Below are 113,919 nucleotides of genomic sequence, written 5' to 3'. Positions count from 1 at the left end.
ACCACTCCCTCTCAGGAGCTCAGGAGGCGAACATCCGCACGGCGGAGGTGCCGAAGCCGCTGGGCAACGCGAAGCCGTGGCCGCCGCGGGACCGGACCAGCTCGGCGGTTCGGTAGCGGGCGGTCGTGCGGTGCCAGTCGAGGATCGCGGCCATCCAGTCCTCCAGCGCGCGGACGTAGCCGTCCACGGCCTTGCGCTGCGCGGCGGTGAAGCCGAACTCCTCGCACAGCGTGGGAATCTCGTGGTCGCGGGTGCGGACGAACTGCTCGATCCGCGCTGTGATCAGGTCGTTGACCACGGCGACGGCCTGGTCCTTGCCGCAGCCGAGGAAGTTCTCCACGACCAGCACCATGTTCATCAGCTCGCCGTCGAACTCGATCTCCTTCTGGTACGAGAAGATGTCGTTGACGAAGCACGCCTGGTCCATCGCCGAGCACTCGAGGCCGCGCACCTGGCTGGTGGCGAAGAACTCCGCCGGGACGATCCCGGTCCGGCGCAGGCTCATGGTCGGCAGCGAGCCCCAGATGTCGCGGCGCATCTCGATGTAGTCCACCGGATCCGGGATCCGGTTCTGCTGGTGGTGATCGGCCTCCCAGACGAACGCCTCGAGCATCCGCTCCAGGGTCCGCCGGAACCGGGCGCGGTCCTCGTCGGCCAGCGGCAGCGCGCTGCGCCGCCACAGGTCGGCCAGGCCTCGCTCGTACGCGTTCGCCGGCGCCGGACCGGCCGCGCAGTCCAGCGGCAGGAACTCCAGGCTGCGGGCCACGAACGCCCGCGGGCCGACGAGGTCCCTGGTGTGGAAGAACATCATCGGGAACAGGTCGTCGGCGTAGGTGCCCCAGAGCGCCCACTGGGCGCCGAGGTCCAGTTCCTCCTGGCCGGCGTCCGGGTGCAGGCCGGCGGCGCAGAGCGCGAAGTCGTAGCCGGCCAGCTGCCGGTCGGTCCACACGCCCTCGGCGGTCATGCCCATCGCCCGGGCCCAGTCGACAGAGTTGCGGCGGGCGTTGTCCAGCAACGGGTTCCGCCGCACCTTGAACGGCATGGTGAACTCGGGCAACGAGGTCGGGCCGACCGCGTGCGGCACGTGGCCGTAACGCTTGAGCCGCTCGGGAAAGCCGAACCGCGCGCCGAGCGTGCCGAGACCGGTCGGGCCGCCGGGGACCCAGCCGGACCTGTCGGCATTGGCGTTCATGTACCGGCTGGAGCGCATGTGCCACTCGTGCCCGCCCGACTGCCAGTCCTGCAAACCGCGGGCGTAGACCAGCGCCGCCATCCGCTCGTCCGGCCGCAATCCGTGCTGGTCGAACAGGATCGGCAGCTCGGTGAACACGGTGTGCTCGAACTGCTGCATACGGGAGGTGATCAGGTCGTTGGTGGCCTCCGCGGCCTCCTGCGTCGTGCAGCCCAGCGCCGTCTCCAGCACCAGGATCATGTTGGCGTTCTCGCCCTCCTCCTCCACCTCGCGCTGGTAGGAGAAGACGTCGTTGCGCAGGTGCACGCCGTCGGCGAAGGTGTCGCGCAGCACGCGTAACGGCCGGGTGCGGGCGATCGCGTCCGGCACCTCGGCGCCCACCGCGACCTCGACCAGGTTGGCCGACCACGGCGCGCCGCCGACCTTGCGGCGCATCTCGATGTAGTCGATCGGGTTGGCCACCCGGCCCTCGTCGATGTTGACGATCTCCCACATGCACTCGACGAGCAGGTTGAGCGTGCTCTCGATGAAGCGGACCTTCCACTCCTGGGACATCATCGGGATGGTGCGCCGCCACAGGTCGGTCAGGCCGGCCTCGACCGGGTTGGTCGGCGTGGCGGTGATCTCCCCGTGCAGCGGCATGAACGCCCGCAGCCCGTCCAGGTACTTCTTCGCTCCCTTGATGTCCTTGGGCTTCTTGTAGAGCTCCAGGAAGTGGTCGTCGAAGAAGAACACCCAGACGTACCAGTCGGTGATCAGGTTGAGCAGCTCGGCCGAGCACTCGGGATGGGTGTACGCGCACAGCAGCGCGTAGTCCATCGCGTCCAGCTCGGCCTCGGACCAGATGATCTCGCCGCCCTCGAACGCCGGCGTGTCGAGCATGTCGAAGTCGCGCGCCCACTTGCGGGTGTGGACGCGCGCCTCCTCCAGGTTCGGGTTCAGCCGGGCCGGGTGGACCAGGTAGAACTCGGGCAGTTCGAACGGCTGCGGCATCAGTTCCCCAGTTCGACGTCTTCCAACACGCCCAGGGCATCGGGCACCAGCACCGCGCAGGAGTAGTAGGTGCTGATCAGGTAGGACAGGATCGCCTTGTCGTTGATGCCGGTGAAGCGCACGGACAGGCCCGGCTCGCGCTCGTCGGGGATGCCGGTCTGGTGCAGGCCGATCACGCCGTTGTCGTCCTCGCCGGTGCGCATGGCCAGGATGGACGTGGTGTTGGTGTCCGGGTCGATCGGGATCTTGTCGCACGGCAGGATCGGCACCCCGCGCCAGGACTGCATCGGCCGGCCGTCCACCAGCACCGGCGACGGGTAGATCCGGCGCGCGGTGAGCTCCCGGCCGAAGGCGGCGATCGCCCTGGGGTGGGCCAGGAAGAACTTGGTCTTGCGGCGGCGGGAGACCAGCTCGTCCATGTCGTCCGGGGTGGGCGGGCCGCTGCGCGGCAGCACCCGCTGCTTGAGGTCGACGTTGTGCAGCAGCCCGAACTCCGGGTTGTTGAGCATGTCGTTCTCCTGGCACTCGCGCAGCGCCTCGACGGTGAGCCGGATCTGCTCCTGCACCTGGTCGTGCGGACCGTTGTAGAGGTCGGCGACGCGGGTGTGGATGCGCAGCATCGTCTGCGCCACGGCCAGTTCGTACTGGCGCGGCGACAGGTCGTAGTCCACGAAGGTGCCGGGCAGCGTGTACTCGCCGGACCTGCCGGAGGTCAGCTCGATCGCCGCCTCGCCGTGCTTGTTCTGGGCCAGCGCGGTGCCGGCGCGCAGGCGCTCCACGTGCGCCCGCAACGACTCCGACCCGGCCAGCAACGGGCCGAGCTGGTCGCGGGACATGGTCAGCACGATGCACCGCGTGGCCGCGCGCACCGTGTACTGCCACGGCCCCGGCGACTCCTCCATCATCTGCTGGCCGAAGTACTCGCCCTCGGCGAGGCTGCCCAGCCGCGCCTCGTCGCCGTACTTGCCGACGCCGACCATCTCCGCCCGGCCGTAGGCGATCAGGAAGCCCGCCTCGCTCGGGTCGCCGGCGGCCACGATGGTGTCGCCGGCGGAGAACTCCCGCTGCACCAACCGATCCGCGATGGCGTGCAGCACCTCGGTGTCCTCGAAACCCCGGTACAGCGGGAGTTCCGTGAGCGTCTCCGGGATGATCCGCACGGCGTCGCCGGTGCTGGTGAAGGCGACGCGGCCGTCGCCGACGGCGTAGGTGAGCCGACGGTTCACGCGGTAGGTGGCGCCCTTCGCCTCCACCCACGGCAGCATGCGCAGCAGGTAGCGCGGCGAGATCGACTGCATCTGCGGGGCGGACTTGGTCGTCGTGGCCAGCTGCCGGGCGGCCGCTGTGCCAAGGCTCAATCGGGTGGCGGCCGGGTCCAGGGTCTCGGTCACGACGTGGTGCTCCAATCACGAACGCGCTTGTGCGATGGGTCGGTGGCCCGCACGCCGCCGAGGGGTCGTCCTCGGCGGCGTGCGGGCACTTCGGTGCCCGTCCGGTCCGGTCGGGCCTGCGGTCGGGTGAGTCAGTTCGCGCCGAGCTGGACGTCCTCGAGAATGCCCAGCGCGTCCGGCACCATCACGGCGCACGAGTAGTAGGCGCTGACCAGGTAGGAGATGATCGCCTTCTCGTTGATGTTCATGAACCGCACGGACAGACCCGGCTGGTACTCGTCGGGCAGGCCGGTCTGGTGCAGGCCGACGACGCCCTGGTTGTGCTCGTCGCCGGTGCGCATCAGGATGATCGAGCTGGTCCGCTGCTCGGTGATCGGGATCTTGTTGCACGGCAGGATCGGCACGCCGCGCCAGGACGGCATCTGGTGCCCGCCGAAGTCGGTGTTGCCCGGGTAGATGCCGGCCTTCGTGCACTCCTGGCCGAACGCGGCGATCGTGCGCGGGTGGGCCAGGAAGACCGTGGGCTCCTTCCACACCGTGGCCAGCAGGTCGTCCATGTCGTCCGGGGTGGGCGCGCCGGTGCGGGTGTGGATGCGCTGGCTGAAGTCGGCGTTGTGCAGCAGGCCGAAGTCGCGGCTGTTGACCAGCTCGTGCTCCTGACGTTCGCGCAGCGCCTCGATGGTCAGGCGCAACTGCTGCTCGGTCTGGTTCATCGGCTGGTTGTAGAGATCGGCGACGCGGGTGTGCACCCGCAGCACGGTCTGCGCGACGCTCAGCTCGTACTCGCGCGGCGAGGCGTCGTAGTCGACGAACGTGCCGGGCAGGTCGGGCTCGCCGGTGTGGCCGGAGGCGACGCTGATCGCGGCCTCGCCGCTGTCGTTGCTGCCGAGCGCGGCGTTGGCCTGGAACAACACCACCTGCTCGCGCAGCTCGGTGGACTGGTCGCACAACGACTGGAAGTCGGCGCGGGTCAGCGAGAGCACGGTGGCGCTGGTGACGGCCTTGGCCGTGAAGTCCCAGTTGGCGTCGGGATCCACCAGTGCCTCGACGCCGAAGTAGTCGCCGTCGGCCAGCGTGCCGAGCACCGACTCGTCGCCGTACTTGCCGGCGCCGATCTTGTTGATCTTGCCGTGCGCGATCAGGTAGACGCGGTCCGAGCCGCTGCCGGCCTCGGCGATCACGTCGCCGGGCGCGTACTCGTGCTGGCTGAACCGGCCGGCCAGCGCCTCCAGGACGTCCATCTCCTCGAAGCCACGCAGCAACGGGAGCTCGCCCAGCTCGGCGGGGATCACTCGGACGTCGGCCCCGGTGTTGGTGAACTCGATGCGGCCGTCGCCGACGGTGTAGCTCAGGCGCCGGTTGACCCGGTAGACACCGCCGTTGACCTGCGTCCAGGGCAGCACGCGCAGCAGCCAGCGCGAGGTGATGCCCTGCATCTGCGGGACGGACTTGGTCGTGGTGGACAGGTTCCGCGCGGCGGCGGTGCCCAGACTCAGCTGGGACTGCCCTTGCTCAACTCCTGCTCCCGGCTCCAATGTCTCCGTCACGACGGACAACTCCTCACCAGATCGACTAAGAGGAATAGAAAAGAAAAGCGCGTTCGACCCGCACGGGACGAAGGCGAATTAATCGCAGGCCGATTTGGATGCCGACAGGAGCGAAACTAGCACCGCCGTTCAGCGGACGTACAGTCGCCCGAGCGGGTGACCATTGCAGGGCCGGAAGTTTGGTCTTTTGTTCACCCAACTCGGCTAGCTACCATCCACCGTCGGTAGCATCGCCGACCGATTTCACCTCGGCACCGCGCGGCAATAGGACAGCGAGGTGGCGTCGCGCCGCCATTCGGGTTCTCTTTCCCCGCCGACCCTCGTTCACCATTGCGGTAGGACGACGGACGTGTCGGATCATCCGATGTCTCGCGAACCACTCCAAAGAGACAAAATCTGCCGAGGTCGACGCGACATTCGGCCGTTCGAGTGGCGGACCGTCACGCCGCGCGCCGGGACGATGCTTGTCGCGTCACAAAGCCACACGTGACCAGCCGCTCACCCAACGTCACCAGATCGCGCCGATTTTTCTGACCGGAAGTCGCGATTGGCCATAAAAGCAATCACACCATTCACGGGATAACCGCGAACGCCACGATTGGGTGGCCGCATTTTCGCCGCGGCCGATGACAAAACGGGACATCTGACCGGATCCTGCGCGTCCACCCACCGATCCATGCCCCGACACGCGCTAGCTCTTCGCGATCATCCACGTGCACCGGGTAACGTCGGTGCCTCGAAGGCGGACGGGGGCACAGCGGATGCGGGACGTCGGCGGCCGGCGGCTGATGCCGCGCCAGGAACGGGCCGCGAGCATCGTGGCGGCCGCGGCCCGGGCGTTCGCCCGTGGCGGCTACAACGGCACGTCGATGGACGACGTCGCCGCGGAGGCCGGTGTCACCAAGATCATCTTGTATCGGCACTACGCCACCAAGAAGGACATCTACACCGCCGCGCTGGACACCACCTGGCAGCGGCTGGTCGACAGCTCCCAGTTCGGCTACGACACCGAGGTCGGCCTGCGCGCGCTGCTGGCCGCCGCCCGGCGCGACCCGGCCGGCTTCACGCTCCTGTTCCGACACGCGGTCCGGGAGCCGGTCTTCGCCGAGTACGCCCAGGCGCTCGTCGCGCAGACCGTGCAGGTGGCCGAGCAGACGCTCGCCGACTCCGTCAAGGATCCGCAGCTGCGGGCCTGGCTGGCCCGGGGCGTGACCGATCTTGTGCTCAACTCGGTGCTGGAGTGGATCACCAGCGGCGATCCCGCCCGCGACGACGAGGCCGCCAACCTGCTGTTCCAGACGGCCGCGGCGGTGATTGTCCACCACCGGTCAAGGGCGGTCCCCCGACCGGCCGCACGACGATCGGATGGACTTCGCGAAACTGTATACTGAGCAGTTGCTCAGGGAGTACTGTCGGGCCTCCACGGTCAAATCTGGGGAGGTGACAATGGCGACTGGCCAATTCCCGGCTGATGATGCCGAGGCCGCCGCGAACGTCTTCGCTGGAGAACTCAAGCGTTGGCGGACGCTGCGCGGGCTGTCGAGGACCACACTCGCACGACGGATGGGCTATGACCGCTCATACGTGTCCAAAGTGGAGAGTGGGGCCAAGCCGCCGTCCCGGGACTTCGCCTTTCACGCAGAGAAGGCGTTGCACTCGGGCGGGGCGCTGTACAACGCGTATCGGGAGCACAGCAGCTCGGTCGAGCGGTCCAAGGCCGACGGCCAGCTGGTGCGCGTCGCGTCGAGGCCGACGCAGCCGTACGCGGACCTGATCGCCGGCGGCGTGCCGCCGGTGGGGCGGTAGATCGGGTCGACACCGCCGACCGGGACGACAGTGGCGCGAACCCCCGCCGTGCCGACTAGGTTCCCGAGAAGCGACTAGGCGGGCCACAGCCAGTGGCCCGCCTAGTTCTATTTTCAAGTAGTTGCAGGTTCAGGAAATGTTCACTTTGTAAACGAACTTAAAGCGAAGCGATTCGACTCGGGAAGGCCGACCAGATCTCCGGCGTGTAGAAGTGGCCGCCCGGCAGCTCGTCCACCCGCACCGACCCCTCGCCGAGTCCCATCCACCGCTTGGCGTTGCCGGCGGAGTCGTCGCCGTCGTCCACGCCGTAGACGATCTGGAGCGGCGCCCGCACCGTGGTGCCCGGCCGGTACCGGTAGCTGGCGCTGACCGTGAGGTCGGCACGCAGCAGCGCGACCGCCATCTGCACCAGCTCCGGCTCGTCGAGCAGCGCCTGCGGCAGCTGGCCGACGGTGCTCATCCAGTGCAGCAGCTCGTCGTCGGTCTGCCCGAGGTTGGGCTCGTGGCCGGGCACCGGCCAGTCGGTCGGCGCCTCGCTGGCCGACACCGTCAGCGCCGTCGGCCCGTGGCCGCGGCGCTCGGCGCGGGCCGCCACCTCGAACGCCATCACCGCACCCATGCTGTGCCCGAACAGGACGTACGGCCTGGTCGCGACCTCCGTGACGACGGCGTCGACCACCTCGTCGCAGAGCGGATCCCACTCGGTGGCGAACGGCTCGGAGAACCGGCTCTCCCGACCGGGGTAGCAGACCAGCACCAGTTCCATGTCGTCCGGCAACTGCGTCGCCCACGACCGGAACGGGGCGGTGCCGCCGCCGCTGTAGCCGAGGCACACCAGCACCCGGCTCGCCTGGGGCCGCGGCCGCGGCCGGACCAAGATCTTGGCTCCCGTGCTCACATGAGCAACCTACCGGCGTTCCGTAGCCTTGACCGGTGAGCCTGCTGCCGCCCCAGGCGCGCCGACCCGCCGTCGGCCTCGTCGTGGTCTGCGCCGTCGTCGTCGCCGTGGGGGCGGCGCTGTATCACGGGGAGCGCCGCGCCGGCGCCTTCGACGACGCCGTGGACGACCGGCTGTTCACGGTCTTCGGCCGGGACCGCCTGCTGCTGTACGACCTGTTGCACGTCGCCGACCTGGCGGTGGTGGCGACCGTGCTGGCGGTCGTGGTCGTGACGGCGGTACTGCGCCGCCGGTTCGACATCGCGGCGCTGGCCGCGCTCGGGCCGCTGGCGTCGATCCTGATCACCGAGGTCGTGCTGAAGCCACTGGTGGGGCGGCGCTACAACTCCACGCTGTTGTCGTACCCGAGCGGGCACACTGTCGGCACGGTGTCGGAATGCGCGGCGCTCGGGGTGATCCTGCTCGGCGCGACCGGCCTGACCCTTGCGCTGCGCGTGGCACTGGGCGTGCTGCTGGCGGCCGTGTCCGGCATCGTGATGCTGGCGCTGATCGTCGACGGCTTCCACTACTCCACCGACACGGTCGCCGGTTTGTGCCTGTCGGTCGGCATCGTCACGCTCGTGGCGCTGGGGCTGGACGGAGTCACGGGAACGGTCACGCGGCACCCCGTGGGCGCGTCGGCGCAGGTCTGACACCCGCCGAACGGCGGAATGCCGGGACTTGCCGGAAGTTGCATCTGGGCAGGTATTTACACCGCCGCATGCCATCGCGAAAATCCTTGACCATAGGATGAGCGAGGTGACGGGCGTGCGAAGGCTCGCGATTGCGCTGGCAGCGCTACTGACGGTGGTTGTCACGCTACCGGCGGCGGCCGCGACGACCACCGCCGCGCGGGAGCTGCGCGGCATGTGGATCGCCAGCGTGGCCAACATCGACTGGCCGACCAAGCCGGGACTGCCGGTCGCGCAGCAGAAGGCGGACTACCTCTCGCTGCTCGACCGGGCCAAGGCCACCGGCGTTAACGCCGTTTTCGTGCAGATCCGGCCGACCGCGGATTCGTTCTACCCGTCCGCGCTGGAGCCGTGGTCGCAGTATCTGACCGGGACGCAGGGCCGGGATCCCGGCTACGACCCGCTGCGGTTCCTGGTGTCCGAGGCGCACAAGCGTGATCTCGAATTCCACGCGTGGTTCAACCCGTACCGGATCAGCCTCCAGGGCGATGCCACCTTGCTCGCGCCGAATCACCCGGCGCGGCTGCACCCCGACTGGGTCGTCGGTTACGGCGGCCAGCTGTACTACAACCCCGGCATCCCGGCCGTGCGGCAGTTCGTGGAGAAGGTCATTCTCGACACCACGCGCCGCTACGACATCGACGGCGTGCACTTCGACGACTACTTCTACCCGTATCCCGTTGCCGGCCAACAGTTCCCCGACCGACAGACGTTCGCGCGCTACGGCGGCGGGTTCCCGGACATCGGCGACTGGCGCCGCTCGAACGTGGACAAGTTGATCAGCGAGCTGTCATCCCGGATCCACGCCATGAAGCCGTGGATCGCCTTCGGCGTCAGCCCGTTCGGCATCTGGCGGGACGCGCGCACCGATCCGACCGGCTCCGACACGCAGGGCGGCGTGCACGACTACGACGATCTGTACGCCGACACCCGGACCTGGATCCGCAACCACTGGGTCGACTACATCGCGCCGCAGCTGTACTGGCCGGTCGGCTACACCATCGCGGACTACGCCAAGCTGCTGCCGTGGTGGGCGCACGAGGTCGCCGGCACCGGGGTCTCGCTGTACATCGGGCAGGCCGTGTACAAGATCGGCACCGCCAGCCCGGCCGCGTGGCTTGACCCCGCGGAGATGCCCCGGCACATCGCCCTGGACCGCGCCACCCCCGGCGCGAACGGCGACATCCTGTACAACACCACCACTCTGCTGGCCGATCCCCTCGGCTTCACCGACCGGCTGCGCACCGATCTCTACGCCCGGCCGGCGATCGTCCCCGTCCGGCCGACCGTCGCCGGGCACACCCCGCCCGCCCCGATTCTGCTGCCGCTGACCGGAAACACCTTGCACTGGATCGGCTTCGCCACCTCGTACGCCGTCTACCAGGACGGGAACCTGCTCACCACGCTGCGCGGCACCGGTCTCACCCTGCCGACGGGCCGTCACAGCTACGCGGTCACCGCGCTCGACCGCACCCACCACGAGAGCCGTCCCAGCACCACCGAGGAGTACCGATGAGCCCTGTGCACAACCGGTTGACCAGGCTGGCCCTGGTGGGCACCGTCGCCGGCGCCCTCATCGCGCAGCTGACCACCGCGCCCGCCACCGCCGCGACCTCGGTCGCGCCGGTGGACTTCCACCAGTGGAGCAGCGACGCCCAGTTCCACAGTGGACACTCCGACGGCATGATCGTCCGCGACGGGCTGGTGATCGGCCGGCCCGCCGGCACCGTCCAGCACACCGAGCCGGCGCTGGGCACCACCAGGACCTACGACTACTCCACCTGGACCTCTCCCCCGTACAGCCAGCGATTCGGGGCCACCCAGCTGATCGCGTCGTGGAACGCGGCGACGCCGGCCGGCACCTGGTTGCAGGTGGAGATGCGGGGGACGTCGTCGAAGGGCACCCAGACCGGCTGGTACGTGATGGGACGCTGGGCGTCCGGCGACGAGGACATCCAGCGCACCAGCGTGCCCGACCAGACCGACGCCACCGGCACCATCGACGTCGACACCTTCGAGGCGGCCGACGGCGTGCAGCTCATGTCGTACCAGCTTCGGGTGACTCTGTACCGGTTGCACGGCGTTTCGGTGTCGCCGCACCTGCGGATGGTCGGCGCGATGACGTCCGCCGTGCCCGACCGGTTCACCGTGCCCACCAGCCCCAGCGGCGGGGCGTGGGGCATCGAGCTGCCGGTGCCGCGGTACTCCCAGGACATCCACAAAGGACAGTACCCGCAGTACGACGGCGGCGGCGAGGCGTGGTGCAGCCCGACGTCGACACAGATGGTCGTCGAGTACTGGGGCAAACACCCCACCGCGCAACAGCTTTCGTGGGTCGACCCGAGTTACGCCGACCCCAGCGTGGACTTCGCCGCTCGCGGCACGTACGACTACGACTACCAGGGCGCCGGCAACTGGCCGTTCAACACCGCCTACGCCGCGAGCTACGGTCTGGACGCCCACATCACCCGGCTGCATTCGTTGCAGGAGCTGGAGGGTTACATCAAGCGGGGCATCCCCGTGATCACCTCGCAGTCGTTCCAGGCCAGCGAGCTCGACGGCGCGGGCTACTCCACGTCCGGGCACATCATGGTCGTGGTCGGCTTCACCGCAACCGGGGACGTGATCGTCAACGACCCCGCGTCGAGCGACGACCCGGCCGTGCGGAACGTGTACAAGCGCGGCCAGTTCGAGAACGTGTGGCTGCGCACCGAACGGCCGCTTCCCGGCGGCGGTGTCGGCAGCGGGCCGGGCGGTGTCGTGTACATCGTCACCCCGCACGGGATGCCCTTGCCGTGACATGCCGCGCGTGAACCTCAGCCTTGCCGGGCGATCAGGCGGGTGTTGTGCGGGTTCAGAGTGTTCGCGGCGATCAGCTCGGTGGCGACCTCGGTGACGAAGTCATCGGCGTCGTCACCGAGCGCGTCGGCCTGAGCGGCGAGGCCGGCCGCACGCATGATTCGACCCAGGGCAACGGGTTCCGCCGGGAACCCGCCGTCGAGTTCCGTCGGCGGGAGCTCGATGGCGAGGCCGGCACCTTCGAGCTGTGCGGCCACTTCCTCGGCGGGGTGCTGGCGCATGGCGAACGGGATGGCGGCGAGGCGATCGCGCCAGCGGGGGCGGTTGATCACTTCCTCGACGATGTCCGAACCGTCGCGGATCTTCCTGCCACGGCTCCATTGCAGCACCAGCGCGCCGCCCGGGGCGAGCGCGTGGGCCATTTCGTTGAGGGCGTGGTCGATGTCGTCGAGCCAGTGCAGGACCCACGAGCAGTGCACGATGTCGAACGCCTTGCCATCGAGTTCGAGCTTGCGGGCGTCCTGAAGGGTTGTGGTCACCGGGAGGCCGGCACACAGCTGCCGGGTCGCTTCCACCATCGACGGCGACACGTCGCTGGCGACGACCGTGTAGCCGCGTTCGGCGACTTCCCTGGTGATTTCCCCGCTGCCGCAGCCCACATCCGCCAGCCGTCCGCCGCGCAGTCCGGCCAGTTCCAGCGCCTCCATCGCCGTCCGGAACTGGCGGGTGTTGGAGCTGCGGTAGTTCTCCGCCCGCCAGACGTGGTTCTCCGCCACGGTCACCTCCCCAGCGCCGCCCGCACCGCGCGATCGGCCCGCTCGTACGCGTTGTCGTCCCCGTGCACCAAGGATGCTGCATTCGCCGCGCGCGCGTAAGCGTTCAGCTCGAACGCCAGCTGATCCGGATCGGATTCCATGCGCGCCTGGGCGATCGCCTGGGCGACCACCCCCAGCCAGGTGCAGTCCAGCTCGGCGATCGCGTCCCGGATCCGGCCCGGCCGGCCCCCGAACTCCGCGCCGACCCTGGCGAAGAAGCAGCCGCCGGGGAAGACGCGGGTTCTGGAGTACGCGAGCCAGCGGTCGAGCAGGTGGTAGACGCGGTCCGGGCTGGGCGGGGTCACGAGTGCCGGGCCGATCACCTCCGCGTAGAAGATCCGCGCCGCCGCCTCGATCGTGGCGAGCTGGAGCTCCTCCTTGGAGCCGAAGTGCGCGAACAGGCCGCTCTTGCTGACGTCCAGGTCCGTCGCCAGGCGCCCGATCGACAGTCCCTCCAGACCCTCGACCGAGGCGATGTCCACCGCCCTGGCCAGGATGTTCCGGCGGGTCTGCTCGCCTCGGATCACTCTCCCGTCCACGCGGGTAATAGTACGATCGTTCGTGCAGTTATCCCGCCCGGGCTCCGGCACCGGCGGGGAGAATGGCCCGCAAGCGTTTGCGACCCGGGTGACCTTATCGCGGTAGTTCACCAGCGCATGGCGGTGAAGTCGATGGGCCGCGGCTCCAGGGCGGCGGTTCGGGCGGCCAGGCGCTGAAGGCGGGACGCCATGTCATTGGAGGGGAGGCGTTTGCGGTCGCCATGGCCGGGGAGGACCCACTCGAAACGGACCGTGGGGGCAGTGCGGGCAAGGGAGGCGGCCAGCTCGCGGATGTCGTACCAGGTGACGTTTTCGGCTACCTCGAGGTCGGCGGTGGTGCGGGACCAGTAGAACGAATCGCCGGTGAAGCAGTACCTGTCGTCGGCGATGTAGAGCACGCTGCCGAGGGTGTGGCCGGGGAGGGGGTGGGCCACGACGCCGGGGGCGACCTCGACGGGGGCCAGGCCGCGGAGGATCTGGTCGGCGTCGGGGGCTGCATCCAGGTCGCCTTCGTGGATCCACAGGCGGGCCCCGAAACGGTCGGCGTACTGACGGCCGTGGGCGGCGTGATCGCGGTGGGTCAGCAGCACGTCGGTCACGGGGCCGAAGGCCTCGTACCGGTCGGCCAGAGCGGCGCTCCAGCGGGGAGTGTCGATCATCAGGGTGCCGGTGGGCCGACGCAGCAGGTACGAGTTGGCGGCGGCGGTGCGGGGCGAGTTGTGTCCACAGTGGAAAAGGCCTTCGTCCAGCGGCAGCGGGAACGGGTCGAGGTCGGGGTCGAGGCGGTCGGAAGTGTGGCGGATGGATCGGGTGTGGCAGGCGTAGGCGGCGGTGTGCAGTGCCCGGCGTTCATCGTCGGTCGACGGCTGTCGGATCAACTGCGAGCGGCCGTCCACCTCGGCGATCAGGTCGGGCGCGAACTGCCGAGCCACATCGCAGTTCGTGCAGCGGTCGTCAACGAACCAAGTCATGGGTCCCCCTGGAAGTCGGTGATTCAGGACTACCAGGTGTTTCCCCGGAAAAGAAAGCGTTGATTCCGGGGGCGGAGGCTGCTCTACAAGATCAAGCGGTAGGCCCGCACAGCACCATCAGCTGCACGATGTCGAGCCGACCGGCCCGCAGGTCCGCGACCTGGTCGCCGGTGATCCAGAGATCCGGGGAGGCATCGAGGTCGGGCCGATACCGGCCAACGGTCAGATAGCAACCGTGTGGCAGCGATGCATGGGCAAGTTCCAGGAAAGCATTGTCCGTGGCGGATCGGCCGGGATTCAGGTTCAGCCTCGGCCCGGTGATCACCGACGCGACGCGGCCGGCGATCGGCGGGCCGGCATACAGGGCATAGGCCCCGGCGAGCTGATGGGACCAATCCGACCAGTCGCGGCCACCGATCCGCTGGTAGGCGCCGTCGACGTGAACCGCCCCGAGCTCGCCGGCCGCATCCGCCGGCGCGAACGAGTAGATCCCGCCGGACACCAGCGCCACGAGTGCCACCGACCCGACCAGCGCGACCCGCATTTCCGCCCCCCTGCGCCAGAAAGTCGCCCCGGGGCTCCCGGGGCCGACTTCCTTGCTACCAGAAACTCAGCCGGCCCAGACGTCCTCGACGTAGCGGTCCTCGGCGATCAGACCGTCCAGCCACGCCTGGTCGTCGCCGCTGCCGTGACTGCGATGAATGGACTTGAAGGCCTCACGCACGGCGGGGGCCATGCCCTTGCCGTCGCCGCAGACGTACACGCGGCCACCGGTGGAAAGGGCCGCCCAGACCTCGTCGCCGTCGGCGGCGATGCGGTCCTGCACGTACTTGACGCCGTCGACCTCGGCCCGGGAGAAGGCGGGCCGCATGGAGATGACGCCGGCCTGCTCGGCGGCCTCCAACTCGGCGCGGTGCAGGTAGTCGACGTCGGGGTGGCGCACGCCGAAGTAGCACAGCCCGGGGCCCAAAGCCTTGCCGGCGGCCAACTCAGCGGCCCGGTCGCCGATGAATCCCCGGAAGGGAGCCAAACCGGTGCCGGCGCTGACGAAGATCACCGGCGTGGCCGGGTCTTCGGGAGCGCGGAAGGCCTCGCGGGCGGGGTCGACGCGGGCCCGCAGCTGGTCGCCGGCGGCGAGCCGGGACAGGTAGTACGACGACACGCCGTGGAACTCACCGGATCCGGTGCGGGACGGGCCGGAGACGACACCGACGATCAGCTCGATCTCACCGGGCTTCAGCAAGGCCGACGACGAGATCGAGTAGTGCCGGGCCTGGATCGGCGACAGCATCTCCAGGAACATCTCGGGCGCCAGCTGGCAGGCGGGATTCTGCTCCAGCAGCTCCAACAGGCTCAGGTCGGTCTCGGTCAGCGCCTCCAGCGCGGCCTTCTCCGGCGGGCACGGGTTGCACGAGGCGAGGACCTCGATCTGCGCGGGCGTCGCCGGGTTCTGCAGCTCAACGAAGTGCGTGAGCAGCTGGCGGATCGTCACGGGCCGGTCGACGGGGATGGCCCGCCGGGTCTTCTGCCGCGGGTTGATCGCCACGACCAGGTCCAGGTTCAGCCCGAACCTCGCGGCGACCCGGTCGACCAGGTCGGACGGGTTGTCCGGCACGACCGTGAGGTGATCGCCGGTGCGGTACGAAACGCCCTCGGGCAGCTGGATCCGAAGGTGCCGCTTGGACCGCCCGAGCGGGCTCTCCACATCCACCAGCTCGTCGTTGGCCAGCACGGTCATCGGCCCGACCTCGTACCGGGCGTCCAGCGCGGCGGTCACCGGACCGGTGATCACCCGCACGTCGTACAGCCGGTCGGAGGAGTCGACCTCCACGACGGCGTCCGGATCCCCGTAGCGGGTGAGGAGTTCCGCCCACAGGCCGTCGCTCCACGCCTCGATGTCGCCGGTCAGGTCGCCGGAGGCGTCGGCCTCGCAGCGCTCCACCAGCCGCGTCGCGCCCAGCGAAGCCAACCGAGCGTCGACGCGGGTCGGGATGTGCTGGTACGTCGCGGCCCAGTTGCGGTCGCCGACGCCAAGCACGGCAAAGGAAACCGCGGACAGGTCGTCGGTCGAGGAGTCCAGCCACGCCACGAAGTCGGCGGCGTCGTCGGTGGGCTTTCCGTTGTACGAAGCGGCAACCACGACGACCGGGCCGTCCGACGGCAGCTTGCCGGTGAACTCGTCCAGCGGCGCGGCGACGGCGGTGAAGCCCCGGTCCTCGCCCTCGTCGGCCAACTGGCGGGCCATCGCACGGCAGGTGCCGAGGTTGGAACCGTGCAACACGGTCAGAGTGGTGCCCTGCTTGGCCCGACCGGCGGTCCTCGTGACGTCGCGCGTCGCGGCGGCCGGCGCAGCCTGGACGCGTTCCGTACGCAGAGCCAGGTTCAGGCGGAAGCCGGCGGGCTTGAGGGTCAGCGTCTCCTTGACCTTCAGCTCGTAGTTGAAGGTGTCCAGCAGCCGGTAGCGGTGGATGATCATGCCGAGCAACAGGGTCGCCTCGTGCAGCGCGAACTGCCGGCCGATGCAGGCCCGCTCGCCCGTGCCGAACGGCTTGAACGCGTGCACCGGGCGCGCCTTCTCCCGCTCCGGGTCGAAGCGAGAGGGGTCGAAGGCCTCGACGTTGTCGCCCCACACCGCGTCCCGGTGCAGCATCGGGGCCAGCACCACCACCCACTGCCCCTTCTTGATCGGGTGCCCGCCGATGGTGGTGTCGACGATCGCCTCACGGGAGAACGCCGCCGCGGTCGGCCACAGCCGCAACGCCTCGTTGAGCACCTGGCGGACGTAGCGGAGCTTGCCGACCTCCTCGTACGTCGGCTGCGGCTTGTCCGTCGAGCCCCACAGCGCGTCGACCTCGGCCTGCGCCTTGGCCAGCACCGTCGGGTTCTTGACCAGGTAGTGCAGCGCGAACGACAGCGCGCCGGAGGTGGTCTCGTGGCCGGCGATCAGGAAGGTGATCACCTGGTTGCGGATGTTGGTGTCGTCCAGCACCGTGCCGTCGGTCGGGTGCGGCGCGTTGAGCATCAGGCCCAGCAGGTCGTCGGTGGAGGTGTCGCCGGACTCCTTGCGCTGGCGTACGACGTCGTCGACGACCTCGGCCAGGTACTGGGCGTCCTTGGCGAACTGCTCGTCGGCCCCCTTGTTCAGGATGGGGCCGATCCACGGCAGCTCACGGGCCTTGGCCTGGGCGTGGGCCAGGCCCCGGACCAGGGCCTGCACGAACGGGTGCGGGTCGGGCCGCTGGAAGGACTCGAAGTCGAAGGCGAAGCCGGTCAGGCCGATGGTGTCCAGGGTCAGCCGGGTCATGTCGTCGGCGACCTCGACCGGCCGCCGGTCCACGTGCTCGTCCCAGGACGCGATCAGCCGGTTGGCCACCTCGAGCATGGTCGGGTGATAGCCGCGCATCGACTGGAGCGAGAACGCCGGCAGCAGGATGTCGTGCGCCTTCTGCCAGTTCGGCTCGGTGTTGAAGGCGGTGAACAGGCCGTCGCCGGCGATGGCGCGGATGCGGGCCAGCGACGGGGCGACGTGCTTGGCGAAGCGGTCCTCGTCGGCGACCTCGGCCACCAGGTCGGCGCCGGACACGAAGACCACGTCGTTGCCGAAGAAGCTGCGGGTGAAGATCGGACCCAGCTCGCGGGACATCCGCATGGCGTCCTGGATCGGGGTCCTGGGTGACGTCCCGACCACGTCGCCGACCACCGGGATCCGGTTGGCCGGGTGCGGGAGGCCCGTCACGTCCATCGAGGTTGTCATCGTCGTTCCCCAGGTCGGTGCTTGCTCGATCGCTCAAGACCAGCCTGGCACCGGACGCCGGCCGTCACTACGCCGAGGGCTACAAGATCTTGTAGATTCTGCCTGTGAGTGAAGCGGCCCACGATCTGCACGCCGAACAGCGCCGCACCGGCATGTGGCGCAACCGCTTCCTGGCGCTGCTCGACCGGACCCCGGTGCCCACGGCGATCTGCCACCTCGACGGCACCATCGGCGTGGCCAACCCGGCCTTCGCCGAGGCGCTGGCGGTCCGCCCGTCGCAGCTGCGGGACCGGCACGTGCTGGAGTTCTTCCAGGCCAAGGTGCGGCGCGACTACGACAAGCTGGTCGCCGGGTTGCAGCGCGGCGGCCGGGCCCGGCTGGTGATCGCCGTGCAGTTCCCGGGCGGCACCGGCGAGCTCACCGTGCAGGCGGTCTCCGACGACGACGGCTCCGGGCTGCTGCTGACGTTGCGGATCACGCCCGTGCCGGCCGATGTGCAGCTGTCGGACCGGGAAGCGGAGATCCTGCGGCTGATCGCCGGCGGCGCCACGTCCGCGGCGGTCGCCGCCGAGCTGGGCATCACCGGCGACGGCGTGAACTACCACCTGACGCGGATGTCCGACCGGTTCGGCGTGCCCAACCGGACCGCGCTGGTCGCGCGGGCGTACTCGCTGGGGCTGCTCGACCCGACCGCCTGGCCGCCCCGGTAGATGTCACCGGAACGCCGGTACCGGCCGATGCCGCAGCCGACTACGCTTTTCGGACTAGCCGGTCAGGATCGTGCCGACGCGCATCGTGCGCGGCCCTGGCCGGCTTTCCTACGCCCGCTGCTCGGCGACCTTGCGCAGCTTCTCCAGCGTGCGCTCCATGTTCCGGCGGTTGTGCGCGGAGCGGTCCCACACGCCCGTGGCCAGCGGCGCGACGACGTAGCGCATGAACGCGCCGCGCCGGTCGAACACCGTCTCGGCGACCTCGCAGCCGCGCTCCCCCGGCTCGATCAGGTACTCCCACTCGGCGATCGGCGCGCCCAGGCTGCGCACCACGTACCGGAAGCGGCGGCCCGGCTCGGCGCTGACCACCTCGGACGTGGTCGCCCAGCGGAACGGGCCGTTCCTGTTGCTGCCGCGGAAGACCGCGCCCACCTCGGGGCCGGTCGCCGGGTGCACCCACTGCGAGCGCTGGCATTCCTCGGTGAACCGGTGCTGGCCGGTGACGTCGCTGACCAGGTCGTAGACGACCTCGGCCGGCGCGTCGACATGCGTGCTGACTCTGACGGGATCCGCTGTCACACCGGGCACAACGACGCTCCCGCGCGACGGTTTCGCCCGGTGTCACCCGTTCCGGTGACCACTTTTTCGCCACATGCGCTTCCGATGTGGCACCAGGGCGCAACTAGGAAGCGCATGTGGCGAAAACCTCGCCATGCGCGCGGGGAAGTGCGAGGGTGGCGATCACGTGGCGACGAGGCCGGAGGGTGGTAGCCGATGCCGTACGAGGTCGACGGGGTGGTGGCGGCCGGGAAGGGCGCCGCGGTGGGCGTCCAGAAGATCATCGTGCCGGATCCCGGTCCGGGCGAGGTCGTGGTGAAGGTGCAGGCCTGCGGGGTCTGCCACACCGACCTGCACTACCGCGAGGGCGGCATCACCGACGAGTTCCCGTTCCTGCTGGGCCACGAGGCCGCCGGCGTCGTGGAGGTGGTCGGCGAGGGCGTCACCACGGTCGCGCCCGGCGACTTCGTGATCCTGAACTGGCGCGCGGTCTGCGGCGACTGCCGGGCCTGCCGCCGCGGCCGGCCCTGGTACTGCTTCAACACGCACAACGCGAGCCAGCCGATGACACTGGCGGACGGCACGAAGTTGAGCAACGCCCTGGGCATCGGGGCGTTCGCGGAGAAGACGCTGGTGCACGCCGGCCAGTGCACGCTGGTCGACCCGCGGGTGGCGCCGGAGGTCGCCGGCCTGCTGGGCTGCGGCGTGATGGCGGGTCTGGGCGCGGCGATCAACACCGGCGGCGTGTCCCGCGGCGACACGGTGGCGGTGATCGGCTGCGGCGGCGTGGGCAGCGCGGCGGTGGCCGGCGCCCGGCTGGCCGGCGCGGCGAAGATCATCGCGGTGGACATCGACCAGCGGAAACTGGACTGGGCCAAGGACTTCGGCGCCACCGACACCGTCAACGCCAAGGACGGCGACGTGGTCGAGGCGATCCAGGGGCTGACCGGTGGCTTCGGCACGGACGTGGTGATCGACGCGGTCGGCCGGCCGGAGACCTGGAAGCAGGCCTTCTACGGGCGCGACCTGGCCGGCACGGTGGTGCTGGTCGGCGTCCCGACGCCGGACATGTCGCTGGAGATGCCGCTGCTGGACTTCTTCTCCCGCGGCGGCTCGCTCAAGTCGTCCTGGTACGGCGACTGCCTGCCGTCGCGGGACTTCCCGATGCTGGTCGACCTGCACCTGCAGGGCCGGCTGCCGTTGGAGAAATTCGTCACAGAGCGAATCGGACTTGGCGACGTAGAGCAGTCGTTCGAGCGCATGGGCCGAGGCGACGTGCTGCGCAGCGTGGTCGTGTTCGACTAATACTGGATACGTGCGAGCACCGTTCGGCGACGAGGAGTATCCCGCAGCGCCCTACCCGGGCGCCCGCCCGGACGTGTCGTTCGCCCACCTGAACGGGATCGGCGCGCCGCTGCGCCCGGACCGGCAGAGCTCGGCCGGCTGGCGCGTCGACCACACCGGGCAGGACCTCGACGACTGGCTCGCCGACCACGACGCGGTGCCGATGGCCAAGCGGATGCCGGTGCTGGCGTACGGCTCGAACGCGTGCCCGTCGAAGATCACCTGGCTGCGGGAGTCGCTGGGCCTGACCGGCCCGGTCGTCGTGCTGCGGGCCCGCTGCGAGGGCCTGGCCGCGGTGTGGGCGGCCGGTCTGCGCGTGGTCGACGACCAGCGGCCGGCGACGCTGATGGCCGACAAGGACGTGGTCGAGGAGCACGCGGTCTGGATGGCCGACGAGGAGCAGGTCCGCGTGCTGGACGTCTGCGAGGGCCGCGGCCGGCGGTACCGGCTGGCCCGGGTGCGCAGCGGCCGGGTGGTGCTGGACGACGGCGCGGTGGTGGACCGGGTGCTCGCGTACATCGCGGCGGACCGGGTGCGCCAGCCGATCCTGGTGCGCGGCAAGCCGGTGCGCTGCGCGGACATGGACCAGGCGACCGCGCAGGGCCTGGTCGGCAAGCGGGCCGGCGGCGACGGCCTCAAGGCATCCACTGTGGACGGTGAGCCGAGCCCGGACTCCTGGCCCAAGCGGATTTTCGTGTACGGCACGTTGCAGCCCGGCGGCGAGGCGTGGCGGCTGCTGGAGCCGATGGTGGCCGGCCGGCCGCGCCGGGCGTCCATCCGGGGCACGCTCTACGACACCGGAATGGGCTATCCCGCCTTACAACTCACGGGCGACGGCACGGTGCCCGGTTGGGTGCTGCCGATCCGCTCGCCGCGCCGCACACTGTCCACTTTGGATAAATACGAGGGCCTCGACTACCGGCGGATCCGGGTCGCGCTGGACGACGGCACGGTGTGCTGGACCTACGTGTGGACCGAGCCGACGCAGGGCATGGAACTCCTGCCGCAAGGGTGGCGGGCCACCGCCTAGATAGTTTCATGATCAACTAAGGCAACCTCCAGCCGTTGGGCGGCGTCAGCGTGGTGGAGGTGGTCAAAAATGTTCATCAATCGTGTTCTCGCCGTTGCCGGCGTGCTCGCGGCCGCGGGGGCGGTGCTGGCGCCGGTGGCGTCGGCGAGTCCGGCCAGCACGCGCTGCAACGCCGACACGTTAGGCGCCGATCTGGAGAACTTCGGGGCCGGCGCGGGCCAGCGGTACGCCCAGTTCGCGGTCACCAACATCAGCGCAAACACCTGCACGCTCTACGGCCACGGCGGATTCGCCCTGGTCGGCGCGCAGACGCAGCTGACCTGGACGGCCAATCCCGGCCCGAGCCTGGTCACGCTGGCGCCGGGCGAGCGCGCGGCCATGACCCTGCACTGGACCGCGATCCCGGCCGACAACGAGGCGGGATACCCGTGCGAGCCCGTTGCGAACTCCGCGATCTCGATCCCACCGGACGAGACCGTCCCGCTGACCGTGACCTGGCAGTACGGTCCCGTCTGCCAGCACGGCCAGATCGACGCCAGCGCTTACTACAAGCTGTGAAGTGTGCTGAAGTGAACGGGTGATCCCACCGATCGAATGGACGCTGTCCGGCCACGGCGGCGAACTGGGCGCGCGCACCTGGCCGAATCCCGACGCCCGCTGGCTGGCCGTGCTGCTGCACGACCACGGCGAGCATCTGGGGCGGTACCAGCACGTCGCCGACGCGCTGGCCGGCATGGGCGCCATGGTGGTCGGCGCCGATCTGGTCGGGCACGGCCGGTCGGCCGGCGAACGCGCGCTGATCGGCGACTTCGAGGCAGTGGTGTCCGATGTGGACACCGTGCTGACGGCGGCCCTCGACGGGCACCCCGACCTGCCGGTGGTGCTCGTCGGGCACGGGCTCGGCGGCACGCTGGCGGTCCGCTACGCGCAGCGTTTCCCGGAGCGGGTGGCGGCGATGGTGCTGTCCGCGCCGGTGCTGGGCAGCTGGCCGGTGCTGGACCTGTTGGAGTACGACACGATTCCGGACGCGCCGGTCGACCCGGAGACGCTGACCCGGGACACCTCGGTGACCGCGGCGTACGCGGCGGATCCGCTGGTGTGGCACGGCCCGTTCAAGCGGCCGACGCTGGCGGCGCTGGAGGAGCTGCTCCAGACGATCAGCTTCGACCACCCGCTCGGTGACGAGCTGCCGGTGCTGTGGCTGCACGGCGACGCCGACCAGCTGGTGGACCAGGCCGACACCAGGGCCGGCACGGATCGCGTGCGCGGCCTGGGCTTCGAGGAGCGCACCTACCCGGGCTCGCGGCACGAGCTGTTCAACGAGATCAACCGCGATGAGGTGTTCTCGGACATCGCGGCCTTCACAGCCCGGGCGGTCAAGGGCTAGCGTCCGACCCGTGCGCCTGACGATCTCCGCTCCGAACGGTCCCTTCGAAGGCTATCTGGCCACGCCGACGGCGGAGGTGTCCGGCGAGGGCCCGTGGCCCGGCGTCGTCGTGATCCACGACGCGCTCGGCTTCAACGACGACGTCCGGCAGACCGCCGGCCGGTTCGCCACCGCCGGCTATGTCGCCATCGTGCCGAACCTGTACGCCCGCGGCGGCGCGATCCGGTGCGTGCGCGGCATCTTCAAGGCGCTGAGCACCGGTCACGGCCCGGCGTTCGAGGACATCGAGGCGGCGCGGCAACTGATCGCCGACCGGGACGACTGCACCGGCAGGATCGGCATCGTCGGCTTCTGCATGGGCGGCGGCTTCGCGCTGCTCTGCGCCCCGCGCGGATTCCAGGCCTCGGCCCCGTACTACGGCGTGATGCCCAAGGACCTGGCGATGATCGACGGCGCCTGCCCGGTGGTGGCCAGCCTCGGCGGCAAGGACTTCACGCTCAAGGGCGCCGCCGCGACGCTGGAGGCGGCGTTGACGGAGCGGAACATCCCGCACGACGTCAAGGAGTACCCGGACGCCGGGCACAGCTTCGCCAACCGGATCTCGCCGGCGGCGCTGGTCAAGGTGCTCGGCTTCGGCTACCACCACGAATCGTCAGAGGACGCTTGGCGTCGCGTCCTGACGTTCTTCGGGGAGCACCTCGGGGGCTGACGGGGCCGCCTTGGTCGGCGGCAGCGCGACGTTGCGCACGCCCGAGGCCAGCTCGTGCAGGCCGAGACGACGGTTGTGCAGCCGGGCGAACAGCGCGAAGCCAACCGGCAGCGCGACGCTGAGCAGCACCGAGAACGCCGCGAACGCGACCTCGCCGGGGCGGTCCTCGACGATGCCGACCAGGGTGGACAGCTGGAGGTTCTCCAGCGTGTCCAGCAGCCTCGTCGCGGAGACGGCCAGGAACACCAGCGTCAGCATGGCGACGAAGCTCAGCGGCACGAAGGCGAGCGCCAGCAGCCCCTCGCGGACGATCAACCGCCACGGGGCCGGCCGCTTGCCGTCCTTGTCGACCATCCGCAGCCGCAGGATGTGCTTGCCGACGGTGGCGCCGGTCAGCCACGGCGTAACGACGAACCAGAGCGCGAACCACAGCAGCGCCAGCAGGAAGGCGCTGGTGGCCGAGCGGCCGCCGAGGAACCAGTAGAGGGCCTCGGGGAACGGCAGCATGAACATGAAGCCGGTCGCGTCCAGCAGCAGGGCGATCAGCCGGCGGCCGAACGGCACCGGGACGCGCGCCAGCGTCCGCGAGTCGATGGCGTCCAGCGTCGGCAGCCAGCGGGTGACCGGACCGGCCAGCGCCCAGCCGAGCATGCAGCCCAGCGTGTTGACGATGATGTCGTCGACGTCGAACAGCCGGTAGGGGCAGGGATAGATGCCCCAAAGTCCGGTCAACTGGGTCGTCTCGAAGAACACCGCCACGCCCAGCCCGATCGCGGCGGACGTCCAGCGGCCGCGGCGGAAGTGGTACCGCAGGTACATGCCCAGCGGCAGCAGCAGGAGCAGGTTGAAGCCGGTCTCCCAGACCGCGGGATTGTGCAGCACCAGGGCGTTCGGGTCGAGGCTGCCGCCGGCCTCCTTCCAGATGTCGGAGAAGGTGTTGCCGGGGATCAGCTGCGGCTGCCCGAAGCCGGCGTACTCGACGCAGACGTCCACCCCGGGCCCGGGCAACGGCACGATCACCAGGCAGAACGCGGCCAGGCAGTAGTACAGGAACGTGGCGAACGACAGCCCGCGCCAGCGGCTGAGCACCCCGTGCCGGCGGTAGAGCACGATCGCCGTCGGCACGAACAGCAGCATCGCCAGCAGGGGGAAGATCAGCGCCGCCGTCTTGATCGGCAGGAGGTACGCGTTCGCCACCCGTCCGACTATACCTTCGGTGAATAGCGCGCCGGGAACCGCGTTGTCCTCAACTTGACCCGGTCGTGTGACCCCGGCTCGCGTTTTCGTCCGAACAACCCGGAAACCCCTTTGCCTACGGGAGAATTCGAGGAAAGGGAACGCAGTCATGACGAGCATCGCCAACCCCCGCGACCTGATCGGCGCCGAGGTGGTCGACCGCGACGGCGAGCGGGTCGGCCGGGTCGGCAACGTCTACGTGGGGGACGACAACCGGCAGCCGCAGTGGGTGACCGTCCGAACCGGACTGTTCGGCCAGCGGGAGAGTTTCGTGCCGTTGCAGGGAGCCAGGATCGCCGACGGCGGCGTGCGCGTGCAGACCACCAAGGACGCGGTCAAGGACGCGCCGCAGATGGCGGCCGACGGGCACCTGTCCGACGACGAGGGCCGGCAGCTGTACGAGCATTACGGCATGACCGGGGGCATGCCCGGACAGCGCGGCCGAACACAGCCCGGCGCCGTCGGCCGGGACGCCGCCGGCAGGCCGGCCGGCGGCCGGAACCGCGACAGCCGCGACGAACACACGATGGTCCGTTCGGAGGAGCAGTTGCGGGTCGGCACCGAGCAGGTCGAGACCGGTCGGGTGCGGCTGCACAAGTACGTCGTCACCGAGGAGCAACAGGTGACCGTGCCGGTGCGGCACGAGGAGGTCCGCGTCGAGCGTGAGCCGGTGCGCGGCGACGAGCCCGGTCGTATCGGCGAGGACGACCAGGAAGTCGTGCTGCACGCCGAGCGCCCGGTGGTGGACACCGAGGCGGTTCCGGTGGAGAAGGTCCGGCTGGACACCGAGACCGTGACGGAGCAGCGGACCGTCAGCGGCAAGGTGCGCAAGGAACGCATCGACGTCGACGATCCCACCAAACACGGAAAGTGACCGCGCGCGGGGAAGGGTGCTTTCCCTGCACCCACCGCAGGGAAAGCACCCTTCCCCGCATTCCGGCCCCTCCCACCGGCTCGCCGCCGCCCCTGGGGGAGAATTGGCGGCGATGGTGGAGCAGGACCTCAGGCTGCTGATCTCCGTGGTGGTCAGCGCCGAAGACGAGCGGCAGGCCCATGACGCCTGCCGCGACCTCGTGGACCGGATCGGCGGCCGGGTCGTGGAGGCCGCGGACTGCTCCGACGAGGAACCCGGCTGCTGGTCGGTGACGATCGGCAAGGACCTGCCGGCGGTGCAGGTGCACAACGACGCCGCCGCGCTGGCCCGCTCGGTCCGAACGTTCGTGCGGGAACTGGCCCCGGACTCGCCGCTGCCCCGCGTCTGCTGCGAGCCGCCGACCGCCTGGACGGTGCTGGACGACCCCGAGCTGATCGGCAAGCTGGTCGCGGGGGCCGAGCGCCTGCTGGTGGAGGCCTGGTCCGAGCAGGCCCCGTTCCAGCCGGTCAGCTACCAGGAACCGGAGACCCCGGAACCGGTTCCGGCCGAGCACACCACCCGCCTGAAGCTGCGGGTCGACGTCGCCGTGCAGCATCCGGCCGGCGCGCAGTGGCAGGCGCGGGCGCTGGCCAGCCGGATCACCGACACCGCCGCCATCACGGAGGTCACGCAGGGTGCCGAGGGCGTTTCCGTTCACCTGGATCTCGGGCGGTGGCCGCAGGCGCCGCAACAGGCCGTGACCGACGCGGCGGAGGCGCTGGGTCGCCCCGAGTGGTCGCCCCAGGTGGTGCGGCCGGACGGCTCGGTGGCGCAGCGCTGGCTGGACGTGCTCCGGCCGACCTCCGGCATCACGTCGTTGGAGCTGGTGGCGGACCGGGTGGAGGCCGAGGTGGCGTGGCCGACGGAGGACGAGCCGCCGGTGTGGCGGGAGCCCGGAAGTTGATCGTCTACAGTGGAGCCGAGCGGTCCGCCGTTCGGAGCCCAACCGTGCACTCTAATGCGCGGAAATTCCGCTCGATCAGCCGATCCTGGTTGAGCGGGCGTCGTGTGACAGTACTAAGTTCGGGTGCGTTGGACTGCACGGTCGGGCAGTCACGTGACTGGGAGGGACCGGTTCAGAGATGGCGAGCGTCGAGCAGGTCAGGGGTCAGATCGGGCTGGCCAAGGAGCAGGCCGAACGGGGCGCCCGCGCGTTGCAGGACGCGGAGACCGAGATCGGCCACGCCCAGCAGGCCTTCCAGGAGGCGGCCCAGGGCAGCAGCCAGTCCGAGGCCGGCGACGTGAACAACATGTTCACCTCGGCGCTGCAGAAGATCGGCGAGGCGCGCGACGCGGTGCTGGCCGCGATGAGCAACGCGGAGTCCTACGCCGGCCGGTTGTAGCCGATGGCCTCCGTCGAGCAGGTGCAGGCGTCGCTGGCCCTGGTCCTCGACCACCTCAGGACGGCGCACCAGCAGCTCACCGAGGCCGGCGAGCGGCTCTCCGAGGCCCACGCGATCCTCACCGAGGCGAGCAGGATGCACCCGCGTTCACTTGTGCCCCCGGAACTGACCAAGGCGTGCGACCATGCAAGGGAGCAGCTGACGCTGCTGCTGGGCGCCATGGAAGCCGTGGAGCGGTTCTCCGGTCGCCTGTGAACTGACCGTAGAGGTGGGCGTTGAACAGGCGAAACGATCGCCGGCAACGGATACAGGACGCGTTCGCCGCCTTCCACGACGCGGTCGCCGCGGCCCGCGGCGCCGCCCAGCGTGCGCACGACTCCGCCTCCGTGCAGCAGGCGCGGGAGATGTTCGAGCAGGAGCTGCGCGCCACGGGCATCGACCGGGCGCTGCACGATCCCGGCTACGCCGAGTCGCTGACCGATCCGCGGCTGGCGGAGATCGTGAAGCAGGCCCGGGACGACTGGGAGCAGGCCTTCGCCAAGTGGACCAACAACGGTCCGCGGGCACTGGCCGACGTGGTCGCCGAGGCCGCGCCCGGCAGCGCCTCGGAGGACTACGAGAACTGGCTGGGGCAGATCGGCACGGTCGACGGCCGCGGCCCGGTGCCGAGCCTGTGGCGGATCGGCAGCGCCATCGCCACCTCCTCGCCGCTGCCGGTGTCGTTCCCGGTCGCGGTGCCGCTGCTGGACCGCTCGCACCTGGCCGTGTTCACCTCGTCCACCAGCCGCGCGCAGGCGGAGAACCTGGTCGAGTCGCTGCTGCTGCGGGTGCTCAGCCACTTCGCGCCGGGCCTGGTCCACGTGCACGTGTGGGATGTGGGCCAGCTGACCGGCTCGCTGCCCGGCCTGTACCCGCTGACCCGCGCCGGCCTGCTCACCGTGCACGATCCGGCGCGGCCCGGCGAGATGCTCGACGAGCTGGCCGAGCACATCCGCAAGGTGCACACCTCCGTGCTGGTCGGCGGGCACGATTCGTTGCGCTCCATGGAATCCGACGCCGGGCTGCGCACCGAGCCGTGGCGGATCGCGGTGCTGTTCGGCCGGCCGGACGCGCTGAAGGACGAGGAGCTGCACAAGCTCCAGCGGATCGCCCGCAACGGGCTGGCCGCCGGCGTGCAGCTGATCATGGTGGACGTGCCGATCACCGTGAACAGTCCGATCGAGACGGTCAAGCTGTTCGACGACAAGCCCTGGCGCACCACGATGTCCGGCGAGCACGCCGCCTTCCACGTGGATCCGGCGCTGCCACGGGAGATGGTGCCGCGGGCGTGCGCGGCGATCGCCGACGCGCTGGAGAAGCGCCGCAACCGGGTGTGCACGTTCGAGGAGCTGCTGCCGGCGCAGTTCTGGGCGCAGCAGTCGTCCTCGGGCGTGCAGACGCCGATCGGGCACCGGGACGGCGTGGCCGTGCCGGTCACCATCGGCGACAGCTCGCCGCACGTGCTGATCGGCGGCCCCAGCGGCTCCGGCAAGACGAACTTCCTCTACGCCATGCTCGGCGGCCTGGTGGCCCGCTACTCGCCGGCCGAGCTGGAGCTGTACCTGCTGGACTTCAAGGAGGGCGTGTCCTTCGCGCAGTTCGCGCCGGGCCGCAAGGACCCGACGTGGCTGCCCAACGCCCGCCTGGTCGGCGTGAACGTCAACCAGGACCGGGAGTTCGGCGTCGCGCTGCTGCGCTTCCTGGCCGACGAGATGCGCCGCCGCGCCGACGCCGCCAAGCAGCACGAGGTCACCAAGCTGGAGGAGCTGCGTGCGGAGGACCCGGACGGCCGCTGGCCCCGGATCATCGCCGTGATCGACGAGTTCCAGTACCTGTTCTCGGAGAAGGACGCGGTCACGCGGGAAGCGGTTGCCCTGCTGGAGGACGTGGCCCGGCGGGGCCGCTCGCAGGGCATCCACCTGGTGCTGGCCAGCCAGGACGTCTCCAGCATCGAGGCGTTCTGGGGCAAGCCCGCCATCTTCGAGCAGTTCACGGTGCGGGTGGCGCTGCCCAAGGCCCGCCGGGTGCTGACCGACGGCAACACCGCGGCGATCGACCTGCCGCGCTGGCACGCCATCGTCAACCACGAGTCGGGTGTCAAGCAGGGCAACGAGATCGCCCGCGTGCCCGACGCGACCGGGCGCGGCACCTTCGACCGGGTGCAGTCCCGGCTGTTCGAGATGAAGCCGGCCGACCTGACCGTGCCGCGGCTGTTCGACGGCAGCAGGGTGCCGGTGCTCGCCGACATGCCCGGTTTCCAGGCGCTGGAGCCGATTTCCGGCCGGGCCCCGACCGTCCTGTTGGGACAGGTCATCGACGTGGAGGACCGCGCGGCCCGGGTGTCGCTGGCCCGCGCGCCGGGCCGCAACATGGCGGTCTTCGGCTCCGTGTTGCCGGAATCCACCAGCGTGCTCGCCGCGGCCACGCTTTCCCTGGCCCGGCAACACCTTGCCGGCGAGGCTCGGTTCACCGTCGCCCCGATGATCGACGACGCCATGCCGGCCGCCGACTCGCTGACCGCCCGGCTGCGGGCGACGGGCCACGAGGTGGCCTTCGTCGGCCTGGACGGGATCCGCCAGCACCTGGCCGAGGTGGCGAAGGGCCTGGAGGAGAGGCTGTCCGGCGCGGCGACCGAGCAGCCGGTGCCGCACTACCTCGTGCTGTACGGCATGGACGCCGCGAACGCCGTGCTGGAGGCCAAGGACCCGGACACCCGGGTGTCCGGAGTGGACAGTTTCCGGCAGGTGATCAAGAGCGGACCGGAGCACCGGACGCACCTGATCGGCTGGTGGCGCAGCCCCGCGCGGCTGAAGAACGTGCTGATGATGGGCGCGTCCGCGGACGACATCGGCTCCTGGGTGGCGTTCGACGTGCAGGGCCAGGACCTCAGCTCGTTCGCGCCCGGCCAGCTGATCACCTGGTCGCCGCGGCCCGGCCGCGGGCTGTTCTTCGACCGGTTCGAGCACGCCCGGCCGCAGGTGGTCATCCCGTTCGACACCGATGGGGAGCGGTCGTGACGGATCCGATCGGCGCCGCGGAGCGCTACAAGGAGATCACCGGCTGGATCGGCGACGCCGTGCAGGAGATGCGCGAGCAGGACGCGGAGCGGGGCGTGGTGCTGACCACTCGGCTGGAGGACGCCATGGAGTCCACCAACGAGATGCTGACCCGCGCCGACGAGAGCATGTCGCGGATCGACGACTGGTGGCAGCGGGCCGTCGGCGAGCTGTTCCACGAGCGGTGGATGCAGGTGACGCCGCTGCCGCGGCCGGACACCAGCGTGCCGCCGCGGCCGCTGGAGTTCTACGAGGCCGAGGTCGAGCGGGCCTACGGAGCGCTGATCGACGCCATTCGGCGACGGGGGATCCTCCCCAGGCGGTGATTCCGGCCAGAGGTGACCGTCGACACGTGCGGGAACAGCCAGCGCGGTCCATGGTGTTCCTACAAGTGAACGCCAGTTACTGAACTGCTCAGTTCCGAAAATGGAGGACGCGCCATGTCAGTGCCGACCACCGTCCGCGAGGTCCGGCTCGCCGCCCGCCCCAAGGGCTGGCCCACGGAGGACACCTTCGAGATCGCCGAGGCGCCGCTGGTGGTCGAGCCCGGGCATCTGGTGGTGCGCAACCTGTACATGAGCGTCGACCCGTACATGCGGGGCCGGATGAACGACGCCAAGTCCTACAGCGAGCCGTTCAAGGTCGGCGAGGTCATGCAGGGCGGCGCGGTCGGCGAGGTCGTGCAGTCCGACGTCGAGGGCTTCGCCGTCGGCGACATCGTGCTGCACTTCGCGGGCTGGCGCGACTACGCGGTGCTGCACCCCAAGCAGGCCGTGAAGGTGGACCCGAACGCCGCCCCGATCAGCACCTACCTCGGCGTGCTGGGCATGCCCGGCCTCACCGCGTACGCCGGCCTGCTGCGCTCCGCGGAGTTCAAGGAGGGCGACACCGTCTTCGTGTCCGGCGCGGCCGGCGCGGTCGGCCAGGTCGTCGGCCAGCTGGCCAAGCTCAAGGGGGCCAAGCGGGTCATCGGCAGCGCCGGCACCCCGGAGAAGGTCAAGTACCTCGTCGACGAGCTCGGCTTCGACGCCGCCTTCAACTACAAGGACGGCCCGGTCGCCGAGCAGCTGGCCCAGGCCGCGCCCGACGGCATCGACGTCTACTTCGACAACGTGGGCGGCGAGCACCTGGAGGCGGCGATCAACAGCCTCACCGTGCACGGCCGCATCGCCATCTGCGGCATGATCTCCGGCTACAACGCCACCGAGGCCACCCCCGCGCCGCGCAACCTGGCGCAGGTCATCGCCAAGCGCCTCACCATCCGCGGCCTGCTCGTCGGCGACCACTACGACCTCCAGCCCCAGTTCGTCGCCGAGGTCGCGCCACTGGTGGCCGGCGGCCAGCTCAAGTACAGCGAGACCGTGGTCGAGGGCCTGGACAACGCGCCGCAGGCGTTCCTGGGCATGATGCGCGGCGAGAACACCGGCAAGATGCTGGTCAAGATCGCCGACTGAACGAACCTCTCACCCCACCGCTCGGCTGCGCGGGTGGAGGTGCGCCGCCTCGCTGCGCGCCTCCACCCGACGCCTCCCCCCGGGCGAAGTCCTTCCACCCCTCCGCATCGGCCGGAGCTCCCCACGCCCCCGCATTGAGATCAACCAGCCGATGACCCTTCACGGCGTCCGATCAACTGGTGGTTGAATCGGACGCGGCCAGTCTAGACTGACGCGAACCGTTGTTGTCAACCACTGGTTGAGGTGCCCGGATGCTCGCGGACCGACTGAACAAGCTGTTCGAGGACGTCCGCCCGCCGGACCGCGGCGGCCGCCGCTGGACGAACGACGAGGTCGCGGCGGCGGTCAAGGAGGCGGAGCCGTCGATCCGGGTCAGCGGCGCCTACCTGTCCGCGCTGCGCACGGGGGCCAAGCGCCGGCCGTCGACCGAGCTGCTGGCCGCGCTGGCCCGGTTCTTCGGGGTGCCGCTGGACTACTTCGTCACCGGCGACACCCGCACCGACGCCGAGGCCGAGCTGGCCCGCGTCGCCGAGAACCTGGGCGTGCGGCGGCTGGCGCTGCGCGCGCTGGAGCTGTCGCCGGAGGGGCTGGCCGCCGTCACGAAGATCATCGAGCAGGTCATCGAGCTGGACAACAAGCCGGACCAGTCCACTGTGGATTAACCGACGACCTGACCCTGGTGCACCACGACCGTCGGCTCGCGGCGTTCGCGGATCACCTCGGCGACGGTTTCCCCGGGCAGCACCACGAACTCCGCCCGGTCGCCCTCGACCAGCCCGTGGTCGCGCTCCCCGAGCACCGCCGCGCCGCCGCGGGTCGCCGTGTCGGCACACATCTCGATCATCGGGTCGGCGGTGTAGCCCTCGGCCTCGGCCAACGCCCACACGTCGCAGCCGCCGATCCCCACCCGCACGCCGCCCCAGCGCAACTTGCGCAGCGGCAGCGGCTTGGTCGCGATCACCGCCACGTCCGACTCGGCGAGCCGGTCGATCAACTCGTCCTGGCGATCGGGATCCACAGTGGACAAACTGGACGCGTGGGTGATCGCCACCCGGCCGCGCATGTCCAGCGCGGATGTGCGGGCGCAGATAAGCTCGATCTCGAACGCCCCCAGCTCGCCGGGGTCGTCGAGCTGGATGTCCACGCCGCACTGGTGCTTGTCGGCCAGCCCGAACACGACGTCCAGGTGCCGCACGGGATCCCGGTCCACGCGCGCCGGATCGACGCCGCCGACAAGATCGGCGCCGGCCTGCAGCGCCGCGTCCAGTGCGTCCATACCGGTGATCGCGCCGTTCGGCGCCACCGCGACGAGCTGCACCTCGACCCGGCTGAGCAGTTGCTCGCGGCGGGACAACGCGTCCTCGATCTCGGCGACGGGCACGGGCACCCGGATCATGGTGACGCCGGGCCGTAACGCGTCGAGCGAACCGTGCGCGTCGACGAAGGACGGCAGCAGCACGCCGCCCTTGCCGTCGACCACGGGAGTTCCGTCCGGCGCGGCCAGCCCGACGCCGATCTGGTCGATGCGGCCGTCCAGGCAGAGCACGTCGACCGCGGGCAGCTCCGACGCGCTCGGCCACGGCCGGACGGACCTGATCAGCAGCTCACCGCTCATCACGGGAGGTTAACCCCGATCGGCCGCCGGCAACAGCTTTCCGGGATTGAGCACCCCGGTCGGGTCCAGCGCGCGCTTCACCGACGTCATCACGTCGATGCCGAGCGCGCCCACCTCGCCCGCCAGGTACGGCGCGTGATCCGTGCCGACGGCGTGGTGGTGCGTGATCGTCCCCAGCGGCGCGATCGCCTCCGACGCCGCCCGTTTCGCCCGCTGCCACTGGCCGATCGGATCCTCGTCGGCCCGCGCCGCGAGCACCGTGAAGTACAGCGAGGCGCCCGTTTCGTAGGCATGCGAGACGTGGCACATGACGACCGCACGGTTCAGCGAGCGTTGCAAGGCCCCTCGCACGGCCGTGCGAAGGGTGCTCAGCTGCGACCAGTGCGTCGCCGTCTCCAGTGTCTCCACGCACACGCCGGCGTCGAGCAGCGAATCCCGTTGCCGCGGACCGGAGAACCGCCCGTGCCGCCAGGATTCCCCGACCGGCTTGCCCAGGCGCACCGCCTTGTGCGGGCGCAGTGCGCGCAGGGTCGCGGTGCGGCGGACGGCCAGTTCGCCGGCGGATCCCGCCTCCCAGCCCAGGATCAGCAGGCAGGGGTCGTTGATCCGGCGCGCCCGCAGGTACGCCCGCACCGCGCCGGCCTTCACGCCGCCGGTGAGCGCGAGCTGCACCTCGGTCTCCTCGGTGTCGGACAGCCGCGTCACGTCGGCCAGCACCCGGTGCTGGGCCAGGTCCCGCACGGCCGCGGTGGCCTTGTCCCAGCCGTCCAGGAAGTACCCCTCGTACCGGGTGTGCGTGGCCACCGGACGAACCCTCAGCGTCACCTCGGTGATCACGCCGAACGCGCCCTCGCTGCCGATCACCAGCTGCTTGAGGTCGGGGCCGGCGGCGGTCGCCGGCGCGACGCCGAGGTTGAGCTCGCCGACAGGGGTGGCGAGCCGAACGCCGTCGACCATGTCCTCGAACCGTCCGTAGCCGGCGGACGCCTGCCCGGCGGAGCGGGTGGCGGCGAAGCCGCCGATGGTGGCTCGTTCGAAGGACTGCGGGAAGTGGCCGAGGGTGAAGCCGTGCGCGGCGAGCATCCGCTCGGCGTCGGTGGCCCGCACTCCGGCCTGCAGCACGACGAGCCGTGACAGCGGATCGATGGAGACGAGCCGGTTGAGCCGGGCCAGGTCCAGCACGATGACGGCGTGCTTGCCGCCGCGCAGCGCGGTGACGCCGCCGACCACGGAGGTGCCGCCGCCGAAGGGGATCACGCCGATGTCGTGCTCCGCGCACGCCCGGAGCACGGCGACGACCTCGTCCGGGTCGCCGGGCAGCACGACGGCGTCCGGCACGGCGAGCTCGCCGCAGCCCCGATGCCGGAGCAGGTCCACATAGGACATGCCGCCGGACCGGCCGAGCCGGGAGTTGCGGTCCAGCAGCAGGTGTTCGGCGCCGACCACGGCCTCCAGCGCCGCTCTGCCGACGATCGACAGCTCCGGCTCCGGCACGGTCAGCACCGAGTCCGGCGCGACCGGCGTCGGATGCTCGGCGAGCCCGGTGCGGCCGCGCAGCCAGCGCAGCGCGTGCGGCGGCAGCGCGTGGTCGCCGAGCGCCCAGCCGCCGCGGAGGGTGTGATCGATCCCCGGTTCCATTGCTACAGTGTTACACATGCCGTCACAACGTCACAGCACCCGAGTCGGCGACGACGTCCTGCTGGACGCCGCCCACAAGTGCGTCCTGCTGGTCGGTGTGCGGCGCACCACACTCACCGACGTGGCCCGCGAGGCGGGCGTCAGCCGGATGACCCTCTACCGGCGCTTCCCGGACGTCCGCAGCCTGGTCGCGGCCCTGATGACCAGGGAGTTCGGGGCGTTGCTGGGCGAGGTCGGCCCCGGCGCCACGGCCCGCGAACGCCTGGTCAACGGGGGCGTCGGCACCGTCCGGCGGCTGCTGGCCAACCCGCTGATGGCGGCCGTCCTCGACCGGGACGCGGAGCTGCTGCTGCCGTACGTGGTGGAGCGGCTGGGGGCGACGCAGCTGATCGCCGAGCAGTTCCTGCGGGTCGAACTGGCCGCCGGGCACGCCGACGGCTCCGTCCGACCCGGCGACCTGGACGTGCAGGCCCGGACACTGCTGCTGATGGTGCAGTCGTTCGTGCTGTCGGTCCGGCCGGCGGTCGCCGACCTGGACCCGGACGCGGTGTTCGCCGAATTGGCGACGATGCTGGAGGGGGCGCTGCGGCCGTGAAGACCTCGCTGAACGCTGAACGGCGGCTCCGGGAACTGGCCGAGGTCGCCGGTGGTGTGGCGGTCGACGTGCTTGTCGTCGGTGGCGGTGTGACCGGGGCCGGCGCGGCGTTGGACGCCGCCTCGCGCGGGTTGTCGGTATGCCTGGTCGAGGCGCACGACCTGGCCTTCGGCACGTCCCGATGGTCGAGCAAGCTGGTGCACGGCGGGCTGCGGTACCTCGCGCATGGCGAGGTCGGGCTGGCGTACGAGAGCGCCGTCGAGCGGGGCATCCTGATGACCCGCACCGCTCCACATCTCGTCCGGGCGCTGCCGCAACTCGTTGCCCTACAGGGGAAGCAGCGCGGCTCGCTGGTGATGGCCGGCCTGCGCGCCGGCGACGTGCTGCGCCGAGCCGCCGGTACTCCCGGTCGCGTGCTGCCACCGCCGCGACGGATCTCGGCGGCGGAAACCCTTGCCCTGGCACCGGGTCTGCGCCCGGACGTCACCGGCGGGCTGCTGTCGTTCGACGGCCAGCTGATCGACGACGCCCGGCTGGTGGTCGCGCTGGCCCGGACCGCCGCCGGCTTCGGCGCTCGCATCCTCACCCGGGCTAGGGTCACCGACCTCGCCGGCGACGGCGCGCGGGTCGTCGACACGCTCACCGGCGACGAGTTCGACGTCAAGGCCCGCAAGGTCGTCAACGCCACCGGGGTGTGGGCCGGGCAGCTCGTGCCGTCTGTGCGTTTGCGGCCGTCACGCGGCTCGCACCTCGTGCTGGCTGCCGACACCGTGCACATCGGGTCGACGGCGCTGACCGTGCCCATCCCCGGCGAGACCAGCCGGTTCGTGCTGGTGCTCCCCCAGGCCGACGGCCGGGTCTATCTCGGACTCACCGACGAGCCGGTCGACGGTCCCGTCCCGGACGTCCCCTCGGTGCCACAGTCCGATGTGGACTTCCTGTTGGGCGTCGCCTCCACGGTCTTGCGACGCCCACTGACCACCGCTGATGTGATCGGTTCGTACGCCGGCCTCCGGCCGCTGATCGAGCAGGAGGGCGCTCGCAGCGCCGACCTGTCCCGCAAGCACGCCGTGCTGACCTCGCCCGACGGCGTGATCACCGTCGTCGGCGGCAAGCTGACCACCTACCGCCGCATGGCCGCCGACGCCATCGACGCCACCCAGCTGGCCACGAAACCCTCGCGCACCAAGGACCTCCCCCTCGTCGGGGCATTCGGATCCACTGTGGACGCACCGGCCCGCCTCGTCGCCAAGTACGGCTCGGAGGCGCCACAGGTCCAGGCGCTCAACCTCCCCTCGCCCGTATTCGGCGAGGTCACGGAGGCCGAGGTCGCCTGGGCGTACGAACACGAGGGCGCACTGGACGCCGACGACGTGCTGGACCGCCGCACCCGCATCGGACTCGTCCCCGCCGACCGGGCACGGGCACTGGCGCACCTGGCTCGCTAGCGACTGTCAGCCCCGTTGACGATCTGTTGGGTTTTTGCAACACTTCGTTCCGTGAGCCCAGTAAGGCGCGGTAAAGAGCTGCCGATCCACAATCGGCTCCAGGTGCTGCGCGCGGAACGGGGACTGACGAGAGCACAGCTGGCGGAGGCGGTGGAGGTGAACCCGCAGACCATCGGCGCGCTGGAGCGCGGCGACCACTACCCCAGCCTGGACCTGGCCTTCCGGATCTGCGAGGTGTTCTCGCTACCGGTGGAGGCGGTGTTCAGCCGCACCCCGTTCCAACCGCTGTCCACCCAGCTGTACGGCAAGGGGGAGTCATGAACACGTTGAGGGAGCGCATTCACGCGCAGCAGGAGCGCAACGCGGCGCGGTACTCCAGTTGGCTGCCCGGCTGGCGCAACCGTCGCATTCGCCGCCGGGCCATGGTCGCCTGGCTGGTGAGCGCGGTCGCGACGCTCGTCGTCGGGCTGTACGCAGGCGACTTCCGGACGATGACGTTCTTCGTCTGGTGGGGCCTGCTGATGATCACGGTCGTGTTGCAGATGCTGAACAAGGTGCTCACGAACAACATCGGCGAGCGCACGGCGCGCCTGTTGGACGAACGCGAACTCGCATTGCGCGGCCGCTGCGGCTACGTTGGTTTCCTCGTCGCCGTCTGGAGCATGGTGATCGCCGCCATGGTGCTCGCGTCAACCCCGATCAGCAGCACGCGGTTCGGCCCGTTCGTGCTGTTGATCAGCCTGATCGCACTGGTCGGCAACGTGCCGAGCGCGCTGCTGGCCTGGCAGCTGCCGGACGACGAGCCGGATCCGATCGCCGAAGGAGAGCACCGTGGCTGAGGGAGTGCTGGAGATCGACCGGATCTCCAAGCGCTACGGGACCGTGCGGGCGCTGCACGAGATGACCTTCGACGTGCGCGCCGGCGAGCTGTTCGGCTTCGTCGGCAGCAACGGCGCCGGCAAGACCACCACCATGCGCATCGCGCTGGGCGTGCTGGCGGCCGACTCGGGCGAGGTCCGCTTCGACGGCAAGCCGGTGGACCTGGCCACCCGTAGGCGAATCGGGTACATGCCGGAGGAACGCGGCCTGTACCCGAAGATGAAGGTGCGCGAACAACTCGTGTACCTCGCGCAGCTGCACGGCATGTCCGCCGCCGACGCCCGGCGCGCCACCGACGCCTGGGTCGACCGGCTCGGGCTGACCGGCCGCCGCGACGACGAGGTGCAGAAGCTCAGCCTGGGCAACCAGCAGCGGGTGCAGCTGGCCGCCGCGCTGGTGCACGACCCGGTGGCGCTGGTGCTGGACGAGCCGTTCTCCGGCCTGGACCCGGTGGCCGTGGACGTGATGAGCGAGGTGCTGCGCGAGCAGTCCGCCCGCGGCGTGCCGGTGATGTTCTCCAGCCACCAGCTGGATCTGGTGGAACGCCTGTGCGACCGGGTCGGCATCGTCCGCAGTGGACAGTTGGTGGCCAACGGCGGCGTGGCCGAGCTCCGGGAGAGCGGGCCGCTGCGGCTGGTGGTGGACGCCCCCGACGCCGGCGAGGACTGGGCGGCCGGGCTGACCGGGGTGCGGGTCGTCGCCGTCGACGGCAGCCGCACCACCGTCGAGCTCGGCGAGGACGGCGACGACCAGCAGGTGCTGGCCGCCGCGCTGAAGACCGGGCCGGTGCGGGAGTTCACCCGGCTGCGGCCGACCCTGACCGAGCTGTACCGCAACGTCGTGTCCGAACAGGGGGCATCGTGACCACCTCGCGCGTGATCGGCCTGGTCGCGGGCCGCGAGTTCAACACCCGCGTGCGCAGCAAGTCGTTCCTGGTAAGCACGGTGGTGATCCTGGCCGTGCTGGCCGCCTACGCGCTGCTGTTCACCTTCATCGCCAAGGAGACCACCGTCAAGGTCGGCCTCACCGGGCAGGCGACGGCGATGTCGGCGCCGCTGTCGGCGGCCGCCGACAAGCTGGGCAAGAAGGTGCAGATCAGCACCGTCGACAACCAGGACGACGGCGTCGCCCAGGTGCGGGCCGGCAAGCTGGACGTGTTGGTGCAGGGCCCGCTCGGCGCGCCGACGGCCGTCGTCAAGTCCACTTTGGACCCCGAGTTGCAGGTCGCGCTGGAAGGGCTGGTGCGGGCGCAGGCCATCCAGGGCGTGCTGGCGCAGGCCGGGCTGCCGCCCACCGCGCTGAACGCCGCGCAGAGCGCCACCGTGAAGGTGAGCGAGCTGGAGCCGCCGGATCCCGAGCAGGGGCAGCGGATCGCGCTGTCGCTGATCACCGGCATCGTGCTGGTGTTCTCCATCATGGCGTTCGGCACCGCCGTCGCGCAGGGCGTGGTGGAGGAGAAGTCCAGCCGCGTGGTGGAGATCCTGTTGTCCACCATCCGGCCGTGGCAGCTGCTGTTGGGCAAGGTGCTCGGCATCGGCGTGGTCGGCCTGATCCAGGTGGTGATCATCGCCGTGGTCGGGCTGACGGTGGCCAACAGCACCGGCGTGTTCTCGCTGCCCACGGTGGCGCTGGGCACCATCCTCGGCGCGCTCGGCTGGTACGTCCTGGGCTTCTTCCTGTACGCCGCGCTGCTGGCCGCCGCCGGCTCGCTGGTGTCGCGCCAGGAGGAGCTCCAGTCGGCGATCACGCCGGTGTCGCTGCTGCCGACGATCGCCTTCGTGGTCGGCGTGAACCTGCTGATCCCCAATCCCACCAACACGATCAGCACGGTGCTGTCGATGATCCCGCTGTTCACGCCGACCCTGATGCCCAGCCGGATCGCGCTCGGCGTGGCCCCGGTGTGGCAGATCGCGCTGTCGGTGGCGCTGATGGTCGCCGCCATCGCGCTGGTCACCTGGCTGGCCGGCCGGATCTACCGGAACGCGGTGCTCCAGACCGGCGCGCGGGTCCGGCTGCTGGACGCGCTCAGGTCCTGATCGCGTCGTACCGTTCCAGGGACACCCGGCGCTCATCGGCGTGGTCGACGATGGGCGCCGGGTACTCGCCCGGCAGCTTGTCCAGCTTGTGCACGGCCTTTCCTTGCACACCACGGAGTTCCGGCACGTACTTGCGGACGTAGTCGCCGTTCGGGTCGAACTTCTCGCCCTGGGTGATCGGGTTGAAGATCCGGAAGTACGGGGCCGCGTCGGTGCCGCAGCCGGCCACCCACTGCCAGTTGTGCTGGTTCGACGCCAGGTCGCCGTCGATCAGGTTGCGCATGAAGTGCCGCGCGCCCCACCACCACGGCACGTGCAGGTCCTTGACCAGGAAGCTGGCGACGATCATCCGGACCCGGTTGTGCATCCAGTTCTCGGCCAGCAGCTGCCGCATTCCGGCATCCACCACCGGATAGCCGGTGCGCCCCTCGCACCATGCCTCGAACCGCCGCTGTGCGGTCCTTCCGCTGTCGTGCTCGAACTTGTCGAACTTGCGGTCGTAGTTCTCCCGGGCGGTGCGGGGCTGGTGCCAGAGCACGTCCGCGTAGAACTCGCGCCAGGCCAGCTCGGAGCGGAAGGTCTCGTTGCCAGGTCCTAGATCAGCGAGCAGTGTTCGCGGATGCACGCAGCCCCAGCGCAGATACGCCGACAGATAGCTGGTTCCGTTGCGGTCCGGGCGATCCCGGCCGGCGTCGTAGTCGGCGAGGGCGCCGTCCCTGAAGTCCGCCCAGACCTGCAACGCCGCCCGCTCCCCGGCCGGCAGCTCGGACTTCCCGGCCGGGATCTTGCGGCCGCCCTTGAGGGTTGTCCACCGAGCACTGTCCACACCGGACTTGGCTGGTTTGCGCCAGCCGTGGTCCAACCAGGCCCGCCGGAAAGGCGTGAAAACCCGGTACGGCTCGCCGTCCTGCTTGCGAACCCGGCCCGGCGTCACCGCGTACGGCGATCCCGTACGCACGAAGTCGATGTCCCCCAACGCCGTGCGCACCTGCTCGTCCCGCTCCCGCCCGTACGGCCCGGTGTCGGCCGACACGTGCACGCTGCCCGCGCCGAGCTTCCGGGCGATCTCCGGCACGACCTTCACCGGGTCGCCGTGCGCGATGTGCAGCCGGCCGCCGAGGTCATGGTCCAGGGCGCGGAGGCAGTCGTACAGGAAGTGCTTGCGCGGCTCCCCCGCCGGTCCGAGCAGCCGATCGTCCAGCACGAACAGCGGCAGCACCTCGCCGCTGTCGGCGGCGGCCAGCAGCGCCGGGTGGTCGGACAGCCGCAGGTCGCGGCGGAACCACATGATCGCGGGCGGGGTCATGGTCACCGACGCTACGGTGGGCACGTACCGGCCGCAGCACGAGGAGGATCAAACGGCGTGAGGAGCACGGTGTACACACGCTCCACCGCCGGCCTGCTGTTCGGGCTGTTCGGCGCGGTGGTCAGCGCGTTCTTCGCCTACCTGGTGACGATCACCCCCGACGGCGTCCTCCTGCTCGACGCCGGCGCCGCCTTCACCCGCCTGACCCGACTCGGCGACACCGCCCCCGTCCAATGGCCGCTGGTCCTGCTGGATCCGGCGCTGCCGGTGCTGGCGGCGATGGTCGTGGTGCTGTGCAGCCTGTCCGCCACCCGGCACGTCGGCCCGGCGCTGCTCAGCTGGCCCCGGCTGCTCTGGCTCGTGCTGTTCGGCCTCGTGACGGCGCTGGGCGTGCTCACCACCGACACCGTCGCCGGCCAGGCCCACTGGCTCGGCCTGGTCATCGTCCTGGTCGCCCTCGCCCTCCCCCACCACGAGGACACACCTTGACGCGGGGAAGGGGGCTTTCCCTGCGTTGAGCGCAGGGAAAGCCCCCTTCACCGCACGGTCGGATGGACCGGTTCAGCGATCGATTCAGCGCTGGTCCATCGGCACGAAGTTGCGCTCGGCCGGGCCGACGTAGAGCTGGCGGGGACGGCCGATCTTGGTGGCCGGGTCCTTCATCATCTCCCGCCAGTGCGCGATCCAGCCGGGCAGCCGGCCCAGCGCGAACAGCACGGTGAAGAACTTGGTCGGGAAGCCCATGGCCCGGTAGATCAGGCCGGTGTAGAAGTCGACGTTCGGGTACAGCTTGCGCTCGATGAAGTACGAGTCCGCCAGCGCGGTCTCCTCGAGCTTCTTGGCGATCTCCAGCAGCTGGTCGTCGCCGCCGAGCTTGCCGAGGATCTCGTCCGCGGTCTTCTTGATGATCGCGGCCCGCGGGTCGTAGTTCTTGTAGACCCGGTGGCCGAAGCCCATCAGGCGGACGCCGTCCTCCTTGTTCTTGACCTTGCGCACGAACTCCTCGACGTTGCCGCCGTCCTGCCGGATCTTCTCCAGCATCTCCAGCACCGCGCTGTTGGCGCCGCCGTGCAGCGGGCCGAACAGGGCGTTGATGCCGGCGGAGATGCTGGCGAACAGGTTCGCCTCGGACGAGCCGACGAGCCGCACCGTGGAGGTGGAGCAGTTCTGCTCGTGGTCGGCGTGCAGGATGAACAGCAGGTCCAGGGCCCGCACCAGGGCCGGGTCCACGTCGTAGTCCTCGGCCGGCAGGCCGAAGGTCATCCGCAGGAAGTTCTCCACCAGGCCCAGCGAGTTGTCCGGGTAGAGGAACGGCTGGCCGATCGACTTCTTGTACGCGTAGGCCGCGATGGTCGGCAGCTTGGCCAGGAGCCTTATGGTCGAGATCTCGACCTGGTTGTCGTCGAACGGGTTGAGGCTGTCCTGGTAGAAGGTGGACAGCGCGGAGACCGCCGAGGACAGCACCGGCATCGGGTGCGCGTCGCGCGGGAAGCCGTCGAAGAACCGCTTGAGGTCCTCGTGCAGCAGGGTGTGCCGGCTGATCTGGCGGCTGAACTCCTCGATCTGGGCCTGCGTCGGGAGCTCGCCGTAGATGAGCAGATAGCTGACTTCGATGAAGTTGGACCGCTGCGCCAACTGCTCGATCGGATAACCACGGTAACGCAGAATGCCGGCGTCACCGTCGATGTAGGTGATCTCGGAGGAGCATGAAGCGGTGTTCACGAATCCGGGGTCGAGGGTTACCATCCCGGTTTTCGCGAGGAGTTTACCGAGATCTATACCGGGTGCGCCCTCTGTCGGGAGCGACACACCCATCTCGTGCTCTCCGCCCGCATAGTGCAGCGCGACGGTACGGAGTTCGGTATTCGGCGCAGTCGTCGCGTCGGGCATCAAAATCCCTCTCACGCTCAGACGGGGCGCCGCTGGGCTCACAGCGAAGGTGTCGAGCGAGCGCACGGAACCGGGGTGACCGCACCGCAGCACCGCCCCGTTGGGGTCCTGTCGCCTGCCACGCTAGTAGCCCCGGGGCCCCCCGCACAGCGCGGCGGGCGTGCTGTTGCGTGCGATGGGACAGGTATCACACGATGTCCGGACCGCTCCGGGTAACGATCGGGACACTTCGCCGCCACCCCAGTGGCGTGCGACACGCGGGTCCCGGGCCCCGCCGCCGACCGCACCCGTGCCGGTTTCCGCCGGACGGAGCAGGGCGCTGCGCCGCCCGGGTGGACCGGCGCACCGCCCACGGGGGTTACCGACACGTCCGGTGACGACATGTCGACACATTCGTGTAGCCACGGACCCGTCCCGGCGGGTTAATTTGTTTCCAGCGGCCGCGCTTTCCGGAAATCATTTTCTGCACACGACGCGGAGGTTTCGGGATGATCGTGATCGGTTTGGGTGTCGGCGTTTCCCTGGGCTGCTGGTGGTGGCATCACCACTGCTGGTGAGCCAATTCCGCGCTGCGCGGCGGTTCCGCCCCGGCGCGGGAAACGGTGATCGCGGCGGCGGCTCCGGCGAATGCCAGGGCCGCTCGCCAGTCCTGGTCGGTCAGCGATCCGACCGCGTCCCTCGACAGCTTGCCGTGACGGTGCAGCCACGCCAGTAGCGCGCCCTGCACCGTGTCTCCGGCGCCGATCGTGTCCACCACGTCGACGCGGACCGGCGGCACCTCGACGAGCTGGCCGTCACCCGACAGCACGGCCAGCCCGTCGCCGCCGCGAGTGATCACCACCGCGGCCGGCCCGATTTGTTGCCACCGCTGAATCTCCGTCATCGCGTCGACGTCGCCGGCCAGCCACTGCGCGTCCTCGATCGACACCTTGAGCAGGCCGACGTCCGGCAGCCAGGAGCGGAACCGCTCGCGGTAGGCGTCGGCGTCCGGGATCAGCACCGGCCGCACGTTCGGGTCCAGCGCGGTGAGCAGGCCGCGGCCGGATTCCCGGCGCAGCAACGATTCGTACACCGAGGCCCCGGGCTCCAGCACCATCGACAGCGTGCCGAAGGACACCGCCTCGGCGGCGGCCGGCAGCGGGCCGGGCTCGGCGACCAGGCGGTCGGCCGTGCCCTCCACGTAGAAGCCGTACCTGGCGGAGCCGTCCGGCGCGAGGCCCACCACCGCCAGCGTCGTCGGCTCCGGGCCGCGCTGCACCATGCTCACGTCCACCTGCGCGTCCTTCAGCCGCGCCACCAGCGCGTCGCCGAAGGCGTCGGTGGAGACCCGGGACAGGAAGGCGGTCGGCGCGTCCAGCCGGCCGGCCGCGATCGCCACGTTGTACGGGCCGCCGCCGAGCTGCGGCAGCAGCGCGCCGCCCGTCGTCGGAACCAGGTCGACCAGCGCCTCACCAGCGACGACGATCACGGGGCACCCCTTTGTCAACGTTGTCAGAAGCCGGCTCATGCTAGGGCGACCGAGCCGGTGCAGGGAAGGGGGCTCTCCCCGCGTCGAGCGCAGGGAAAGCCCCCTTCACTGCATCAAGGGTCACTCGGTCGGAGCCAGACCTCCGAGAAGGAACTCCGCCAGCGCCTCGAAGGCCTCGGCGTCGGACAGCCCGGTGCGCTTGGCGATGACGCCGAGGTGGATGTGCTCGATGGTCAGGCCGACCATCTCCGACACCAGGGCGGCGTGCACGTCTCGGAACTGGCCCAGCTTGACGCCGTCGGCGATGAGCGAGCGGATCCGCTCGGCGGCGGCGCGGGCGTTGAGCTCGTAGACGGCGCGGGCCGGCGGGAAGGCGGCGATGTCGGCGATGAACTCCCGGCCGGCCGGGCGCAGCTCGTCGGCCGCGGCGGACAGGTAGTCGCCGATGCGCTCGCGCACGTCGACCACCTCGGCGATGCGGGCCTCGATGCGGGTGGTGGCCTTCTTGAAGAAGTGGCTGACCACCAGCACCGACAGCTGTTCCTTGCTCGGCGCCAGGGCGTACAGGGTGGACTTGGAGCAGCGCATCCGCGCGGCCAGGTCGTCCAGGGTGAACGCGGCGAAGCCCTCGGCGAGGAACAGCTGTTCCAACCGGTTGAGCAGATCGGACTGGCGCGCGGTGAGCTGACGCCGGCGCGGCAGCGCGGTGACTTCGGCCCTGGTCATGTGTGGAGACTGCCACAATCGCCGGAGTAGTACTCCAGTACGTCCCAGAGTACTGTTCTCAGTACTCACCCACGACCTGGGAGTGCCGCCATGCCTGCCGAGCGCCTGCTGCCCACCACGGAGGCCGAGGACCTGATCGCGCTGGTCAGGGAGATCTGCCGGGACGAACTCGCGCCGCACGCGGCCACCGAGGAGGAGGCCGGCCGGTTCCCGCGCGAGAAGCTGCGGCTGCTGGGCAAGACCGGCCTGCTGGGGCTGCCGTACCCGGAGGAGCTGGGCGGCGGCGGCCAGCCGTACGAGGTGTACCTCCAGGTGCTGGAGGAGATCGCGGCGAGCTGGCTGACGGTGGCCGAGGCGGTCTCCGTGCACGTGATGTCCTGCTACCCGCTGGCCACCTTCGGCGCCGACGAGCAGCGCGAGCGCTGGCTGCCGGACATGATCAGCGGCGAGTTGCTCGGCGCGTACGCGCTGTCGGAGCCGCAGGCCGGCTCGGACCCGGCCGGCATGACCACCCGCGCCGTCCGGGAGGGCGACGACTACGTGCTCAACGGCACCAAGGCGTGGATCACCCACGCCGGCGTGGCCGACTTCTACACGGTGATGGCCCGCACCGGCGATGTCTCGTGCTTCCTCGTCGACGGCCACAGCGAGGGCCTGTCCGCCGCCGAGCGCGAGAAGACCATGGGGCTCACCGGATCCCCGGTGGCCCAGCTGCGCTTCGACGACGTGCGGGTGCCGGCCGAGCGCCGGATCGGCGACGAGGGCTGCGGCCTCAAGTTCGCACTGTCCGCTTTGGACTCCGGCCGGCTCGGGATCGCCGCCTGCGCGGTGGGTCTGGCCCAGGCCGCGCTGGACGAGGCCGTCCGCTACGCCCGCGAGCGCCGGCAGTTCGGCAAGCCGATCATCGAGTTCCAGGGCATGGAGTTCCTGCTCGCGGACATGGCCGCCGCCGTGGAGTCGGCCCGCGCCACGTACCTGGAGGCCGCCCGGCGGCGGGACCGCAAGCTGCCGTTCAGCCGGCAGGCGTCGATCGCCAAGCTGGTCGCCACCGACGCCGCGATGAAGGTGACCACCGACGCCGTGCAGGTGCTCGGCGGGGCCGGGTACACCCGGGACTTCCCCGCCGAGCGCTACATGCGTGAGGCGAAGGTGTTGCAGATCTTCGAAGGCACCAACCAGATCCAGCGCATGGTGATCGGCCGGCACCTGGCGAAGTCCTGAACAGGCAGCCGTCCTCGCGCGGCCGAGTGCGGGTTCGCGCCGGCGCCTGGACCGCGGGCTCAGCTCGATCGAGTCTGTTCATCGATCGAGCTGAGCCAACGGAAGGCGGCGGCTCGGAGGCGAACCCGCCCCGCGCGGAACGCGCGGCTAACGAGCGCTGTAGTACGGGTTCTCGGTGACGCCCTCGCCGCGCTCCTCGTCGAAGTGGTAGACCTCGCGGCCGTCGATGAACACCCGCAGCGCGCGGCTCATCACGTCCAGCGGGTCGCCGCTCCAGATCACCACGTCCCCGTCCAGGCCGGGCTTGAGCGACCCGACGCGGTCGTCCAGGCCGAGGATGCGGGCCGGGTTGGCGGTGATCGCGCGCAGCGCGGTGTCGCTGTCCAGGCCCTCCTTGACGGCCAGCGTCGCCTGGTGCACCAGGAAGTGGATGGGCACCACCGGGTGGTCGGTCATGATCGCCAGCTCGACGCCGGCCTTGGCCAGGATGCCCGGGTTGCGCAGCGATCGGTTGCGCAGCTCGACCTTGGACCGGCTGGTGAACAGCGGGCCGATGATCACCGGGATGTTCTTCTCCGCCACCAGGTCCGCGATCAGGTGGGCCTCGGTGCCGTGGTTGATCACCAGCCGGTAGCCGAACTCCTCGGACAGCCGGATGGCCGTCGCGACGTCGTCGGCGCGGTGCGTGTGCTGGCACCACGGCAGCTCGCGGTCGAGCACCCGCACCAGGATCTCGTTGTTGGCGTCCCGGTCGAACGGCTTGTTCTCGGCCGCGGCCGCGTCCCGCTTGGCCTTGTAGTCCTGGGCCTTGGTCAACGCCTCGCGGATCACCGCCGCCACGCCGAGCCGGGTGCTCGGGGTGACCTTCTTGTCGCCGTAGACCCGCTTGGGGTTCTCGCCCAGCGCGCTCTTCACGCTGACCGGCTCGCGCAGCACCATCTCGTCGACGGTGCGGCCCCAGCACTTCACCGCGACGGTCTGGCCCCCGATCGGGTTGCCGGAGCCGGGCTTGATCACCGCCGTGGTGACGCCGCCGGACAGGGCGTCCGCGAACGCCAGGTCGGCCGGGTTGATGCCGTCCAGCGCCCGGAACCGGGCGCCGACCGGGTCGGTCATCTCGTTGGTGTCCTCGCCGGCCCAGCCCTCGGACTCCTCGGCCACGCCGAGGTGCCCGTGGGCCTCGACGAAGCCGGGCAGCACCCAGGAGCCGGCCGCGTCCACGATCTCGACGTCGTCGGGCACGTCCACCTCGGCGTCCGTGCCGACGGCGGCGATCCGCCCGTCGATGATCAGGACTGTCCCGCCGTCGATGGGGTCGCCGTCGACCGGCACCACGTATCCGCCTGTGATCGCCACGTTCATGGTTCGCAATGCTAACGGTCTGCGGCGGCGGGCGGGGGTTATCGCGGCAGCAGTCCCCAGCGGGCCGACCACGCCTCGCCGGGCGCGATCGTGATCAGGTCGACGCCCGAGTTCAGCGCGTCCGGCGGGCAGGTCATCGGCTCGATCGCCACCGCCCGGCCGCGGCCGAGGAAGTCGCCCGGGGTGTAGACCTGCACCCACCGGAAGTCCGGGTCCGCCCACAGCTCGACGCCGCCGTCCGGGCCGGTCAGCCGGTGCCGGACCAGGCCGTCCGCGCCGGGCTCGCAGCCGCCGAACGCGTCGTCCAGCTCGACCCCGCGCAGCGCCTTGGGCCGGGTGAAGTCCAGGTCGGCGCCGGCCATCGGGACCGGCGGACCGTCCGGGGTCATGGTCACCGGGCTCAGCGGCAGGTGGGTGCTCGCGGCCAGGTGCAGGGTGCAGTCGTCGGTCGCGGACAGGCCGGCCCGCGGGTACGGGTGCATGCCGACGCCGAAGGGCACCGGGCGGTCACCGACGTTGGCCACGCCGTGGGTGACGGTCAGGCCGTCGGCGTCCAGCGCGTAGCTGATGGTCACCCGCAGCGGCACCGGCCAGCCCTGCTGCGCCGGCACGTCGATGCCCAGCGAGATCAGCGAGCCGGTGTGGTTGATCACCTGCCACGGCAGCTTGCGGACGAGGCCGTGGATGGCGTTGCCGCGCTCCGGCTCCGTCTGCTCCAGGTGCTGGGTGCCGCCCTCGAACGGCCAGGCGCCGCCGCGCACCCGGTTCGGCCAGGGCACGAGGACCGCGCCCGAGCCCATCGGCGGATGGGTGTCGTCCGGGTAGCTCTCGACGTAGTCGACACCGTCGACGGTGTAAGCCCGCAGGCTCGCGCCGATCTCGGTGATGACCGCGCGGGCGTGGCCGTAGGTGATCTCGAACTGCGCGCCTGTGGGACCGCTCACCCGTGCGAGCTTAGAGGTCCGACGCGGGAAGTCGTAACGATCGGCTCACCCTTCGGGGCCGAGTTCAACACGGCCCGGCTTCACCCGACCGGCGTATCTAGGGTTGTGCGTGTGGCGATCAGCATCGTGGACGCACCGACCAACCTGGGCCTGCGCCCGCCCGCGCCCGGGGTGGTGCCCGGCTGCGCCAAGGCCCCCGCGGCGCTGCGCGAGGCCGGCCTGCTCGGCCGCCTGGCCGCCGCGGACGCCGGTGCGCTGGTCGCGCCACGCTACGACCTCGGTGACTGGCAGCCCGGCGACGGCGTCTTCCATGCCGCGCAGATCGCGTCCTACTCGCGCCGGATCGCCGACCGTGTCGCCGGCATGCTCGGCGGCCACACGTTTCCGCTGGTTCTCGGCGGCGACTGCTCCGTGCTGCTCGGCACCGGCCTCGCGCTGCGGGAGCGGGCCATGGCCGAGGGCCGTCGGTACGGGCTCGCCTTCGTCGACGGCCACAGCGACTTCCGCCACCCCGGCAACTCCACCGACATCGGCGCCGCCGCCGGCGAGGACCTGGCGCTGGCGACCGGCCGTGGCCAGGCCGGCGTCGCCGCCCGGCTGTTCGAGGACGCCGACGTGGTGGTGCTCGGCATCCGTGAGGACGACGAGGGCCGGGCGGAGCTGGCCTCGTGCGGGATCGGGCACCGGACCGCGCTGGAGATCCGCAAGGCCGGGGCGGCCGAGTCGGCGGAGTGGGCCCGGCGGCGGCTCGACGAGCTGGACGGCTTCTGGGTGCACCTCGACGTGGACGTGCTCGACCCGGCGGTGATGCCGTGCGTCGACTCCCCGGATCCCGATGGCCTGGAACACGCCGAGCTGGCGGAGTTGTTGGCGGGCTTGACGGTCGCGCCGGGATGCCTCGGCGTGGAGGTGACGGTCTTCGACCCGGACCTCGACCCGGACGGCTCCTACGCCAAGGCCCTCGTCGACACCCTCGCGCGAGGCCTCGCCCCCCGCGTCTCCTAACCCTCACTTTTTGTCACATGCGCTTCCTACTTGCGCTCAGGTGACAAGTAGGAAGCGCATGTGGCGTTAAGCGGCGACGGGGGCGCGGTAGCGCCACATCGCGGGCAGCGCGACCGCGGCGATGACGATCGCCACCAGCACCGCCATCCCGCCGCCGGACACCGCCACCGTCGTCCCCACGGCGGCGCCGACGGTGCCGTGCAGCACGTCGGCCAGCCGAGGCCCGCCGGCGACGACGACCGTGAAGACGCCCTGCATCCGTCCCCGCATCTCATCCGTGGCGGCGGACTGGAGGATCGCCCCGCGGAACACCATGCTCACCATGTCGGCGGCGCCGGCCAGCGCCAGGAACACCACGGCTTCCCACAACGTCGACGACAGTCCTAACCCGACGATCGCCACGCCCCACGCCGCGACGGCGGCCCAGACGGCGACGCCGTGCCGGGTGATCCGGGACAGCCAGCCGGACATCAGCCCGAACAGCAGCGCCCCCAACGGAATGGCGGCGAACAGCCAGCCGAGCGCGGGCCCGCCGCCGGCGGGGTCGTGGAAGGTCCGCTCGGCCATCTCCGGGAACAGCGCCCTCGGCATGCCGAACACCATGGCGATGATGTCCGCGACGAACGACGCCAGCAGCACGCTCTGCCTCGACATGTACCGGAAGCCGTCGATCACCGACCGGAGCCCGGCGGTCCGCCGCACGCCGTCCAGCGGCGGCAACGCGGGCAGCCGCCACACGGCCCACAGCGTGGCGGTGAGGCCTATGGCGTCGATCAGGTACAGCATCGGCAGGCCCAGCACGGGAATCAGCGCGCCGGCCAGCATCGGCCCGAGCACCGCGCCGAAGGACTGCACGGTGGAGCCGAGGGCGTTGGCCGACGGCAGCAGCTCGATGGGCACCAGCCGGGCGATGGACGCGCTGCGCGCGGGCATGTTGACGGCGAAGAACGCCTGCTGTAGGCCGAGCAGCACCAGCACGACGGTGACCGATCCCATGCCGGAAAGCGCTTGCAGCCACAGCAGCACCGACACCACGGCGATGCCGGTGTTGGTGATCAGCAACAGCTTGCGGCGGTCCATCACGTCGGCGACGGCACCGCCCCACAGCCCGAACACGAGCAGCGGCACGAGCGCGACGGCCCCGGCCACGCCGACGTACGCGGACGAGCCGGTGAGGTCGTAGACCTGCTTGGGCACGGCGACCGCGGTCAGCTGACTGCCGATGGCGGTGATCACAGTGGACAGCCAGAGCCGGCGGTACGCGACCACCTTCAACGGCCTCGTGTCGAGCACGAGCTTGGCGAGAAGCCCCCGTTTCGGGCGCGCGGAAGCGGTGTCAGCAGCGGTCACGGGTCGTTAGTTTAGGATAACTAACGACCCGTGCGGGTGTGATCTGTTACGGCGCCAGCCGCTCGACCTGCCAGTTGTCGCCGACCAGGTGGTAGCGCAGCCGGTCGTGCATGCGGTCCTGCCGGCCCTGCCAGAACTCGACCATCTCCGGCCGGATCCGCCAGCCGCCCCAGTGCGGCGGCACCGGTACTCGCTCGGCGTCGGCGAACTGCCGGTTGATGTTGGCCAGCGCACTGTCCAGCACGGACCGGTCGCGCACCACGCGGGACTGCGGCGAGGCCCAGGACCCCAGCTGCGAGCCGCGCGGCCGGGTGCGCCAGTACTCGGCGGTCTCGGCGGCGTCGACCTTCTCCACGGTGCCGCGGACCGTCGCCTGCCGCTGCATCGCCAGCCACGGGAAGGTGGCCGACGCGTACCGGGTGGCCTTCAGGTCGTGGCTCTTGTTGGACGTGTAGTTGGTGAAGAACACCAGCCCGCGCGCGTCCAGACCCTTGGCCAGCACCGTCCGCGAGGACGGTCGGCCCTGTGGGTCGGCGGTGGCCAGCACCATGGCGTTGGGCTCGGCCAGGCCGGCGCGGGTCGCCTCGTCCAGCCACAGGCCCAACTGCTCGTGCCAGCTCCCGGCTAGGTCGATCTCGGCGAGCGAGCCCTGTTCGTAGGACACGCGCATCGCGGGAAGCGCGATGTTGGTCTCGGACTGGGTTTCCGGCATAGCGGCCTCCGCGCGGAAGAGCACTCGTGGTACCAACCGTGTTCGTCGGAAGGTACGGGGTTTGCCGGCAAACCGGAACCGCTCGCGAGGTGACGGCGAACACCCGGCGAAGTGATCACGAACGGGAATTGGCCACGCTGCGGTTCGGGATCGAAACAGTGATCAATTCAGAAGCCGCGTCCACTGTGGAAAACCCCGGGTGACCTGCTATCGCTTCGGCCAGCCGGCGCTGCGCGGCGACGGCGTCGCGGGCGAGCGCGGTGGCCAACGATCCGCCCCGCGCAAGCGGAGCGAGCGACCACCAGTCGCCACTGTGCGCCGCCGCCGGGTCCGTGCCCCAGACCAGCAGCTCAGAGGCCAGCACGCGGTGTCCGGCAAGGTAGGCGGCGCTCGCGGTCAGCGCCGGATCGCCGATGTCGACGCGCTGCCGCAGCAGCGGGACGTCGCCCCGCAGGACCTCGACGGTGCTGTCCAGACTTCCCGGCGGCTCGCCGACACGGCCGAGCACCAGCACCTCGCGGTAGCGCAACCGAGCCGTGTCGGCGAGTTGCGCAGAGAACACCGAACTGTGTGACGCCCGCGACGTGACGACTGTCGGCTCGGGAAGGAATTCGACCGTCCCGTTGACATCGATGTCGAAACGAATGGAAGCGCGACTTCGCTCGCCGCGATGACCCGGCAGCGCGAGCGTGGCGGCAATGCCGGAAAGACGCAGCCGCGCCCCGGCGCCGACACACACTTCCAGCCCGAGATCGTCGCCGCCGAGCGGCGCGGTGGCGGAACTGACCAGGTGAACGACTGCGGTACCGGTTACGGACCGCACCCGCCCGCGCTGTGGCAGCAGCGTCCACGGCGCGGCCGACCGCAGTTCCGTGAGGACGCTGCGGCCGTCGCGGAGCTCGACGACCAGCCGCGAGCGGGCTCGCATCAGGCCAACTGCTTGCGCACCCAGTCGGCCACCTCGGGGGCGTCCGGCGTGCGGGTCAGGGACTGGGCGATCACCGGCAGCCGGTGGTTGCGCATCCGGTGCGCGTCGGACGTCATCACGTCCAGGTCGGCGCCGACCAGCTCGGCCAGGTCGATCTTGTTGATCACCAACAGGTCCGCGGTGGTGACGCCAGGACCACCCTTTCGGGGGACCTTGTCGCCGCCGGCCACGTCCACCACGAACACCTGCCGGTCCACCAGCCCGCGGCTGAAGGTGGCAGTGAGGTTGTCGCCGCCGCTCTCGATGATCACGAGTTCGAGTCCCGGAAACCGTGTTTCCAGCGCCTCGACGGCGTCGAGGTTGGCGCTGATGTCGTCGCGGATCGCGGTGTGCGGGCAGCAGCCGGTCTGCACCGCCTCGATCCGCGCCGGGTCCAGCACGCCGGCCCGCCGCAGGAAGTCGGCGTCCTCGGTGGTGTAGATGTCGTTGGTCACCACGGCCAGCTCGATCTCGTCGCCGAGCGCCCGGCACAGCGCGGCGACCAGCGCGGTCTTGCCGCTGCCGACCGGCCCGCCGATGCCGATGCGCACCGCGCGGCCGGCGGCGGCCGGCTGCTCGTGATGGTCGTGCGCGATGACCGTGGGGTCGAACGAGACCGGGTGCTCGTGGTCAGCTGACAAAGAGACGCACCTCCTGCTGGTGGATCCGGGCGTGGGAGTCGGCGAACAGGTCCAGCGCGGGCGCGCCGAGCATCGGCAGGCCGCTCAGGGCCTCCTCCGTGACGGCGGCGATATCCAGTTGTGCCACGATCGCGTTGACACGGAAGGGATCCAGCCCGAGCAGCCGCACCGCGGCGCTGGCCGGCCCGCTCACCGACAGGTAGGCGGCACATTCGGCCGCCTCCTCGGGTGTGCCGCCGGCGACATCGACCAACGCGCCGATGGCGATGGCATGGTGTGGCTGGGAAAGCGCGTCGAGTCGCGGCGACGGCCAGGCCACTCGGCCGGCCCTCAGGGTGCTCCTGCCCTGGGCCCTCGACGCCGCTCGCTGCGCCGGCGACGGCGTTCGAGCGTCCAGCTCGACGTCCAAGGTGAACCAGTCGCCGCCGACGGCCGCGGCGGCGAAGGCCGCCGACACCAGGCCGTTGGTGCGCAACCGGCCGTAAAGAAAGGACTTCAGGCTGGTCTCGTCGGTGATCAACCCGCGCGCCGCCGCCTCCTCGACGCCGCCAGAATGCGCGTGGCCGCCGCCCGGGAACCGGGAATCGGCCAGCACGAGCCGCACGGACGTCATCAGAACAGGAAATAGCGTTGGGACATGGGCAGTTCCGTCACCGGATGCGGCTCGACGAGCTCGCCGTCCACGTGCACGGCGAAGCTGTCCGGGTCGACGGTCACCCGCGGCAGCGTGTCGTTCAGAACCATGTCCGCCTTGCCGCGCCGACGAGTGTCGGCGACCGACAGCAGGGGCCTTGAGAGCCCCAACTTCTCCGCCAGGCCGTCGTCGATCGCCGCCTGCGAGACGAAATGCACGCTGCTCGCCGCCGCAACCCGTGGCGCCGCGCCGAACATCGGCCGCGCCAGCACCGGCTGCGGCGTCGGGATGGACGCGTTCGCGTCGCCCATCGCCGCCCACGCCGCGAAGCCGCCCTTCAGCACCATGTGCGGCCGCACGCCGAAGAACTTCGGCTCCCACAGCACGAGATCCGCGAGCTTGCCGACCTCCACCGACCCGACCTCGTGGTCGATGCCGTGCGCGATGGCCGGGTTGATCGTGTACTTGGCGACGTACCGCTGCGCCCTCTCGTTGTCGCCCAACACACCCCGGCGCTCCTTCATCACGTGCGCCGTCTGCCAGGTGCGGATGATCACCTCGCCGATCCGGCCCATCGCCTGCGAGTCGGAGCTGATCATCGAGATGGCGCCGATGTCGTGCAGCAGGTCCTCGGCGGCGATGGTGGTCGGTCGGATCCGGCTCTCCGCGAACGCCAGGTCCTCCGGCACCGACGGGTTCAGGTGGTGGCAGACCACCAGCATGTCCAGGTGCTCGTCGAGGGTGTTCACGGTGTGCGGCCGCGTCGGGTTCGTCGACGAGGGCAGCACGTTCGGCTCGCCGACCACCTTGATGATGTCCGGCGCGTGCCCGCCGCCGGCGCCCTCGGTGTGGTAGGCGTTGATCGACCGGCCGCCGATGGCGTCCACTGTGGACTCGACGAAGCCGGCCTCGTTCAACGTGTCGGTGTGGATCGCCACCTGAACGCCCGAAGCGTCCGCCACCCGCAGCGCCGCGTCGATCACCGCCGGCGTGGTGCCCCAGTCCTCGTGCAGCTTGAACCCGCCCGCGCCGCCGCGAAGCTGCTCCCAGAGCCCCTCCTCGCTGACGGTGTTTCCCTTGCCCAGCAACAGGACGTTCACCGGCTGGTAGTCCATCGACGCCAGCATCCGCGCCAGGTTCCAGGATCCCGGTGTCACTGTGGTCGCCTTCGTGCCCTCCGCCGGCCCGGTGCCGCCGCCGATCAGCGTGGTCAGGCCGGCCGCCAGCGCCTGGTCCACCAGCTGCGGGCAGATGAAGTGCACGTGGCAGTCGATGCCGCCGGCGGTGAGGATCTTCCCGTTGCCGGCCACGATCTCCGTGGACGGGCCGATCACCAGCGCCGGGTCCACGCCGTCCATGGTGTCCGGATTGCCGGCCTTGCCGATGCCGACGATCCGGCCGTCGCGAATGCCCACGTCGGCCTTGACCACGCCCCAGTGGTCGAGGATCACGGCGCCGGTGATCACCACGTCCGGCGCGCCGTCGGCCCGGGTCGCCATGCCCTGGCCCATCGACTCGCGGATCACCTTGCCGCCGCCGAACACCACCTCGTCGCCGGAACCCGCGCCCCGGCTGCGGTCCTCGGTGACCTCGACCAGCAGGTTCGTGTCGGCCAGCCGGATCCGGTCGCCGGTGGTCGGGCCGAACAGCTCCGCGTACCGGCGCCGGTCGATGCTCGTCACAGTGCCCCCGACCATTCCCTGCGCAGGCCCGGCACCACGCGGTGGCCGGCGATCGGCACCAGCGTCACCTCGCGCTCCACGCCCGGCTCGAATCGGACGGACGTGCCCGCCGGCACGTCCAATCGCTTGCCCCAGGCGGCTTTCCGGTCGAACTCCAGCCCCGGGTTGGCCGCCGCGAAGTGGTAGTGCGAGCCGACCTGCACCGGCCGGTCCGCCGCGTTCACCACCGTCAGCACCGTGCGCTCGCGGCCCGGGTTCAGCTCCACCGGCTCGTCGCCGGGAACGATCTCGCCTGGAATCATCGGCCCCTCACGCGATCGGGTCGTGCACGGTGACCAGCTTCGTGCCGTCCGGGAAGGTGGCCTCCACCTGCACGGAGTCCAGCATCTCCGGAATGCCCGGCTGCACCTGGTCGCGGCGCAGCACCTGCCGGCCGCTGGCCATCAGGTCGGCCACCGACTCGCCGTCCCGCGCGCCCTCCAGCACGTGGTCGGTGATCAGCGCGACCGCCTCCGGGTAGTTCAGCAGCACCCCACGGTCCAGCCGGCGGCGCGCCACGTCCGCGGCGACGTGCACCAGCAGCTTGTCCCGTTCGTGCGGCGTCAGGTGCATGGCAAGAGATCTAACACGCGGTGACCGCCCTGTGGCGACGGCAACACGATGTTTACCTGCGATTGCCGATCAGCCGTTCGGGGTGCAGGGTTGCGCCATGGAGGACGGATTCCGGCCAGGGCTCGAGGGCGTCGTCGCGTTCCGCACCGAGATCGCCGAGCCCGACCGCGACGGCGGCGCGCTGCGGTATCGCGGCGTGGACATCGAGGATCTAGCCGGACGTGTGACGTTCGGCAACGTGTGGGCGCTGCTCGTGGACGGCCGGTTCGGGCCCGGGCTGCCGCCCGCCGAGCCGTTCCCGATCCCCGTGCACACCGGGGACGTGCGGGTCGACGTGCAGGCCGCCCTGGCCATGCTCGCGCCGATCTGGGGCTACCAGCCGCTGTTGGACATCACCGACGAGCAGGCCCGCGAGCAGCTGGCCCGGGCGTCCGTGATGGCCCTGTCCTATGTGGCCCAGTCCGCCCGCGGCATCGGCCGGGCCGCGGTGTCGCAGCGGCGTATCGACGAGAGCCGGACGATCACCGAGCGGTTCATGACCCGGTGGCGCGGCGAGCCCGACCCGGCGCACGTCAAGGCCATCGACGCCTACTTCGTCTCCGCCGCCGAGCACGGCATGAACGCCTCCACCTTCACCGCGCGGGTCATCGCCTCCACCGGCGCCGACGTCGCCGCCTCAATGTCCGGGGCCATCGGCGCCATGTCCGGGCCGCTGCACGGCGGCGCGCCCGCCCGGGTGCTGCCGATGATCGAAGAGGTCGAACGGGTCGGCGATGCCCGCGCCGTCGTCGCCGGCATCCTCGACCGGGGCGAGCGGCTGATGGGCTTCGGCCACCGCGTCTACCGCGCCGAGGACCCCCGGGCCCGGGTGCTCCGCCGCACCTGCCAAGAGCTCGGCGCCGCCCGCTACGAGGTCGCCAACGCCCTGGAGCAGGCGGCGCTGGCCGAGCTCCGGGAGCGCCGACCCGACCGTGCCATCGAGACCAACGTCGAGTTCTGGGCGGCCGTGATCCTCGACTTCGCCGAGGTCCCGCCGCACATGATGCCGGCCATGTTCACCTGCGCCCGCACCGCCGGCTGGTGCGCGCACATCCTGGAGCAGAAGCGCACCGGCCGCCTGGTCCGCCCCTCCGCCCAGTACATCGGCCCCGCCGCCCGCAAGCCGGACGAGGTCGAGGGCTGGGACACCATCGCCCACAACTGACCCGTCGCCATCACCCTCCCCAGCGACCCTTTTTCTGCCACATGCGCTTCGCATGTGGCTTCTGAAGGCAAGTGCGAAGCGCATGTGGCAAAGGAGTTGAGCCGATCGGGTGAACGGGGCGAAGAGTCACGGGGTCGGAACCACTCTCTGAGGTGGCGTTTGAGCGCGCTCTCACCGGCTAGCCTCCACAAATGCGGGACGGGAGGGCCGCGAGGGCTGCGGAGGCGGTCGAGGCCGAGCGGCTGGCGGCGCTGGTCCCGGCTGAGCGGGCGCAGTATCTGGTGGAGGCGGCGGAGAGCTGGGCGGCGGCGGGCCGGTCGGACCGCGCCGGGGAGCTGTTCGCCGAGGCGATCGCGGACGGCGGGCACGTGGTCGGCGACGCCCGCAGCTACTACGCGGGATTCCTGTTCGACACCGGCCGCCCGGACGAGGCGCTGCGCGCGCTGGCGGAATTACGGCGGTCGCACCCGGACGACCCGTTCGCGTACGTCAGCGGCGGCGAGGTGCTGGAGGAGGCGGGCGACCTGGACGGGGCGCTGACCTGGTTCAGCGAGGGCCTGAGCCGGTTCTACCGCGGCTTCGACACCGCCGACGCGGTGGACGACGCCACGCTGATGCAGCTGCTGACCAACCGGCAGCGGGTGCGGCGCCTGCTGGAGCTGCCGCCGGACGGCTGGGACGACATCACGCTGAGCGCGCAGGCCGTGCTGCTGGCCGATCTGACCGATCCGTGAGACGCGCAGTGTGGCGCGGAACACCCGGGCGTCACGTGTCGGACACCGATTTGCAACACTGAGCCCTTCCGGCAACGGCGCCGGCATTCCTTGCACTTGCTGACACGTCCCGGAGGCGCCGGCATGACGCAGACCGCAGATCCCGCCACCCTCATCCTGCCCACCGAGCTGCGCCCGTCCGACGGCCGCTTCGGCTGCGGCCCGTCCAAGGTCCGGCCGGAGCAGCTGGCCAAGCTGGCCGAGTCGGGCGCGACGTACATGGGCACATCGCACCGGCAGAAGCCGGTGAAGTCCCTGGTCGGCCGGGTCCGTGCGGGCCTGCGCGAGCTGTTCTCCCTGCCCGAGGGCTACGAGGTGGTGCTCGGCAACGGCGGCACCACCGCCTTCTGGGACGCCGCGGCGTTCGGCCTGGTCCGCGAGCGGTCGCAGCACTTCACCTACGGCGAGTTCTCCTCGAAGTTCGCCACCGTCACCAAGGGCGCGCCGTTCCTGGCCGACCCGATCGTGGTGAAGGCGGAGCCGGGCGACGCCCCGGAGATCGCCTACCAGGCGGGCGCCGACCTGGTCGGCTGGGCCCACAACGAGACCTCGACGGGTGTCGCGGTGCCGGTCAGCCGCCCCGCGGGTTCGGACGGCGCGCTGGTCGCGATCGACGCCACCTCGGGCGCCGGCGGCCTGCCGGTCAAGGCCGAGGACTTCGACGTCTACTACTTCGCGCCGCAGAAGTCGTTCGCCTCGGACGGCGGCCTGTGGCTGGCCCTGATGAGCCCGGCGGCGCTGGAGCGGGTCGCGGTGATCGGCGCGTCGGACCGCTGGGTGCCGGAGTTCCTGTCGCTGCCCACCGCGCTGGACAACTCCACCAAGGACCAGACCTACAACACGCCGTCGGTGGCCACGCTGTTCCTGCTGGCCGACCAGATCGAGTGGATGCTGGCCAACGGCGGCCTGGACTGGACCACCGCCCGCACCGCCGACTCGTCCTCGCGCCTGTACTCCTGGGCCGAGGCCACCGAGTACACCACGCCGTACGTGGCGAACCCGGCCAACCGCTCCCAGGTCGTCGGCACGATCAACTTCTCGGACGAGGTCGACGCCGCGGCAGTGGCCAAGGTGCTGCGGGCCAATGGTGTGGTGGATGTTGAGCCGTACCGCAAGCTGGGCAAGAATCAGCTGCGGGTGGCCATGTTCCCGGCCATCGACCCGGAGGACGTGACGGCGCTGACCAAGTGTGTGGAGTGGGTCGTCGGTCAACTGTGATTCCTGGCAGCGGACTGAGAAACACGGTCCGTAACGGTGAACCTTTCCGGCTCATCATGCGTCTTAGCTAGTAAATCCGGCAGGATCATGGTCGGATGGCGTTAGTCTCGGCGCGCCTACGTCGTCAAGTAGGCGCGCCGAACTACCGTTGGCAGTTGGCGAGGCGACAGATCGGGGAGGCCGGGATGCGAGCGCTGCGAGTCGTCGGGCTCGACGACGACGGCACATCCGTCATCTGCGAAGACCCCGTTCGCGGCGAGCGTTACACGATCCCCTGCGACGAGCGCCTGCGCGCCGCCGCGCGCGGCGATGTCGCGCGCCTCGGCCAGATCGCCGCCGAGTCCGACGTCCAGATGCGTCCCCGCGAGATCCAGGCCCGCATCCGCGCCGGCGAGTCGGTGGAGCAGGTCGCCGCCGCAGCCAACATGCCGACGCACCGCATCGAGCGGTTCGCCTACCCCGTGCTGCTGGAGCGTTCCCGCACCGCCGAGCTGGCCCAGCGCGCCCACCCCATCCGCGAGGACGGGCCGGACGTGCAGACCCTCGGCGAGGTCATCGCCCACTCGTTCGGGCTGCGCGGCCAGGACTACGCCGCGGTCAGCTGGGACTCGTGGCGCGGCGAGGACGGCAAGTGGATCATCCAGGCGCACTGGCAGGCCGGCCGGTCGGAGAACCGCGCGCACTGGACGTTCCACCCCGGCGCGCACGGCGGCACCGTGTCGCCGATCGACGACCACGCCATCGACCTGCTGGACCCGTCGCCGAACCGGCCGCTGCGCACCGTGCGGCCGGTCACGGAGCTGGCCCGGCAGGCGCTGGAGCTGGAGCACCAGGCCGCCCCGACGCCGCCGGCCCCGCCGGTGGTGCCCGAGCAGCAGCCGGAGCCGGCGGCCGCCCAGCCCGTCGCGCATCAGCCGGTCGTGCACCAGCCCGTCGCCCACCAGCCGGTGGCGCCGGAGCCGGAGACCGCGCGCGTCGAGCCGCCGCAGCCGGCGCCGGCCCCTGCCCCGGAGATCACCGATCCGGAGCCGGTGGAGCAGCCGCCCGCGGCCCAGGCGCCGCAGCCCAAGCAGCAGCCCCAGCCCAAGCAGCAGCCCCAGCCCAAGCAGCAGCCCCAGCCCAAGCAGCAGCCGGCGGCCCAGCCCGAGGCGCAGCCCGCCGCCCGCAAGGCGGAGGCCCCGCCACGGCGCGGCAAGAAGAATCACCCGATCGTGCCGTCCTGGGAGGACGTGCTGCTCGGGGTGCGCTCGCAGCGGTGACCGACTAGGTCAGAGCTGTTCGAAGGCCTGCCAGTCGATGCCTTCGCGCTCGCACCAGTCCTCCGCCTCCTGGCGGGTCAGCGGCTTGGCGTCGATCGGACGGTCGTCGCCGAGCCGCGTCCAGCCGTCCGGCGCCAGCAGGTAGAGCTGGCGCTGCCGGCGGGCCAGCAGCCGCCCCTCCGGGAACGCCATCGTCGGCTCCGTGCGCAGGTAGTGCACCGACTCGGGTCGCGTCATGGCCCCATCATGCTCTGCTTTTGCCGCGCGTTCCGCGCGGAGCTCGGCCGCCTTCAAGCCAATGCCTTCCCCTGTCTCGTTCGCATGCCGCGAGACTCGGGCGGGGGTTCGTCACCCGCGGCATGCGAACGAGCCTGCGGTCCTGCCATCGGCGCGGCCTCGCCCGGCCGAAAGCCGCGTCACATCGCCTTGACCTCCACCGCGCTGGAACTCGCAGGCTGCCCGTCAGGCCCGGAAATTCGGTCGTCCTTGTCAGGGGTCCTACGTATGGTCGAGGTGAAACTCGAAGGGGGATTGTCGAATGAGTGACGACGGCGCCCAGACCGTCACCCACCGCTCATCCTTCGCCACGCTACGCAGACTGTGGCCCTACGTGCGTCCGGTGCGGTTCGACCTGTACGCCTCGCTGGCGGCGGCACTGGTCGCGATGCTGGCCGGACTGGCCATCCCGCTGGTCATCCAGCAGATCATCGACGGCCCGGTGGCCCACCACGAGCTGTGGAAGCTGCCATGGCTGGTGACCCTGGTGCTGGTCCTCGGCGTGATCGAGGCCGGCCTGTTCTACCTGCGACGCCGGCTCAACGTGCGGCCGAGCACGACCGTGGAGATGCGGCTGCGGGAGGACGTCTACCACCACCTGCAACGGCTGCCGGTGGCGTTCCACGACCGCTGGCAGACCGGCCAGCTGCTCTCGCGCGCGGTGAACGACCTGAGCACGCTGCGCCGGTTCATCGCCTTCGCGGCGATCTTCCTGGTGGTCAACAGCACCGTGCTGGTGGTCGGCGTGGGCGTGCTGCTCACGCTGTCGCCGCTGCTGGGTCTGATCGTGATCGCCTGCGGCGCCCCGCTGATGGTGTTGTCCTACCTGTTCGAGACCAAGTACAAGATCTACGCGCGCCGGGCCCAGGACCTCCAGGGCGACCTGGCCAGCACCGTCGAGGAGTCGGTGCTGGGCATTCGCGTGCTCAAGGCGTTCGGCCGCGGCCCGGACATGACCCGGTCGTTCCTGGTGCAGGCCCGGTCGCTGCGCGGCGCGGAGCTGAACAAGGTCCGCGTGATGGCCGCGCTGTGGGCGGTGCTGGTGAGCCTGCCGGAGCTGGCGATCGCCGGCGAGGTGGCGGTCGGCGGCATCGGCATCGCCGACGGCACCCTCACCGTGGGCACGCTGGTCGCGGCGATCACCGTCAGCACGTTCCTGCGCTGGCCGTTCGACTCGATCGGCTGGCTGCTGGCCGAGACCAACATGGCCGCCTCGGCCTGCGACCGGTACTGGGAGGTCCGGGATGAGATCAACACTGTTGTCGAGCCGGAACGTCCTCGGGAGCTACCGGACCACGTCCGCGGACACCTGGTATTCGAGGATGTCCACTTCGCCTACGAGGGCGGCACGGGCGAGGTTCTCCGGGGCATCGACCTCGACGTCCGTCCCGGCGAGACGGTGGCGCTTGTCGGCGGCACCGGCTCGGGCAAGACGGCGCTGACCACGCTGGTGGCCCGGCTGGCCGACGTCACCGGCGGCCGCGTGACGGTGGACGGCGTCGACGTCCGCGACCTGCGCATGGACGACCTGCGACGGGTGGTGGCGACGGCGTTCGAGGAGCCGGTGCTGTTCTCGGCCAGCGTGCGGGAGAACGTGGCGCTGGGCACCCCGGACGCGTCCGACGAGGACGTGCACGAGGCGCTGCGGGTCGCCCAGGCCGAGGAGTTCGTGCAGAAGCTGCCGTGGGGCATCGCGACCCGCGTCGGCGAGCAGGGCCTGTCGCTGTCCGGCGGTCAGCGGCAGCGGCTGGCGCTGGCCCGCGCGGTGGTGGGCAAACCGGCGGTGTTGGTGCTGGACGACCCGCTGTCCGCCTTGGACGTGCACACCGAGGGCGAGGTGGAGCGCGCGCTGCGGCGCGTGCTGCGGGACGTGACGGCGCTGGTCGTCGCGCACCGGTCGAGCACCGTGCAGCTGGCCGACCGGGTGGCGATGCTGGTGGACGGTCGGATCGCCGCCGTGGGAACGCATTCCGAGCTGATAGCCGGCAACGCCGAGTACCGGCGACTGCTGTCCACTTTGGACGAAGACGAGGACGAGGAGGTGGCGGTCTGATGAGCGCACCGACCGCTACCGACTGGCGCGGCGTCGCCGCGGAGGACATCGAGGACGTCGACAAGGTCGTCACCGCCCGGCTCCAGGCGCGGTCGCGGCGGCTGTTGGGTTCGCTGCTGCGGCCGCACAAGTGGTCCGTGGCGCTGGCGCTGGTGTACGTGCTGCTGGAGAACGGCGCGCAGTTGGCCGGTCCGCTGCTGGTCGCGGCGGCGATCGACCGCGGCGTGGCCGGCGTGGTCTCCGGCCAGCCGGCGACGCTGGTGTGGTGCGTGCTGGGCTACGCCGTGTGCGGCCTGGCCAGCGCGGCGGCGAAGTGCGGCTTCGTGCGGCTGTCCGGCCGGATCGGCCAGGACCTGCTGCTCGACCTGCGGCACCGCGTGTTCCGGCACGTGCAGCGGCTGTCGATCTCGTTCCACGAGACGTACACCTCGGGCAAGATCATCTCCCGGCTGTCGTCCGACGTGGAGTCCATCGACGACCTGCTCGACATGGGCCTGGACGGGCTGCTCAGCTCGCTGTTCACGGTGCTGGGCATCGCGATCACGCTGCTCGTGCTGGACCTGCGGCTGGCGCTGGTGGTGCTGTTCGGTTTCGTGCCGGTGATCATCGTGGCCCGCTGGTTCCGGCGCGCGTCGCACAAGGCGTACCGGGCGACGACCACCGCCGTGGCCAAGGTGATCGTCCAGTTCGTGGAGACCATGAACGGGATCCGCGCGGTGCAGGCCTACCGCCGGCACGGCCGCAACGAGGAGATCCTGCACGAGGTCAACGTCGAGTACCGGGACGCCAACAACCAGGCGATGAAGGTGATGGCCCGGTTCACGTCGACCGTGCGGCTGGTCGGCAACGTGACCATGGCCGTGGTGCTGGCGTGGGGCGCGCTACGGGTGGTCGACGGCAGCCTCCAGCTCGGCGTGCTGGCGGCGTTCGCGCTGTACCTGCGCCGGTTCTACGACCCGCTGGACGACCTGGCGATGTTCGCCAACTCGTACTCGGCGGCCGTGGCGGCGCTGGAGAAGATCTCCGGCGTGCTGGAGGAGGAGCCGGCGGTGGCCGAGCCGGCGGAGCCCAAGCCGCTGCCCCATCGGGGTCGGCGCGGGGACCTGCGGTTCGAGCGGGTGGAGTTCCGCTACGCCGCGGACTCGCCGATCGTGCTGCCGGAGTTCGACCTGCACGTGCCGGCCGGGCAGACCATCGCGGTGGTCGGCGCGACCGGCGCCGGCAAGACGACGCTGGCCAAGCTGGTGGCCCGGTTCTACGACCCGTCCACCGGCACCGTCTCGCTGGACGGCGTGAACCTGCGGGACGTGGCCGATGCCGACCTGCGGTCCGCGGTGACCATGGTGACGCAGGAGAACTTCCTGTTCGCCGGGTCGGTCGCGGACAACATCGCGATGGGCCGGCCGGACGCGACCCGGGAGGACGTGCAGCGGGTGGCCGCCGCGGTCGGGGCGCACGAGTTCATCGCCGCCCTGCCCGAGGGCTACGACACCGACGTCCGCAAGCGCGGCGGCCGGCTGTCGGCGGGCCAGCGCCAGCTGGTGGCGTTCGCCCGGGCGCTGCTGGCCGACCCGTCGGTGCTGGTGCTCGACGAGGCGACGTCCAGCCTGGACGTGCCGACCGAGCGCGCGGTGCAGGCGGCGCTGGAGACGGTGCTGTCCGACCGGACGGCGGTGATCATCGCCCACCGGCTGTCCACGGTGCTGATCGCCGACCGCGTGCTGGTGGTCGACGGCGGCCGGATCGTCGAGGACGGCTCGCCCGCCGACCTCATCGGCCAGCACGGCCGCTTCGCCCGCCTCCACCAGGCCTGGCTCGACTCCCTCGCCTAGAACCGAACCCCCGCGAGTCGCGCTCTGGGACATACCGAATGTAGGTCTCGGGCATGTGCCTGGGACCTACATTCGGTGTGCTTGAGAGCGCGACTCGCGGGGGTTTTACGAGGTGGGGACGGTGGTGGCGGGGCCCAGGAGGCTCAGCAACAAGGCCGCCCAGGCGAGGACTAGGCCGCTGGCCACTCCGAGGGCAACCCAGCGCCAGACGGGGACGTCGCGGGCCAGCCAGACGGACGGCGACAGGCCGCCGATGACGACCACGTTGGCGATGACCGCCAGCCACAGGCTGGCCTGGGCCAGGGCGAACGACAGCGACGCCACCGCCACGGCCACCATGCCGGCGACCACGACGGTCACCGTCAGACCGGTCGCCCACGGCGTCGGCTCGCGGACCGGCAGGTCGTCGGCGAAGTCTTCCTCGACCGGTTCCTCGGTCGCGACCGACGGCTCCACCTCGACCACCTCGCCGGACACCGGGTCGGCGTAGGCGATGGGCAGCCCGAGCTCGGTGGCCAGCCGCCCGGCCAGCTGCCGGCCGCGGCGGGTGACCAGGTCACCGGCGGTGCCGCCGACCGGCTCGTGGTCGTTGGGCACGAGCGCGTGCGCGACCTCCGCCCACTCGTGCAGCGCCGCCGTCAGGTCGGACGGCAGCGCCAGCGACCGGGGGTCGACCTCGCGCATCTGGTTGCCGTCGTGTCCGACCAGCACGGCACGGCCGGCTCGGGCGTGTAGCTGCACGGATGTCTCCTCCGAGGACCGGTCGGCGCCTGCCTGGTCGACGGTACTCACGACACCCCCAACGCGTGAAACGCCACCGCGCCCGCGGTGGCGACATTCAGGGAATCCACACCTTGGGCCATCGGGATCTTCACGGCAAGGTCCGCCGCCTCGATCGCCTCGTCGGTGAGGCCGGGTCCCTCGGACCCGAGCAGCAGGGCCACCTTCTCCCCTGCCAGCTTGCATTCGCGCAGGTCGACGGCGTCGGCGCGCGGCGTCAGCGCCGCCACGGTGAAGCCTTTGGCGCGCAACAGGTCCAGACCGGACGGCCACGGCCGCAGGTCGGCGAACGGCACCCGCAGCACGTGCCCCATGGACACCCGCACGCTGCGCCGGTACAGCGGATCCGAACATCCTGCGCCGAGCAGCACGCCGTCCACGCTCAGCGCGGCGGCGTTGCGGAACAGGGCCCCGAGGTTCTCGTGGTCGCCGACGCCCTCCAGCACGGCCAGCATCCGCGCGTCCGAAACCAGTTCCGAGGGATCCGGTTGCACGGCGCGGTCCGCGGCCGCCAGCACTCCCCGGTTCAGGTGAAATCCGACGACCCGAGCCATCACGTCCGCGGACACCGCGTAGGCGGGCCCGTCGAAGTCGGGCAGGTCGGGCAGCAGCTCCTCGATCCGCCGGGGCACGCCGAGCAGGCCGCGCAGCGGGTACGGCGAGTCCAGCAGCCTGCGCACGACGATGGTGCCCTCGGCGATCACCAGGCCGCGGCCGCCCGGCCGGTCCGGCCGCCGGTCGGCGGTGGACAGGTCGCGGAAGTCGTCCAGCCTGGTGTCCGAGGGGTCGTCGATCTCGATCACCTGCGGCACGCCGAGCAGTCTCTCACTGCTCGCGCCATACCATGTTTCTCCGTCGCCAGGAGTGGTAATCCCAGGCCCCCTACCTGCACATTCTCACCGGAAGTTATGCCAATGTGACAGAGAGCACCGATTTGGCCGATGGGCAGGGCCAAAGGCGTTGTGTCACGGTGGGCATTCGCTTCAGGCGCCCGAGGAACCGGGCAGACCGAAGTGGGAGGCGGCATGGGCAAGGACGTGTCCGACCGAACATTCAGCCGGGAGGACCGCCAGCGTTACCGCGAGAAGGTGCAGCGCTGTCTGGACGCGTTGGCCAGAATGCTCACGGACGACGTGTTCTCGTTCCCCCAGCAACAGATGGGGCTGGAGATCGAGCTGAACCTGGTCGACCAGAAGCTGCGGCCGGCGATGGCGAACTCCGAGGTGTTGGAGAAGATCGACGATCCCTCCTTCACCACCGAGCTCAGCCAGCACAACCTGGAGATCAACGTGCCGCCCCGGCCGCTGGCCGGCAACGAGGCCGTTGACCTGGAACAGGAGCTGCGCCGCACGTTCGACAACGCCGACACCAAGGCGAAGGACGCGGGCGCGGCGATCGTGCTGATCGGGGTGCTGCCGACGCTGCGGCGCGAGCACTTCGATCCGCGCTGGCTGACCAGCAACCGGCGCTACACGGTGCTCAACGACGAGATCTTCGCCGCCCGCGGCGAGGAGATGGTGCTGCACATGGAGGGCTCGCCGATGCCGGGCGGCGAGCCGGAACGCCTGCGCAGCTACGCGGAATCCATTCTGCCGGAGGCCGCCTGCACCTCCGTGCAGCTGCATCTGCAGGTGCAGCCGGATCATTTCGCCGCGCACTGGAACGCCGCGCAGTGCCTGGCCGGCGTGCAGGTGGCGCTGGCCGCCAACTCGCCGTTCCTGCTGGGCAAGGCGCTGTGGCACGAGACCCGGATCCCGCTGTTCCAGCAGGCCACCGACACCCGGCCGCAGGAGCTCCAGAACCAGGGCGTGCGGCCGCGGGTGTGGTTCGGGGAGCGCTGGATCACCTCGATATTCGACCTGTTCGAGGAGAACGTGCGCTACTTCCAGGGCCTGCTGCCGGTGATCGACGACGAGGACCCGATCGCCGAGCTGGCCGCCGGGCGGGCGCCGCAGCTGTCGGAACTGCGACTGCACAACGGAACCGTGTGGCGGTGGAACCGGCCGGTGTACGACCTGGTCGACGGGGTGCCGCACCTGCGCGTGGAGAACCGGGTGCTGCCGGCCGGTCCGACCATTGTGGACATCCTGGCCAACGCCGCGTTCTTCTACGGCGCGCAGCGGGCGCTGGCCACCCAGGAACGTCCACTGTGGACGCAAATGTCGTTCCAGGCGGCCGAGGAGAACCTGTACTCGGGCGCGCGGCACGGCATGGGCGCCCAGCTGTACTGGCCCGGCATCGGCTGGGTGCCACCGGACGAGCTCGTGCTGCGCCGGCTGCTGCCGATGGCCCACGAGGGCCTGCGCGAGCTCGGCGTCTCGGACGCGGCCCGCGAGCGCTACCTCGGCATCATCGAGCAGCGCTGCGTGGCCCGGCGGACCGGCTCGTCGTGGCAGCGCGAGACGGTCGCACAGCTGGAGCAGCGCGGCGCGGACCGGGAGGCGGCGCTGATCGGCATGCTGCGCCGCTACATCGACCTGATGCACGCCGGCAACCCGGTGCATACCTGGCCCGTTTGGTGAGATCTCCTAGTTGCCACTATCTTGCAATTGCTAGATAGTGGCAACTATGGCCCAGTACGTACTGCCCGACCTCGACTACGACTACGGCGCGCTCGAGCCGTCGATCATCGGCGAGATCAACGAGCTGCATCACAGCAAGCACCACCTCGCCTACGTCAAGGGCGCCAACGACACCCTCGAGCAGATCGACGAGGCCCGCGACCAGGGCTCCTTCGGCTCGATCGTCGGGCTGGAGACCACGCTCGCGTTCCACCTGGCCGGCCACGCGCTGCACCAGGTGTGGTGGAAGAACCTGAGCCCCGACGGCGGCGACAAGCCGACCGGCGAGCTGGCCGCGGCGATCGACGAGCACTTCGGCTCCTTCGACGGGCTGCGAGCGCAGCTGGGCGCGGCGTCAGGCACGATTCAGGGCTCGGGCTGGGGCGTGCTGGCCTGGGAGCCGGTGGGCCAACGGCTGATCACCATGCAGCTCAAGGACCACCACTCGAACCTGTCGATCACGACCACGCCGCTGCTGGTGTTCGACATCTGGGAGCACGCTTACTACTTGCAGTACCGCAACCTCAAGGCGGACTACATCGGCGCGCTGTGGAACGTCGTGGACTGGACCGACGTGAACGCGCGCTTCGAGGCCGCGCGGGCCGGCCAGAACGGCCTGCGACTGGTCCCCTGACCCGGCGGTGGATGCTCCGACAAGCCGAGCTGCCGGAAAACGCCGAGGCTCCGTCACATCGACGGGGTCTCGGCGTGTTCTCACGCCGTGTAGGCCTGCACCGACGTCGTGAGCTTGCTCAGCAGCCCGCGCAGCACCTCGAACTCGGCGTCGTCCAGGCCCATCGCGGTGCCGATCACCGGCGGCACCGACAGCGCGCGGTCGCGCAGCGCCAGGCCTTCCTCGGTGAGGGCGACGGAAACCGAGCGCTCGTCGTCGGCGCGCCGGGCGCGGCGCACCAGCCCGTTCGCCTCCAGCCGCTTGAGCAGCGGCGACAGCGTGCCGTAGTCCAGCTGTAGCGCGGCGCCGAGGTCCTTGACCGGACTGTCGCCGTGTTCCCAGAGCACCAGCAGCACCAGGTACTGCGGGTAGGTGAGCCCCAGCTCGTCCAGCAGCGGTCGGTACAGGGCGGTGACCGACCGGCTGGCCGCGTAGAGCGAGAAGCACAACTGGTCCCGCAGCAGCAACGGGTTGCTCGTGTCGTTCATGCCACAATCATAACTTGCCAACTTAAGTTGTGCACGATCTAGTTGGACGCTATTGTTCTCGGTGTCAGGTCAGGGACCAAGCAGGAGGAGAGAGCCATGAGCGTCGTGCTCGAGCCGGCCGCCAAGGACTTCGCCGAAGCCACCGCGAACCCGCCGTACCTGTTCGACCTGGGCCCCGACAAGGGCCGCGAGGCCGTGAACGAGGTGCAGGGCGGCGAGATCGACAAGCCCGACGTCGTCGTCGAGCAGTACACCGTCGAGGGCGTGCCGGTGCAGGTCACGCGGCCCGTCGGCGCGGACGGCCCGCTGCCGGTGATCATCTACATCCACGGCGCCGGCTGGGTGTTCGGCAACGCCCACACCCACGACCGCCTGGTGCGCGAGCTGACCGTGAAGACGGGCGCGGCGGTGGTGTTCCCGGATTACAGCCTGTCGCCCGAGGCCCGCTACCCGGTCGCGATCAACCAGAACTACGCCGTGACCAAGTGGGTCTTCGAGCACGGCGCCGAGCACAACCTGGACAGCAGCCGCGTCGCGGTGGCCGGCGACTCGGTCGGCGGCAACATGACCGCCGCGCTGACGCTGATGGCCAAGCAGACCGGCGAGTTCGCGTTCAAGCAGCAGGTGCTGTTCTACCCGGTCACCGACGCCTCGTTCGACACCGAGTCGTACCACCAGTTCGCCGAGGGCTACTTCCTGCGCCGCGACGCCATGCAGTGGTTCTGGGACCAGTACACGACCGACGAGGCGCAGCGCGCCGAGATCACCGCTTCGCCGCTGCGGGCGTCCGTCGAGCAGCTGCGCGACCTGCCGCCGGCGCTGGTGATCACCGGCGAGGCCGACGTGCTCCGTGACGAGGGCGAGGCGTACGCGAACAAGCTGCGCGAGGCCGGCGTGCCCGTGACCGCCGTGCGCTACCAGGGCATCATCCACGACTTCGTGATGCTGAACGCGCTGCGCGCCACCAACGCCGCCGAGGCCGCCATCGACCAGGCCGCCGCCGTGCTGGCCAAGGCGCTGGCCTGACGCGCGAAGAGGCCCCGGGTCTGCCGGACCCGGGGCCTCTTCTGTTCCCGAACTGACTGCCGCTCCCACCACGAAGCGGTCGAGATTAGGTTAGCCTTACCTTCGCTATCGGTCAACCCGGCGCACCCGGCCGCGGGCCACCAGCTCCACGACGATCAGGATGGCCAGCGACTCCACCGCCAGCAGTCCGAGCAGCACGACCAGCTGCAACGCCCCCGCCAGCCACACCGGCGCGCCGCCCAGCAACATGCCGACAAAAGCCCCCGGAAGGGTGACGAGGCCGACCGTGCGGGTCTGGTCCAGCGCCGGCAGCAGGGCGTCGGCCGCCGGCTTGCGCACCAGCTCGCGGACCGCGTCCGGCTCCATGAACCCCAGCGCCAGCGCCGCCTCGTACTCGCCGTGCCGCTGCTTGAGGGTGTCCAGCACGCGGCGTACCGACAGGGTGGTGGCCGTCATGCCGCCGCCGATCAGGATGCCGCCCATCGGCACCAGCGCCGCCCCGGACGTCGGCAGCAGGCCCGTGCCGAGCAGCAGCGCCAGCGCCGGGATCACGCCCGCCACGATCGCCAGCCCCACCCAGACCCCGCGCCAGCCGACCCCCGTACGGGCCGCGGAGGTCGCCGTCGCGACGATCGCCATCAGCAGCAGGAAGCCGCCGGTGAGGCCGAGCGAGGCCAGCACCGCGGTGATCACCGCCGAGACCACCGCCAGTTGCAGCACCGCGCGGCCGGCGGCGAACAGGATCGGCCACGGCTCCCACAGCCGGCCCGCCATCACGATCAACGCCGCCGCGGCCGTGAAGACCAGGCACACGATCAGCAGCGGCAGCCATCCCGCCGAGTTCGAGATCACGGACCCATCCTGATGCAGGGAAGGGGCTTTCCCTGCATTCAACGCAGGGAAAGCCCCCTTCCCTGCGCTAAGCGGCTTCGGGAACCGTGCGCCTGCGGAGCAGCGACCGCAGGCTGATGCCGGCCCGCCGCATCAGGATCAGCCCGCACGCGGCGGTCGCCAGCACCGACACCACGCCGCCGGCGATGAACGGCGCCCGGCCGCCGAAGGCGTCCGCGAGCCACCCGGTCAGGGGGCCGCCGATGGGGTTGCCGCCGAGGAAGACCAGCATGTACAGGCCCATCACCCGGCCCCGCATCTGCGGCGTCACCGACAGCTGCACGGTGCTGTTGGCGGTGGTCGTGAAGGTCATCAGCGCCATGCCGATGGGGATCAGCATCAGCCCGAACGCCAGGTACGTCGGCATCGCGCCGAGGATGATCTCCAGCGCGCCGAACACCAGGCCGCCGATGAACAGCATCCGCAGCCGGGGCCGGCCGCGGGTGCTGCGCCGGGCGGCGAGGGTGGCCCCGCTCAGTGTCCCGACGGCGAGCATCGTGGACAGCAGGCCGTAGCCGGAGGCGTCCTGGTGGAAGACGTTGGCGGCGGCGACCGCGAGCGTGGTGAAGAACGTCATGCCGAACGTGCTGACCAGGAACACCAGCACCATCAACATCACCAGGTCCGGACGGCCGCGCACGTAGCGCAGTCCCTCCAGCAGCTGGCCCCGCTCACGCGGCGCGGGTGTGCCACGGTGCAGCCGGGTGGGGTCCATCAGCGCCAGCCCGGTCAGCACGGCGGCGAAGCTGAGGAAGTTGCCGAGGAACACCCAGCCGGTGCCGATCAGCGTGATCAGCACGCCGGCGATGGCCGGGCCGACGATGCGGGCCAGGTTGAAGGTCATCGAGTTCAGCGCGACGGCGTTGGTGACCTGGGCCTTGCCGACCATCTCGACCACGAACGACTGGCGCACGGGCGTCTCCACCGCGGAGAAGCAGCCCAGCACGAAGCAGAAGACGTACACCTGCCACAGCTGCGCGAGGCCGGTGACGTCGAGCAGCCCCAGGCCCAGCGCGCACAGGCCCATCGAGCCCTGCAACAGCATCAGCAGCCGGCGCTTGTCCATCCGGTCGGCGAGCACGCCGGCCCATAACGACAGGAAGAGCGTCGGTAGGAACTGGAGCGCGGCGGCGATGCCCAGCGCGATCGGATTCCGGCCGGACAGCTCCAGGACCAGCCAGTCCTGGGCGACGCGCTGCATCCAGGTGCCGATCAGCGAGACGATCTGTCCGGAGGCGAAGAGTCTGTAGTTCCGTTCACGCAGCGAACCGAACATTCCGGTCGTGCGCGGGGTTGCCGAGGTGTGCTGCTGTCCTGTTCCGGTGGTCCCCGCGTATGCCGGCACTCGTCCGCCGCCCCCTTTACTGGCCCGCCATCCGGTCGATGATCTCGGCCGCCCTGGCGAGCAGCTCGCGATCGTGGTCGTCCAACTCCGCGAGGCGCGAGTCCAGCCAGGCTTCCCTGGCCGACACCTCGGCCCGCAGATAGGCGGTGCCCTGTTCGGTGAGCTCGACGATGGCCTGCCGCCCGTCGGTGGGGTGCGGGCGCCGGGACACGAAGCCGTAGTCCTCGAGCGCCGAGATCACCCTGGTCATCGACGGCGGCTGGACACCCTCCTTCGCGGCCAGCTCGCCCGGCGTCAGCGCGCCGCACTTGCGCAGCGCGGAAAGCGCCGACACCTGGGTCAGCGTGACCGACGAGTTGGTGCGTTGGGCCCGGAGCCGACGGTTGAGCCGAACCACCGCCAGCCGCAAGCGGCTGGCCAGTGACGGCTCGGTCGACTCGGGTTCCGCCATGTAGTTAGCATACCTCACTAACTACCCAGCAGGGCGGCCTCGATCGGGCCCACCGCGAAATACGCGACGAACGCCACAGCAACCGCCCACATCAGCGGGTGCACCTTGCGGGCGTTGCCGGTGGCCACCGCCAGCAGCACGTAGCTGATGAAGCCGGCGCCGATGCCGTTGGCGATGGAGTACGTGAACGGCATCACCACGATGGTGAGGAAGGCCGGCAGCGCGATCCGGAAGTCGGTGAAGTCGATGCCGCTGGCCTGCCGGATCATCAGCGCGCCGACGATCACCAGCGCCGGCGCGGCGGCCTCCACCGGCACCACCTGGTAGAGCGGCGTCAGGAACATCGCCAGCAGGAACAGCACGCCGGTGATGATGTTGGCCAATCCGGTGCGGGCCCCCTCGGCGATGCCGGACGCCGACTCGACGAAGACGGTGTTGGAGCTGGCCGAGCCGAGGCCGCCGGCCGCGCCGGCCAGGCCCTCCACGAACAGCGCCCGGCCGACCTGGGGCAGCTGGCCGTCCCCGCGCAGCAGGCCGGCCTCCTTGCCCAGACCGGTCATCGTGCCCATGGCGTCGAAGAAGTCGGCCAGCACCAGCGTGAACACCAGCAGCAGCACGGTGATCGCCGGCAGCCGGGTCCAGGCGCCGAACGAGACGTGACCGACCAGCGAGAGGTCCGGCAGGCCGAAGATCTGCTGCGGCAGCGCCGGGTAGCCGAGGTCCCAGCCCTTCGGGTTGGTGCCCATGGACGGGCCGGCGTGGAAGATCGCCTCCACCACGATGGCCAGCACCGTCGAGGCCAGCACGCCGATCAGGATCGCGCCGCGGACCTTGCGCGCGACCAGGATGCCGGTGATCACCAGGCCGATCACGAACACCAGCGTCGGCCAGGACGCGATCGAGCCGTTGATGCCCAGGCCCACCGGCACCGTGGTGTGGTCGGCGTCCGGCAGGCGGCGCACGAAACCGGCGTCGACCAGGCCGATCAGCGAAATGAACAGGCCGATGCCGACGGCGATCGCCGACTTCAGCTCGGCCGGCACCGCGTTGAACACGGCCGTGCGGAAGCCGGTGAACACGAGCAGCACGATGATCAGGCCCTCGACCAGCACCAGGCCCATCGCCTCGGGCCAGGTCACCTGCGGCGCGATGGTGACCGCGACCAGGCTGTTCAGGCCGAGGCCGGTGGCCAGCGCGAACGGGTAGTTCGCGAGCAGGCCCATCAGGATCGTCATCAGGCCGGCGACCAGCGCGGTGACCGCCGCGACCTGCGGCACGGGCAGGATGTTGCCCAGCACGTCCTTGTGCGCGCCCGGATCGGACGCGGAGAAGCTGCCGATGATCAGGGGATTGAGCACCACGATGTAGGCCATCGCGACGAAGGTGACCAAGCCGCCGCGGACCTCCCGCCCGATCGACGAGCCACGTTCGCTGATCTTGAAGAACCGGTCCAGCGCGTTCGCCCTCATGGCGCGGTAGCCTGCCTGACGTGGCCGAGATGTCCAAAGAGGAGCACGGTAACGACCTGGTTACCGCGCGCACCCCGCCGCCGCTGCCCCGGTCGCTGACCGACCCGGTGCCGGTGGTCGTCGTCGGCACCCTTGCCTTCCTGGTGGCGTTCGTGGTGCTGCTGCTGGTCGGCGCGCCGCCGATGTGGACCTGGTCCTGCCTGGCCGGCTTCGGCCTGGGCTTTTTCGGCTACGGCGTGTTCCGCTGGCAGCGCTCGGCCGCCCGCCGCGGCTCCCGCACCGCTCAGGAGGGCCTGCTCTAGGGCACCGCGATATCGACGGTTTCGAGGCACTCCGGGTCGGCGATCACCTCGTAGCCGGACACCAGCCGATTCACGATCGTGATCACCAACACCAGCCGCAGCTGACCGTTCGGCGCGACGACGGCACCCGACTTGCCGTTGACCAGCGCCGGCTCGGCGAACCTCGCCCGTTTGCCCAACACGAGCATCTCTCGCGCCACTGCATCGCGGCCGCGGACGACGGTGCTGCGTCCCTTCGGCAGAGCCGCAGCGTCCGCCCGGCGCATCACGTCCGGCGCGAGGATCGCGAGCAGCGCCTCGAGGTCCCCCTCGCGTGACGCCTGGAGGAAAGCCTCGACGACCTGAGTGTCGTTCGGCGTCGTCAGGGTCTCGGCGCCCCGCACCTTCTGCCTGGCCCGGCTCGCCAGCTTCTTCGTCGTCACGGGCGTCCGGTCCACCACCGACGCGATCTCGTCGAACGGCACCGCGAACATGTCGTGCAGCACGAACGCCACCCGCTCGGCCGGGGCCAGCCGGTCCAGCACCACCAGCATCGCCCGGCCGACCTCGTCCACCAGGACCGCCTCGCGCTCGGGACCGTCCACCTCGGCCGGCGGGTGCCAGTCGATCGGCTCCTCGCGTTTCGCCTTGCGGCTGCGCAGCATGTCCAGGCTGATCCGGGAGACGACCGTGCGCAGCCAGCTCTCCAGGTTGTCGACGCCGTCGGCCTTGCTCAGGCGCAGCCAGGTCTCCTGCACGGCGTCGTCCGCCTCGGCGGTGGAGCCCAGCATCCGGCCGGCCACCGCGCGCAGCAGCGGGCGGTGCGCCTCGAAGCGCTCGGCGAGCAGGTTGTCGTCGGGCATCGGTCACCTTTCCCCGTCGCGATCCGTCTGTGTCGTGCCACCGAACCGACCGATGCGATGAGGAGTGGGCTGATGAGCCAGGGTAGCGCGCTGCTGCGCCCTGTGACCTTGGGTGACCTGAAGTTACCCAACCGGGTGGTGATGGCACCGACCACCCGCTGCCGACCGCCGGAACTACGGGTCCTGTACTACGCGCGGCGGGCCTCCGCCGGCTTGATCGTCACCGAGGGCACGCTGGTGAGCGACCAGCCCGTCCCCTTCCCTCAGGTGCCCGGGCTGTTCACTCCTGAACAGGTCGCGGGCTGGCGTCGGGTCACCGATCTCGTGCACACCCTCGGCGGCCGGATCATGGTGCAGCTCTGGCACGCCGGCCTCACGCCGCCCGACGCGATGACGCCGTCGGAGATCGCCACCGCCGTCGCCGACTACCGCTCCGCCGCGGCGAATGCCTTGCGCGCCGGGTTCGACGGCGTCGAGATCGCCGCCAACGGGACGTACCTGATCGCGCAGTCCCTCAACCCCCGCCTCAACCACCGCACCGACGCCTATCGGGTTGGCCCGCGGCTGCTGCTCGACGTCATCGACACCGTGCTGACCACCGGCTGCCGTGTCGGCGTCCGCCTCTCGCCGTACTGGTGCGCCACCGACAGCACGCCTGCCTGCCCGGACTACATCCCCGACGGGGAAACGCTGTCCCGCTACGACGACGTGGTCCGCGAGCTGGATTCCCTGTCGTACCTGCACCTTCGCGGTCCGGCCGCGTTCGAACTGGACGCCTTCGCCCGCTACCGCAAGCTGTTCGACGGCTTTCTCGTCGCCAACAACGGCTTCGCCCTGGACTCGGCCGAGGCCGCCGTGGAGTCCGGCATCGCCGACGCCGTCTCCTTCGCCCGCCACTTCATCGCCAACCCCGACCTGGTCACCCGCTTCGCCCTCGACCAGGAACTTTCCGTGGCCGACAGGGCCTTCAACTACGTGGGAGGCCCTGTCGGCTACGTCTAGGACAGGTAGGTCGCGGCGGTGGGGTCGTCGAGGAGGGCGGCGAGCAGGTGCCGGTCGTGCCAGCGGTCGACGGCCCACGCGAGCGCCCGGGACAGCCCGGCGGGGGTGTCCTCGGCGTGCACGACACCGTCCTCGGTGACCCACCACGCCACGGGGTAACGCGTCTCGCCGCGCCGGACGGCCAGCTCCTCGTAGACGACCACGAGGCCGTCGGGCACGGCCCGGTCGAGCAGCTCGCTGGCGGCGACGACGGCGCCGAGATCGGACCAGCTGACCGGCTGGCCGTTGCCGATGAGGGCGTCGGCGTCGACCTCGTCGGCGGCGAGCGGCAGGTCGAGCAGCTCGGCCAGCGGCTCGGCGTCGTCGGGATCGGCGGCGACGACCTGGTCCGGTGCGAACGCGGCCAGCAGCCACGGCGAATCCAGCACGACCGCCTGCTCACCGGACACGGAGGCGCCGCTGAGGGCCCGGACCCGGTCGTCGAGCTCGACGTCGGAGGCGTCGACGTCGCCGGACCGCACGGCGGCGGCCAGCACGCCGTGGGCGCGCATCGCGACGCCGGACGGCACGGCCCTTTCGGGATCACCGAGGCGCTGCAACACATCGGTCACGTCGGCGGCGTCGGTGACCACCAGCGAGGCGCGAACGCCGATGGCGGCCAACAGATCCGTCCGCACGCCGACGTCCGGGATCGGGTCGTAGACGCCGACCAGGGCGTCGGCGTCGGGCAGCCGCCAGGACCGCGGCGACGCGCCGGCCAGCCGCGCGTTGCGGGCCAGCCACCACGACGTGTACCCGCCGGGCAGCAGAATCGCCTGCCACGTCTCGGGTTCCGCGGCCAGCAGCCGCAGCGCGGCCGGCCACTTGTCGTCGGCGACGAGATCGAGGTCGCGGACGCCGGCGAAGGTCGACGGCGGGTTGAGGTCGCCGTCGACGGCGGCCCACCAGGCCTCCTCGTCGGCCAGCTCGTGGTCGGGACCGCCGGGCGCGTCGTCGAAGACGACCACGAACGAGTCGATCACGCCGACCGCGGCCAGCACGTCCGGCGTCCACCGCGAGGCCAGCTCGCCGGCGAGCACGCCGAGCGGCGCGTCCTTGCCGATCACGTCGTCGGCGAACACCTCGCGCAGCGGGCTCGACGGCAGGATCAGCTCGTCGGCGTGCCGGAACTCGCCGTCGGCGTCGGGCAGCGCAAGCGTGCCCAGCCACGGCCGCTCGCCGCGCCGCGCACCGGTCGATTCCGTCAGCCACAACACGGTGTCGACGAGCGCGGTGGTGTCGACGCCGGACTCGGCGTCGTCCATGCTCCGCTCGACGGCGGTCTGCATGGCGTCCAACAGATCCGCGGGCCCGGCCGACCGTGCGCCAAGCCGCTCCAGGAGCCGATGCACGGCGTCCGGATGCGCGACCCGAAGCCCAGTTACGTCCATTGTGGACAGCTCGGCCAGCGTCTCCTGGTCGAAGTCCGGCAACAGCACGTCCCGCGGACCGGTGACGGTCCGGCCGTCGATCAGCGGCACGGGCAGGCCGCCGAGCTCCTCGCGAGCGGTGGAATCCACCTCCGCCACGGGATCCAGCGCCGCGTAGAACCGGGCCCACCAGGCCGGCTCGCGGTCCTGACCGGAGACGATCGCCACGATCTCGGACAGCCGCAGGCGCGGGACTTCCAGCGCGGCCAGCTGCCGGGCGTGCTGCATGCCGGAGAGCTCCGCCTTGGCCAGGCCGTCCACGATGTCGGCGAGCATGTCGGCCAGATCCGGCGCCAGCACGTCCAGCACGCGCGACCGGGCCGGCGTGCCGAAACCGCCCTCCTGCAAGGGAAGCCACACCGCGGTGCGCAGCTCGGACGTCACCAGCGCGCGCAGCTGTCCGTCCACTTCGGACTTTGGGAAGTCCGGCAGCGGCACCAGCAGCGTCCGATGTTCCGGCCGCACCGCCAGCACCAGGTCCGAATACGCCCTCGCCGCGGCGGCCAGCACCGCGTCCGTCGCCGGCCCGGGCATCAGCCGCCGGCGGGAGGCCTCGACGGGAATCGTCGCCAACAGCCGTGCCGGCAGGGAAAGCCGCTCGTCGGTCGGCGTCGGCGCGTGCAGCACGTCCTCGTCCAACGGACGCGGCACACCCTCGTCGTCGATCGGCACCGCCCAGCACACCGACCACTCCGGCCGCTGCCGGGCCTCGACGCCGAGACCCTCGACGACAGCGCCGTCCAGCTCGCCGGAGGCGCGCCGCAGCAGCCACCGCACGCGGCCGGTCGGGCCGTGCAGCACCACCGTGCCGTCGTCGCCGTCCTCACGCCACCACGCGCGGTCGCCGACCTCGATCCGGCTCAGCCCGGGCAGGGCGATCAGCAGATCCGGGGTCTCCGCGGCACATTCGGCGAGCAGCTCGGCGGCGTCGACCTCCGGGCGCAGCGGCAGCCGCACCTCGGTGTCGAAGCCCTCGGGCACCGGCGGCTCGTCGTCCGGCACCGGCCAGGCGAGCCGCAGCACGGGCACCGCGCCGTCGCGCTCGGCCACCTCGGGCAGGTCGCCGACCAGCTCCCGGGTACGGGCGGCGGAGAACGCCACGCCGCCGGTCGTGGACACCACTCGCGGCTCGTCGGTGACCGCCAGCACGGCCGCGAAGCCGACGCCGAACTGGCCGACCGTGGCGGCGCCGCGCTTGGCGGAGGCCCGTAACGACGCGAGCGCCGCCACCCCCGCCTCGGTCAGCGGCGCGCCGGTGTTGGCCGCACGCAGCTCACCGTCCACAACGGACAGTCGCAGCACGCCGCCGGACCCCGCCGCGTCGGCCGCGTTCTGGGCCAGCTCGACCAGCAGACGGTCGCGGTAGCCGCCGAGCCGGAGGTCCTCCTCGGCGTTCGCGTCCTCACGAAAGCGGGTCGGCGAGCCGCGCCAGGCCTGAAGGACGGAGGTGCGCAGGTCGGTGACGCCGAAATCGCTCACTGCTCGACTTCGAGTTCGGTGTCGTCGTACACCAACTCGGCCACCGGAACTGTCGAGCCTGTGTCCACCTCGGCCTCGGAGTGCGCGCCGCAGCCGTACTCCACGTGCACGACGTGGCCGTCCGCGGGCGTGATCTCGTTGGTGCAGACGCCGAACGCCGCGCCGAGGCTGCCGGCGATCTGCTGGTAGAAGCCGCAGGTGCCGCAGTAGGCGGGCGCGCTACGGGCCATGTCGCTGCGCGGGCCGAAGTCGCCGTCGGCCCAGCGGCGGGCCGAGTCCAGCCGGCCGAAGCGGGACAGCACCCGCACGCGGCCGAGGCCGACCTCGCGGGCGACCTCCTCCACCGCCGGGTCGTCGGACTCCAGGTAGCCGGGCGCCAGCCGGGCGTCGTCCTGCGCGGTCGGCATCAGGTCGCCGACGCCCAGGTCGCCGGCGCGGACGCGCTCGCCCCACGGCACCCAGTCCGGCGCGACCAGCGAGTCGGGACCGGGCAGCAGCACGACCTCGCTGATGGTCACCGGGTCGTCGTCGCCGCCGGTGGTGGCGATGGTCACCGCCCAGCGCCAGCCGTCGTAGCCGGGGTGCGCGGCCTCGAAGAGGTGGGTGACCGACGCCTCGTCCTCGGCGAGTACGCCGGCGTGCGCGCCGATCTGCTCGTCGCCGGCCTCCTGCCGGGCGGCGGCCCTGGCCAGCTCGACAACCGATGCCAGGACCGGGTTCGGGGGCTGCTCACTGGTGGTCGGTGCGGTCACCCGACGATTGTGCCGCACGCGAGGAAAGCCGCCGCACACGTGTCACGCTCTTGAGATGCGCGCAGCCATGCTGTTACTTCCCGTGGTGCTGCTGGCGGGCTGCGCTGCCCCGGACGGACCCCCGAACCTGCGGGTGGAGGTGCTCGGCACCGTCACGCACGACACGTCGGCGTTCACGGAAGGTTACGAACTGGCCGACGGTGTGCTGTACGAGGGCACCGGGCTGGCGGGGTCCTCCACGCTGCGCGCCGAGGACCCGCGCACCGGCCGTGAGCTGCGGCGCGTGGACCTGCCGGCGGACTACTTCGGCGAGGGCATCGCCGTGGTCGGCGACAAGATCTGGCAGCTGACCTGGCAGCAGGACGTCGCGATGCTCCGGGACCGGGCCACGCTCCAGCAGGTCGGCACCGCCTCGTACCAGGACGAGGGCTGGGGCCTCTGCTACGACGGCAAACGCCTGGTGATGAGCGACGGCACCTCGCTGCTGACCTTCCGCGACCCGACGACGTTCGCCGTGACCGGGCACGTGCAGGTCGACTACCAGGGCCAGCTGAACGAGCTGGAATGCGTGGACGGCTCGGTCTGGGCGAACGTGTACCCCACGAAGACGATCATTCGGGTGGATCCGGCGACCGGCTCCGTGCTGGGCGTCGCCGACCTGTCGGAGCTGGGTCCGAAGGACGACACCACCCCCGACGACGTGCTCAACGGCATCTCGGTGGCCCCGGACCCGGGTGAGTTCCTCGTCACCGGCAAGCGTTGGCCCCTTGTTTACCGGGTGAGGTTCGTACGCGCCGACCCGTAGTGCGGCAGGATTGAGGGGTGACCGCCGACCACTCCGACCCCGGCCGGGCTCGTCGCGGCTGGAGCGGGGCCAGCCGACGGCGCCAGGAATCCGCGCAGAACGATCCGGACCTGGTCGCCGAGTGGTCACGCGTGCCCAAGCCGCCGACCCGGCCGATGCCGCGGTACCCGTGGCAGGAGGAGCGCGAGGAGCCGCCGACGTATCGCACGGCCCCGCCGCGTGAGGAGCCGCCGACGTATCGCACGGCTCCTCCCCCGCCGCCGCCCACGTACCAGCAGGAACACCGGTTCGTGCCGCCCGAGCAGCCGACCAGTGGTCCCCGTACGCCCAAGAAGCTGACCGTGACCCGGGTCGCGGTGTTCCGCAGCCGGCAGCTGGGGCAGCGCGGCGTCGAGGCGTTCCGGCGGGCCCTGCACGCCGACGGGGCCGATCAGTCCGGGCTCGCGGCGCTGACCTGGGCCGTCATGCTCAACTACGCGACCGACGCCACGCTGGCGGTCGCCCTGGCCAACACCCTGTTCTTCTCGGCCGCGACCGGCGAGAGCCAGGGCAAGGTCGCGCTGTACCTGCTGATCACCGTGGCCCCGTTCGCGGTGATTGCGCCGGTGATCGGCCCGGCGCTGGACCGGATCCAGCACGGCCGCCGGCTCGCGCTGGCCGTGTCGTGCTTCGGGCAGGCGCTGCTGGCCGTGGTGATGGCCCTGCACTTCGACGACTGGGGCCTCTACCCGGCCGCGCTGGGCACCATGGTGCTGTCCAAGTCGTTCAACGTGCTCAAGGCGGCCGTCACGCCACGGGTGCTGCCGCCGGACATCACCCTGGTCAAGACCAACGCCCGGCTCACCGTGTTCGGCCTGGCCGCCGCCGGCGTGTTCGGCGCGGTCGCGGCCGGCTTCGCCAAGCTGTTCAACTCCCCCGGCGCCCTGTGGTTCACCGCCGTCCTGTGCATCGCCGCCGCCGTGCTGTGCCTGCGGATTCCGGCCTGGGTCGAGGTGACCGAGGGCGAGGTGCCGACGTCGCTGCGGGCGGAGCCGCGGCAGAAGACCCGGCAGCCGCTGGGCCGGCAGGTCGTGGTGGCGCTGTGGGGCAACGGCACGATCCGGGTGCTGACCGGCTTCCTCACGCTGTTCGCGGCATTCGTGATCAAGGCCCAGACCGAGCGCGACCACGCCCCGTTCGAGCAGATCCTGCTGCTCGGGCTGATCGGTGCCGCCGCCGGCCTCGGCAACTTCCTCGGCAACGGCATCGGCGCGCGGCTCCAGTTCGGCCGCCCGGACCAGATGATCATCGGCTGCCTGTCGGCCGTGCTGGGCATGACCGTGATCGCCGCGCTGATCCCCGGCGTGCCGACCGTGGTGGCGCTGGCCCTGGTCGGCTCGGTGTCCAGCGCCCTGGCCAAGATCAGCCTCGACGCCACCATCCAGGACGACCTGCCCGAGCAGTCGCGGGCGTCCGCGTTCGGGCGGTCGGAGACGATCCTCCAGTTCGGCTGGGTGTTCGGCGGCGCGCTGGGCGTGCTGCTGCCGGCGGAGTACTGGGTCGGCTTCGCCGTGGTCGGGCTGCTGCTGGCCGCCGGGCTCGCGCAGACCGTGATGGTCAACCGGGACCGGACGCTGCTGCCGTGGCTGGGACGGCGGCGGCCCCTGAAGTCCGATCCGGTCACCCGACCCAACCAGCACCGCCCCGCCCCCGGGGCCGCCGCGCCGGGACCGTAGGCTCGACCGATGTGAGCGCGAAACGCCTTGTCCCGCTGGTGTTGGCCGGCGCCGGTGTGCTGGCCTCGGCGTGTTCCGCGCCGCCGCTGCCCGAGGTGACGTTCTTCTCCGCCGGTACCACCGTGTCCACCGGCCCCGCCCAGTACTGCGCCTCGGACCTCAGCTCGTGCCCCGTGCAGCGGCAGGCCGGCGTGAAACTGCATGTGCCGTCGAACAAGCCGCTGCAGATCTCGGTGCCCGGCGAGGTCGCCAAGGCCGTGTGGTGCGTCGCGTTCAGCTACCGCAAGCCCGACGGGTCGACCGCCGACGCCCGCACCGAGTTCTTCCCGGCCGGCGACCAGTGGGCGTACACGCTCCAGCCGCCGGAGCCCGGCGACCAGCTGCTCGTCGCGTCGGTGGAGAAGATCGCCACCGTGATGACCCTCGGCGACGACGGCCAGGTCGGCTTCCACGCCAGCGGCGTGTGGCTGCTGGACGCCTCCAGCTAGCGGTACTTCAGCTCGCGGGAGACCTTGTCGGTCTTTCCTCGCAGTAGCGCCGGATCCACGCCGGCGCGGGCGAGCGCCCGCGATGCCGTGGACTCGGGGTCGTCCAGCAGTGCCGTGACGACGTCCCGAATGGACCGGTGCTCGGTCAGCACGCGCTTGACCCGGTCGCTGAGCCGGACGTGCGGGTCCGACGGCCCGTCCGTGAGCTTCGCGACATGCTCGCGGAGCTCGTCCAGATCGGCGTCGATCTTGATGCCACCGCCGTCCGGGTGGAGTGCGCCCAGCAGAAGGTGGCCGCTGCTCACCTGAGCGCGGGCCTCCCGCCGGGCGATCGCGAGCGCTCGGCTCGTCCGTTCCGACACGGGTTTACGGGTCGAGGTCCCGCGCGACGCCACGGACCAGCTCGGCGATCAGCTTCGCCGTCTTGCGGTCCGGGTAGCGGCCGCGGCGCAGGTCCGGCTGGATCTTGGCCTCCAGCACCTTGATCATGTCCTCGATCAGGCCGTGCAGCTCCTCGGCGGGACGGCGCTTGGCCTCCGCGACCGACGGCGGGGCGTCGACCAGCCGCACCGACAGCGCCTGCGGGCCGCGCCGGCCCTCGGCCATGCCGAACTCGATGCGCTGACCGGTCTTGAGCCCCTCGATCCCGGGCGGCAGTGCGGACGCACGAACGTAGACGTCCTCGCCACCGTCCTGGGTGACGAAGCCGAATCCCTTTTCCGTGTCGTACCACTTGACCCTGCCGGTCGGCACTGTCCTCACCTCTCCCGCCGCACACAACGAACGCGCCCGGGCAACCGTGCCCAGGGCGCGAACTTCAAGGGTAGGCCATCGGCGGCCGACCCGGGACGCTGTCGAGTTACGCTGACGGCATGACGAGGTCGGTGCCCGGCGGCAAGCTGATGCCGCTGTCCATGGTGGTCTTCGCGCTCGGCCTGGTGGCCCTGGCGGTGATCTTCGCGCTGTACGCCAGCGGCGCCCACGACCTGCCGCTGTGGCTCAACCTGTCCGGCGTCCTGCTCACCCCGATCGGCCTGGCCATGGGCCTGGTCGCGGTGTTCCTGCAAAATCGCCGCCGCGCCTAACCACAGCCCCCGCCCATCCCTGGGGGCCGGCCCCGCTGCCAGTCTACCCGCGGGAGACCCTTGTCGATCTTGTTCGGGCGTCGCCTGTGGACAACTCAGCCGGCAAGCGGTTCCACGTACTCCGCCAGCCAGGCGGGGAACTGCTCCAGGCTGGTCAGCACCACCTCGGCGCCGGCGTCCACAAGCTCCCGCTCGTCGCACGGCCCGGTCGTGACGGCCACCGCCACGGCGTCGGCCTCCCGCGCCCCGCGCACGTCGCCGACATGGTCGCCTACGTAGACCGACGCCCCCTGTTCCCGCAGCACCGCGCCCTTCGCGGCCGACCAGAGCTCGCCGCGAAGGTGGTCGACGTGCCAGCCGAGGGCTTCGACGTGCAGCCGGGCGTTGGGCTCGTACTTGCCGGTGACCACGACGATCCGCCCGCCGAGATCACGCACGGCGGCCATGGCCTCCTCGGCTCCGGGCATGGCGACGGTGGTGCCGATGACGACGGTCGGGTACAGCGCCCGGTAGCGGTCCATCAGGGCGGGAATGATCGCCTCGGCCATGCCGGCGTCGCGGAACATGTCCTGGAGCGGCGGGCCGAGGCGGGACGCGAAGTCGGAGCCGTCCAACGCCACGCCGAACTCGACGCCGACCTGGTCGATGGCCGCGGCCACGCCGGGACGGGCGTCGATGAGGGTCATGTCCAGGTCAAAACCGACAGTCAGGGCCACAGTTAGCAACCCTAACCGTTGACACGAGGCGTTTTCCTGTCCAATTACTTGACACAGGCAATCGGAGTGTCAAGCTGGACACGTGAACCAGGTCACACCCTTCACGGAGCGGGTACGCGAGTCGCTACGGATGCAGCTGCTGGACGCGGCGGCGGATCTGCTGGCCGACCGGGGTTTTCGCGGACTGAAGGTGGCGGACGTGGCGGCGGCGACCGGCGTGAGCCGCCAGACCGTGCACAACGAGTTCGGCACGAAGGAAGCGCTGGTCACCGCGGTCGCCGCGCACACGCTCGCCGACTTCCTGGAGGGGGTGGCGCAGCGCTTCGCCGAGGCGCCGGACATCTACACCGCGATCGAGGCGGCGGTCCGGCACACGCTCCTCCACGCCACCGAGAACCGGCTGGTCAACGCCGTCCTCACCGGCGCCGACGCGGAGGACCTGCTGCCGCTGCTGACCACCAAGGGCCAGCCGGTGCTGCTGCCGGCGGTCGACCTGCTCACCCAGCTCTGGCAGCCCCGCGCGCCGGAACTGCCCGAGAGCGAGATCCGGCTGCTCGCCGAGACCGGCATGCGGCTGACGGTCAGCCACCTGCTGACGCCCACCGGCGCGGTCGACGAGGCCGTCGCCACGATCACCGCCCTGATGCGTCGACTGATCCCGGAGGCCCCCGATGTCTGAGCTGCACCGGACCGGATTCCACTCCCTCAAAGGCCGCTTCGACTGGGACCACCTGCCGCTGCGCCTGTTCGCCAAGGGCAACGTCAAGTTCTGGAACCCCGCCGACATCGACTTCACCCAGGACGCCCGCGACTGGGCCGAGCTGACCGACGCCCAGCGGGAGAACGCCACCTATCTCGTGGCGATGTTCGTCGCCGGCGAGGAGGCGGTCACCGAGGACATCCAGCCGTTCATGAAGGCGATGGCGGCCGAGGGCCGCATCGGCGACGAGATGTATCTCACGCAGTTCGCGTTCGAGGAGGCCCGGCACACCGAGGTGTTCCGACGCTGGATGGACGCCGTCGGCCTGACCGAGGACCTGCACGCCTACGTCGCGGACAACCCGGGCTACCGCAAGATCTTCTACGAGGAGCTGCCGGAATCACTGCGCCGGCTCGAGGACGATCACAGCCCGCAGGCCCAGATCCGGGCCAGCGTCACGTACAACCACATCGTCGAGGGCACGCTGGCGCTGACCGGCTACTACGCGTGGAACAAGGTCTGCAAGAGCCGCGGCATCCTGCCGGGCATGCAGGAACTGGTGCGCCGCATCGGTGACGACGAGCGCCGGCACATGGCGTGGGGCACCTTCACCTGCCGCCGGCACGTCGCCGCTGACGACAGCAACTGGGACGCCGTCACGCAGCGCATGGGCGAGTTGGTGCCGCACGCGCTCGGCGCCATCCAGTGGGTGCTCGACCACGTCGACCAGACCGCCTTCGACCTCGAGGTGACGGAGTTCGTCAGCTACGCCGGCGATCGGGCGCAGCGCCGGCTGGGGGCGATCGAGTCGGCGCGCGGCGCGGACGTGGCGAAGATCGACCTGGACTACACGCCGGAGCGGCTGGAGGACCAGTTCGGCGACGAGGACGCCGAACAGCTGGCCAAGATCTAGCCGACGGCGTTCGGCCGCGCCGCTGCCGGCGATCGTCGTATCGGCCGACGGGGCCGATACGACCAAGGGATCGCCGGGCACTCCGATCGCCGGGGTCGTGATCAGCCGCGACGCCGCACTGGCCATACTTACGGTGTGACCCGGCGTATCTCGCGTCGAGCCGCGCTCGGAATCGCCGCGACAACCGCCCTGGCCGGATGTGCTGGACCGCCGACCGCCGCTCCCCCTCCCAGCTCGACGTCGCGTTCCACGACAACGCCGCCGATCACGACACCCCCGACCACAACCACCACGACCACCGCCGCCCCCGGCGGCTCGGCGGTCGAGGTGGTGCGCGCCACGAGCGGCCGGCCCGAGGTCGCGCTGACCTTCCACGGCGCCGGCCCGCTGGACATCACCCGCCAGGTTTTGGCGCTGCTGGCCAAGAACAACGCCAAGATCACGGTGTTCGCCGTCGGCACCTGGCTGCAGGCCACCCCGGACGGCGCGCGCATGGTCCGCGACGGCGGCCACGAGCTGGGCAACCACACCTGGAGCCACCCGGACCTGGAGGCCTACCAGCCCGGTCCGATGCTCACGGAGATCGAGCGCTGCCGGGACGAACTGTCCACAGTGGCTGGCACACCGGGCACCTTCTTCCGGCAGTCGCAGGGTCAGCACGCCACGGCCCGCGAGCTGGTGGCAGCCGGCCAGGCCGGCTACACCCGGACCCTGTCCTACGACGTGGACTCGCTGGACTGGACGGATCCCGGCGCGGCCGCGATCCGCCGGGCGGTCACCGCCGCCACGGCGGGCAGCGTGGTGAGCATGCACCTGGGCCATCCCGGCACCGTGCAGGCCCTGCCCGGCATCCTGACCGACCTCGCCGCCCGGGGCCTGACCCCGGTCACCGCGACCGAACTGCTGAGGTGAGAAGTTGCCCAAGTCCGGACGGGCGCTGCTCGCCCTCGCCTGCGCCGCCGCGCTGACGGCGTGTTCGTCGGCTCCCGCGGCCGAGGAACCGAAGCCGGCTCCCACCACCACGACGACCAAGCCCACGCCGGCTACGACGACCACGCCACGATCCCTTGTGGATGGTCTGACCGGCATGCCGCCGGTGTCGGATCCGCACGATGTCTACGCCGACGCCGGCGCGAACATGGTGCAGGACAACGTGAAACAGGACCGGCCGCTGGTGTACGTGCCGCACAGCGGCTCCGGCGACGTGTGGGTGATCGACCCGACCACGTTCCAGGTGATCGCGAAGTACCCGGCGGGCCGGGAACTCCAGCACGTGGTGCCGTCCTACGACATGAAGACCCTGTACGCCACCGACGACATGGGCGATCACCTGCTGCCGTTCGACCCGAGGACGGGCTTGCCGGGCAAGCAGATCCCGGTCACCGACCCGTACAACATGTACTTCACGCCCGACGGGAAGTTCGCCATCTCGGTGGCGGAACGACTGCGCAAGCTCGTCTGGTACGACCCGCAGACGTGGCAGCAGAAAGGCGAGACCGCCGTGCCGGACTGCGCCGGCATCGACCACGCCGACTTCAGCCCGGACGGCAGGATCGCGGTGTTCACCTGCGAGTTCGCCGGCCGGGTGGCCGTCATCGACATCGCGTCGCACAAGCTGCTACGCATGATCGACATGCCGCAGCGGCACACCGTGATGGGGCCGCAGGACATCAAGCTCGCACCGGACGGCTCGGTGTACTACATCGCCGACTCGGACGGCAACGGCGTGTGGGTGCTCGACGGCGCTGCGACGAAGGTGCTGCGCTTCATCCCGACCGGCGGCGGCGCGCACGGACTCTACATTTCCCGTGACGCCAAGCAGTTGTACGTCACCAACCGGCACGAGGGCTCGGTCAGTGTGCTCGACGCCTACACCGGCGCGGTGCAGGCCAAGTGGCAGATCCCCGGCGGCGGCAGCCCGGACATGGGCAACGTGACCGCGGACGGCACGCAGCTGTGGCTTTCCGGACGGTACAACGGCGTCGTCTACGTGTTGTCCACAAAGGACGGTTCACTGCTGAAGAAGATCCCGGTGGGCAACCAGCCGCACGGGCTGTGCGTCTGGCCGCAGCCGGGTCGCTACTCACTTGGGCACACCGGCATCACTCGGTGACGGTTTCGGCGCCTCGGACTTCTTCGGCGCCTTGGTGTCGCTTGCCGACTTCTTCGGCGCAGTGGTGTCACCGGTCGACGTTTTCGGCGTCGACGCAACGGTTGTCGTCGTGCTCGCGGCCGTCGGCGTTGTGGTGGTGGGCTTCGGTGACGACGTCGTGGTGGTCGGCCGCTCGGTGGTGGTCGTCGCCGACGGCTTCTCCGGCGGGGTCGTGCGTCCCGTGCACGGCGTCCGCGGCTTGGCGACCGTGGTCGACGAGGACGCCACGACCGCCGACGGAACGGTGACGGACGTGCCCCGCGGAGCGGACCTCTCGCCGGTCACGGGCTTGCGGAGCGCGAGCGGCTGCTCGGCGACGACGGTCGTCTCGGCGGTGTCGGGTGTCACCTCGGTCTCCATGGACGTGGTCTCACTGACCCTCGTCACGTGCGGCAGCTCGGGCGACGGGGCGGCGGCCTGGTCGTCGTGGCCGCTGAGCAGCGTGGTGAGCCCGACCAGGCCGGCGAACGCGGCGATGGGCGCGATCATCACCGCGGCGAAGCATCCTCGACCGCTGGCGGGCAGTTCACGATGAGTCACACTGCGATCATGGTGTACTCCGCCCGATAAGGCAGCTGTGTCTGTATCGCTCGATCGGGTGGTCATTCCACTTCGGACAGTGACGCCGTCTCCGGTTGACAGGGCGCAGGACGCGGCTCACCATCGGCGACCGTGGACGAGTACGTGCTGCACGCGTCGGCCGCGCCGGACGACGAGGCGGCCCGGCTGGCGCTGATCCAGGGCTACCAGGATCCGCTCACCGTCGAGGCGCTGCGGTCGCTGCCGGTGGCCGTCGGCTGGCGCTGCCTGGACGTCGGCGCGGGCGCCGGCTCGATCGCCCGCTGGCTCGCCGCCGAGGTCGGGTCGACCGGTTCGGTGCTGGCCACCGACCTCGACGTCTCCGCGTTGCAAACCGGTCCGAACCTCACCGTACGCCGCCACGACGTGCGCACGGATCCGTTGCCACCGGCCGAATTCGACCTCGTGCACACCCGACTGGTGTTGCAGCACCTGCCCGATCGGGCGGAGGTGCTGGACCGGCTCGTGACGAGCGTGCGCCCGAACGGGCACATCGTGCTCGGCGACATCGACTTCACGGTGGTGCGCCCGGCCGAACCGGATCCGGCGTTCGACAAGGTCCATACGGCTTTCGACGCGGCGGTGCGGGATGCCGGGTGGCAGCCCGATCTCGGCGCCCGGCTGCTGGCGATGGTCGACGCCGCCGGGCTCGCCGACGCGCGCGCGACCTGTCACCAGCACGTGCAACACGGCGGCGAGGCCGCGCCGACCATTCTTGCCATGACCTACCAACGACTTCGGCCGCGCCTACTGGCTTTCGGCGCGGCCGAGGCCGATGTCGACCACGTGCTGACGCGGTTGGCGGATCCGGCTTTTCGCCTGCACGGCCCGGCGCTGTGGACCGTGACCGCCCGCCGGTCCTGAGCTACTGCTTGTACGGGGCCGCGGCCGCCTGCGCCGCGACGGTGAAGGCGCCCTTCATGTCCGGCCAGAACGTGCTGTCCACGCACGAGTACTTCGGGAAGAAGCCGCCGCAGGCGCCGCTGTCCGAGCCGACCTCGATGGTGAAGCTGGCGACGCCGAGCACGCCGTAGGTGAAGTCGTCGGTGGTGCCGGACGTCTCGTAGCCGACGGTGCCGCCGTTGGTGTCGACGGTGTATCCGTTGGAGGCGGCCATCTTCTTGCCCAGCGCCCGCAGCTGCGGGTCGTTCGGCGAGGTCTTCTCGGTGTAGCCCCAGGGAATGATGATGTCGTTGCCGTAGCTGTGCATCGTGATCATCGTGCCGCGGGCGGTCACCGGGGCCGGGTCGTCGTCGCCGGTGCCGCGCTGCACCGGGTAGATCGACCGGAAGAACTTCTCCAGCCCCGTCACCTCGGGCTCGCTGCCCTTGGACGGCCCCTGGTAGGTCTCGTCGCAGGGCGCGTTGGAGTCGCCGCCCCACTTGTACGTGGAGTTGCGGTTGAGGTCGACGCCCACGTTGGTGCCGGTGCACGAGCCGCGGCTGTTGTCCTCGTTCTTGCGCTGCATCTTCGGCGAGTTGCCGCCGGAGGCCACCGCGTCCACGCCGTCCGGGTTGGCGATCGGGATCACCCACACCTCGGTGGTGTCCAGAATGGACGTAGCCGTCGCATCGGAGCCGTACCCGTTGACCAGGTAGTCGATCCAGCGCCAGGCCAGCTCGCCGGTGGAGATCTCGCGGGCGTGGATCTGCGCCATCAGCGTGAACTTGGGCTTGGGCGAGGTGGTGCTGAGCGTGCAGTCGCCCGACTTCTTCTTGGTCAGGCAGACGGCCTCGATGTCGTGGCCGCCCTTGCCCTTGGTCTTCAGCCACGAGTCACCGATGTCGTACACCGTGGCCAGGTCCGGGTGGGCGCCCGCGACCTGGCTCAGGTGCTGCTCCTGGGCGGCCACGGTCCGGTAGCCGCCGTAGAACGTGCCGGCGGCGGCCGCGAGGCTGCGCTGCTCCGGCAGATCCTTGTAGATCGTGTCGAACTTCGTCGGCCGGTACCCGAGTTCACGCAGCGACTGCGCGGTCGTGTTGGTGCCGGTGACGTAGGCGACGCCGTCGCTGCCGGTCTCGGCCACGTCGAAGCCGGCGGCGACCAGCTGGGCGGCCTGGTTCCCGGTGATGGGCACCCGCCACATCACGGGTGTGTCGTCGCCGGCGGCCGCGGAGGCGGTCCCGACGAGCAGCAGTGCGGCGACTCCGGCGGCAATGCGGATCAGGGCGCGAGACCTCATGGCGGCTCCTCACATCGGATGGCGCCGCGTAACCATACCGACACGGTGTGTGCGCCTGACTACCCGCCGTTCGTCTGGTTCGCCCGAAGGTGATCACACTGTGCCGGTTCAGTCCCCGCGCAGGATTTCCGCCGCGCGCTCCCGCATCTCGACCTTGCGGATCTTTCCGGTGACCGTCATCGGGAACTCGTCGACCACGTGCACGTAGCGCGGGATCTTGTAGTGCGCCAGCTTTCCCGCGCAGTACTCGCGGACCGCCGCCGCGGTGATCGGCTCAGCGCCCGGGCGCATCCGGATCCACGCCATGAGCTCCTCGCCGTAGCGCTCGTCCGGCACGCCGATCACCTGCGCGTCCAGCACGTCCGGGTGGGTGTAGAGGAATTCCTCCACCTCGCGCGGGTAGATGTTCTCGCCGCCGCGGATCACCATGTCCTTGATCCGGCCGGTGATCGCCACGTAGCCGTCGTCGTCCATCACGGCCAGGTCGCCCGTGTGCATCCAGCGGGCCGCGTCGATCACCTCGGCCGTCTTGTCGGGCTGGGCCCAGTAGCCGAGCATCACCGAGTAGCCGCGGGTGCACAGCTCGCCCTGCTCGCCCCGGCCGGCGGTCAGGCCGGTCACCGGGTCGACGATCTTGACCTCCAGGTGCGGGTGCACGCGGCCGACCGTCGCCACCCGCCGGTCCAGCGAGTCGTCGGCGCGGGTCTGCGTCGACACCGGCGAGGTCTCCGTCATGCCGTAGCAGATCGTCACCTCGGTCATGCCCATGCGGTCGATGACCTGCTTCATCACCTCGACCGGGCACGGCGAGCCGGCCATGATCCCCGTGCGCAGGCTGGACAGGTCGTAGTCCTCGAAGTCCGGCAGCGACAGCTCCGCGATGAACATCGTCGGAACGCCGTACAGGGAGGTGCACCGCTCCGCCTGCACCGCGTCCAATGTGGACTTCGGGTCGAACGCCGGCGCCGGCACCACCATGCACGCGCCGTGCGTGGTCGCGCCGAGGTTGCCCATCACCATGCCGAAGCAGTGGTAGAAGGGCACCGGGATGCAGACCCGGTCCCGCTCGGTGTACCCGCAGAGCTCGCCGACGAAGTAGCCGTTGTTGAGGATGTTGTGGTGCGACAGCGTCGCACCCTTGGGGAAACCGGTGGTGCCCGAGGTGTACTGGATGTTGATCGGGTCGTCCGGCGACAGCCGGATCTCCTTGAGCGCCTTGGCATCCTTTGTCCGACCGGCTGCCACCACGTCCGTCCACTCCGGACGCCCGATCAGCAGCACCGTGGCCAGCCGCGGACAGTTCGGCCGGACCTCGTTGATCATCGCCTCGTAGTCCGAGGTCTTGAACGTCGGCGCCGCCACCAGCGTGCCGATCTCCGCCTGGTTCAGCACGAACTCCAGCTCGTGCACGCGGTAGGCCGGGTTGATGTTGACCAGGATCGCGCCCAGCTTCGCCGTCGCGTACTGGACCAGCACCCACTCCGCGCAGTTCGGCGCCCAGATGCCGACCCGGTCGCCCTTGCCCACGCCCAGTTCCCGCAGCCCCAGCGCCACCGCGTCCACGTCCCCGGCCAGCTCAGCGTACGTCCAGCGGCGGCCCGAGGCGCAGTCCACGAGGGCGTCGCGGTCGCCGAAGCGGGCGACCGTGCGGTCCAGGTTGTCGCCGATGGTGTCGCCGAGCAGCGGCACGTCCGAGGTTCCAGAGGCGTAAGCGGGCAGCGCGACCATGAGGCCATCCTCGCCTGTGACGCGCACCACTGCCACCCCCGAGCGGGGGTGGGCGGTCAGAGCTCGACGACCAGGCAGGGACCGCCGTCGAACAGGCCGCCGTCCACCGCCAGCACCTTGTCGTCCGCGTACGACAGGGGCCCGTCCACCTGGTCCGGCTCGATGCCGAGCTGGTCGGCGATGATGCTGTGGCCGTGCACGATCCGCTTGCCGCCGAACTTGCCCATCAGCTCGTCGGCGGTCTGCGCGCCGGTGGCGCCGCGGAAGGCGAAGCGGGTGGTCATCTTGTGCCAGCAGTCCCACCAGTCGGCCAGCTCCCGGCCGTGCAGGATCGCCTTGACGGAGGCGTTGACCTCGTCGACGGTGTCGCCCCACGACAGGTACGCGGTGGTGTCGGAGTGCAGCAGCAGGTGGTCGTCGACGACGGTGGCGACGGGACGGTCGCTGAGCCACCGCACGTGCCGGTCGGTGAGCCGGGTCTGGTCGCTGAGCTGCCCGCCGTTGAGGTGCCAGCTGCGGGCGAAGCTGCGGAAGCCGTAGTCGGACGGCACCGGGGTGTCGCCGAACAGGTGCATGCCCAGCAGCAGCACCTCGTGGTTGCCCAGCAGCGATCCGACGAAACCGCCGGCGCGGTCGGCCTGGTCGGACAGGCGCATCACGAGCTCGATGACGCCGATGCCGTCGGGGCCGCGGTCGACGAAGTCGCCGAGGAACCACAGCCGGTGCCGCCCCCCGGACCACTGCCCCTCGGGGGTGGTCAGGCCGGCGGAGTGCAGTGCGGTGATCAGTTCGGAGAGGTGGCCATGGACGTCGCCGACCACGAACACCGACTCGTCTCGTTCGTCATCGCCCACGATGAGAGACGATAGGTGGTCCGGACCGGCCGCCGCCGGGCAGGCCGGTCACCGGACCGTATCGAAATGATCTCCGTGAGCTGCGGATTCACCCTCGTGAACCGACCGCAGGCGGGCGGTCACGGTGTGTGGCTAGTCGCGCTTGAACGGGTCGCCGGAGCGCCCGACGAGGTCGGCGATGGAGTCGATCACCATGGTCGGCCGGTACGGGAAGCGTTCGGCCGTCTCGGCGCCGGAAATGCCGGAAAGGACCAGAATGGTCTGCAAGCCGGCCTCCAGCCCGGAGCGGACGTCGGTGTCCATCCGGTCGCCGATCATCAGCGTGCTCTCGGAGTGCGCGCCGATGGCCCGCAGCGCCGACCGCATCATCAACGGGTTGGGCTTGCCCACGTAGTACGGCTCGCGCCCGGTGGCGCGGGCGATCAGCGCGGCGACGGAGCCGGTCGCGGGCAGCAGGCCCTCGCGGCTGGGGCCGGTCTCGTCGGGGTTGGTGGCGATGAACCGCGCACCGCCGTCGACCAGGCGAATGGCCTTGGTGATGGCCTCGAAGCTGTACGTCCGGGTCTCGCCCAGCACCACGTAGTCCGGGTCGCTGTCGGTGAGCACGTACCCGATCGAGTGCAGCGCGGTGGTCAGGCCGGCCTCGCCGATGACGTACGCGGAGCCGCCGGGCCGCTGGGTGTCCAGGAACTTGGCGGTGGCCAGCGCGGAGGTCCAGATCGACGACTCGGGCACGTCCAGGCCGGTCCGCAGCAGCCGGGCCCGCAGGTCGCGCGCGGTGTAGATGGAGTTGTTGGTCAGCAGCATGAACGGAATGCCCTGGTCGCGCAGCTCGGCGAGGAACTCGTCGGCGCCGGCGATGATGTGCTCCTCGTGCACGAGCACGCCGTCCATGTCCATCAGGTAGTTCCAGACCATGACCTCATGATCCCCCGGCGACGGGGTGCAGGGCCACCTCTGCCGCCTTGACGGCAAGCCAAACCCTGGTGCCGGGCTCCAGCCGCAGGTCGGCGACGGCGGCGGCGGTGAGGTCGGCGGCCAGGCCGTCCACCCAGGACGGACCGTCCACGCTGCGACCGGCCCGCAGCCGGATCATGTCGCCGTGCGGCTCCAGCCCGCCGACGACGGCGCCGAACACGTTGCGCGGGCTGCCGCCGGGCGGCTCGGTGTGCACGGCGACGGCGGCCGGCGCGAACACGGCGACCGCCGCCTCGCCGTCGGCGATGGGTTCCGGGGCGTGGCCGCTGATCACGACGTCGTCGACGACCAGCCCGGACGGTCCGAAGACGCCGCCGACGAGGTCGAGGCCGGCGATGCGGGCGGTGAAGGCGGTGCGGGGCCGGCTCAGCACGGACCGTGTCTCGCCCTGTTCGACGATCTCACCGTCGGCGAGCACGACAACACGGTCGGCGAGGACCAGGGCGTCCAACGGATCATGGGTGACGAGCAGGGCCGTGCGGGACGCGTCGCGCAGCACCCGTCGGAGCATGGTGCGCAACGCCGGCGCGGCGTCGACGTCAAGGGCGGCAAAGGGTTCGTCGAGCAGCAACAACTCCGGCTCGGACGCCAGTGCCCGCGCGACGGCGACCCGCTGCGCCTGGCCGCCGGAAAGTTGGCCCGGCCGTCGGGAAGCGAACTCCGCGGCGTCCACATCGGACAGCCACTGCGCCACCAGGGCGTTGGCCTCTCGGCGGGACACACCACGGGAGCGCGGCCCGAAGGCGACGTTCGCGGCGACGGTCATGTGCGGGAACAGCAGCGGATCCTGAGCCAGCAGACCGACCCCACGCAGATGGGACGGCACGTGCACGCCGCGGGCGGCGTCGGTCAGCACACGGCCGCCGAGCTCGATCCGCCCCTCGTCCGGACGCAGCAGCCCGGCCAGCGCCGACAGCAAGGTGGACTTCCCCGCGCCGTTACGGCCAAGGACCGCGACGACTTCCCCCTGCGCAAGGGAAAGCTGCAACGACAGGGCGAAGGCGTCGCGACGAACGGCGATGTCCACGGTCAGGGTCACAGTCCCACCTCGCTCGCGCTCGGCGGGTCTGCGACCCGGGTCTCGGTGTTCATTGGTGCCCTCGCAAGCTCGGTCACAGGCGGCCCTCGATCGAACGGGGCCGGGCCACGGCGATCACCACGATCGCCAGCACAACCAGCAGCAGCGACACCGCGACGGCGGCGTCCACGTCGGCCTGCGACTGCTCGTACACCAGCAGCGGCAGCGTCTGTGTGGTGCCTTCGAAGTTGCCGGCGAACGTGATCGTGGCGCCGAACTCGCCGAGCGCCCGGGCGAACGCCAGTACCAGCGAGGAACCCAGTGCCGGCAACAACAACGGCACGGTGACGCGCCGGAACACCGTCCAGGGCGCGGCCCCCAGCGTCGCGGCGACGGCCTCGTAGCGCTCGCCGGCGGTCCGCAGGGCACCCTCGAGCCCGATCACCAGGAACGGCATGGCGACAAACGTCTGGGCGATGATCACCGCGGCGGTGGTGAACGGCAGCCGCAGGTCGAACAAGGCCAGCACCTGACCGCCGAACCCGTTACGCCCCAACAGGTACAGCAGCGCCAGGCCGCCGACGACCGGCGGCAGCACCAACGGCAGCAGCACGATCGCCCGCAGCAGCCGCAGCCCCGGCAACCGCCCCCGGGCCAGCACGAGCGCGAGCGGGCCGCCGAGCAGCGCCGACAGCACGGTGGCGGCCGCGCCCGTCCGCACCGAGAGCCACAGGGCGTCCAGCGCGGCCGGGCTGGTCACCAGTTCCGGCAGCCGGCCCAGGTCGCTGCGCGTCACCAGTCCGATGACGGGCAGGACGACCAGGGCCAGCGCCAGCGCCGCCGGCACCCAGAGCAGGACCGGGACGGACCGTCTCACGGAATCTGGAAGCCGACCGCGCCGAGCTCCTTGCGGCCCGCGTCCCCGCGCACGAAGTCGATGAACTCCTTGGCCAGCGCGGCCTGCGGCGCGTTCTTCAGCACGGTGATCGGGTAGTCGTTGATCGCCTTGTCCGCCTCGGGGAACCCGATGCCCTTGACCTTGCCGCCGGCCGAGTTGACGTCGGTGATGTAGACCAGGCCGGCGTCGGCGTCACCGGACTCCACCTTGGACAGCACGCCGGTGACGGCGGTTTCCTTGCTGGCCGGGGTGATCGTCACGCCGGCGGCCTGCTCGACCTTCAACGCCGCCGCGCCGCACGGCACGGCGTCCGCGCACACCACCACGATGGTGCCGGGCTTGGCCAGGTCGGCGAAGCTGGCGATGTTCTTGGGGTTGTTCGGCGGGACCGCGATCTCCAGCTTGTTCCGCGCGAACAGCTGCGGCGTGCCGGCGTTGAGCCCGGCCTTGGTGATCTTGGTCATGTTGGCGGTGTCGGCCGAGGCGAACACGTCCGCGGCGGCGCCGTTGGTGATCTGCTGCACCAGCGTGGACGAGCCGTCGTAGGTGAGCTTCACCGTGACGCCCGGGTGCGCCGCCTCGAACTCGGTCTTGAGCTTGTTGAACGAGGTGGTGAGCGACGCCGCGGCGAGCACGGTGAGGGTACCGGACTCCTTGGGGGCCGAGCTGGCGGTCGACGACGAGCCCGCCGCCGACGACGCCCCACCACCGCACGCGGTCAGCAGCAGCGCGGTCGACCCGATGGCGACGACGAGTTTCCTCACGACATGCCTCCCGGCGTTTCGATGATCACCTGGGTGGACTTGACCACGGCCACCGCGAGCATGCCGGGGGTCAGGCCGAGCTCGCGGACCGCCTCGGTGCTCATCAGCGACACCACGCGGTGCGGCCCGCTCTGGATCTCCACCTGCGCCATCACCTTGTCCTCGACGATCTCGGTGACGAGGCCGACGAACCGGTTGCGGGCCGAGCGGCCCACCCCGGACGGGTCGGGCACGGCGCTGGCCTGGGCGCGCGCGAACGCGGCGAGCTCCGCGCCGTCGACGACCTTGCGGCCGGCGGCGTCGACGCCCGCGGTGAGCTGGCCGGAGTCCAGCCAGCGGCGCACCGTGTCGTCGCTCACGCCGAGCAGCACGGCCGCCTCGGAGACGCGGTAGGTGGGCGGGTCGGGTCGAGTCACCGGCCGAGCCTAACTCCGCTGGTGCGGCGAGAACAGACGAAAGAGCCCGCAGATGCGGATTCTCGACCCGATCGGTTCAGTCCTTGGCGGCGATCTTGGCGATCTCCGTGCGCATCTCGGCGACCACCTCGCTGCCGTACTCGTACAGCAGCTCCCGCTGCTCGGGCGTGTAGTGCGAGAGCACCCGGGCCATCATCTCGGTCAGCCCCTTGAACAGCACGCCGAACCGCTCCGGGTCCTGGTCGTTGAGGGTGACCTCGACCAGCACCTTGCGCCGGTCGTGCGGGTCGCGGACGCGCCGCACGTAGCCGGCCCGCTCCAGCCGGTCGATCACGCCGGTGACCGCGCCGGTGGACAGCCCCGACAGCTCGGCGATCCGGCCGGCGGTCATCGGCTGGCCGCCGCGGGCGGCCAGGTCCAGGCACTTGTGGTCGGTGGCGGACAGCCCCAGCTGCTCGGCGACGCGGGCATGGAACATCACCGTCACGAGGCTCGAGTCCCGGCCCAGCCAGGAGAACCGCTCCAGTTCCTCGTCGCCGACCGGGTAGACCGCCCTGGTCTCCGCCGCCTCCGACATCGCCACCACCTCAACCTGCTTACTTGCTAAGACACTTGGTCCACAAGACATCATAACCGCCGAACGCCAGTTCCGCGGCGGTCAAGATTAGGGCGTCCACCGACTACGCTGATCGTGATGGCACCCGTCGAGCTAGGCATCCCAGGCGTGCGGAGCACCCCTGACGTCTCGACGCGCCCCGATCTGCCGGGCCTGATCGACACCTACGGCCGCGTGGCCACCGACCTGCGCGTTTCGCTCACCGACCGATGCAATCTGCGGTGCACGTACTGCATGCCGGCCGAGGGGCTGGAGTGGCTGCCGGGGCAGGACCTGCTGACCGGCGCCGAACTGATCCGGCTGATCCGGGTCGCGGTGGACCGACTGGGCGTGCGCGAACTCCGGTTCACCGGCGGGGAACCGCTGCTGCGTAAGGATTTGGCGCAAATCCTCGCGGCTTCGGCGGAACTGCGCCCGCGGCCCCGCATGTCGTTGACGACCAACGCCGTGTCACTGGCCCGCAAGGCGCGGGGACTGGCGCTGGCCGGCCTGGACCGCATCAATGTGTCCCTCGACACACTTCGGCCGGACCGGTTCGCGGCGATCACCCGCCGGGACCGCCTCGACGACGTCTTCGCGGGCCTGGCCGCCGCGCACGAGGCCGGCCTCACGCCCGTGAAGGTCAACACCGTGCTGATGCGCGGCGTGAACGAGGACGAGGCGCCGGACCTGCTCCAGTTCTGCCTGGACCACGGCTACCAGCTGCGGTTCATCGAGCAGATGCCGCTGGACGCCCAGCACGAGTGGGACCGGGCGAAGATGATCACCGCCGAGGAGATCCTGGACCGCCTGAGCGCCCGCTTCACCCTGACGCCGGAGCCGGTGGCCCGCGGCGCCGCGCCGGCCGAGCGCTGGCTGGTCGACGGCGGCCCCGCCACCGTCGGCGTCATCGCCTCGGTGACCCGGCCGTTCTGCGCCGCCTGCGACCGGACCCGGCTGACCGCCGACGGCGCGCTGCGCACGTGCCTGTTCGCCACCACCGAGACCGACCTGCGCGGGCCGCTGCGCGCCGGGGCCTCCGACGAGGAACTGGCCCAGCTGTGGCGGGCCGCGATGTGGGGCAAGGCCAAGGGCCATGGCATCAACGACGACGGGTTCGCACAGCCGGACCGTCCGATGAGCGCGATCGGGGGCTGACCGCGTGGTGGTGACGATCCGCTACTTCGCCGGCGCCAAGGCGGCCGCCGGGGTCGGCGACGAGCAGCTGACGCTGCCGCCGGAGTCCACCGTGGACGATGCGCTGCGGCTGGTCCGGGACCGGCACGGGGAGGGATTCGCCCGCGTGCTCACGGCGTCCAGCCTGCTGCTGGACGGCGTTGCCGTGCGGGACACCACGATCCCGTTGGCCGGCGGGACAGAGCTCGACGTGCTCCCGCCCTTCGCCGGCGGTTAAGCGCGAGACCGGCTTAGGACGGGCTCGCCCCGGGCGGAACGCCCGGCGAAGACACCGCGGCGCGGATCCGTTCCGCCCAGGCCATGGCGTTGCCTTCGATGACCCGCAGCGCCTCGCGGTTCAGGGCGTCCGCGACCTCCGACTCGCCGCGGAACTTCCGCACCTTCGCCATCGCATGCAGGGACCAGGCGTTGCCGGTCGGGTTGCCGGCGTCCCGGTAGATCTCCCGGCACTGCATGGCGAACGTGTACGCGTCGGCCATGTCCTGGGTCCCGCCGCGAACGATCAGCAGGTGCGCCAGCAACAGCAGCGCGCGGGCCCGGTACAGCGGCAGCGGGGCGGCGAGCTCCAGGGCGCGGCGGCCGGTGGCCAGCGCCTCGTCGATGCGCCCGACGGGGATCATCGCCATCGAGGAGCCGATCAGCACCCACAGCCGGGTCCGCAGGTGCTGGATGTCGTCGATCATGGTCAGGGTCTCGTCGAAGCACCGCATGGCCTCGGCGAACCGGCCCGTCATGTGCAGGGTCAGCCCCAGCGTGCACAGGCTCATCGCCAGCGCCCGGCGGTTGCCGGTGCGGCGGGCGCTGTCCAGCGCCTCGCGGGCCAGCTCCAGGGCGGGCTCGACGCGGGCGGTCAGCTGGTACGCGTTGGCGAGCCGGTGCAGCACCTCCAGCCCGGCGTTGACCTCACCCAGCGCACGGAACATCGCCAGCGCGGTGGTGAGCTGCTCGATGGCCTCGGCCGGGTTGCCGCGTTCCAGGAGCGCGGCCCCGAGGCTGGCGACGCTGTGCGCCTCGCAGTGCCGCAGCCCGGCTTCCCGACACAGCTCGATGGACCGCCGGCAGTGCTCGATGGCCTCCCCGAGCCGGCCGAGCTCCAGCAGCACGAAGCCCATGTTGGCCTGCCCGATCACCTCTACGTCGCGCAGCCCGGACCGCTTGGCCAGCCCCAGCGCCTCGTCGAAGTAGGCCGCGGCCTCGTCGAACTGGCCCAGCTCGAGGTGCGAGTTGCCGGCGTTGTTCAGCGAGGCGGCAGCCCCGTCGTCGGCCCCGAGCTCGCGGAAGATGTCGGCGGCGGCGAGGAAGCTCTCGACCGCTTCCTCCTGGCGGTCCATGTTCCACTGCGCGGTGCCGAGGTTGAACAGCATGGCCGCCTCGCCGCGCCGGTCGCCGGCCCGCCGCGCGACGCTGACGGCGGTGGAGGCAGTGGCGAACCAGTCCACGTTGTACTGGTGGGCAAGGAAATACCCGCGCAGCGCATCGGCGAGGGCGACGGCGTGGTCGGACAGGTGGTGCCGGGCGGCGTAGCCGAAGGCGGCGATCAGGTTGAGGCGCTCGGCGTCCAGCCAGGCCAGCGCGTCGGTCTCGGTGACGAACTCGCGGCCCCGCTGCCGCCCGACGACCAGCCGCACGAGATCCCGGTACGCCATGTGCGCGGCCCCGATCGCGCCGGCCAGGTAGTGGTCGAGCAGCCGCTTGACGACGATGGCCCGCTCGGTGCGGGTGTTCTCCTCGTGCTCCCGCTGCGCCGCGTAGAGCCGGATCAGGTCGTGGAACTGGTACCGACCCGGCACCACCTGCTGCACGAGGTGCACGGCGGCGAGCTGGTCGAGCAGTTCGGCGGCGGCCTCGACGTCCGTCGCCAGCAGCGCCGCGGCGGCCGGCGGCGTGAAGTCCGGCCCCGGCACCAATCCCAGCAGGCAGAACAGTTCCCGGGCCCGCGGCTGCAACGTCGTATAGGAGAGGTCGAAGGCGGCGCGGACGGCGGCGCCCTCGTCGCCGGCGATGCTCAGCGCCGAGAGCCGGTTGCCGTTGCGCAGCTCGGCCACGTAGTCGGCGAGCCCGGACGGCGGCGACTTCGCCAGGTTCGCGGCGGCGATCCGCAGCGCCAGCGGCAGGTACGCGCACAGCCGCGCCAACTCCGTCGACTCGGGCAGGTCCTTGAGATCCGGCCCCAACACGGCGCTGAGCAGCTGTCGGGACTCGGCCGGCGTCAGCGGCTCCAGCAGCACGGGACTGGTGTCGAGGTCGGGCAGCCGGCTCCGGAGGTCGTTGCGGCTGGTCACGAGCACCGCGCAGCCCTCGGCCGGCGGCAGCAGCGGCCGGATCTGGTCGGCCGCGGCGGCGTTGTCCAGCACGATCAGGATCCGCTTGCCGTCGACCAGGGACCGGAACGCGGCCGCCTGATGATCCACATCGAGGGGGATCTGCTCCGGCGGGACACCCATCGCGCGCAGGAACCGCGACAGCACCTGGGCGGTGCTCAGCGCCGGGCCCAGGGCGTAGCCGCGGAGGTTGGCGTAGAGCTGGCCGTCGGGGAAGCGGGGCCGCAGCCGGTGCGCGAGATGCACGATGAACGCGGTCTTGCCGACGCCCGGCGGCCCCATCACGGTGACCGGTCCGTCCGGTGTGCCCGCTTCGAACCGGGCCACCAGCTCCTCGATCAGCTCCTCGCGGCCGACGAAGTCGGCGATGTCGGCCGGCAGCTGGGACGGCACGACCACCAGCCGGGTCGGGTCGGACGCGATGGGCGCGAGCAGCTCGGGGTCGTTGCGCAGCATCGCCTGGTGCAGGCGGCGCAGCGGCTCGCCGGGGTCGATGCCGAGCTCGTCGGCCAGGTAGCCGGCCACGCCCTGGTACGCCGCGAGCGCGTCGGCCTGCCGGCCACTGCGGTGCAGGGCCAGCATCAGCTGCCCCCAGAACGGCTCGCGCGCCGGGTGTTTCGCCGTAAGGGCCTGGAGTTCGGCGATCAGCGTCTGGTGCCGGCCGCGTTGCAGGTCGATGTCGATACGCCGTTCGAGCACCTGGAGGTGCTGCTCCACCAGCTGGGGAACCACGTTGCGCTGCAACGAATCCGACGGCACGTCGGCCAGCGGGGCGCCGCGCCACAGCTGGAGCGCCTCGTCCAGCGCGGCGGCGGCCGCGGTGAGGTCGCCGGCGTCGCCGGCGCGGGTGCCTTCGTCGGACAGCTCGCGGAACCGCTCCAGGTCCACCGATCCCGGCGGCACCTCGATGTAGTAGCCCTCCGGCGCGGTCCGCACCAGCGCCGGGTCGCCGAGGGTCTGCCGCAGCCGCAGCACGTACGTCTGGAGCGTGCCCCGGGCCCGCGCGGGCGGGTTCCCGGCCCACAGCCGCTCCACGAGCGCGTCCACCGGAACCACCCGGTTGGCCCGCAGCAGCAGGCTCGCCAGCAGGGCGCGGTGCTTGGCGGCCCGGATCGGCACCGACCGCCCGGCCAGGGAGACCTCGAGCGGGCCGAGGATGCGAAAGCGCACGTCAGCGGGCACGCCAGCCTCCTCTCGACCGTGCGGGCGTGGCTTCCAGCCTAGGAGCGTCCTTCGGCGGCCACTAGCGAAAAACGAACTTCCGGCACGTGATCGTCCAGTCTAGTTCGGTGACGGCAGGAGTCCCATGCCGGACAGCAGTGTCACGGCCTCCGCGTCGTGCACGCCGGCGGTGACCGGGTCCCCGGAAGCGCGGTACGCGTCGGACAAAAGCCGCAACGCGTGCGCCTCCCAGAGCCGCAGGCCCGTCTTGCGCAGCAGCGACACCGCCCGCTCGCCGAGGTCGACGGCCTCGTCGTGCTCGGCCCGTCGCAGATGGACGTGCGCCTGCGCGAGCAGCGCCCGCCCCTGGCACAGCCGGAGCTCATGGCGTCCGGTCAGCTCCACGGCCTCGACGGCGTGCTCGAGCGCCTGGCCGGCGTCGGTGACCGCGTACGCCAGCCCGATGAGCGCCTCCACCTCGCCGAACCGCAGGTCCTGCTGGCGGCTCAGACGCAACGACTCGTGGTAGTGCTCGATCGCCTCGGCGCCGCGGCCGCCGACGAACGCGACATCGCCGAGGGTGTTCAGGGCGTCGATCCTCGACCGGAACATGCTCGGCGAGGCGGCCAGCTCCAGCGCCGTCACCGCCATCCGGTCGGCCTCCTCCTGCCGGCCGAAGTCCAGCCGCACCAGCGCCATCGCGTTGAACAGCCCGGACTCGCTCTCCTGGTTGCCCAGCCGCCGGCTCAGCGCGACGCCGTGCCCGAAGTACTCCTCGACGGCCTCGAACCGGCCCATGTGCCGGGAGAAGTGCAGCAGGTTGTTCAGACAGGTCACCTCGCCGTGCTCGATGCCGAGCTCGGCGCAGATCGCCCGGGCGCGGGCCAGGTAGCCCAGGCCCTCCTCGGTCTCGCCGAGGCTGACCTGCACCAGGCCCAGGTTGAACAGCACCGGCGCCTGCCGGACCGGCGACCGGTCGGCCACGGCGATCTCCAGCGCGTCGGCGAACCGCGTGGCCGCACCGTCCATGTCGCCCATTTCGGACAGCGCGATGGCCAGGTTGGTCAGCGCCGAGTACTCGCCGATGCGCAGCCCGACCCGGCGGAACACCTCCAGCGCGCGGGCGTAGCTGTCGGCGGCCTCGGTGGCCCGGCCGCGGCTCCAGTCCAGCGCACCGCGGTTGTAGCGCATCGCGGCCTCGGCGACCTCGGCCCCGGCCTCGATCGCCGCCGCCAGGCCGGCCCGGGTCACCAGCTGCCACTCGGTGGCCAGCCGCTGGGCGTAGAAGAAGCCGCGCAGCGAGTCCACCAGCTGCCAGACGATCTCGCCGCCGGCCTGCTGGATCAACGGCACCAGGTTGGGCAGCTCGGTGGTCATCCACTCCAGCGCCTCGTCGCGGTCGCCGAACCGGTCCGGCCCGAGCCGCGGCGGCAGCGGCACCAGGCTCGGCACCTCCGGGCCCAGCAGCGCCGCCGCCTCCGCGACCGCTTGCAGGTAATAGGTGTGCAGGCGGCCCAGCGCCTGGTCCTCGGGCTCGGCCAGCGCCCTCTCGTGCGCGTAGACGCGGAGCAGGTCGTACGCCTGGTACCGGCCGGGCACCAGCTGCTGCACCAGGTTCGCCGTGGACAGCTGGTCGAGCAGCCGGCGGGCCCGCTCCGGCGGGCAGTCGGCCAGCGCGCCCATCGCCTCCGGCGTGAGGTCCTGGCACGGGGCGAGGCCGACCAGCCGGAACGCGCGTTTGGCCGGTTCCGCCAGCGCCTCATAGGAAAGGTCGAACGCGGCTCGGACGGTGACGGTCTCGTCCCCGTCGGCGGCGAGCGCGGCCAGCCGGTTGCCCTCGCGGAGCCGGCCGAGCTGGTCGGCCAGCCGGGGCTGGCCGTCGCCGATCATGTTCGCGGCGGCGATCCGCAGCGCCAGTGGGAGATGCGTGCACAGCTCGGCCAGTTCGGCGGCGGCCGCCGGCTCGACCCGGACCGTCTCGGGACCGAGCAGCCGTTGCAGCAACGTGTTCGACTCGTCCGGGGTGAGGCCGCCGACGTGCACGCGGCTCGCGCCGGGCTGCTCGACCAGCCCGAGCAGCGCGTCCCGGCTCGTGATCAGCACCGCGCAGCCGGGGTCGGCGGGCAGCAGCGCCCGGACCTGCCCGGGCCGGGCGGCGTTGTCCAGCACGATGAGCATTCGTTTGCCGGCCAACAGGGATCGCAGCGTCGCCGACTGCTCGTCGATCTCGGTGGGCACCTCGTCGACCGCGACGCCGAGCGCCCGCAGGAACCGGGCCAGCACCTGGTCTGGGCCGAGCGCAGGGCCGCGGGCGTGGCCGCGGAGGTCCACGAACAGCTGGCCGTCGGGGAACCGGGTGCGCAGCCGGTGCGCGACATGCACGGCCAGCGCGGTCTTTCCGGTGCCGGGCGGGCCGGTCAGCACCACCACCGGCGTCGCCGCCGGCTTGCGCACGGGGGCGAGCCGCTCGGCGATCTCCGCCGCGGCGGCGTCCCGCCCGACGAAGTTGATCACCTCGGGCGGCAGCTGCGCCGGCACGGAAGCCTTGGCGCCCAAGGGAGACCGCAGGCTCGGATGGTCCGACAGCACGGCCTGGTGCACGCGCAGCAGTTCGGCTCCGGGGTCCATGCCGAGCTCGCCGGTGAGGTACTCGTGCACCTCTCTATATACGTGCAGTGCGTCGGCGCGCCGGCCGGCGCGGTAGAGGGCGACCATCAGCTGCGCCCAGACCTGTTCCCGAGCGGGGTTCGCATCGGCCAGTTCGCGCAGCTCGGCCAGCAGCTCCTCGTGCCGGCCGAGGGTGAGCCCGGCGTCGATGCGCCGCTCGCGGGCGTCCAGCCGCTCCGCGTCGAGGCGGTTGATCTCGTTGTGCCGCAATGGATCCAGCGGCAGGCCGGCGAGCACCGGGCCGCGCCAGAGCGCCAGCGCCTCGGTCAGCAGGGACCACACCACCGGCGGGTCCTCGGCGGCGCGGGCGGCGGTGAGCAGTTCGCGGAACCGGACGGCGTCGAGGGCGGCCGCCGGGACCTGGACCGCGTAACCGTCCTGGGCGGTGCGCAGCATGCAGGCCGGGCCGAGCTGCTGACGCAGGCGCATCACGTAGGTGCGGAGCGTGTTGCGGGCGCCGGCCGGCGGCCGCTCGCCCCACAGCACGTCGATCAGCTCCGCCGCCGAGACCGCGTGGTTGGCCCGGAGCAGCAGCGCGCCGAGCAGCAGCCGCTGCTTGGCCGCCGGCAGCGGGCGCGGCGCACCGTCGACGAGGACCTCCAGCGGGCCGAGCACCCGGAAGTCGATCTCGGCCGGCATGCCTCACCCTCCCCCCGTCGACCGTCCGTGTCCGAGGTGAGCCTAGCGGGCCCCGACCCAACTCTGTATCGATACAGTCACGGCGGCGCAAGGGGATTCCGGGCAATTTTACGGTTGCGCCAACCCCTTTGCTTTTGGCCTAAACCACGTGACCCACACCTCACGTTAGGTGATCGATCTCGACTTGGAAACGGCCAGATAACGACGCTCTGACCTGCACAAACAAGGCCGATCGAGGCGGGTTGCGTCGCGTTACTGTGATGACGGTCACACACTGGAGCATTTGGCGATCCCGCCGGGGTTACGTACGGTCGCTATTCGGTCGGACCCGAACCGACCGGCAGTACCCGGAGGACCGAAGCGCCAAACCCTGTTCGGCGGTCCCCCGGAACCAAACCCCGAGCGAAGGACAACTACCGAACAGGGGCGGGGGAACCACCCCTGGGCGCCCGAGAACCGCCCAGCGGGATGTGCAACACCGGTACCCATGCCGGCCGAGAAGGTGCGCACACGTGCGCCCTGAGCCGGTGAGCTCGTGACGCAGGCGCTGTAGGCGAGAGGTCAATGAGTTCTTACCGTGGCAAGCACCGTCAGCAGTCCCACGTCGCTCGTACCGTGACCCAGGTTGCCCTGGCCGGTGCGATTGTCGCCGCCCCGATGGCGATCGCGGCCGGAACCGCCAACGCGGCCACCATGGACTGGGACGCGGTCGCCAACTGCGAGAGCAGCGGCAACTGGGCCATCAACACGGGCAACGGGTTCTACGGCGGTCTTCAGTTCACCGCGAGCACCTGGGCCGCCTACGGCGGCACCGCGTACGCGCCGCAGGCCAACCTGGCCAGCCGCGACGCGCAGATCGCCGTCGCCGAGCGCGTGCTCGCCTCCCAGGGCCCCAACGCCTGGCCGGTGTGCTCCAAGCGCGGCCTCGGCGGCACCACCAGCGGCGTCGGCGCCGCTGTCCCGGCGGCCCCGAAGGCGGCGGCCCCGAAGGCCGTCACCCCGCGCAAGGCCGCCCCGGTGGCCCCGCAGGCCCCGTACCAGGCCCCGAAGCTGGACGGCAACGGTGACTACACCGTCGTCGCCGGTGACACCCTGTCCACCCTCGTGGACAAGCTGCACCTCACCGGCACCTGGCAGGACCTGTACAACAAGAACAAGGACGTCATCGGCAGCAACCCCGACCTCATCCTGGTCGGCCAGAAGCTGACCACCAAGTGACGCCTTAGGTACCAAAAACCTAGATGGGCGGAGCCATAACCGGCTCCGCCCATCAGGCATGTTCGTGCCCCCGCGAGTCACGTTCTCGTGCCAGCGAGTCCCGTCCTCGGGCCAACAGCAAAAAGCACCACGCTGGAAATGGCCCGAGGGCGGGACTCGCTTGCGTCACGAGAACGTGACTCGCGCCTTTGCAGCGCACCCCCAGTACCCACTGCCCCCAACACAACTCGAGGAACCATCCGCACAGCCCGCCGCCCCCGGCCGGGTTCAGGGACAGTTCACCCACTCATCGGTGCCGTCCACAAACACCTGCCGCTTCCACACCGGCAGCTTCGCCTTCACCTCATCAACCAGCTCGGCGCACACCACGAAGGCCTCGCGCCGATGCGCAGCCGACACGGCACAGGCGAGCGCAACATCCCCAATAGCCAGATGCCCCAACCGGTGGCTCACCGCCAGCGCCCGCACCTCCGGATGCCGCGCCGCAACCTCCGCCGCCACCTCGGCAATCACATCCTTGGCACTGGGATGCCCCGAGTACTCGAGCTCGACAACCCCACGCCCATGATCGTGATCCCGGACCACACCTTCAAACGTGACAACCGCTCCGGCCGTGCGATCCGAAACCAACGCCGCATGCTCCGCAGCCGAAACCGGCGTCTCACTGATCTCGGCGCGAAGAACGACGGCTGAGGAGGAAAGAGCCTCCTCAGGCGCAGCCTGAAGCGAAGACTGCTCAACCGCCTGCACGTGGTCTCCCCCACCCAACTGATCCACGGCGTGATCCAACACGCCGGCCAACACCGACAAGCCGTCCTTCACGCCCCCGGTCGACCCCGGCAGATTCACCACCAACGTCCGCCCCGCCACCCCGGACAATCCCCTGGACAGCACCGCCGTCGGCACCTTCGGCAAACCAGCCGCCCGAACGGCGTCAGCGATGCCTGGAATCTCGTAGTCCAGCACCGACCGCGTCGCCTCAGGCGTCCGATCCGTCGGCGTCACCCCAGTCCCCCCAGTGGTCAACACCACCGCGACGCCGTCAGCAACAGCCGCCCGCAACGCAACAGCCACCGGATCCCCATCCGGCACGACCACAGGCTCAGGAACCTCAAACCCCCGCTCCCGCAGCCAGTCCACGATCACCGGCCCGGTCCGATCCGGATAAACCCCCGCCGCCGCCCGATTCGACGCCACGACAACCCGCGCGAACTTGCTCATCGGTCCTCCGGTCGAACCCAGCTACCCGTCTTCCCACCGTCCTTGCGCTCGACCCGCACCGCATCGAGCACCGCCGCCGGATCCACCGCCTTGACCATGTCGTGCAGCGTCAACCCCGCCACCGCAACGGCAGTCAGCGCCTCCATCTCCACCCCGGTCCGATCCGTGGTCTTGACGGTCGCCGAAATCCGCACCGAATCCTCACCGAGGTCCAGCTCCACCTTCACGCCCGTCAAGGCGATCGGATGGCACAGCGGCACCAGATCCGGCGTGCGCTTCGCGCCCATGATTCCCGCGATCCGCGCGGTCGCCAGCGCGTCGCCCTTGGGCAGCCCGTCCCGCCGCAGCAGGCCGACCACCTCGGCCGTCGTACGCAGCACCCCGGTCGCAACGGCGACCCGGGCGCTGACGTCCTTCGCGGAGACGTCGACCATCCTGGCCGCGCCGGCGGAATCGACGTGACTCAGCTCGCTCACGGGAACGAGCCTAGTTCGCCTGTGCCGCGTTCTTCACGGCCTCTGCCACCGCCGGGGCGACCGCGTTGTCGAACACGCTGGGCACGATGAACGAGGCGTTGAGCCGCTCCGGCTCCACCACATCCGCGATCGCGTTCGCCGCGGCCACCAGCATCGCGTCCGTAATAGAGGTGGCGTGCGCGTCCAACAGGCCGCGGAAGACACCCGGGAACGCCAGCACGTTGTTGATCTGGTTCGGGTAGTCGCTACGACCCGTCGCCACGATCGCCGCGTGCTGCTGCGCCTCGACCGGGTCGATCTCCGGGTCCGGGTTGGCCAGCGCGAACACGATGGCGTCGGAGCTCATCGTGGCGACCTGCGCCGCGCCGAACAGGTTGGGCGCGGAGACGCCGATGAACACGTCCGCCCCGACCAGCGCGTCGTGCAGCGTGCCGGCCTTGCCCTCCACGTTGGTGGACGCCGCGATCTGCTCCAGGTTGGAATCAAGGTTGTCGCGCTTGGGGTGCACGATGCCGTGGATGTCGACGGCCAGGATGTCGCCGGGCTTCTGGTGCTGGAGCAGCCGGATGATGGCCGAGCCGGCGGCGCCGACGCCGCACACCACGACCTTGCACTTGGTGATGTCCTTGCCGACCACCCGCAGCGCGTTGCGCAGCGCGCCGACGACCACGATGGCGGTGCCGTGCTGGTCGTCGTGGAAGACGGGGATGTCGAGCTTCTCGCGCAGCCGGGCCTCGATCTCGAAGCAGCGCGGCGCGGCGATGTCCTCCAGGTTGATGCCGCCGTAGACCGGCGCGATGAGCTCGACCGCGCGGATGATCTCCTCGGTGTCCTGGGTGTCCAGGCACACCGGCCAGGCGTCGACGCCGGCGAACTTCTTGAACAGCGCGGCCTTGCCCTCCATCACCGGCAGCGCCGCGGCCGGGCCGATGTTGCCCAGGCCGAGCACGGCCGTGCCGTCGGTGACGACGGCGACGGTGTTGCGCTTGATGGTGAGCCGGCGGGCGTCCTCGGGGTTGGCGGCGATGGCCTGGCAGATGCGCGCGACGCCGGGCGTGTAGGCGCGGGAGAGGTCGTCACGGTTGCGCAGCGCGACCTTGGAGGTGACCTCGATCTTGCCGCCGAGGTGGACCAGGAATGTGCGGTCGGACACCTTTCGGACGCGAACACCCGGAAGCGCGTCGAGCCCGTCGGTGATGTCCTTCGCGTGATTGGCCGACATCGCGTTGCAGGTGATGTCGAACACGACCCGGTCGGCGTGCGACTCGACGACGTCGAACGCCGTGATCACACCCCCGACCCGGCCGACGGCGCTGGTCAGGTCGCCGGCGGCGCTCGCCGTGGGCGGCGCCTCGACCCGAATGGTGATCGAATATCCGGGTCCGGGGACCGGCATGGCTTTCCTCCAGGTTCGACGCGGCCGACGGCCGATGAAACGAGCCTAAACCGCGTCGAATTCCGGAACGTCTACGACTCGAAAAGCCTCAGCGGTTGATCTCGGTGACCGGGTGCGTGTACGGCAGCGACTCCGGGTCGACCGGGAAAGTCACGTCACCGAACGGGGACAGCGCGCCCTGCACGTCGGTGGCCAGCTCGCTGACCGGGTGCTTCTCACCCTCGATGTGCGGCCACGCCGGGTCGATGCGCGCGGAGCGGTCCTTCGCCACGGTTCCTCCTCGATCGGGACGGTCCTACATGCACAGTGTGCCCGACGCCGCCCGAACGGCACATCCAGCGTGCCGCCCGGCTAACGTGGTGCATGATGGCCGGCCCCTCACTCGCGGATTGGTTCCGCGCGCTGGACGACGACGCGCTCGTCGCGCTGCTGCGCGCCCGCCCCGACCTGGCGACCCCGGCGCCCGCGGACAGCACCGTGCTGGCGACCCGGGCGGGCATCCGCGCCTCGGTGGCCCGCGCCTGCGAGGACCTGGACACCTTCACCCTCACCGTGCTGGAAGCCCTGCTCGTGCTGGACGCCGACACCGCACCGGTCTCGGTCCGCGAGGTGGCCAAGCTGCTGACCGCGGACGCGACCCTGACCCGGGTGGCCGGCGCGGTCGCGGCGCTGCGGGCCCGCGCGATCGTGTGGGGCGAGGACGGCGCGGTCTCGGCCGTGCCGGCGGCGCGCGAGGTGGCCCCGCCGTTCCCGGGCGGCCTCGGCCGCTCGTTACCCCACCTGGTCGGCAAGGACCTGACCGAGACGCTGACCGGCCTGGCCGAGCCCGAGCGGCGGCTGCTGACGGCGCTGTCCGGCGAGTCGCCGATCGGCCTGACCCGCGACGCCGCTGTGGTGGTGCCGCTGGAGCGCGCGACCACGCCGACGCAGCGGCTGCTGGCGATGGGGCTGCTCGCCCGCCGCGACCACGAGACGGTGGAGCTGCCGCGCGAGGTCGGCATGGCGGTCCGCGGCCGCCGTCCACTCGGGACGGTCCAGGTCAAGGAGCCAAGCCTCACAACGATTGCGCGCAGTCAGTCCGTTGTGGACACGACCGCCGCCGGCGAGGCGTTGGAGCTGGTCAGGCACGTCGAGGCGCTGCTGCGGCTGTGGTCGGAGGAGCCCGCGCCGGTGCTGCGCTCCGGCGGCCTGGGCGTGCGCGAGGTGCGCCGGATCGCCAAGGCGCTGGAGGTCGACGAGGCCCGCGCCGGCCTGCTGGCGGAGCTGGTGGTCGGCGCCGGGCTGGTCGGCGACAGCGAGGGCGTGGAGCCGGAGTGGGTGCCGACGACGCTGACCGACGGCTGGCTGGTCGCCGCGCCGGAGCAGCGGTGGGCGACGCTCGCCGCCTCGTGGCTGGAGCTGCCGCGGCTGCCCGCGCTGATCGGCACCCGTGACGAACGTGACAAGGCCATCGGCCCGTTGACCGACGATCTGCGCCGGCCGCTGGCCCCGCGCGAGCGTCGGCGGGTGTTGGAGGCGCTGGCCGAGCTGCCGGCGGGCACGTCCGCCCCGAACGCCGACGAGGTGGCGGCGCTGCTGGCGTGGCGGGCCCCGCGCCGGGGCGGGAAGCTGCGCGACGACGTCGTGCGCTGGACGTACGCGGAGGCGGCGGCGCTGGGCGTGATGGCGCTGGGCGCGGTCACCTCGGCGACGCGGGCGCTGCTGGCCGAGGGGCCGGCGATGGCCGCCAAGCGGATGGCCGACGCGATGCCGGAGCCGCTTGACCACGTCCTCGTGCAGGCCGACCTGACGGTGGTCGCACCCGGGCCACTGGAACCGCTGCTGGCGGCCGAGATGGCGCTGGTGGCGGACGTCGAGTCGGCCGGCGGCGCGACCGTGTACCGGGTGAGCGAGGCGTCGGTGCGGCGCGCGCTGGACGGCGGCCGCACCGCCGATGAGCTGCACGAACTGTTCCGCAGCCGGTCGCGGACGCCGGTGCCGCAGTCGTTGACGTACATGATCGACGACGTGGCCCGGCGGCACGGGCGGCTGCGTGGCGGCGCGGCCGGCTCGTTCCTGCGCTGCGACGACGCGGTGCTGATCACCGAGGTGCTGGCCAATCCGGCGGCGGCCCGGCTGGAGCTGCGTCGCATCGCGCCGACGGTGCTGGTCAGCCCGCTGCCGCTGATCGAGGTCCTGGACGAGCTGCGCACCGCCGGCTTCGCGCCGGCCGCCGAGAGCGCCGATGGCTCGGTGCTGGACCTGCGGCCCCCGGGCCGCCGGATCCCGGCCAAGGCCCGGGTGGCGCGGCGGGGACAGGCCCCCGGCCAGGTCGGCGACGACCAGCTCGGCGCGCTCGTCGACCAGCTACGGGCCGGCGACCGGGCGGCCGCGACCCCGCGCGGCACCGCCGTGGCCGCGACGCTCGAGCTGCTGCGGGCGGCCGCGAGCGAGGGACGCAGCGTGTGGCTGGGTTTCGTCGACTCGCGAGGGGTGGCGACCCAGCGGGTCATCACGCCGGTGAGTGTCGCCGGCGGCATCCTGGAGGGCGTCGACGGCGGCGAGATCCGCCGCTACCCGGTGCACCTGATCACGTCGGCGGCACTGGTCGAGACGCCGTAACGAGACGCGAGGTCGCGCCGGTCTCTGGACCGCAGGCTCAGCTCGATCGATGCCCGCGCGGAACGCGCAAATCAGACACTGGTCATCGATCGAGCTGAGACAAGGGAAGAGACCGGTCACGAGCGACCTCGCCCCGCGCGGAACGCGCGGCAAAACACTGTAGATCTACTAGCCGGCGCGGACCGACATCCACTTGCGCATCGAGTGCTCGACCAGCGTGATCAGCGTCTGCTTGGTCGACTCCCGGTTACGCGCGTCACACGTCACGATCGGCACCGACTGATCGATCGTCAACGCCTCCCGCACATCGTCGATCCGATGGTGCAGCATCCCGTCGAAACAGTT

General features: G+C 70.9%; 110 protein-coding genes and 1 pseudogene (1 of these 111 only partly in view). 53 read left to right on the top strand and 58 right to left on the bottom strand.

Annotated features, from left to right (window positions below; translation table 11 throughout):
• The 4 genes from BCF44_RS48365 to BCF44_RS48350 all read right to left on the bottom strand — a co-directional run.
• Positions 1-5, bottom strand: partial view of a family 2 encapsulin nanocompartment cargo protein polyprenyl transferase gene (locus tag BCF44_RS48365; protein ID WP_246016254.1) — the beginning only. It extends 1,036 nt beyond the left edge of the window; 5 of the gene's 1,041 nt are visible here — the first part of the coding sequence; its start codon is at positions 3-5; the stop codon falls past the left edge of the window.
• Positions 6-19: 14 nt separating this feature from the next.
• Positions 20-2,185, bottom strand: a complete 2,166-nt coding sequence (locus BCF44_RS48360; protein WP_116181323.1) for a terpene synthase family protein — start codon at positions 2,183-2,185, stop codon at positions 20-22.
• On the bottom strand, positions 2,185-3,576 hold the full coding sequence (locus BCF44_RS48355; protein WP_246016253.1) for a family 2B encapsulin nanocompartment shell protein: 1,392 nt from the start codon (positions 3,574-3,576) through the stop codon (positions 2,185-2,187). Before BCF44_RS48355 ends, BCF44_RS48360 begins: the two co-directional genes overlap by 1 nt.
• Positions 3,577-3,707: 131 nt before the next feature.
• Entirely contained in the window at positions 3,708-5,123 is a 1,416-nt protein-coding gene (locus tag BCF44_RS48350) for a family 2B encapsulin nanocompartment shell protein (RefSeq protein ID WP_116181322.1), read from the bottom strand.
• A 761-nt stretch (positions 5,124-5,884) separates the two neighbouring features.
• Between BCF44_RS48350 and BCF44_RS48345 the strand changes: the two genes are divergently transcribed.
• Both BCF44_RS48345 and BCF44_RS48340 read left to right on the top strand, forming a co-directional pair.
• Entirely contained in the window at positions 5,885-6,514 is a 630-nt protein-coding gene (locus BCF44_RS48345; protein ID WP_116181321.1) for a TetR/AcrR family transcriptional regulator, read from the top strand.
• Positions 6,515-6,569: 55 nt separating this feature from the next.
• On the top strand, positions 6,570-6,929 hold the full coding sequence (locus BCF44_RS48340) for a helix-turn-helix domain-containing protein (protein ID WP_116181349.1): 360 nt from the start codon (positions 6,570-6,572) through the stop codon (positions 6,927-6,929).
• Between the two features lie 157 nt (positions 6,930-7,086).
• Here BCF44_RS48340 and BCF44_RS48335 read toward each other — a convergent pair whose 3' ends face one another.
• On the bottom strand, positions 7,087-7,827 hold the full coding sequence (locus BCF44_RS48335) for a thioesterase II family protein (RefSeq protein WP_246016252.1): 741 nt from the start codon (positions 7,825-7,827) through the stop codon (positions 7,087-7,089).
• Between the two features lie 35 nt (positions 7,828-7,862).
• On the opposite strand from BCF44_RS48335, the gene BCF44_RS48330 reads away from it, so the two are divergent.
• From BCF44_RS48330 to BCF44_RS48320, 3 genes are all read left to right on the top strand, one after another.
• Positions 7,863-8,519 (top strand): phosphatase PAP2 family protein, encoded by a 657-nt coding sequence (locus BCF44_RS48330; protein WP_116181320.1) that lies wholly within the window; start codon positions 7,863-7,865, stop codon positions 8,517-8,519.
• Between the two features lie 115 nt (positions 8,520-8,634).
• The gene (locus tag BCF44_RS48325) at positions 8,635-10,074 is read left to right on the top strand and encodes a glycoside hydrolase family 10-like protein (protein WP_246016251.1); all 1,440 of its coding nucleotides are present in this window, start codon (positions 8,635-8,637) and stop codon (positions 10,072-10,074) included.
• Positions 10,071-11,357 carry a C39 family peptidase gene (locus BCF44_RS48320; protein ID WP_116181318.1) on the top strand — a complete coding sequence of 429 codons (1,287 nt, stop codon included), beginning with the start codon at positions 10,071-10,073 and terminating at the stop codon, positions 11,355-11,357. The genes BCF44_RS48325 and BCF44_RS48320 overlap by 4 nt, the downstream gene beginning before the upstream one ends.
• 17 nt (positions 11,358-11,374) lie before the next feature.
• Here the strand turns inward: BCF44_RS48320 and BCF44_RS48315 are convergent, their stop codons facing one another.
• The 5 genes from BCF44_RS48315 to BCF44_RS48295 all read right to left on the bottom strand — a co-directional run bounded on the left by BCF44_RS48315 (position 11,375) and on the right by BCF44_RS48295 (position 17,436).
• Positions 11,375-12,064 carry a class I SAM-dependent methyltransferase gene (locus BCF44_RS48315; protein WP_147328951.1) on the bottom strand — a complete coding sequence of 230 codons (690 nt, stop codon included), beginning with the start codon at positions 12,062-12,064 and terminating at the stop codon, positions 11,375-11,377.
• 71 nt (positions 12,065-12,135) lie between these two features.
• Positions 12,136-12,711: a TetR/AcrR family transcriptional regulator gene (locus tag BCF44_RS48310; RefSeq protein WP_170218151.1), complete on the bottom strand. Its 576-nt coding sequence runs from the start codon at positions 12,709-12,711 to the stop codon at positions 12,136-12,138.
• A gap of 107 nt (positions 12,712-12,818) precedes the next feature.
• Positions 12,819-13,682, bottom strand: a complete 864-nt coding sequence (locus BCF44_RS48305; protein ID WP_116181316.1) for an MBL fold metallo-hydrolase — start codon at positions 13,680-13,682, stop codon at positions 12,819-12,821.
• 91 nt (positions 13,683-13,773) lie between these two features.
• Positions 13,774-14,226, bottom strand: a complete 453-nt coding sequence (locus BCF44_RS48300; protein ID WP_116181315.1) for a hypothetical protein — start codon at positions 14,224-14,226, stop codon at positions 13,774-13,776.
• A 66-nt stretch (positions 14,227-14,292) separates the two neighbouring features.
• Positions 14,293-17,436 (bottom strand): bifunctional cytochrome P450/NADPH--P450 reductase, encoded by a 3,144-nt coding sequence (locus BCF44_RS48295; RefSeq protein WP_246016250.1) that lies wholly within the window; start codon positions 17,434-17,436, stop codon positions 14,293-14,295.
• A 104-nt stretch (positions 17,437-17,540) separates the two neighbouring features.
• On the opposite strand from BCF44_RS48295, the gene BCF44_RS48290 reads away from it, so the two are divergent.
• A complete protein-coding gene (locus BCF44_RS48290; RefSeq protein ID WP_116181313.1) occupies positions 17,541-18,146 on the top strand; it encodes a helix-turn-helix transcriptional regulator in 606 nt (201 codons plus the stop codon).
• A 108-nt stretch (positions 18,147-18,254) separates the two neighbouring features.
• Here the strand turns inward: BCF44_RS48290 and BCF44_RS48285 are convergent, their stop codons facing one another.
• Positions 18,255-18,734 (bottom strand): SRPBCC family protein, encoded by a 480-nt coding sequence (locus BCF44_RS48285; RefSeq protein ID WP_116181312.1) that lies wholly within the window; start codon positions 18,732-18,734, stop codon positions 18,255-18,257.
• Between the two features lie 186 nt (positions 18,735-18,920).
• Here BCF44_RS48285 and BCF44_RS48280 point away from each other — a divergent pair, with 186 nt between their 5' ends.
• From BCF44_RS48280 to BCF44_RS48260, 5 genes are all read left to right on the top strand, one after another.
• Positions 18,921-20,009, top strand: a complete 1,089-nt coding sequence (locus tag BCF44_RS48280; protein WP_116181311.1) for an S-(hydroxymethyl)mycothiol dehydrogenase — start codon at positions 18,921-18,923, stop codon at positions 20,007-20,009.
• Positions 20,010-20,019: 10 nt separating this feature from the next.
• The gene (locus BCF44_RS48275) at positions 20,020-21,078 is read left to right on the top strand and encodes a gamma-glutamylcyclotransferase family protein (protein WP_116181310.1); all 1,059 of its coding nucleotides are present in this window, start codon (positions 20,020-20,022) and stop codon (positions 21,076-21,078) included.
• 69 nt (positions 21,079-21,147) lie between these two features.
• Positions 21,148-21,636: a DUF4232 domain-containing protein gene (locus BCF44_RS48270; protein ID WP_116181309.1), complete on the top strand. Its 489-nt coding sequence runs from the start codon at positions 21,148-21,150 to the stop codon at positions 21,634-21,636.
• 19 nt (positions 21,637-21,655) lie between these two features.
• Positions 21,656-22,465, top strand: coding sequence for an alpha/beta fold hydrolase (locus BCF44_RS48265; RefSeq protein WP_246016249.1), 810 nt, complete (start codon positions 21,656-21,658; stop codon positions 22,463-22,465).
• Positions 22,466-22,475: 10 nt separating this feature from the next.
• Positions 22,476-23,174, top strand: a complete 699-nt coding sequence (locus tag BCF44_RS48260) for a dienelactone hydrolase family protein (protein WP_246016248.1) — start codon at positions 22,476-22,478, stop codon at positions 23,172-23,174.
• Here BCF44_RS48260 and BCF44_RS48255 read toward each other — a convergent pair.
• Entirely contained in the window at positions 23,118-24,371 is a 1,254-nt protein-coding gene (locus tag BCF44_RS48255) for a VanZ family protein (protein ID WP_170218150.1), read from the bottom strand. The two genes, BCF44_RS48260 and BCF44_RS48255, sit on opposite strands and share 57 nt — an antisense overlap.
• A gap of 148 nt (positions 24,372-24,519) precedes the next feature.
• Between BCF44_RS48255 and BCF44_RS48250 the strand changes: the two genes are divergently transcribed.
• The 8 genes from BCF44_RS48250 to BCF44_RS48215 all read left to right on the top strand — a co-directional run bounded on the left by BCF44_RS48250 (position 24,520) and on the right by BCF44_RS48215 (position 31,877).
• Positions 24,520-25,284 (top strand): DUF2382 domain-containing protein, encoded by a 765-nt coding sequence (locus tag BCF44_RS48250; protein WP_116181345.1) that lies wholly within the window; start codon positions 24,520-24,522, stop codon positions 25,282-25,284.
• A gap of 112 nt (positions 25,285-25,396) precedes the next feature.
• Complete coding sequence (locus tag BCF44_RS48245; protein WP_116181306.1) at positions 25,397-26,227, top strand: hypothetical protein; 831 nt, start codon at positions 25,397-25,399, stop codon at positions 26,225-26,227.
• Between the two features lie 178 nt (positions 26,228-26,405).
• Entirely contained in the window at positions 26,406-26,666 is a 261-nt protein-coding gene (locus BCF44_RS48240) for a hypothetical protein (RefSeq protein WP_116181305.1), read from the top strand.
• 3 nt (positions 26,667-26,669) lie between these two features.
• Positions 26,670-26,921 (top strand): hypothetical protein, encoded by a 252-nt coding sequence (locus BCF44_RS48235; RefSeq protein ID WP_116181304.1) that lies wholly within the window; start codon positions 26,670-26,672, stop codon positions 26,919-26,921.
• A 20-nt stretch (positions 26,922-26,941) separates the two neighbouring features.
• Positions 26,942-29,722 carry an FtsK/SpoIIIE domain-containing protein gene (locus BCF44_RS48230; RefSeq protein WP_116181303.1) on the top strand — a complete coding sequence of 927 codons (2,781 nt, stop codon included), beginning with the start codon at positions 26,942-26,944 and terminating at the stop codon, positions 29,720-29,722.
• Positions 29,719-30,087: a hypothetical protein gene (locus BCF44_RS48225; protein ID WP_116181302.1), complete on the top strand. Its 369-nt coding sequence runs from the start codon at positions 29,719-29,721 to the stop codon at positions 30,085-30,087. Before BCF44_RS48230 ends, BCF44_RS48225 begins: the two co-directional genes overlap by 4 nt.
• Positions 30,088-30,201: 114 nt before the next feature.
• Complete coding sequence (locus tag BCF44_RS48220) at positions 30,202-31,215, top strand: NADP-dependent oxidoreductase (protein ID WP_116181301.1); 1,014 nt, start codon at positions 30,202-30,204, stop codon at positions 31,213-31,215.
• A gap of 251 nt (positions 31,216-31,466) precedes the next feature.
• The gene (locus tag BCF44_RS48215) at positions 31,467-31,877 is read left to right on the top strand and encodes a helix-turn-helix domain-containing protein (RefSeq protein WP_116181300.1); all 411 of its coding nucleotides are present in this window, start codon (positions 31,467-31,469) and stop codon (positions 31,875-31,877) included.
• Here the strand turns inward: BCF44_RS48215 and BCF44_RS48210 are convergent.
• A complete protein-coding gene (locus BCF44_RS48210; RefSeq protein WP_116181299.1) occupies positions 31,874-32,830 on the bottom strand; it encodes an amidohydrolase family protein in 957 nt (318 codons plus the stop codon). The genes BCF44_RS48215 and BCF44_RS48210 overlap by 4 nt on opposite strands.
• A 9-nt stretch (positions 32,831-32,839) precedes the next feature.
• Positions 32,840-34,468, bottom strand: coding sequence for an FAD-binding oxidoreductase (locus BCF44_RS48205; protein ID WP_116181298.1), 1,629 nt, complete (start codon positions 34,466-34,468; stop codon positions 32,840-32,842).
• 16 nt (positions 34,469-34,484) lie between these two features.
• Here BCF44_RS48205 and BCF44_RS48200 point away from each other — a divergent pair, with 16 nt between their 5' ends.
• Genes BCF44_RS48200 through BCF44_RS48175 form a run of 6 tightly spaced genes read left to right on the top strand, consistent with a single transcriptional unit; the run spans position 34,485 to position 39,426 of the window.
• The gene (locus tag BCF44_RS48200) at positions 34,485-35,063 is read left to right on the top strand and encodes a TetR/AcrR family transcriptional regulator (protein WP_116181297.1); all 579 of its coding nucleotides are present in this window, start codon (positions 34,485-34,487) and stop codon (positions 35,061-35,063) included.
• The gene (locus BCF44_RS48195) at positions 35,060-36,511 is read left to right on the top strand and encodes a glycerol-3-phosphate dehydrogenase/oxidase (protein ID WP_116181296.1); all 1,452 of its coding nucleotides are present in this window, start codon (positions 35,060-35,062) and stop codon (positions 36,509-36,511) included. Before BCF44_RS48200 ends, BCF44_RS48195 begins: the two co-directional genes overlap by 4 nt.
• A 51-nt stretch (positions 36,512-36,562) precedes the next feature.
• Positions 36,563-36,832: a helix-turn-helix transcriptional regulator gene (locus tag BCF44_RS48190; protein WP_116181295.1), complete on the top strand. Its 270-nt coding sequence runs from the start codon at positions 36,563-36,565 to the stop codon at positions 36,830-36,832.
• Entirely contained in the window at positions 36,829-37,350 is a 522-nt protein-coding gene (locus tag BCF44_RS48185; protein WP_116181294.1) for a hypothetical protein, read from the top strand. The genes BCF44_RS48190 and BCF44_RS48185 overlap by 4 nt, the downstream gene beginning before the upstream one ends.
• Positions 37,343-38,254 (top strand): ABC transporter ATP-binding protein, encoded by a 912-nt coding sequence (locus tag BCF44_RS48180; protein WP_246016247.1) that lies wholly within the window; start codon positions 37,343-37,345, stop codon positions 38,252-38,254. Before BCF44_RS48185 ends, BCF44_RS48180 begins: the two co-directional genes overlap by 8 nt.
• On the top strand, positions 38,251-39,426 hold the full coding sequence (locus BCF44_RS48175; protein WP_116181293.1) for an ABC transporter permease: 1,176 nt from the start codon (positions 38,251-38,253) through the stop codon (positions 39,424-39,426). Before BCF44_RS48180 ends, BCF44_RS48175 begins: the two co-directional genes overlap by 4 nt.
• Here the strand turns inward: BCF44_RS48175 and BCF44_RS48170 are convergent.
• Entirely contained in the window at positions 39,416-40,738 is a 1,323-nt protein-coding gene (locus BCF44_RS48170; protein WP_116181292.1) for a cryptochrome/photolyase family protein, read from the bottom strand. The genes BCF44_RS48175 and BCF44_RS48170 overlap by 11 nt on opposite strands.
• A 51-nt stretch (positions 40,739-40,789) precedes the next feature.
• Here BCF44_RS48170 and BCF44_RS48165 point away from each other — a divergent pair, with 51 nt between their 5' ends.
• On the top strand, positions 40,790-41,221 hold the full coding sequence (locus BCF44_RS48165; protein ID WP_147328950.1) for a hypothetical protein: 432 nt from the start codon (positions 40,790-40,792) through the stop codon (positions 41,219-41,221).
• 84 nt (positions 41,222-41,305) lie between these two features.
• On the opposite strand, the gene BCF44_RS48160 is transcribed toward BCF44_RS48165, so the two are convergent.
• The 3 genes from BCF44_RS48160 to BCF44_RS48150 all read right to left on the bottom strand — a co-directional run bounded on the left by BCF44_RS48160 (position 41,306) and on the right by BCF44_RS48150 (position 44,816).
• A complete protein-coding gene (locus BCF44_RS48160; protein ID WP_116181290.1) occupies positions 41,306-42,622 on the bottom strand; it encodes a citrate synthase in 1,317 nt (438 codons plus the stop codon).
• Between the two features lie 541 nt (positions 42,623-43,163).
• A complete protein-coding gene (locus tag BCF44_RS48155) occupies positions 43,164-44,090 on the bottom strand; it encodes a carbohydrate kinase family protein (protein ID WP_116181289.1) in 927 nt (308 codons plus the stop codon).
• Between the two features lie 120 nt (positions 44,091-44,210).
• Positions 44,211-44,816, bottom strand: a complete 606-nt coding sequence (locus BCF44_RS48150) for a TetR/AcrR family transcriptional regulator (RefSeq protein WP_116181288.1) — start codon at positions 44,814-44,816, stop codon at positions 44,211-44,213.
• Positions 44,817-44,906: 90 nt separating this feature from the next.
• Here BCF44_RS48150 and BCF44_RS48145 point away from each other — a divergent pair, with 90 nt between their 5' ends.
• A complete protein-coding gene (locus BCF44_RS48145; protein ID WP_116181287.1) occupies positions 44,907-46,037 on the top strand; it encodes an acyl-CoA dehydrogenase family protein in 1,131 nt (376 codons plus the stop codon).
• 147 nt (positions 46,038-46,184) lie between these two features.
• On the opposite strand, the gene BCF44_RS48140 is transcribed toward BCF44_RS48145, so the two are convergent.
• Both BCF44_RS48140 and BCF44_RS48135 read right to left on the bottom strand, forming a co-directional pair.
• Positions 46,185-47,399 carry an amidohydrolase gene (locus BCF44_RS48140; RefSeq protein ID WP_116181286.1) on the bottom strand — a complete coding sequence of 405 codons (1,215 nt, stop codon included), beginning with the start codon at positions 47,397-47,399 and terminating at the stop codon, positions 46,185-46,187.
• Between the two features lie 38 nt (positions 47,400-47,437).
• The gene (locus tag BCF44_RS48135; protein ID WP_116181285.1) at positions 47,438-48,343 is read right to left on the bottom strand and encodes an aldose 1-epimerase family protein; all 906 of its coding nucleotides are present in this window, start codon (positions 48,341-48,343) and stop codon (positions 47,438-47,440) included.
• Positions 48,344-48,454: 111 nt separating this feature from the next.
• On the opposite strand from BCF44_RS48135, the gene BCF44_RS48130 reads away from it, so the two are divergent.
• A complete protein-coding gene (locus tag BCF44_RS48130; protein ID WP_246016246.1) occupies positions 48,455-49,348 on the top strand; it encodes an arginase family protein in 894 nt (297 codons plus the stop codon).
• Between the two features lie 66 nt (positions 49,349-49,414).
• Here the strand turns inward: BCF44_RS48130 and BCF44_RS48125 are convergent, their stop codons facing one another.
• The 8 genes from BCF44_RS48125 to BCF44_RS48090 form a co-directional block, all read right to left on the bottom strand.
• Positions 49,415-50,698: an MFS transporter gene (locus BCF44_RS48125; RefSeq protein WP_116181283.1), complete on the bottom strand. Its 1,284-nt coding sequence runs from the start codon at positions 50,696-50,698 to the stop codon at positions 49,415-49,417.
• Positions 50,699-50,744: 46 nt separating this feature from the next.
• On the bottom strand, positions 50,745-51,410 hold the full coding sequence (gene pdxH / locus BCF44_RS48120; RefSeq protein WP_116181343.1) for a pyridoxamine 5'-phosphate oxidase: 666 nt from the start codon (positions 51,408-51,410) through the stop codon (positions 50,745-50,747).
• 115 nt (positions 51,411-51,525) lie between these two features.
• Positions 51,526-52,338: an urease accessory protein UreD gene (locus tag BCF44_RS48115; protein ID WP_116181282.1), complete on the bottom strand. Its 813-nt coding sequence runs from the start codon at positions 52,336-52,338 to the stop codon at positions 51,526-51,528.
• Positions 52,338-53,018 (bottom strand): urease accessory protein UreG, encoded by a 681-nt coding sequence (gene ureG / locus BCF44_RS48110; protein WP_116181281.1) that lies wholly within the window; start codon positions 53,016-53,018, stop codon positions 52,338-52,340. Before ureG ends, BCF44_RS48115 begins: the two co-directional genes overlap by 1 nt.
• On the bottom strand, positions 53,008-53,631 hold the full coding sequence (locus BCF44_RS48105) for an urease accessory protein UreF (RefSeq protein ID WP_116181280.1): 624 nt from the start codon (positions 53,629-53,631) through the stop codon (positions 53,008-53,010). The genes ureG and BCF44_RS48105 overlap by 11 nt, the downstream gene beginning before the upstream one ends.
• Complete coding sequence (locus tag BCF44_RS48100) at positions 53,631-55,334, bottom strand: urease subunit alpha (protein ID WP_116181279.1); 1,704 nt, start codon at positions 55,332-55,334, stop codon at positions 53,631-53,633. The genes BCF44_RS48105 and BCF44_RS48100 overlap by 1 nt, the downstream gene beginning before the upstream one ends.
• A complete protein-coding gene (locus tag BCF44_RS48095; protein WP_116181278.1) occupies positions 55,331-55,636 on the bottom strand; it encodes an urease subunit beta in 306 nt (101 codons plus the stop codon). Before BCF44_RS48095 ends, BCF44_RS48100 begins: the two co-directional genes overlap by 4 nt.
• Positions 55,637-55,643: 7 nt before the next feature.
• Entirely contained in the window at positions 55,644-55,946 is a 303-nt protein-coding gene (locus tag BCF44_RS48090) for an urease subunit gamma (protein ID WP_116181277.1), read from the bottom strand.
• Positions 55,947-55,977: 31 nt separating this feature from the next.
• On the opposite strand from BCF44_RS48090, the gene BCF44_RS48085 reads away from it, so the two are divergent.
• The 4 genes from BCF44_RS48085 to sepH all read left to right on the top strand — a co-directional run bounded on the left by BCF44_RS48085 (position 55,978) and on the right by sepH (position 60,400).
• Positions 55,978-57,150, top strand: coding sequence for a citrate synthase 2 (locus tag BCF44_RS48085; RefSeq protein WP_379801631.1), 1,173 nt, complete (start codon positions 55,978-55,980; stop codon positions 57,148-57,150).
• A 191-nt stretch (positions 57,151-57,341) separates the two neighbouring features.
• Positions 57,342-57,884, top strand: a complete 543-nt coding sequence (locus tag BCF44_RS48080; RefSeq protein WP_116181275.1) for a tetratricopeptide repeat protein — start codon at positions 57,342-57,344, stop codon at positions 57,882-57,884.
• A 123-nt stretch (positions 57,885-58,007) separates the two neighbouring features.
• On the top strand, positions 58,008-59,141 hold the full coding sequence (gene serC / locus BCF44_RS48075; protein WP_116181274.1) for a phosphoserine transaminase: 1,134 nt from the start codon (positions 58,008-58,010) through the stop codon (positions 59,139-59,141).
• A 185-nt stretch (positions 59,142-59,326) separates the two neighbouring features.
• Complete coding sequence (gene sepH, locus BCF44_RS48070) at positions 59,327-60,400, top strand: septation protein SepH (RefSeq protein WP_116181273.1); 1,074 nt, start codon at positions 59,327-59,329, stop codon at positions 60,398-60,400.
• 9 nt (positions 60,401-60,409) lie between these two features.
• Here sepH and BCF44_RS48065 read toward each other — a convergent pair whose 3' ends face one another.
• Positions 60,410-60,637 carry a hypothetical protein gene (locus BCF44_RS48065; protein WP_116181272.1) on the bottom strand — a complete coding sequence of 76 codons (228 nt, stop codon included), beginning with the start codon at positions 60,635-60,637 and terminating at the stop codon, positions 60,410-60,412.
• 301 nt (positions 60,638-60,938) lie between these two features.
• Here BCF44_RS48065 and BCF44_RS48060 point away from each other — a divergent pair, with 301 nt between their 5' ends.
• Positions 60,939-62,729, top strand: coding sequence for an ABC transporter ATP-binding protein (locus tag BCF44_RS48060; protein ID WP_116181271.1), 1,791 nt, complete (start codon positions 60,939-60,941; stop codon positions 62,727-62,729).
• Positions 62,729-64,561, top strand: a complete 1,833-nt coding sequence (locus BCF44_RS48055; protein WP_116181270.1) for an ABC transporter ATP-binding protein — start codon at positions 62,729-62,731, stop codon at positions 64,559-64,561. The genes BCF44_RS48060 and BCF44_RS48055 overlap by 1 nt, the downstream gene beginning before the upstream one ends.
• 105 nt (positions 64,562-64,666) lie before the next feature.
• On the opposite strand, the gene BCF44_RS48050 is transcribed toward BCF44_RS48055, so the two are convergent.
• Positions 64,667-65,353, bottom strand: coding sequence for a DUF2537 domain-containing protein (locus tag BCF44_RS48050; protein ID WP_246016245.1), 687 nt, complete (start codon positions 65,351-65,353; stop codon positions 64,667-64,669).
• Complete coding sequence (locus BCF44_RS48045; protein WP_116181269.1) at positions 65,350-66,153, bottom strand: TrmH family RNA methyltransferase; 804 nt, start codon at positions 66,151-66,153, stop codon at positions 65,350-65,352. Before BCF44_RS48045 ends, BCF44_RS48050 begins: the two co-directional genes overlap by 4 nt.
• Before the next feature lie 213 nt (positions 66,154-66,366).
• Between BCF44_RS48045 and BCF44_RS48040 the strand changes: the two genes are divergently transcribed.
• On the top strand, positions 66,367-67,863 hold the full coding sequence (locus BCF44_RS48040; protein WP_116181268.1) for a glutamate-cysteine ligase family protein: 1,497 nt from the start codon (positions 66,367-66,369) through the stop codon (positions 67,861-67,863).
• A 46-nt stretch (positions 67,864-67,909) separates the two neighbouring features.
• Positions 67,910-68,536 (top strand): superoxide dismutase, encoded by a 627-nt coding sequence (locus tag BCF44_RS48035; protein ID WP_116181267.1) that lies wholly within the window; start codon positions 67,910-67,912, stop codon positions 68,534-68,536.
• Between the two features lie 80 nt (positions 68,537-68,616).
• Here the strand turns inward: BCF44_RS48035 and BCF44_RS48030 are convergent, their stop codons facing one another.
• On the bottom strand, positions 68,617-69,063 hold the full coding sequence (locus BCF44_RS48030; RefSeq protein WP_116181266.1) for a MarR family winged helix-turn-helix transcriptional regulator: 447 nt from the start codon (positions 69,061-69,063) through the stop codon (positions 68,617-68,619).
• Between the two features lie 96 nt (positions 69,064-69,159).
• Between BCF44_RS48030 and BCF44_RS48025 the strand changes: the two genes are divergently transcribed.
• Positions 69,160-70,089 carry an alpha/beta hydrolase gene (locus BCF44_RS48025; RefSeq protein WP_116181265.1) on the top strand — a complete coding sequence of 310 codons (930 nt, stop codon included), beginning with the start codon at positions 69,160-69,162 and terminating at the stop codon, positions 70,087-70,089.
• Between the two features lie 105 nt (positions 70,090-70,194).
• On the opposite strand, the gene BCF44_RS48020 is transcribed toward BCF44_RS48025, so the two are convergent.
• The 4 genes from BCF44_RS48020 to BCF44_RS48005 all read right to left on the bottom strand — a co-directional run bounded on the left by BCF44_RS48020 (position 70,195) and on the right by BCF44_RS48005 (position 74,245).
• The gene (locus BCF44_RS48020; RefSeq protein WP_342775740.1) at positions 70,195-70,941 is read right to left on the bottom strand and encodes an ABC transporter permease; all 747 of its coding nucleotides are present in this window, start codon (positions 70,939-70,941) and stop codon (positions 70,195-70,197) included.
• 67 nt (positions 70,942-71,008) lie between these two features.
• Positions 71,009-72,325 carry an MFS transporter gene (locus tag BCF44_RS48015; RefSeq protein WP_246016244.1) on the bottom strand — a complete coding sequence of 439 codons (1,317 nt, stop codon included), beginning with the start codon at positions 72,323-72,325 and terminating at the stop codon, positions 71,009-71,011.
• A 16-nt stretch (positions 72,326-72,341) separates the two neighbouring features.
• Entirely contained in the window at positions 72,342-72,776 is a 435-nt protein-coding gene (locus tag BCF44_RS48010; RefSeq protein ID WP_116181263.1) for a MarR family winged helix-turn-helix transcriptional regulator, read from the bottom strand.
• A 17-nt stretch (positions 72,777-72,793) separates the two neighbouring features.
• Positions 72,794-74,245 (bottom strand): NCS2 family permease, encoded by a 1,452-nt coding sequence (locus BCF44_RS48005; protein ID WP_116181262.1) that lies wholly within the window; start codon positions 74,243-74,245, stop codon positions 72,794-72,796.
• A gap of 29 nt (positions 74,246-74,274) precedes the next feature.
• Here BCF44_RS48005 and BCF44_RS48000 point away from each other — a divergent pair, with 29 nt between their 5' ends.
• Positions 74,275-74,547 carry a DUF2530 domain-containing protein gene (locus BCF44_RS48000; protein WP_116181340.1) on the top strand — a complete coding sequence of 91 codons (273 nt, stop codon included), beginning with the start codon at positions 74,275-74,277 and terminating at the stop codon, positions 74,545-74,547.
• On the opposite strand, the gene BCF44_RS47995 is transcribed toward BCF44_RS48000, so the two are convergent.
• Positions 74,544-75,389 (bottom strand): sigma-70 family RNA polymerase sigma factor, encoded by an 846-nt coding sequence (locus BCF44_RS47995; RefSeq protein WP_116181261.1) that lies wholly within the window; start codon positions 75,387-75,389, stop codon positions 74,544-74,546. The two genes, BCF44_RS48000 and BCF44_RS47995, sit on opposite strands and share 4 nt — an antisense overlap.
• Positions 75,390-75,461: 72 nt before the next feature.
• Between BCF44_RS47995 and BCF44_RS47990 the strand changes: the two genes are divergently transcribed.
• The gene (locus BCF44_RS47990) at positions 75,462-76,391 is read left to right on the top strand and encodes an oxidoreductase (RefSeq protein WP_116181260.1); all 930 of its coding nucleotides are present in this window, start codon (positions 75,462-75,464) and stop codon (positions 76,389-76,391) included.
• Here the strand turns inward: BCF44_RS47990 and BCF44_RS47985 are convergent.
• Both BCF44_RS47985 and BCF44_RS47980 read right to left on the bottom strand, forming a co-directional pair.
• A complete protein-coding gene (locus tag BCF44_RS47985; RefSeq protein ID WP_116181259.1) occupies positions 76,388-79,339 on the bottom strand; it encodes a sacsin N-terminal ATP-binding-like domain-containing protein in 2,952 nt (983 codons plus the stop codon). The genes BCF44_RS47990 and BCF44_RS47985 overlap by 4 nt on opposite strands.
• Positions 79,336-80,091, bottom strand: a complete 756-nt coding sequence (locus tag BCF44_RS47980; RefSeq protein ID WP_246016243.1) for a DUF3027 domain-containing protein — start codon at positions 80,089-80,091, stop codon at positions 79,336-79,338. Before BCF44_RS47980 ends, BCF44_RS47985 begins: the two co-directional genes overlap by 4 nt.
• 55 nt (positions 80,092-80,146) lie before the next feature.
• On the opposite strand from BCF44_RS47980, the gene BCF44_RS47975 reads away from it, so the two are divergent.
• The 3 genes from BCF44_RS47975 (at position 80,147) to BCF44_RS47965 (ending at position 83,099) form a co-directional block, all read left to right on the top strand.
• Complete coding sequence (locus BCF44_RS47975; RefSeq protein ID WP_211353583.1) at positions 80,147-80,896, top strand: glutaminyl-peptide cyclotransferase; 750 nt, start codon at positions 80,147-80,149, stop codon at positions 80,894-80,896.
• A gap of 155 nt (positions 80,897-81,051) precedes the next feature.
• Positions 81,052-82,611 carry an MFS transporter gene (locus tag BCF44_RS47970; protein WP_116181338.1) on the top strand — a complete coding sequence of 520 codons (1,560 nt, stop codon included), beginning with the start codon at positions 81,052-81,054 and terminating at the stop codon, positions 82,609-82,611.
• Positions 82,612-82,622: 11 nt separating this feature from the next.
• The gene (locus tag BCF44_RS47965) at positions 82,623-83,099 is read left to right on the top strand and encodes a DUF2771 family protein (protein ID WP_170218148.1); all 477 of its coding nucleotides are present in this window, start codon (positions 82,623-82,625) and stop codon (positions 83,097-83,099) included.
• Here BCF44_RS47965 and BCF44_RS47960 read toward each other — a convergent pair.
• Complete coding sequence (locus BCF44_RS47960) at positions 83,096-83,461, bottom strand: Clp protease N-terminal domain-containing protein (protein WP_170218147.1); 366 nt, start codon at positions 83,459-83,461, stop codon at positions 83,096-83,098. The genes BCF44_RS47965 and BCF44_RS47960 overlap by 4 nt on opposite strands.
• Positions 83,462-83,465: 4 nt before the next feature.
• The gene (locus BCF44_RS47955; RefSeq protein ID WP_116181255.1) at positions 83,466-83,852 is read right to left on the bottom strand and encodes a cold-shock protein; all 387 of its coding nucleotides are present in this window, start codon (positions 83,850-83,852) and stop codon (positions 83,466-83,468) included.
• 119 nt (positions 83,853-83,971) lie between these two features.
• Here BCF44_RS47955 and BCF44_RS47950 point away from each other — a divergent pair, with 119 nt between their 5' ends.
• Positions 83,972-84,184: a hypothetical protein gene (locus tag BCF44_RS47950; RefSeq protein WP_116181254.1), complete on the top strand. Its 213-nt coding sequence runs from the start codon at positions 83,972-83,974 to the stop codon at positions 84,182-84,184.
• Positions 84,185-84,279: 95 nt separating this feature from the next.
• Here the strand turns inward: BCF44_RS47950 and BCF44_RS47945 are convergent, their stop codons facing one another.
• On the bottom strand, positions 84,280-84,900 hold the full coding sequence (locus BCF44_RS47945) for an HAD family hydrolase (RefSeq protein WP_116181253.1): 621 nt from the start codon (positions 84,898-84,900) through the stop codon (positions 84,280-84,282).
• An 82-nt stretch (positions 84,901-84,982) separates the two neighbouring features.
• Here BCF44_RS47945 and BCF44_RS47940 point away from each other — a divergent pair, with 82 nt between their 5' ends.
• From BCF44_RS47940 to BCF44_RS47915, 6 genes are all read left to right on the top strand, one after another.
• Positions 84,983-85,579 carry a TetR/AcrR family transcriptional regulator gene (locus tag BCF44_RS47940; RefSeq protein ID WP_246016242.1) on the top strand — a complete coding sequence of 199 codons (597 nt, stop codon included), beginning with the start codon at positions 84,983-84,985 and terminating at the stop codon, positions 85,577-85,579.
• Positions 85,572-86,513 carry a R2-like ligand-binding oxidase gene (locus tag BCF44_RS47935; RefSeq protein ID WP_116181252.1) on the top strand — a complete coding sequence of 314 codons (942 nt, stop codon included), beginning with the start codon at positions 85,572-85,574 and terminating at the stop codon, positions 86,511-86,513. Before BCF44_RS47940 ends, BCF44_RS47935 begins: the two co-directional genes overlap by 8 nt.
• Before the next feature lie 135 nt (positions 86,514-86,648).
• Entirely contained in the window at positions 86,649-87,425 is a 777-nt protein-coding gene (locus BCF44_RS47930) for a polysaccharide deacetylase family protein (protein WP_116181251.1), read from the top strand.
• 4 nt (positions 87,426-87,429) lie between these two features.
• Positions 87,430-88,626, top strand: a complete 1,197-nt coding sequence (locus BCF44_RS47925) for a YncE family protein (protein ID WP_246016241.1) — start codon at positions 87,430-87,432, stop codon at positions 88,624-88,626.
• The gene (locus BCF44_RS56185) at positions 88,601-89,200 is read left to right on the top strand and encodes a hypothetical protein (RefSeq protein WP_170218146.1); all 600 of its coding nucleotides are present in this window, start codon (positions 88,601-88,603) and stop codon (positions 89,198-89,200) included. Before BCF44_RS47925 ends, BCF44_RS56185 begins: the two co-directional genes overlap by 26 nt.
• Positions 89,201-89,337: 137 nt before the next feature.
• Positions 89,338-90,108, top strand: coding sequence for a methyltransferase domain-containing protein (locus BCF44_RS47915; RefSeq protein WP_116181249.1), 771 nt, complete (start codon positions 89,338-89,340; stop codon positions 90,106-90,108).
• A 1-nt stretch (position 90,109) separates the two neighbouring features.
• On the opposite strand, the gene BCF44_RS47910 is transcribed toward BCF44_RS47915, so the two are convergent.
• The 9 genes from BCF44_RS47910 to BCF44_RS47870 all read right to left on the bottom strand — a co-directional run bounded on the left by BCF44_RS47910 (position 90,110) and on the right by BCF44_RS47870 (position 98,659).
• On the bottom strand, positions 90,110-91,426 hold the full coding sequence (locus BCF44_RS47910) for a M14 family zinc carboxypeptidase (RefSeq protein ID WP_116181248.1): 1,317 nt from the start codon (positions 91,424-91,426) through the stop codon (positions 90,110-90,112).
• Between the two features lie 108 nt (positions 91,427-91,534).
• A complete protein-coding gene (locus tag BCF44_RS47905; RefSeq protein WP_116181247.1) occupies positions 91,535-93,154 on the bottom strand; it encodes an AMP-binding protein in 1,620 nt (539 codons plus the stop codon).
• A gap of 56 nt (positions 93,155-93,210) precedes the next feature.
• On the bottom strand, positions 93,211-94,008 hold the full coding sequence (locus BCF44_RS47900; protein ID WP_116181246.1) for a metallophosphoesterase: 798 nt from the start codon (positions 94,006-94,008) through the stop codon (positions 93,211-93,213).
• Positions 94,009-94,140: 132 nt separating this feature from the next.
• A complete protein-coding gene (locus tag BCF44_RS47895; protein WP_116181245.1) occupies positions 94,141-94,926 on the bottom strand; it encodes an HAD-IIA family hydrolase in 786 nt (261 codons plus the stop codon).
• 4 nt (positions 94,927-94,930) lie between these two features.
• Entirely contained in the window at positions 94,931-96,025 is a 1,095-nt protein-coding gene (locus tag BCF44_RS47890; protein WP_116181244.1) for a sulfate/molybdate ABC transporter ATP-binding protein, read from the bottom strand.
• A gap of 73 nt (positions 96,026-96,098) precedes the next feature.
• Complete coding sequence (locus BCF44_RS47885) at positions 96,099-96,881, bottom strand: ABC transporter permease (RefSeq protein ID WP_246016240.1); 783 nt, start codon at positions 96,879-96,881, stop codon at positions 96,099-96,101.
• The gene (modA, locus tag BCF44_RS47880; protein ID WP_116181243.1) at positions 96,878-97,666 is read right to left on the bottom strand and encodes a molybdate ABC transporter substrate-binding protein; all 789 of its coding nucleotides are present in this window, start codon (positions 97,664-97,666) and stop codon (positions 96,878-96,880) included. The genes BCF44_RS47885 and modA overlap by 4 nt, the downstream gene beginning before the upstream one ends.
• Complete coding sequence (locus tag BCF44_RS47875) at positions 97,663-98,082, bottom strand: TOBE domain-containing protein (RefSeq protein ID WP_116181242.1); 420 nt, start codon at positions 98,080-98,082, stop codon at positions 97,663-97,665. Before BCF44_RS47875 ends, modA begins: the two co-directional genes overlap by 4 nt.
• 76 nt (positions 98,083-98,158) lie before the next feature.
• Positions 98,159-98,659, bottom strand: a complete 501-nt coding sequence (locus tag BCF44_RS47870) for a MarR family winged helix-turn-helix transcriptional regulator (protein ID WP_116181334.1) — start codon at positions 98,657-98,659, stop codon at positions 98,159-98,161.
• A 117-nt stretch (positions 98,660-98,776) separates the two neighbouring features.
• Here BCF44_RS47870 and moaA point away from each other — a divergent pair, with 117 nt between their 5' ends.
• On the top strand, positions 98,777-99,835 hold the full coding sequence (gene moaA, locus BCF44_RS47865) for a GTP 3',8-cyclase MoaA (RefSeq protein WP_116181241.1): 1,059 nt from the start codon (positions 98,777-98,779) through the stop codon (positions 99,833-99,835).
• A gap of 4 nt (positions 99,836-99,839) precedes the next feature.
• The gene (locus BCF44_RS47860) at positions 99,840-100,091 is read left to right on the top strand and encodes a MoaD/ThiS family protein (protein ID WP_116181240.1); all 252 of its coding nucleotides are present in this window, start codon (positions 99,840-99,842) and stop codon (positions 100,089-100,091) included.
• Between the two features lie 13 nt (positions 100,092-100,104).
• Here BCF44_RS47860 and BCF44_RS47855 read toward each other — a convergent pair whose 3' ends face one another.
• Together BCF44_RS47855 and BCF44_RS47850 are read right to left on the bottom strand one after the other, a co-directional pair.
• On the bottom strand, positions 100,105-103,377 hold the full coding sequence (locus BCF44_RS47855) for an AfsR/SARP family transcriptional regulator (RefSeq protein ID WP_116181239.1): 3,273 nt from the start codon (positions 103,375-103,377) through the stop codon (positions 100,105-100,107).
• Positions 103,378-103,476: 99 nt separating this feature from the next.
• A complete protein-coding gene (locus tag BCF44_RS47850) occupies positions 103,477-106,662 on the bottom strand; it encodes an AfsR/SARP family transcriptional regulator (RefSeq protein WP_116181238.1) in 3,186 nt (1,061 codons plus the stop codon).
• A gap of 564 nt (positions 106,663-107,226) precedes the next feature.
• Between BCF44_RS47850 and BCF44_RS47845 the strand changes: the two genes are divergently transcribed.
• Complete coding sequence (locus tag BCF44_RS47845) at positions 107,227-107,880, top strand: LysM peptidoglycan-binding domain-containing protein (RefSeq protein WP_116181237.1); 654 nt, start codon at positions 107,227-107,229, stop codon at positions 107,878-107,880.
• Positions 107,881-108,147: 267 nt separating this feature from the next.
• Here BCF44_RS47845 and BCF44_RS47840 read toward each other — a convergent pair whose 3' ends face one another.
• The 4 genes from BCF44_RS47840 to BCF44_RS47825 form a co-directional block, all read right to left on the bottom strand.
• On the bottom strand, positions 108,148-109,101 hold the full coding sequence (locus tag BCF44_RS47840) for a molybdenum cofactor biosynthesis protein MoaE (RefSeq protein ID WP_116181236.1): 954 nt from the start codon (positions 109,099-109,101) through the stop codon (positions 108,148-108,150).
• Complete coding sequence (gene moaC / locus BCF44_RS47835; protein ID WP_211353582.1) at positions 109,098-109,577, bottom strand: cyclic pyranopterin monophosphate synthase MoaC; 480 nt, start codon at positions 109,575-109,577, stop codon at positions 109,098-109,100. The genes BCF44_RS47840 and moaC overlap by 4 nt, the downstream gene beginning before the upstream one ends.
• A gap of 10 nt (positions 109,578-109,587) precedes the next feature.
• Positions 109,588-110,973 (bottom strand): NAD-dependent malic enzyme, encoded by a 1,386-nt coding sequence (locus BCF44_RS47830; RefSeq protein ID WP_116181235.1) that lies wholly within the window; start codon positions 110,971-110,973, stop codon positions 109,588-109,590.
• An 88-nt stretch (positions 110,974-111,061) separates the two neighbouring features.
• Positions 111,062-111,244, bottom strand: a complete 183-nt coding sequence (locus tag BCF44_RS47825; RefSeq protein ID WP_116181234.1) for a hypothetical protein — start codon at positions 111,242-111,244, stop codon at positions 111,062-111,064.
• 95 nt (positions 111,245-111,339) lie between these two features.
• On the opposite strand from BCF44_RS47825, the gene BCF44_RS47820 reads away from it, so the two are divergent.
• Positions 111,340-113,574 carry a helicase-associated domain-containing protein gene (locus tag BCF44_RS47820; protein WP_116181332.1) on the top strand — a complete coding sequence of 745 codons (2,235 nt, stop codon included), beginning with the start codon at positions 111,340-111,342 and terminating at the stop codon, positions 113,572-113,574.
• A gap of 168 nt (positions 113,575-113,742) precedes the next feature.
• Here BCF44_RS47820 and BCF44_RS58250 read toward each other — a convergent pair.
• Positions 113,743-113,919 (bottom strand): annotated as a pseudogene (locus BCF44_RS58250) (ATP-binding protein); the annotation flags it as partial.

The organism is Kutzneria buriramensis (assembly GCF_003387475.1).
Lineage (GTDB): Bacteria > Actinomycetota > Actinomycetes > Mycobacteriales > Pseudonocardiaceae > Kutzneria > Kutzneria buriramensis.
This window is presented reverse-complemented; position numbering and strand designations above follow the sequence as displayed.

Coding starts and splice junctions, on each gene's coding strand:
- BCF44_RS48220 (WP_116181301.1), top strand. CDS start 30,202: ATGTCAGTGCCGACCACCGTCCGCGAGGTCCGGCTCGCCGCCCGCCCC.
- BCF44_RS48000 (WP_116181340.1), top strand. CDS start 74,275: ATGTCCAAAGAGGAGCACGGTAACGACCTGGTTACCGCGCGCACCCCG.
- BCF44_RS48270 (WP_116181309.1), top strand. CDS start 21,148: ATGTTCATCAATCGTGTTCTCGCCGTTGCCGGCGTGCTCGCGGCCGCG.
- BCF44_RS48280 (WP_116181311.1), top strand. CDS start 18,921: ATGCCGTACGAGGTCGACGGGGTGGTGGCGGCCGGGAAGGGCGCCGCG.
- BCF44_RS48235 (WP_116181304.1), top strand. CDS start 26,670: ATGGCCTCCGTCGAGCAGGTGCAGGCGTCGCTGGCCCTGGTCCTCGAC.
- BCF44_RS47975 (WP_211353583.1), top strand. CDS start 80,147: ATGCGCGCAGCCATGCTGTTACTTCCCGTGGTGCTGCTGGCGGGCTGC.
- BCF44_RS48360 (WP_116181323.1), bottom strand. CDS start 2,185: ATGCCGCAGCCGTTCGAACTGCCCGAGTTCTACCTGGTCCACCCGGCC.
- BCF44_RS47905 (WP_116181247.1), bottom strand. CDS start 93,154: ATGGTCGCGCTGCCCGCTTACGCCTCTGGAACCTCGGACGTGCCGCTG.
- BCF44_RS48150 (WP_116181288.1), bottom strand. CDS start 44,816: ATGACCAGGGCCGAAGTCACCGCGCTGCCGCGCCGGCGTCAGCTCACC.
- BCF44_RS48005 (WP_116181262.1), bottom strand. CDS start 74,245: ATGAGGGCGAACGCGCTGGACCGGTTCTTCAAGATCAGCGAACGTGGC.
- BCF44_RS48205 (WP_116181298.1), bottom strand. CDS start 34,468: ATGGAACCGGGGATCGATCACACCCTCCGCGGCGGCTGGGCGCTCGGC.
- BCF44_RS47995 (WP_116181261.1), bottom strand. CDS start 75,389: ATGCCCGACGACAACCTGCTCGCCGAGCGCTTCGAGGCGCACCGCCCG.
- BCF44_RS48080 (WP_116181275.1), top strand. CDS start 57,342: ATGCGGGACGGGAGGGCCGCGAGGGCTGCGGAGGCGGTCGAGGCCGAG.
- BCF44_RS48105 (WP_116181280.1), bottom strand. CDS start 53,631: ATGACGTCCGTGCGGCTCGTGCTGGCCGATTCCCGGTTCCCGGGCGGC.
- BCF44_RS48140 (WP_116181286.1), bottom strand. CDS start 47,399: ATGAACGTGGCGATCACAGGCGGATACGTGGTGCCGGTCGACGGCGAC.
- BCF44_RS48245 (WP_116181306.1), top strand. CDS start 25,397: ATGGTGGAGCAGGACCTCAGGCTGCTGATCTCCGTGGTGGTCAGCGCC.
- BCF44_RS48010 (WP_116181263.1), bottom strand. CDS start 72,776: ATGGCGGAACCCGAGTCGACCGAGCCGTCACTGGCCAGCCGCTTGCGG.
- BCF44_RS48040 (WP_116181268.1), top strand. CDS start 66,367: ATGGGCAAGGACGTGTCCGACCGAACATTCAGCCGGGAGGACCGCCAG.
- BCF44_RS47870 (WP_116181334.1), bottom strand. CDS start 98,659: ATGTCGGAGGCGGCGGAGACCAGGGCGGTCTACCCGGTCGGCGACGAG.
- BCF44_RS48030 (WP_116181266.1), bottom strand. CDS start 69,063: ATGAACGACACGAGCAACCCGTTGCTGCTGCGGGACCAGTTGTGCTTC.
- BCF44_RS47850 (WP_116181238.1), bottom strand. CDS start 106,662: ATGCCGGCCGAGATCGACTTCCGGGTGCTCGGCCCGCTGGAGGTCCTC.
- BCF44_RS48300 (WP_116181315.1), bottom strand. CDS start 14,226: ATGCGGGTCGCGCTGGTCGGGTCGGTGGCACTCGTGGCGCTGGTGTCC.
- BCF44_RS47895 (WP_116181245.1), bottom strand. CDS start 94,926: ATGGTCTGGAACTACCTGATGGACATGGACGGCGTGCTCGTGCACGAG.
- BCF44_RS48090 (WP_116181277.1), bottom strand. CDS start 55,946: ATGCACCTGACGCCGCACGAACGGGACAAGCTGCTGGTGCACGTCGCC.
- BCF44_RS48160 (WP_116181290.1), bottom strand. CDS start 42,622: ATGCCCGACGCGACGACTGCGCCGAATACCGAACTCCGTACCGTCGCG.
- BCF44_RS47840 (WP_116181236.1), bottom strand. CDS start 109,101: ATGAGCAAGTTCGCGCGGGTTGTCGTGGCGTCGAATCGGGCGGCGGCG.
- BCF44_RS48145 (WP_116181287.1), top strand. CDS start 44,907: ATGCCTGCCGAGCGCCTGCTGCCCACCACGGAGGCCGAGGACCTGATC.
- BCF44_RS47845 (WP_116181237.1), top strand. CDS start 107,227: ATGAGTTCTTACCGTGGCAAGCACCGTCAGCAGTCCCACGTCGCTCGT.
- BCF44_RS48065 (WP_116181272.1), bottom strand. CDS start 60,637: ATGACGCGACCCGAGTCGGTGCACTACCTGCGCACGGAGCCGACGATG.
- BCF44_RS48060 (WP_116181271.1), top strand. CDS start 60,939: ATGAGTGACGACGGCGCCCAGACCGTCACCCACCGCTCATCCTTCGCC.
- BCF44_RS48345 (WP_116181321.1), top strand. CDS start 5,885: ATGCGGGACGTCGGCGGCCGGCGGCTGATGCCGCGCCAGGAACGGGCC.
- sepH (WP_116181273.1), top strand. CDS start 59,327: ATGCGAGCGCTGCGAGTCGTCGGGCTCGACGACGACGGCACATCCGTC.
- BCF44_RS47970 (WP_116181338.1), top strand. CDS start 81,052: ATGCCGCGGTACCCGTGGCAGGAGGAGCGCGAGGAGCCGCCGACGTAT.
- BCF44_RS47950 (WP_116181254.1), top strand. CDS start 83,972: ATGACGAGGTCGGTGCCCGGCGGCAAGCTGATGCCGCTGTCCATGGTG.
- BCF44_RS48035 (WP_116181267.1), top strand. CDS start 67,910: ATGGCCCAGTACGTACTGCCCGACCTCGACTACGACTACGGCGCGCTC.
- BCF44_RS48095 (WP_116181278.1), bottom strand. CDS start 55,636: ATGATTCCAGGCGAGATCGTTCCCGGCGACGAGCCGGTGGAGCTGAAC.
- BCF44_RS48240 (WP_116181305.1), top strand. CDS start 26,406: ATGGCGAGCGTCGAGCAGGTCAGGGGTCAGATCGGGCTGGCCAAGGAG.
- BCF44_RS48115 (WP_116181282.1), bottom strand. CDS start 52,338: ATGCGAGCCCGCTCGCGGCTGGTCGTCGAGCTCCGCGACGGCCGCAGC.
- BCF44_RS47910 (WP_116181248.1), bottom strand. CDS start 91,426: ATGAGGTCTCGCGCCCTGATCCGCATTGCCGCCGGAGTCGCCGCACTG.
- moaA (WP_116181241.1), top strand. CDS start 98,777: ATGGCACCCGTCGAGCTAGGCATCCCAGGCGTGCGGAGCACCCCTGAC.
- BCF44_RS48320 (WP_116181318.1), top strand. CDS start 10,071: ATGAGCCCTGTGCACAACCGGTTGACCAGGCTGGCCCTGGTGGGCACC.
- BCF44_RS48210 (WP_116181299.1), bottom strand. CDS start 32,830: ATGAGCGGTGAGCTGCTGATCAGGTCCGTCCGGCCGTGGCCGAGCGCG.
- BCF44_RS47830 (WP_116181235.1), bottom strand. CDS start 110,973: ATGCCGGTCCCCGGACCCGGATATTCGATCACCATTCGGGTCGAGGCG.
- BCF44_RS47990 (WP_116181260.1), top strand. CDS start 75,462: ATGAGCCAGGGTAGCGCGCTGCTGCGCCCTGTGACCTTGGGTGACCTG.
- BCF44_RS47935 (WP_116181252.1), top strand. CDS start 85,572: ATGTCTGAGCTGCACCGGACCGGATTCCACTCCCTCAAAGGCCGCTTC.
- BCF44_RS48055 (WP_116181270.1), top strand. CDS start 62,729: ATGAGCGCACCGACCGCTACCGACTGGCGCGGCGTCGCCGCGGAGGAC.
- BCF44_RS48200 (WP_116181297.1), top strand. CDS start 34,485: ATGCCGTCACAACGTCACAGCACCCGAGTCGGCGACGACGTCCTGCTG.
- BCF44_RS47820 (WP_116181332.1), top strand. CDS start 111,340: ATGGCCGGCCCCTCACTCGCGGATTGGTTCCGCGCGCTGGACGACGAC.
- BCF44_RS48315 (WP_147328951.1), bottom strand. CDS start 12,064: ATGGAGGCGCTGGAACTGGCCGGACTGCGCGGCGGACGGCTGGCGGAT.
- pdxH (WP_116181343.1), bottom strand. CDS start 51,410: ATGCCGGAAACCCAGTCCGAGACCAACATCGCGCTTCCCGCGATGCGC.
- BCF44_RS48250 (WP_116181345.1), top strand. CDS start 24,520: ATGACGAGCATCGCCAACCCCCGCGACCTGATCGGCGCCGAGGTGGTC.
- BCF44_RS48295 (WP_246016250.1), bottom strand. CDS start 17,436: ATGACAACCTCGATGGACGTGACGGGCCTCCCGCACCCGGCCAACCGG.
- BCF44_RS48305 (WP_116181316.1), bottom strand. CDS start 13,682: ATGACTTGGTTCGTTGACGACCGCTGCACGAACTGCGATGTGGCTCGG.
- BCF44_RS48215 (WP_116181300.1), top strand. CDS start 31,467: ATGCTCGCGGACCGACTGAACAAGCTGTTCGAGGACGTCCGCCCGCCG.
- BCF44_RS48025 (WP_116181265.1), top strand. CDS start 69,160: ATGAGCGTCGTGCTCGAGCCGGCCGCCAAGGACTTCGCCGAAGCCACC.
- serC (WP_116181274.1), top strand. CDS start 58,008: ATGACGCAGACCGCAGATCCCGCCACCCTCATCCTGCCCACCGAGCTG.
- BCF44_RS48185 (WP_116181294.1), top strand. CDS start 36,829: ATGAACACGTTGAGGGAGCGCATTCACGCGCAGCAGGAGCGCAACGCG.
- BCF44_RS48340 (WP_116181349.1), top strand. CDS start 6,570: ATGGCGACTGGCCAATTCCCGGCTGATGATGCCGAGGCCGCCGCGAAC.